The 113,324-nt window shown below is 70.1% G+C and carries 110 protein-coding genes and 1 riboswitch (2 of these 111 running past the window's edge); of the genes, 38 read left to right on the top strand and 72 right to left on the bottom strand.

What is annotated here, in order from left to right:
* The 3 genes from ACWPQI_RS24390 to ACWPQI_RS24380 form a co-directional block, all read right to left on the bottom strand.
* On the bottom strand, window positions 1-1,448 hold the 5' portion of the coding sequence (locus ACWPQI_RS24390; RefSeq protein WP_474738545.1) for a carotenoid oxygenase family protein. The gene continues 70 nt to the left of window position 1, outside the view; only the first 1,448 of its 1,518 coding nucleotides appear in the window; it begins with the start codon at window positions 1,446-1,448; the stop codon falls past the left edge of the window.
* A 10-nt stretch (window positions 1,449-1,458) separates the two neighbouring features.
* Window positions 1,459-2,685, bottom strand: coding sequence for an acetyl-CoA acetyltransferase (locus tag ACWPQI_RS24385; protein WP_082752479.1), 1,227 nt, complete (start codon window positions 2,683-2,685; stop codon window positions 1,459-1,461).
* A gap of 130 nt (window positions 2,686-2,815) precedes the next feature.
* Window positions 2,816-3,610, bottom strand: coding sequence for an LLM class F420-dependent oxidoreductase (locus ACWPQI_RS24380; RefSeq protein ID WP_017681625.1), 795 nt, complete (start codon window positions 3,608-3,610; stop codon window positions 2,816-2,818).
* Between the two features lie 92 nt (window positions 3,611-3,702).
* On the opposite strand from ACWPQI_RS24380, the gene ACWPQI_RS24375 reads away from it, so the two are divergent.
* Window positions 3,703-4,179, top strand: coding sequence for a nitroreductase family deazaflavin-dependent oxidoreductase (locus ACWPQI_RS24375; protein ID WP_010596288.1), 477 nt, complete (start codon window positions 3,703-3,705; stop codon window positions 4,177-4,179).
* 6 nt (window positions 4,180-4,185) lie between these two features.
* Here the strand turns inward: ACWPQI_RS24375 and ACWPQI_RS24370 are convergent, their stop codons facing one another.
* Window positions 4,186-4,824 (bottom strand): TetR/AcrR family transcriptional regulator, encoded by a 639-nt coding sequence (locus tag ACWPQI_RS24370; RefSeq protein WP_119700215.1) that lies wholly within the window; start codon window positions 4,822-4,824, stop codon window positions 4,186-4,188.
* A 181-nt stretch (window positions 4,825-5,005) separates the two neighbouring features.
* On the opposite strand from ACWPQI_RS24370, the gene ACWPQI_RS24365 reads away from it, so the two are divergent.
* Both ACWPQI_RS24365 and ACWPQI_RS24360 read left to right on the top strand, forming a co-directional pair.
* Window positions 5,006-6,178, top strand: coding sequence for an acyl-CoA dehydrogenase family protein (locus ACWPQI_RS24365; RefSeq protein ID WP_017681627.1), 1,173 nt, complete (start codon window positions 5,006-5,008; stop codon window positions 6,176-6,178).
* Between the two features lie 9 nt (window positions 6,179-6,187).
* Window positions 6,188-7,321, top strand: coding sequence for an acyl-CoA dehydrogenase family protein (locus ACWPQI_RS24360; RefSeq protein ID WP_474738544.1), 1,134 nt, complete (start codon window positions 6,188-6,190; stop codon window positions 7,319-7,321).
* 10 nt (window positions 7,322-7,331) lie between these two features.
* Here the strand turns inward: ACWPQI_RS24360 and ACWPQI_RS24355 are convergent, their stop codons facing one another.
* From ACWPQI_RS24355 to ACWPQI_RS24310, 10 genes are read right to left on the bottom strand one after another with little or no spacing between them, the layout of a single operon-like run.
* Window positions 7,332-7,625: a gas vesicle protein K gene (locus ACWPQI_RS24355; protein ID WP_003934962.1), complete on the bottom strand. Its 294-nt coding sequence runs from the start codon at window positions 7,623-7,625 to the stop codon at window positions 7,332-7,334.
* Window positions 7,618-7,854 (bottom strand): gas vesicle protein, encoded by a 237-nt coding sequence (locus ACWPQI_RS24350; RefSeq protein ID WP_010596284.1) that lies wholly within the window; start codon window positions 7,852-7,854, stop codon window positions 7,618-7,620. The genes ACWPQI_RS24355 and ACWPQI_RS24350 overlap by 8 nt, the downstream gene beginning before the upstream one ends.
* Complete coding sequence (locus ACWPQI_RS24345) at window positions 7,851-8,639, bottom strand: GvpL/GvpF family gas vesicle protein (protein ID WP_048771246.1); 789 nt, start codon at window positions 8,637-8,639, stop codon at window positions 7,851-7,853. Before ACWPQI_RS24345 ends, ACWPQI_RS24350 begins: the two co-directional genes overlap by 4 nt.
* On the bottom strand, window positions 8,632-9,021 hold the full coding sequence (locus ACWPQI_RS24340; protein ID WP_040272977.1) for a gas vesicle protein: 390 nt from the start codon (window positions 9,019-9,021) through the stop codon (window positions 8,632-8,634). Before ACWPQI_RS24340 ends, ACWPQI_RS24345 begins: the two co-directional genes overlap by 8 nt.
* Window positions 9,018-9,356: a gas vesicle protein GvpO gene (locus ACWPQI_RS24335; protein ID WP_040272975.1), complete on the bottom strand. Its 339-nt coding sequence runs from the start codon at window positions 9,354-9,356 to the stop codon at window positions 9,018-9,020. The genes ACWPQI_RS24340 and ACWPQI_RS24335 overlap by 4 nt, the downstream gene beginning before the upstream one ends.
* Before the next feature lie 6 nt (window positions 9,357-9,362).
* On the bottom strand, window positions 9,363-9,620 hold the full coding sequence (locus ACWPQI_RS24330) for a gas vesicle protein GvpG (protein WP_010596279.1): 258 nt from the start codon (window positions 9,618-9,620) through the stop codon (window positions 9,363-9,365).
* 3 nt (window positions 9,621-9,623) lie between these two features.
* Window positions 9,624-10,421: a GvpL/GvpF family gas vesicle protein gene (locus tag ACWPQI_RS24325; RefSeq protein WP_040272973.1), complete on the bottom strand. Its 798-nt coding sequence runs from the start codon at window positions 10,419-10,421 to the stop codon at window positions 9,624-9,626.
* Entirely contained in the window at window positions 10,421-10,834 is a 414-nt protein-coding gene (gvpJ, locus tag ACWPQI_RS24320; RefSeq protein WP_017681635.1) for a gas vesicle protein GvpJ, read from the bottom strand. Before gvpJ ends, ACWPQI_RS24325 begins: the two co-directional genes overlap by 1 nt.
* Complete coding sequence (locus ACWPQI_RS24315; RefSeq protein WP_474738543.1) at window positions 10,831-12,063, bottom strand: SRPBCC family protein; 1,233 nt, start codon at window positions 12,061-12,063, stop codon at window positions 10,831-10,833. Before ACWPQI_RS24315 ends, gvpJ begins: the two co-directional genes overlap by 4 nt.
* A gap of 5 nt (window positions 12,064-12,068) precedes the next feature.
* Window positions 12,069-12,773 (bottom strand): hypothetical protein, encoded by a 705-nt coding sequence (locus ACWPQI_RS24310; protein WP_026137977.1) that lies wholly within the window; start codon window positions 12,771-12,773, stop codon window positions 12,069-12,071.
* Between the two features lie 293 nt (window positions 12,774-13,066).
* Between ACWPQI_RS24310 and ACWPQI_RS24305 the strand changes: the two genes are divergently transcribed.
* Entirely contained in the window at window positions 13,067-13,288 is a 222-nt protein-coding gene (locus ACWPQI_RS24305) for a CsbD family protein (protein WP_040272969.1), read from the top strand.
* 4 nt (window positions 13,289-13,292) lie between these two features.
* Here the strand turns inward: ACWPQI_RS24305 and ACWPQI_RS24300 are convergent, their stop codons facing one another.
* Window positions 13,293-13,808, bottom strand: a complete 516-nt coding sequence (locus ACWPQI_RS24300) for a TIGR04338 family metallohydrolase (RefSeq protein WP_017681637.1) — start codon at window positions 13,806-13,808, stop codon at window positions 13,293-13,295.
* Window positions 13,805-14,614 (bottom strand): DUF2786 domain-containing protein, encoded by an 810-nt coding sequence (locus ACWPQI_RS24295; RefSeq protein WP_162919344.1) that lies wholly within the window; start codon window positions 14,612-14,614, stop codon window positions 13,805-13,807. The genes ACWPQI_RS24300 and ACWPQI_RS24295 overlap by 4 nt, the downstream gene beginning before the upstream one ends.
* 89 nt (window positions 14,615-14,703) lie before the next feature.
* On the opposite strand from ACWPQI_RS24295, the gene ACWPQI_RS24290 reads away from it, so the two are divergent.
* The 6 genes from ACWPQI_RS24290 (at window position 14,704) to ACWPQI_RS24265 (ending at window position 21,651) form a co-directional block, all read left to right on the top strand.
* Window positions 14,704-15,777, top strand: a complete 1,074-nt coding sequence (locus tag ACWPQI_RS24290; RefSeq protein ID WP_010596271.1) for an ABC transporter ATP-binding protein — start codon at window positions 14,704-14,706, stop codon at window positions 15,775-15,777.
* Window positions 15,778-15,922: 145 nt separating this feature from the next.
* Entirely contained in the window at window positions 15,923-17,200 is a 1,278-nt protein-coding gene (locus tag ACWPQI_RS24285; RefSeq protein ID WP_010596270.1) for an ABC transporter substrate-binding protein, read from the top strand.
* Between the two features lie 14 nt (window positions 17,201-17,214).
* Window positions 17,215-18,297 carry a carbohydrate ABC transporter permease gene (locus ACWPQI_RS24280; RefSeq protein WP_040272965.1) on the top strand — a complete coding sequence of 361 codons (1,083 nt, stop codon included), beginning with the start codon at window positions 17,215-17,217 and terminating at the stop codon, window positions 18,295-18,297.
* A complete protein-coding gene (locus ACWPQI_RS24275) occupies window positions 18,294-19,145 on the top strand; it encodes a carbohydrate ABC transporter permease (protein ID WP_010596268.1) in 852 nt (283 codons plus the stop codon). The genes ACWPQI_RS24280 and ACWPQI_RS24275 overlap by 4 nt, the downstream gene beginning before the upstream one ends.
* Window positions 19,142-19,339, top strand: a complete 198-nt coding sequence (locus tag ACWPQI_RS24270; protein ID WP_010596267.1) for a hypothetical protein — start codon at window positions 19,142-19,144, stop codon at window positions 19,337-19,339. Before ACWPQI_RS24275 ends, ACWPQI_RS24270 begins: the two co-directional genes overlap by 4 nt.
* 170 nt (window positions 19,340-19,509) lie before the next feature.
* Window positions 19,510-21,651, top strand: coding sequence for a transglycosylase domain-containing protein (locus tag ACWPQI_RS24265; RefSeq protein ID WP_010596266.1), 2,142 nt, complete (start codon window positions 19,510-19,512; stop codon window positions 21,649-21,651).
* Here the strand turns inward: ACWPQI_RS24265 and ACWPQI_RS24260 are convergent.
* Window positions 21,554-22,210, bottom strand: a complete 657-nt coding sequence (locus tag ACWPQI_RS24260) for a TetR/AcrR family transcriptional regulator (protein WP_017681641.1) — start codon at window positions 22,208-22,210, stop codon at window positions 21,554-21,556. The two genes, ACWPQI_RS24265 and ACWPQI_RS24260, sit on opposite strands and share 98 nt — an antisense overlap.
* Before the next feature lie 82 nt (window positions 22,211-22,292).
* Between ACWPQI_RS24260 and ACWPQI_RS24255 the strand changes: the two genes are divergently transcribed.
* The 3 genes from ACWPQI_RS24255 to ACWPQI_RS24245 are packed head-to-tail and all read left to right on the top strand — an operon-like array spanning window position 22,293 to window position 25,359.
* Entirely contained in the window at window positions 22,293-23,543 is a 1,251-nt protein-coding gene (locus ACWPQI_RS24255; protein WP_124258491.1) for an acyl-CoA dehydrogenase family protein, read from the top strand.
* On the top strand, window positions 23,540-24,610 hold the full coding sequence (locus ACWPQI_RS24250) for a phosphotransferase family protein (RefSeq protein WP_474738542.1): 1,071 nt from the start codon (window positions 23,540-23,542) through the stop codon (window positions 24,608-24,610). The genes ACWPQI_RS24255 and ACWPQI_RS24250 overlap by 4 nt, the downstream gene beginning before the upstream one ends.
* Complete coding sequence (locus ACWPQI_RS24245; RefSeq protein ID WP_017681644.1) at window positions 24,607-25,359, top strand: SDR family oxidoreductase; 753 nt, start codon at window positions 24,607-24,609, stop codon at window positions 25,357-25,359. The genes ACWPQI_RS24250 and ACWPQI_RS24245 overlap by 4 nt, the downstream gene beginning before the upstream one ends.
* 112 nt (window positions 25,360-25,471) lie before the next feature.
* On the opposite strand, the gene ACWPQI_RS24240 is transcribed toward ACWPQI_RS24245, so the two are convergent.
* The 5 genes from ACWPQI_RS24240 to ACWPQI_RS24220 all read right to left on the bottom strand — a co-directional run bounded on the left by ACWPQI_RS24240 (window position 25,472) and on the right by ACWPQI_RS24220 (window position 29,439).
* A complete protein-coding gene (locus tag ACWPQI_RS24240) occupies window positions 25,472-26,560 on the bottom strand; it encodes an inositol-3-phosphate synthase (RefSeq protein WP_010596261.1) in 1,089 nt (362 codons plus the stop codon).
* Window positions 26,553-27,110: a PadR family transcriptional regulator gene (locus tag ACWPQI_RS24235; RefSeq protein ID WP_010596260.1), complete on the bottom strand. Its 558-nt coding sequence runs from the start codon at window positions 27,108-27,110 to the stop codon at window positions 26,553-26,555. The genes ACWPQI_RS24240 and ACWPQI_RS24235 overlap by 8 nt, the downstream gene beginning before the upstream one ends.
* A 120-nt stretch (window positions 27,111-27,230) precedes the next feature.
* Window positions 27,231-27,782: a hypothetical protein gene (locus ACWPQI_RS24230; protein WP_235435224.1), complete on the bottom strand. Its 552-nt coding sequence runs from the start codon at window positions 27,780-27,782 to the stop codon at window positions 27,231-27,233.
* A complete protein-coding gene (locus tag ACWPQI_RS24225; RefSeq protein WP_048771263.1) occupies window positions 27,779-28,600 on the bottom strand; it encodes a DUF1707 SHOCT-like domain-containing protein in 822 nt (273 codons plus the stop codon). The genes ACWPQI_RS24230 and ACWPQI_RS24225 overlap by 4 nt, the downstream gene beginning before the upstream one ends.
* A gap of 23 nt (window positions 28,601-28,623) precedes the next feature.
* Entirely contained in the window at window positions 28,624-29,439 is an 816-nt protein-coding gene (locus ACWPQI_RS24220) for a DUF1707 SHOCT-like domain-containing protein (protein ID WP_010596257.1), read from the bottom strand.
* Window positions 29,440-29,554: 115 nt separating this feature from the next.
* On the opposite strand from ACWPQI_RS24220, the gene ACWPQI_RS24215 reads away from it, so the two are divergent.
* From ACWPQI_RS24215 to ACWPQI_RS24205, 3 genes are all read left to right on the top strand, one after another.
* Window positions 29,555-29,956 (top strand): DUF5318 family protein, encoded by a 402-nt coding sequence (locus ACWPQI_RS24215; RefSeq protein WP_003934936.1) that lies wholly within the window; start codon window positions 29,555-29,557, stop codon window positions 29,954-29,956.
* A 493-nt stretch (window positions 29,957-30,449) separates the two neighbouring features.
* Window positions 30,450-32,882, top strand: a complete 2,433-nt coding sequence (locus ACWPQI_RS24210; protein WP_230831593.1) for a transglycosylase domain-containing protein — start codon at window positions 30,450-30,452, stop codon at window positions 32,880-32,882.
* Window positions 32,883-32,891: 9 nt separating this feature from the next.
* Complete coding sequence (locus tag ACWPQI_RS24205) at window positions 32,892-34,469, top strand: glycosyltransferase family 87 protein (protein ID WP_099528095.1); 1,578 nt, start codon at window positions 32,892-32,894, stop codon at window positions 34,467-34,469.
* 98 nt (window positions 34,470-34,567) lie between these two features.
* Here ACWPQI_RS24205 and ACWPQI_RS24200 read toward each other — a convergent pair whose 3' ends face one another.
* The 3 genes from ACWPQI_RS24200 to ACWPQI_RS24190 form a co-directional block, all read right to left on the bottom strand.
* Window positions 34,568-34,981 (bottom strand): DUF2752 domain-containing protein, encoded by a 414-nt coding sequence (locus ACWPQI_RS24200; RefSeq protein ID WP_010596253.1) that lies wholly within the window; start codon window positions 34,979-34,981, stop codon window positions 34,568-34,570.
* 11 nt (window positions 34,982-34,992) lie between these two features.
* Complete coding sequence (locus tag ACWPQI_RS24195) at window positions 34,993-35,343, bottom strand: CD225/dispanin family protein (RefSeq protein ID WP_010596252.1); 351 nt, start codon at window positions 35,341-35,343, stop codon at window positions 34,993-34,995.
* A gap of 124 nt (window positions 35,344-35,467) precedes the next feature.
* Window positions 35,468-36,811: a glycosyltransferase 87 family protein gene (locus tag ACWPQI_RS24190; protein ID WP_040273033.1), complete on the bottom strand. Its 1,344-nt coding sequence runs from the start codon at window positions 36,809-36,811 to the stop codon at window positions 35,468-35,470.
* Window positions 36,812-36,941: 130 nt separating this feature from the next.
* On the opposite strand from ACWPQI_RS24190, the gene rpsF reads away from it, so the two are divergent.
* From rpsF to dnaB, 5 genes are all read left to right on the top strand, one after another.
* A complete protein-coding gene (gene rpsF / locus ACWPQI_RS24185; RefSeq protein WP_003938619.1) occupies window positions 36,942-37,229 on the top strand; it encodes a 30S ribosomal protein S6 in 288 nt (95 codons plus the stop codon).
* 64 nt (window positions 37,230-37,293) lie between these two features.
* A complete protein-coding gene (locus ACWPQI_RS24180) occupies window positions 37,294-37,806 on the top strand; it encodes a single-stranded DNA-binding protein (RefSeq protein ID WP_010596250.1) in 513 nt (170 codons plus the stop codon).
* A 43-nt stretch (window positions 37,807-37,849) separates the two neighbouring features.
* Window positions 37,850-38,092, top strand: a complete 243-nt coding sequence (rpsR, locus tag ACWPQI_RS24175) for a 30S ribosomal protein S18 (protein WP_003938621.1) — start codon at window positions 37,850-37,852, stop codon at window positions 38,090-38,092.
* A gap of 19 nt (window positions 38,093-38,111) precedes the next feature.
* A complete protein-coding gene (gene rplI / locus ACWPQI_RS24170) occupies window positions 38,112-38,567 on the top strand; it encodes a 50S ribosomal protein L9 (protein WP_017680194.1) in 456 nt (151 codons plus the stop codon).
* Window positions 38,568-39,035: 468 nt separating this feature from the next.
* The gene (gene dnaB, locus ACWPQI_RS24165) at window positions 39,036-42,245 is read left to right on the top strand and encodes a replicative DNA helicase (RefSeq protein WP_474738541.1); all 3,210 of its coding nucleotides are present in this window, start codon (window positions 39,036-39,038) and stop codon (window positions 42,243-42,245) included.
* Window positions 42,246-42,354: 109 nt separating this feature from the next.
* On the opposite strand, the gene ACWPQI_RS24160 is transcribed toward dnaB, so the two are convergent.
* Both ACWPQI_RS24160 and ACWPQI_RS24155 read right to left on the bottom strand, forming a co-directional pair.
* Window positions 42,355-43,656: an MFS transporter gene (locus ACWPQI_RS24160; RefSeq protein WP_474738540.1), complete on the bottom strand. Its 1,302-nt coding sequence runs from the start codon at window positions 43,654-43,656 to the stop codon at window positions 42,355-42,357.
* A gap of 343 nt (window positions 43,657-43,999) precedes the next feature.
* Window positions 44,000-44,416, bottom strand: coding sequence for a TIGR03618 family F420-dependent PPOX class oxidoreductase (locus ACWPQI_RS24155; RefSeq protein ID WP_017680192.1), 417 nt, complete (start codon window positions 44,414-44,416; stop codon window positions 44,000-44,002).
* A gap of 245 nt (window positions 44,417-44,661) precedes the next feature.
* Between ACWPQI_RS24155 and ACWPQI_RS24150 the strand changes: the two genes are divergently transcribed.
* The gene (locus tag ACWPQI_RS24150; protein ID WP_474738539.1) at window positions 44,662-46,389 is read left to right on the top strand and encodes a cutinase family protein; all 1,728 of its coding nucleotides are present in this window, start codon (window positions 44,662-44,664) and stop codon (window positions 46,387-46,389) included.
* Here the strand turns inward: ACWPQI_RS24150 and ACWPQI_RS24145 are convergent.
* From ACWPQI_RS24145 to ACWPQI_RS24110, 8 genes are all read right to left on the bottom strand, one after another.
* On the bottom strand, window positions 46,380-47,051 hold the full coding sequence (locus tag ACWPQI_RS24145) for a hypothetical protein (RefSeq protein ID WP_191902526.1): 672 nt from the start codon (window positions 47,049-47,051) through the stop codon (window positions 46,380-46,382). The genes ACWPQI_RS24150 and ACWPQI_RS24145 overlap by 10 nt on opposite strands.
* A gap of 80 nt (window positions 47,052-47,131) precedes the next feature.
* Complete coding sequence (locus ACWPQI_RS24140; protein WP_003938628.1) at window positions 47,132-47,560, bottom strand: CBS domain-containing protein; 429 nt, start codon at window positions 47,558-47,560, stop codon at window positions 47,132-47,134.
* A 133-nt stretch (window positions 47,561-47,693) separates the two neighbouring features.
* Window positions 47,694-49,655: a gamma-glutamyltransferase gene (gene ggt / locus ACWPQI_RS24135; RefSeq protein ID WP_301914274.1), complete on the bottom strand. Its 1,962-nt coding sequence runs from the start codon at window positions 49,653-49,655 to the stop codon at window positions 47,694-47,696.
* Between the two features lie 170 nt (window positions 49,656-49,825).
* Complete coding sequence (locus tag ACWPQI_RS24130) at window positions 49,826-50,869, bottom strand: YeiH family protein (protein WP_040272946.1); 1,044 nt, start codon at window positions 50,867-50,869, stop codon at window positions 49,826-49,828.
* Window positions 50,870-50,988: 119 nt separating this feature from the next.
* The gene (locus ACWPQI_RS24125) at window positions 50,989-51,657 is read right to left on the bottom strand and encodes a methionine ABC transporter permease (protein WP_010596241.1); all 669 of its coding nucleotides are present in this window, start codon (window positions 51,655-51,657) and stop codon (window positions 50,989-50,991) included.
* On the bottom strand, window positions 51,654-52,664 hold the full coding sequence (locus ACWPQI_RS24120; protein WP_010596240.1) for a methionine ABC transporter ATP-binding protein: 1,011 nt from the start codon (window positions 52,662-52,664) through the stop codon (window positions 51,654-51,656). Before ACWPQI_RS24120 ends, ACWPQI_RS24125 begins: the two co-directional genes overlap by 4 nt.
* Complete coding sequence (locus tag ACWPQI_RS24115) at window positions 52,661-53,500, bottom strand: MetQ/NlpA family ABC transporter substrate-binding protein (RefSeq protein ID WP_304433786.1); 840 nt, start codon at window positions 53,498-53,500, stop codon at window positions 52,661-52,663. Before ACWPQI_RS24115 ends, ACWPQI_RS24120 begins: the two co-directional genes overlap by 4 nt.
* A complete protein-coding gene (locus ACWPQI_RS24110; RefSeq protein WP_237211224.1) occupies window positions 53,497-54,561 on the bottom strand; it encodes an isopenicillin N synthase family dioxygenase in 1,065 nt (354 codons plus the stop codon). The genes ACWPQI_RS24115 and ACWPQI_RS24110 overlap by 4 nt, the downstream gene beginning before the upstream one ends.
* A 492-nt stretch (window positions 54,562-55,053) precedes the next feature.
* Between ACWPQI_RS24110 and ACWPQI_RS24105 the strand changes: the two genes are divergently transcribed.
* The 6 genes from ACWPQI_RS24105 (at window position 55,054) to ACWPQI_RS24080 (ending at window position 59,235) form a co-directional block, all read left to right on the top strand.
* Window positions 55,054-56,172, top strand: a complete 1,119-nt coding sequence (locus ACWPQI_RS24105; RefSeq protein WP_010596237.1) for an LLM class flavin-dependent oxidoreductase — start codon at window positions 55,054-55,056, stop codon at window positions 56,170-56,172.
* A gap of 94 nt (window positions 56,173-56,266) precedes the next feature.
* Window positions 56,267-57,112, top strand: a complete 846-nt coding sequence (locus ACWPQI_RS24100; protein ID WP_474738864.1) for an NADPH-dependent oxidoreductase — start codon at window positions 56,267-56,269, stop codon at window positions 57,110-57,112.
* Window positions 57,113-57,207: 95 nt separating this feature from the next.
* Entirely contained in the window at window positions 57,208-57,279 is a 72-nt protein-coding gene (locus tag ACWPQI_RS24095) for a putative leader peptide (protein ID WP_372446906.1), read from the top strand.
* Window positions 57,280-57,343: 64 nt separating this feature from the next.
* Window positions 57,344-57,907: a flavin reductase family protein gene (locus ACWPQI_RS24090; protein ID WP_040272938.1), complete on the top strand. Its 564-nt coding sequence runs from the start codon at window positions 57,344-57,346 to the stop codon at window positions 57,905-57,907.
* A gap of 101 nt (window positions 57,908-58,008) precedes the next feature.
* Window positions 58,009-58,521 carry a winged helix-turn-helix domain-containing protein gene (locus ACWPQI_RS24085; protein ID WP_040272936.1) on the top strand — a complete coding sequence of 171 codons (513 nt, stop codon included), beginning with the start codon at window positions 58,009-58,011 and terminating at the stop codon, window positions 58,519-58,521.
* Between the two features lie 222 nt (window positions 58,522-58,743).
* Window positions 58,744-59,235, top strand: coding sequence for an NADPH-dependent FMN reductase (locus tag ACWPQI_RS24080; protein ID WP_432793543.1), 492 nt, complete (start codon window positions 58,744-58,746; stop codon window positions 59,233-59,235).
* Window positions 59,236-59,245: 10 nt separating this feature from the next.
* Here ACWPQI_RS24080 and sfnG read toward each other — a convergent pair whose 3' ends face one another.
* From sfnG to ACWPQI_RS23930, 30 genes are all read right to left on the bottom strand, one after another.
* A complete protein-coding gene (gene sfnG / locus ACWPQI_RS24075; RefSeq protein ID WP_474738538.1) occupies window positions 59,246-60,367 on the bottom strand; it encodes a dimethylsulfone monooxygenase SfnG in 1,122 nt (373 codons plus the stop codon).
* A 100-nt stretch (window positions 60,368-60,467) separates the two neighbouring features.
* Window positions 60,468-61,841, bottom strand: a complete 1,374-nt coding sequence (locus tag ACWPQI_RS24070) for a styrene monooxygenase/indole monooxygenase family protein (protein WP_304433788.1) — start codon at window positions 61,839-61,841, stop codon at window positions 60,468-60,470.
* Between the two features lie 29 nt (window positions 61,842-61,870).
* Window positions 61,871-63,283, bottom strand: coding sequence for an LLM class flavin-dependent oxidoreductase (locus ACWPQI_RS24065; RefSeq protein ID WP_006943659.1), 1,413 nt, complete (start codon window positions 63,281-63,283; stop codon window positions 61,871-61,873).
* Window positions 63,280-64,497, bottom strand: coding sequence for an acyl-CoA dehydrogenase family protein (locus tag ACWPQI_RS24060; RefSeq protein ID WP_304433789.1), 1,218 nt, complete (start codon window positions 64,495-64,497; stop codon window positions 63,280-63,282). Before ACWPQI_RS24060 ends, ACWPQI_RS24065 begins: the two co-directional genes overlap by 4 nt.
* Before the next feature lie 122 nt (window positions 64,498-64,619).
* A complete protein-coding gene (locus ACWPQI_RS24055) occupies window positions 64,620-65,834 on the bottom strand; it encodes an SfnB family sulfur acquisition oxidoreductase (protein ID WP_010594215.1) in 1,215 nt (404 codons plus the stop codon).
* Between the two features lies 1 nt (window position 65,835).
* Window positions 65,836-67,008 (bottom strand): LLM class flavin-dependent oxidoreductase, encoded by a 1,173-nt coding sequence (locus ACWPQI_RS24050; protein ID WP_010594214.1) that lies wholly within the window; start codon window positions 67,006-67,008, stop codon window positions 65,836-65,838.
* Between the two features lie 171 nt (window positions 67,009-67,179).
* Window positions 67,180-67,758, bottom strand: a complete 579-nt coding sequence (locus ACWPQI_RS24045) for a hypothetical protein (protein WP_040272926.1) — start codon at window positions 67,756-67,758, stop codon at window positions 67,180-67,182.
* A 242-nt stretch (window positions 67,759-68,000) separates the two neighbouring features.
* Window positions 68,001-69,155: an LLM class flavin-dependent oxidoreductase gene (locus ACWPQI_RS24040; RefSeq protein ID WP_010594212.1), complete on the bottom strand. Its 1,155-nt coding sequence runs from the start codon at window positions 69,153-69,155 to the stop codon at window positions 68,001-68,003.
* Window positions 69,152-69,928: a DUF1684 domain-containing protein gene (locus ACWPQI_RS24035; RefSeq protein WP_040272923.1), complete on the bottom strand. Its 777-nt coding sequence runs from the start codon at window positions 69,926-69,928 to the stop codon at window positions 69,152-69,154. Before ACWPQI_RS24035 ends, ACWPQI_RS24040 begins: the two co-directional genes overlap by 4 nt.
* Window positions 69,925-71,295 carry an NtaA/DmoA family FMN-dependent monooxygenase gene (locus tag ACWPQI_RS24030; protein ID WP_040272922.1) on the bottom strand — a complete coding sequence of 457 codons (1,371 nt, stop codon included), beginning with the start codon at window positions 71,293-71,295 and terminating at the stop codon, window positions 69,925-69,927. The genes ACWPQI_RS24035 and ACWPQI_RS24030 overlap by 4 nt, the downstream gene beginning before the upstream one ends.
* A 14-nt stretch (window positions 71,296-71,309) precedes the next feature.
* Window positions 71,310-72,413 carry an LLM class flavin-dependent oxidoreductase gene (locus tag ACWPQI_RS24025; RefSeq protein WP_395704399.1) on the bottom strand — a complete coding sequence of 368 codons (1,104 nt, stop codon included), beginning with the start codon at window positions 72,411-72,413 and terminating at the stop codon, window positions 71,310-71,312.
* Window positions 72,403-74,004 carry a dipeptide ABC transporter ATP-binding protein gene (locus ACWPQI_RS24020; RefSeq protein WP_040272918.1) on the bottom strand — a complete coding sequence of 534 codons (1,602 nt, stop codon included), beginning with the start codon at window positions 74,002-74,004 and terminating at the stop codon, window positions 72,403-72,405. The genes ACWPQI_RS24025 and ACWPQI_RS24020 overlap by 11 nt, the downstream gene beginning before the upstream one ends.
* Entirely contained in the window at window positions 74,001-74,894 is an 894-nt protein-coding gene (locus ACWPQI_RS24015) for an ABC transporter permease (RefSeq protein WP_474738537.1), read from the bottom strand. The genes ACWPQI_RS24020 and ACWPQI_RS24015 overlap by 4 nt, the downstream gene beginning before the upstream one ends.
* Window positions 74,887-75,918 carry an ABC transporter permease gene (locus tag ACWPQI_RS24010; RefSeq protein ID WP_010594206.1) on the bottom strand — a complete coding sequence of 344 codons (1,032 nt, stop codon included), beginning with the start codon at window positions 75,916-75,918 and terminating at the stop codon, window positions 74,887-74,889. Before ACWPQI_RS24010 ends, ACWPQI_RS24015 begins: the two co-directional genes overlap by 8 nt.
* 3 nt (window positions 75,919-75,921) lie before the next feature.
* Entirely contained in the window at window positions 75,922-77,553 is a 1,632-nt protein-coding gene (locus ACWPQI_RS24005) for an ABC transporter substrate-binding protein (RefSeq protein ID WP_010594205.1), read from the bottom strand.
* Window positions 77,554-77,757: 204 nt separating this feature from the next.
* Window positions 77,758-77,849, bottom strand: a riboswitch (SAM riboswitch).
* A gap of 45 nt (window positions 77,850-77,894) precedes the next feature.
* Complete coding sequence (locus ACWPQI_RS24000; protein WP_029540019.1) at window positions 77,895-79,316, bottom strand: MFS transporter; 1,422 nt, start codon at window positions 79,314-79,316, stop codon at window positions 77,895-77,897.
* A gap of 12 nt (window positions 79,317-79,328) precedes the next feature.
* Window positions 79,329-80,687, bottom strand: coding sequence for an NtaA/DmoA family FMN-dependent monooxygenase (locus ACWPQI_RS23995; protein WP_304433793.1), 1,359 nt, complete (start codon window positions 80,685-80,687; stop codon window positions 79,329-79,331).
* Window positions 80,684-81,928, bottom strand: a complete 1,245-nt coding sequence (locus tag ACWPQI_RS23990) for an LLM class flavin-dependent oxidoreductase (RefSeq protein ID WP_474738536.1) — start codon at window positions 81,926-81,928, stop codon at window positions 80,684-80,686. The genes ACWPQI_RS23995 and ACWPQI_RS23990 overlap by 4 nt, the downstream gene beginning before the upstream one ends.
* A 351-nt stretch (window positions 81,929-82,279) precedes the next feature.
* On the bottom strand, window positions 82,280-82,783 hold the full coding sequence (locus tag ACWPQI_RS23985; protein ID WP_119700194.1) for a GNAT family N-acetyltransferase: 504 nt from the start codon (window positions 82,781-82,783) through the stop codon (window positions 82,280-82,282).
* Window positions 82,780-83,910, bottom strand: a complete 1,131-nt coding sequence (locus ACWPQI_RS23980; protein WP_140189046.1) for an FAD-dependent oxidoreductase — start codon at window positions 83,908-83,910, stop codon at window positions 82,780-82,782. Before ACWPQI_RS23980 ends, ACWPQI_RS23985 begins: the two co-directional genes overlap by 4 nt.
* A 28-nt stretch (window positions 83,911-83,938) precedes the next feature.
* The gene (locus tag ACWPQI_RS23975) at window positions 83,939-84,913 is read right to left on the bottom strand and encodes an ABC transporter substrate-binding protein (protein ID WP_450151863.1); all 975 of its coding nucleotides are present in this window, start codon (window positions 84,911-84,913) and stop codon (window positions 83,939-83,941) included.
* A 17-nt stretch (window positions 84,914-84,930) separates the two neighbouring features.
* Complete coding sequence (locus tag ACWPQI_RS23970; protein ID WP_395704403.1) at window positions 84,931-85,713, bottom strand: amino acid ABC transporter ATP-binding protein; 783 nt, start codon at window positions 85,711-85,713, stop codon at window positions 84,931-84,933.
* Complete coding sequence (locus tag ACWPQI_RS23965) at window positions 85,710-86,681, bottom strand: amino acid ABC transporter permease (protein ID WP_119700191.1); 972 nt, start codon at window positions 86,679-86,681, stop codon at window positions 85,710-85,712. The genes ACWPQI_RS23970 and ACWPQI_RS23965 overlap by 4 nt, the downstream gene beginning before the upstream one ends.
* 279 nt (window positions 86,682-86,960) lie before the next feature.
* Window positions 86,961-87,968, bottom strand: a complete 1,008-nt coding sequence (locus ACWPQI_RS23960) for a sulfate/molybdate ABC transporter ATP-binding protein (protein ID WP_140189043.1) — start codon at window positions 87,966-87,968, stop codon at window positions 86,961-86,963.
* The gene (gene cysW / locus ACWPQI_RS23955; RefSeq protein WP_140189042.1) at window positions 87,965-88,771 is read right to left on the bottom strand and encodes a sulfate ABC transporter permease subunit CysW; all 807 of its coding nucleotides are present in this window, start codon (window positions 88,769-88,771) and stop codon (window positions 87,965-87,967) included. The genes ACWPQI_RS23960 and cysW overlap by 4 nt, the downstream gene beginning before the upstream one ends.
* The gene (gene cysT, locus ACWPQI_RS23950; protein ID WP_416063746.1) at window positions 88,768-89,610 is read right to left on the bottom strand and encodes a sulfate ABC transporter permease subunit CysT; all 843 of its coding nucleotides are present in this window, start codon (window positions 89,608-89,610) and stop codon (window positions 88,768-88,770) included. Before cysT ends, cysW begins: the two co-directional genes overlap by 4 nt.
* Window positions 89,611-89,656: 46 nt before the next feature.
* Complete coding sequence (locus tag ACWPQI_RS23945) at window positions 89,657-90,688, bottom strand: sulfate ABC transporter substrate-binding protein (protein WP_474738535.1); 1,032 nt, start codon at window positions 90,686-90,688, stop codon at window positions 89,657-89,659.
* A gap of 210 nt (window positions 90,689-90,898) precedes the next feature.
* Window positions 90,899-90,991, bottom strand: a complete 93-nt coding sequence (locus tag ACWPQI_RS23940) for an Ms4533A family Cys-rich leader peptide (protein ID WP_312026504.1) — start codon at window positions 90,989-90,991, stop codon at window positions 90,899-90,901.
* A 10-nt stretch (window positions 90,992-91,001) separates the two neighbouring features.
* Window positions 91,002-91,163: a hypothetical protein gene (locus ACWPQI_RS23935; RefSeq protein ID WP_155621881.1), complete on the bottom strand. Its 162-nt coding sequence runs from the start codon at window positions 91,161-91,163 to the stop codon at window positions 91,002-91,004.
* A 101-nt stretch (window positions 91,164-91,264) separates the two neighbouring features.
* Entirely contained in the window at window positions 91,265-92,839 is a 1,575-nt protein-coding gene (locus ACWPQI_RS23930) for an FMN-binding glutamate synthase family protein (protein WP_010594192.1), read from the bottom strand.
* Window positions 92,840-93,005: 166 nt separating this feature from the next.
* Here ACWPQI_RS23930 and ACWPQI_RS23925 point away from each other — a divergent pair, with 166 nt between their 5' ends.
* Complete coding sequence (locus tag ACWPQI_RS23925; RefSeq protein WP_474738534.1) at window positions 93,006-95,375, top strand: FdhF/YdeP family oxidoreductase; 2,370 nt, start codon at window positions 93,006-93,008, stop codon at window positions 95,373-95,375.
* Window positions 95,376-95,382: 7 nt separating this feature from the next.
* Here ACWPQI_RS23925 and ACWPQI_RS23920 read toward each other — a convergent pair whose 3' ends face one another.
* Window positions 95,383-96,429: a GlxA family transcriptional regulator gene (locus ACWPQI_RS23920; protein ID WP_017680178.1), complete on the bottom strand. Its 1,047-nt coding sequence runs from the start codon at window positions 96,427-96,429 to the stop codon at window positions 95,383-95,385.
* Between the two features lie 91 nt (window positions 96,430-96,520).
* Between ACWPQI_RS23920 and ACWPQI_RS23915 the strand changes: the two genes are divergently transcribed.
* Window positions 96,521-97,099 (top strand): hypothetical protein, encoded by a 579-nt coding sequence (locus tag ACWPQI_RS23915; protein ID WP_040272901.1) that lies wholly within the window; start codon window positions 96,521-96,523, stop codon window positions 97,097-97,099.
* 16 nt (window positions 97,100-97,115) lie between these two features.
* Here the strand turns inward: ACWPQI_RS23915 and ACWPQI_RS23910 are convergent, their stop codons facing one another.
* A complete protein-coding gene (locus tag ACWPQI_RS23910; protein ID WP_017680176.1) occupies window positions 97,116-99,434 on the bottom strand; it encodes an FHA domain-containing protein in 2,319 nt (772 codons plus the stop codon).
* 288 nt (window positions 99,435-99,722) lie between these two features.
* Between ACWPQI_RS23910 and ACWPQI_RS23905 the strand changes: the two genes are divergently transcribed.
* The 6 genes from ACWPQI_RS23905 to ACWPQI_RS23880 all read left to right on the top strand — a co-directional run bounded on the left by ACWPQI_RS23905 (window position 99,723) and on the right by ACWPQI_RS23880 (window position 109,163).
* The gene (locus ACWPQI_RS23905) at window positions 99,723-101,390 is read left to right on the top strand and encodes a class I adenylate-forming enzyme family protein (RefSeq protein ID WP_442978186.1); all 1,668 of its coding nucleotides are present in this window, start codon (window positions 99,723-99,725) and stop codon (window positions 101,388-101,390) included.
* 122 nt (window positions 101,391-101,512) lie between these two features.
* Window positions 101,513-102,814 carry an MFS transporter gene (locus ACWPQI_RS23900; protein ID WP_017680174.1) on the top strand — a complete coding sequence of 434 codons (1,302 nt, stop codon included), beginning with the start codon at window positions 101,513-101,515 and terminating at the stop codon, window positions 102,812-102,814.
* Between the two features lie 248 nt (window positions 102,815-103,062).
* Complete coding sequence (locus ACWPQI_RS23895) at window positions 103,063-105,645, top strand: cation-translocating P-type ATPase (RefSeq protein WP_474738533.1); 2,583 nt, start codon at window positions 103,063-103,065, stop codon at window positions 105,643-105,645.
* A 72-nt stretch (window positions 105,646-105,717) separates the two neighbouring features.
* On the top strand, window positions 105,718-106,659 hold the full coding sequence (locus ACWPQI_RS23890; RefSeq protein ID WP_119700183.1) for an ABC transporter ATP-binding protein: 942 nt from the start codon (window positions 105,718-105,720) through the stop codon (window positions 106,657-106,659).
* Window positions 106,656-108,374, top strand: a complete 1,719-nt coding sequence (locus ACWPQI_RS23885) for an ABC transporter permease (RefSeq protein ID WP_119700182.1) — start codon at window positions 106,656-106,658, stop codon at window positions 108,372-108,374. The genes ACWPQI_RS23890 and ACWPQI_RS23885 overlap by 4 nt, the downstream gene beginning before the upstream one ends.
* A gap of 297 nt (window positions 108,375-108,671) precedes the next feature.
* Window positions 108,672-109,163, top strand: a complete 492-nt coding sequence (locus ACWPQI_RS23880; protein ID WP_010594181.1) for a TspO/MBR family protein — start codon at window positions 108,672-108,674, stop codon at window positions 109,161-109,163.
* Window positions 109,164-109,176: 13 nt separating this feature from the next.
* Here the strand turns inward: ACWPQI_RS23880 and ACWPQI_RS23875 are convergent, their stop codons facing one another.
* The 4 genes from ACWPQI_RS23875 to ACWPQI_RS23860 form a co-directional block, all read right to left on the bottom strand.
* The gene (locus ACWPQI_RS23875) at window positions 109,177-109,392 is read right to left on the bottom strand and encodes a ferredoxin reductase domain-containing protein (RefSeq protein WP_010594180.1); all 216 of its coding nucleotides are present in this window, start codon (window positions 109,390-109,392) and stop codon (window positions 109,177-109,179) included.
* A 319-nt stretch (window positions 109,393-109,711) separates the two neighbouring features.
* Window positions 109,712-110,164: a DUF6069 family protein gene (locus ACWPQI_RS23870; protein WP_010594179.1), complete on the bottom strand. Its 453-nt coding sequence runs from the start codon at window positions 110,162-110,164 to the stop codon at window positions 109,712-109,714.
* 83 nt (window positions 110,165-110,247) lie between these two features.
* Window positions 110,248-110,691 (bottom strand): hypothetical protein, encoded by a 444-nt coding sequence (locus tag ACWPQI_RS23865; RefSeq protein ID WP_235157578.1) that lies wholly within the window; start codon window positions 110,689-110,691, stop codon window positions 110,248-110,250.
* On the bottom strand, window positions 110,643-111,026 hold the full coding sequence (locus ACWPQI_RS23860; protein ID WP_474738532.1) for a sigma factor-like helix-turn-helix DNA-binding protein: 384 nt from the start codon (window positions 111,024-111,026) through the stop codon (window positions 110,643-110,645). Before ACWPQI_RS23860 ends, ACWPQI_RS23865 begins: the two co-directional genes overlap by 49 nt.
* 107 nt (window positions 111,027-111,133) lie before the next feature.
* On the opposite strand from ACWPQI_RS23860, the gene ACWPQI_RS23855 reads away from it, so the two are divergent.
* Complete coding sequence (locus tag ACWPQI_RS23855) at window positions 111,134-112,117, top strand: DUF389 domain-containing protein (RefSeq protein ID WP_140189036.1); 984 nt, start codon at window positions 111,134-111,136, stop codon at window positions 112,115-112,117.
* Between the two features lie 9 nt (window positions 112,118-112,126).
* On the opposite strand, the gene ACWPQI_RS23850 is transcribed toward ACWPQI_RS23855, so the two are convergent.
* The gene (locus tag ACWPQI_RS23850; RefSeq protein WP_474738531.1) at window positions 112,127-112,954 is read right to left on the bottom strand and encodes an esterase/lipase family protein; all 828 of its coding nucleotides are present in this window, start codon (window positions 112,952-112,954) and stop codon (window positions 112,127-112,129) included.
* Window positions 112,955-113,058: 104 nt separating this feature from the next.
* Here ACWPQI_RS23850 and ACWPQI_RS23845 point away from each other — a divergent pair, with 104 nt between their 5' ends.
* A protein-coding gene (locus ACWPQI_RS23845; protein WP_048771310.1) for an LLM class flavin-dependent oxidoreductase crosses the window boundary here: on the top strand, window positions 113,059-113,324 show its start. It continues 880 nt past the right edge of the window; 266 of the gene's 1,146 nt are visible here — the first part of the coding sequence; the start codon lies at window positions 113,059-113,061; its stop codon lies off the right edge, out of view.

The raw sequence follows: 113,324 nt of genomic DNA, 5'->3' as shown, positions 1-113,324 counted from the left end.
GTCGAGTGGGTGCCGCTCGAGACCCGTTCGGGCAGCCCGATCCGCGCGAGCGGGCCGTCCGCCGGTCGCCGTGCGTCGAAGACCAGGCATTCGGACCGGTCCCGGTTCATGTCGGTGGTGATCGTGATCAGGTAGCCGTCGTCCTCGCCCGCGGACCCGGTGCGGGGCGCCATCACCGTCTCGCTGCCGAAGACGCCCTCGCCGAACGAGTAGTGCTCCTCTGCTCCGGTCTGCACGTCGTGTTTGACGAGCCCGTCGAAGAGGAACCAGCCCGGCACCCCCGTCGCGGCGTAGGTGTAGCGGTGACGGATGCCGCCGTGATGCGGATTGATCATCCCGAACTCGGTGACGGACTCGGACAGCCGCTCCTCGGTGAGCGAACCGGTGCGCAGGTTCAACCGCCAGCGATGCAGGTGGGTGCCCATGCGGTCGAGCGCCAGCGAACGGAACAGCCGCCGGTAGAGCGTTCCGGTGCCGTCGTCCGGCGGTTCCGGCGTCTCCTGATGGAATCCCTCGAGCACGATCTCGTCGCCGTCCTCGTAGGCGTTGGTCCAGTGCAGCACGTAGGTCGGGTCGGCGTCGAACCAGACGATCTGGTCCGGGCGGCCGCGCCGGGGTAGGACGCCGAGCCGCATCGGCAGGTCGGGGTGGTAGCGCGGCACGTACTTGCCGTGCGCGAGGGACTCCGGGATCCAGAACAGGGGACAGTCGTTGAGGATCGCGTAGTTCTCGGTGAATGCCATGTCGTGAGGCAGGCGCGGGCCGGGCAGGGGGATGTCGACGTAGTGCGCCAGCCGGTCCTCGGCGTCGACCACGCCGTAGTGCAGGTACGGGGCGTCGGTGCCGTAGTTGAAGAACAGCAACTCGCCGGTGCGGGCGTCGGCCTTCGGATGGGCGGAAACGCCCCAGTCGGAGGGGAATCGGCCGTCCCACGTCGCCTTGCCCAGGGTCTCGAGGGTGGTCGGGTCGAGGCGGTAGAGGTCCCCGCACTGCCAGAAACTGGTCAGGGCGACGCCGCGATGCACGGTGACGTCCGTGCTGGAGGCGTCCTTCAAGTGGCCGCGGGCGCCCCAGCCGTCCCGGCGGATCGAGTTCTGGGGCCGTTCGGCGATGCCCGCCCACAGCGGGCCGCCGGCCTCCTGCTCGGCCAGGAAACCGTCGGTCCTCACGAATCTGTTTCGGTAGAAGGCCTTTCCGTCCCGGAAGCCGACGACGTGCACCATGCCGTCACCGTCGAACGGATGGTAGAGACCTTCGAGTGCGGGGTGCGCCGGGTTCTCGGTGTTACGCAGGTACACGCCGTCCAGGTCGGCCGGCAGGTCGCCGACCACCTCGAGGTCGTCGGCGCGACGCTCGGTGTGCTGCGGACGCCACGGACCGGTGCGGTACGGGTGGTCGTCGTCCGCGGGCAGGGTGGACAGCACCCGTCCCAGGATCTCGAGTTCCATGGAAGTCCTTTCAGCCGACGACGAAAGCGACCGTGGTGGTGGTACTTCCGCCGATATTCAGGGTCGCGGCTCGGGCGGCGCCGGGCACCTGGTAGTCGCCGGCGCGCCCGGTGATCTGGCGGTGGCAGTCGAGCAGCATCCGGACTCCGGTGGCGCCGACCGGATGCCCGCCGCCGAGAAGCCCGCCGCTGGGGTTCACGGGGATGCGGCCACCGATCTCGAGGTCGCCGTTCTCGATCGCCTGCCAGCTCCGGCCGGGGGCGGTGATCCCGAAGTGGTCGACGGCCAGGTATTCGCCGACCGTGAAGCAGTCGTGGGTTTCGATCAGGTCGAGGTCGCGGACGCCGCCGATGCCGCTCCGCTCGAACGCGTCGACGATCGTGGCGCGCACGTGCGGCATGACGAGGGGATCGTCGTCGTCGCGGGTGAGTTTGCCGGACAAGGACAGTCCGACCGTGCGGTGGCCCCAGCCGAGGATGCGGGTCATGTCGTCGACGGTGCGGGGGTGCCGGCTCAGATAGCGGTTGCTCAGCAGCACCACGCCTGCGGCCCCGTCCGTCAACGGACTGCAGTCGGTCCTGCGGAGGCGTCCTTCGACCACCGGATTGGCGGTGTCGTCCGGGCCGAAGCTCCCGGGTCCGTAGGTCCGGTTGCGGGTCTGCGCATTCGGATTGGCGCGCGCGTTGCGGATGTTCAGTTCCGCGATCGCCCGCAGGTGCTCGTCGTCGAGGCCGTAGCGGCGGTCGTACTCGTCGGCGATCCTGTCGAACATATACGGCCACATGTACTTCGCCTCGGCACCTTCCTGTCCGACCCAGGCCGCGGCGTCCATGACCCGGGTGCCGGCGTCGCCGGGGACGCACCGTTCGAGTTCGACGCCGAGCACGAGGGCACAGTCGTAGCGCCCGGCCTCGAGATCGGCCGTCGCGGCGAGCACGGCGAGTGAGCCGGATGCGCAGGCCCCCTCGTGCCGGGTAGCCGGGATCCCCCACAGTTCGGGCAGCACGGAGGCCGGCATGCCGCCGAGGTGTCCCTGACCGGTGTAGAGCTGTCCGAAGGCGTTGCCGACGTGGATCACCCCGACGTCGGCGGCGTCGATGCGGGCGTCGTGCAGCGTTTCCGTCACCGTCTCGGCGACGAGGTCCGCAAGGTTCCGATTTTCCCTGGTCAGGTTCCGCGCGAAGTCGGATTGGTATCCACCGGCGATCCACACGCCCGCAGGGTTCACGCCGCTCACCGCCTGGGTTCGACCGTCCGTGGTTTCAACTACAGTAAACAGAGTGACTGGTTCGGCGCAACGGTGGGCTCGCGGGTAGCCGGGAACCCTGCACTCCGGTTGCCGCGTCCCCGGCGGCCCGAGCCCGCTGTCAGGCCAGGCCGGAGAGCGGCGGCGCGGAGTTCTCGTCCCGCCACCCGATCGCCTCGACGAGGTCCGTCAGGTCGTAGTCGGGTCCGCTCACTCCCACGGTGAACAGGGTGACGCCGGCCTCGACCAGCGGGGCCGCGTTCCCGGTACCGCGCCACGGCACGGACCGTTCGATCTGGTTCGGCGAACGGCCGACGTCGGCGCAGCGCGCGGCGAGGATCCCGGCCTTCTCCCTGTGGGTGTCGAGGTCGCCGAAGCTGTGCCAGATGTCGGCGTACTGCGCCACCAGGGGGATGGTCTTGCGGGGTCCGCCGCCGCCGATGAGCAGCGGGATGTGCCGGGTCGGCTGGGGGTTGAGCTTCGCGAGCCGCGCGGTGATCCGGGGCAGGTATTCGCCGAGCAGTTTCAGCCGGGAACCCTTGGTGCCGAAGTCGTAGCCGTACTCGTCGTAGTCCTTCTCGAACCAGCCGGCGCCGATGCCGAGGATGAGCCGGCCGCCGCTGATGTGGTCGACGGTGCGGGCCATGTCGGCGAGCAGATCGGGATTGCGGTAGCCGCCGCCGGTGACGAGCGCCCCGATCTCGACGCGCTCGGTCTGTTCCGCCCAGGCCCCGAGCATCGTCCAGCATTCGAAGTGGGCGCCGTCCGGGTCCCCGGAGAGGGGATAGAAGTGGTCCCAGTTGAAGACGATGTCGGCGCCCGCGTCCTCGGCGCGGAGCACGGTGTCGCGGATCTTCCCGTAGTCGGGCTGGTGCTGGGGCTGGAGTTGGAGACCGATGCGTATGGGACGGTGCATGGGTCAACGGTAGGGCCGTCGCGCGGGTCTCGCAGCCGATCCGCGGCCGCGTTCCGGTGGTGCGGCCGACGGCTCGGGCGCACAGTGAAGGAATGCGCCTCACCGAACCTGCCGCACCACCGACCGGGCTGCGCCGCCGATTCCTGCGTGCTCCGATCCACCTCTACCGGATCGGGCTGGGGCGAGTGCTGGGTCGCAGATTCCTGCTGCTGCACCATGTCGGCCGGCGCAGCGGCGTGCCCCGGCAGACGGTGCTCGAGGTGGTGAACCACGAGGACACGTCCGGCGGATTCGTCGTGGCCGTCGGCTTCGGGAAGCAGACCGACTGGTACCGCAACCTGCGGGCGCACCCCGCGGCGCGGATCGAGTCGGGGCGCGAGAAGCTGGCGGTCACCGCCGAGTTCCTGCCGCCCGACGACGCCGCGGAGTTCATGGCGCGGTACGGGCGCCGGCACCCGAAGGTCGCGCCGCGGTTGTGCGCGGCGATGGGGTTCGAGGTCGACGGCAGCGAGGCCGACTATCGGGCGGCGGGCCGGCAGCTGCGGTTCGTGCGGTTGCGCCGTACCTGAGACCGCTCAGCGGTCCGCGCCGGTGAGGCTCGCGAACCGCTGTGCCAGGCCCTGCAGGAACGACTCGAGCGCCAGCTCGAATCCGTCGCGGTCGATCTCGTCCGCATGTTCGCGCAGCCGGTGTGCCTGGGACAGATGCGGATAGCGTTCCCGGTAGATGGTGAGATCGTCCAGGAAGCCCCCGGAGAACGAGGCGATGGCCGAGCCGACGACGAGGTACTTGATCGACGCGCCGATCAGGGTTGCGGTGCGCGGGGGCCAGCCGCAACGGGTGAGACCGCCGTGCACGGCATTGGCGTGGTCGAGGGCGAGCTCTCGCCGGCCGGGGCTGCGTGCGAGGAAGGGGACGAGGTTCGGGTGCTCGGCGAGGGCGGCGCGGTAGGACCTCGCCCAGCGCCGCAGCGCGTCGAGCCAGTCGTCGGTGTCGAACCCGCCGACGTCGACGGACTCCCCGATCCGGTCGGCGATGTCGTCGAGCAGTTCGTCCTTGTTCGCGTAGTGGCTGTAGAGCGACGGGGCGCGGACGCTGAGCTCCGCGGCGATCTTGCGCATGGACAGTTCGTCGAGGCCGTGCTCGTCGACGAGGCGCAGCGCGGTCTCGCGGATGAGCGGGCGGCTGAGAAGCGGGGTGCGGGGCCGGGCCATCGATGCTCCCTCCTCGTCGAATCCGGGACCTGGACAACCTAACACTGTCAGGTTACAGTCGGGGAGTAGGCAGCACCAGAGCGAACCACCCCCTCGTCCCGGCGAATCAGGCAGCGCGGCGCGGGGATCGGTCGTCGCCGGTGTTGCGCTCGCACAGGCACAACCGTGACGGAAGGCCCCCATGAACCTGAAGCTCACCGACGAAGAGCTCGCGTTCCGCGACGAACTGCGCACGTTCTTCACCACCGAGTTCCCCGCCGAGATCCGCGAGAAAGTCGCGGCCGGCCGGCACCTGGAACGCGACGAGGTCGTCCGGAGCCAGCAGATCCTCAACGCCAAGGGATTGGCGGTGCCGAACTGGCCGGTCGAGTGGGGTGGCAAGGACTGGACCCCCGTCCAGCGCCACATCTGGCTCGACGAGATGCAGCTCGCCTCCGTGCCCGATCCGCTGCCGTTCAACGCATCCATGATCGGACCCGTGATCGCGCACTTCGGGTCGCAGGAGCTCAAGGAGCGCTTCCTGCCCGCCACCGCGAACCTCGACATCTGGTGGTGTCAGGGATTCTCGGAGCCCGAGGCCGGCTCCGACCTCGCTTCCCTCAAGACCCGCGCCGTGCGCGACGGCGACGACTACATCGTCAACGGCCAGAAGACGTGGACCACCCTCGCCCAGCACGCCGACTGGATCTTCTGCCTGGTGCGCACCGACCCGGATGCGCCGAAGAAGCAGGCCGGCATCTCGATGCTGCTCATCGACATGAACACCCCCGGCCTGACCGTCCGTCCGATCAAGCTCGTCGACGGCAGCTACGAGGTCAACGAGGTCTTCTTCGAGAACGTGCGCGTCCCCGCCGAGAACCTGGTCGGCGAGGAGAACGCGGGCTGGAGCTACGCGAAGTTCCTGCTCGGCAACGAACGCACCGGTATCGCCCGCGTCGGGGCCACCAAGGTCCGGCTCGCCCGCGCCAAGCAGCTCGCCGCACGGACCCGTGCCGGATCCGGCACCTTGCTCGACGATCCGCTGTTCGCCGCGCGCCTCGCCGAGATCGAGAACGAGCTCCTCACACTCGAACTCACCCAGCTGCGGGTGGTCGCCGGTTCCGCCGACGGCAAGCCCAATCCGGCGTCGTCGCTGCTCAAGCTGCGCGGCTCGGAGCTGCAGCAGGCGGTCACCGAACTGCTCACCGACATCGCCGGACCCGACTCGCTGCCGGTCGGCGCGGAGGGTATCGACTCGCCGGAGTGGGCGCAGCGCACCGCCCCGACCTACCTGAACTACCGCAAGGTGTCCATCTACGGCGGATCGAGCGAGGTGCAGCGCTCGATCATTGCCTCCTCGATCCTCGGATTGTGAGCCACTGTCATGAACTTCGAACTCGATACCGAACAGGACCTGCTCCGCAAGACGGTCCGGGACGTGCTCTCGGGCACCTACGACACCGAGACCCGTAACAAGGTCGCCGATACCGACCGCGGCTGGAGCACCGACGTGTGGCGCCAGCTCGCCGAGCTCGGCGTGCTCGGCCTGCCGTTCGCCGAGGAGCACGGCGGAATGGGTGCCGGACCGGTGGAGATCATGGCCGTGATGGGCGAGATCGGCCGGGCACTGGCCCCCGAACCGCTCCTGAACGCGGTGTTCCTGCCGGGCGGCCTCGTCGCCGAGGTCGGCACCGACGCGCAGCGCACGGACCTCCTGCCGCGCCTCTCGGAGGGCGCGCTGTTGCTCGCGTTCGCCCACGACGAGCCGGGCAGCCGCTGGCCGGCAGTCGAGGTCGCCACGAGCGCCGCCCACAGCGGCGGCTGGACCCTGACCGGCCGCAAGAACCCTGTGCTGCACGGGGACTGCGCCGAGACGTTCGTGGTCTCGGCGCGGCTGCCGGAGGGTGGGGTCGGGCTGTTCCTCGTCGACGCCGACGCGGCCGGCGTCACCCGCACCCCGTACCGCACCCACGACGAGCGCCGCGCCGCGCAGCTCGTCCTCGACTCGGCGGCCGCCGTGCCGCTCGGTGAGGCCGCGGACGTCACCGCGGCGATCACCGCCGCCCAGGTGCGGGCGCAGGCCGCGCTGTGCGCGGAGGCCGTCGGTGCGCTGTCCGAGACGCTCCGCCTGACCACCGATTACCTGAAGCAGCGCAAGCAGTTCGGCGCCCCCCTCGCCCGTTTCCAGGCGCTGACCCATCGAGCGGCCGACATGTACGTCCTGCTCGAACTGGCGTCGAGCATGAGCCTGTACGCCACCATGGCCCTCGCCGACGGCATCGTCGACCCGACGATCGCGTCGCGGGCGAAGCTGCAGGTGGGCCGGTCGGCCCGGAAGCTCGGGCAGGAGGCGATCCAGATGCACGGCGGTATCGGGATCACCGCCGAATACCCGGTGGGCCACTACGTGAGCCGGCTGACCGCGATCGAGCACACGCTCGGCACCATGGAGGACCACGTGCGGGTGCTTGCCGGGTCCGTCGCGGACTACGACCGCATCGAGGTCGCCGGCATGTGACGACACGGGCTCACTCCCGGGGCAGCAGCGTCCCCAGCGGTCCGAGGTCGATGTTGAGATCCTCGGGGGTGAGCCCGAAGTGGTCGCGCAACTCCCCCATGCGCTCCTCGAGCAGCATGAGGGTGGTGCCGATGCGCTCGATCTGCTCGTCGCTCAGGTCGCCCTCGTCCACGCGCCGCAACGCCTGCCGTTCCATCAGTTGCCGCAGCAACTCCACGAGGGTGAGCACGAGCGTGACCAGTCCGCGCTCGACCGACTCGGGATCGGCGTCGATACGCGGTGGGATGCCCTCGAATTCAGTCATCGACCGGAGGCTCCAGGGCGTCCCGCGGGACGGGTGGCTCGATCGCCGTGACCGACAGCGTGCTGACGGAGGAGATGAGCGCCCGCAGCGAGATCTGCACCATGTCGACGTCCGCGATCGAAAGCTTGATGTCGCCCGTGATGACGACGCCGCCGGCGAGCACCCGGTCCAGCAGATCGATCAGGGCGATGCGACGCTCGCCGTCCACGGAGGGGTCGACGTGCTTCATGCCGTGTCCCGTTCGACGCCGGCGAACGAATACGGCGGCCACGGCCCGGTCAGCTCGAGCCGGATCCCGCGATACTCCTTGCGGAGTTCCTCGACGGCCCTCGCGAACTCGTCCGCGCGGTCGTCGTCCACCAGATAGGTGCCGTTGAGCACCATCCAGTCCCGGCGGCCGCTCAGCGCCGGATCCGTCGCGGGCTGCCGCCGACCGGCGGCGGCCTGCCGCAGCAACCGGGAGTGGATCTCGTCGGCGCGGGCCGCGGCGTCGCGTTCGACGGACTCCTGCGCGGCCAGCTGCGCGCGGCGTCGGAGCAGATACGCCGTTCCCGAACCCTTGGCGCTGCCTGCGATCTGCGCTTCCGCGACCGCGTCGGCGAGGGCCTGCCGGTCGCCGTACGCCTTGACACCCCATTCGGTGCGACCCGTCACGAGGGTCAGCGCCGACTCGAAGTCGGCCTGCCGCTCGTCGAGGAGGTCGCGCACACGGGCGTCGTCGAGGTAGACGGTCGCCAGGCGCAACGGGACCGCCGGACCGCGCTGGGCGACGGTCGAGACGACCGCGTCGTGCGCCCGGGCCGTCGCCTCGAGCCACGACAGGTCCTCGAGATTGCGTTTCAGCGGCTCCTCCCCGAACACCGCGAGCGGCACCGAACCCACGACGGCCGTGAGCCCCCCGGATCCCACGGCGCGCACCGACTCGCCGGCGACGCCGGCCAGCCCGCCGAGATCCCCCTCGGCGAGCCGGTCGTCCGTCACGGCGTACAGCCACACTCCGGTTCCGTCAGTCACGATCCTCCTCTTCCACACGAGCGCTCTCGACGGCCTCGCGGCGGCCCTGCCCGGACTCGAGTTCGGCGATCCGCTCGCGCAGCCGCCGGTTCTCGAGTTCCAGCTTGTCGTCCTCCCGATCGAGTTCGCGATTGCGGGCCTTGCTGCTGAGCCACGGATCCGACTCCCACCAGTCGATGCCCACCGCCTTCGCCGTCTCGAGCGACGCGATCACCAGCCGCAGCTTGATCGTGAGCAACTCGATGTCGAGCAGGTTCACCTGGATGTCCCCGGCGATCACCAGCCCCTTGTCGAGCACCCGCTCGAGGATGTCGCCGAGGTTCGTCGACTGATGGCCACCCCCGTACGGTTGCGGCGACGAACTGCCCCCCACCACCGTCATCGCCGGTCCCTTTCGCCGATGTCACTGCTGCCGCGGCCGTACCGCTTGGTCCGGCGGTAGGCCAGCAGGTTGCCGTCCAGGTCGATCTCCACCTCGTAGAGGGCCAGCATGTCCGCCGACGACGGGATGCGCCGGTCCTCGAGCACCTCGACCTCCACCGTCCAGCCGTGATCGGCCGGTTCCACCGACGTGGCGCCCTGCGGCTCCTTCGAGGTCAGCTGCACGAGGTGCTCGATCGCGGTCGCGGCGGCCTCACCTGCCGTCAGGGCCGGCGGCTCGCCCGCTTCCTCGTCGTGGCCGTCGCCGGGATCCTCAGGCGTCGCCTTGGCGCTCACGGGTTCTCACTCCCCCCTCGCGGCGGGTGTCGTGCCGCCGCCCGGCCGGATCATGCGGTCCAGGACCGCCTGCTGTGCCTCCTCCTTCTCGTCCTCCGACAAGTGACCGGCCGCCGCCGCCTCGTCGATCTCCTCGAGTTCCTTCCGGATGGTCGCGGGGTCGTGCATCTTCTGCTCGACCTGGTCCTGGATGACTTCGCCGAGCCAGAGCACGCCTTTGACCGGTGCCAGCGGCAGCGTGAGGATGGCCGAGATCAGTCCCATGCGTCAGCCCTCCGGTTCCCGCTTCATCACGAAGTCGTACGCCGCCATCGGGCCCAGCAGCGTCATCTCGACGCGGCCGTCCCATTCCTGCGCGAGGGAGCCGACCGCCTCCTCGAGTTCGCCCTGCCGGTCGAGCTCGACGAGGACGGCGATGTGCGCCGCGTCCTCCTCGTGGGTGGGCTGCCGCTCGTTGACCATCGGTTCGAGGGCCTCGAGGGTGTCGATCACCCGACGGGTGTCCTCGGCGCGTTTGGCCTCGATCGCCTGGGTGATGATCTCCCCGAGCGCCATGCGGGCGTCGCGGGTGGCGTCCTCCGACTTGTCGCGGATCTCCTCGCGCAGCCGGGCAGCCTCCGAGTTCTCGTCGAGCACCTCGCGCAGCACGGCGTTCTCGACGTAGCGGCCCTTGATCACGAACTGTGCCCGGCCCTCGAGCTCGTCGAGGGCCGCCTTCAGCTCGTCGTGGTTCTCCTCGAGCAGTTCCTTCTCGACCGACTCGGCGTCCGTCATCACCGCCCCGAACCGCAACGGCAGCACGGGCGCGACGGCCGCGGAACCGTCCAGCAGTTCGGCGTGCGCCTTCAGGTCGTCGGGCGTGCCGAGCGGCCGGTCGACGGAGATCTCGCTGACGAGGGCGGCGACGTCGCCGTGACGCACCACCGCGACGTCGCTCGGGGGTTTTCCCACGCCCTTCGCGTGCTCCTCGGGCTCCACGTCGCCCGGCACGATGCCGTAGACGTACATCGCGGTGCTCTGCCCGCCCTCGCTCTCGGGTGCCTCTGCGGCCTGATCGGTGGACATCAATCCCCCCTTCGCTTCGGTCGGCTCGCCGTCTGCCGCTTGTCCTCGACGTCGCCGAGGAAGTCCATGACCTTCTCGCCCGCGGCCTCGAGCGCGCCCTTGGTCTTGTGCTTCGCCCCGCCCTGGGTGATGTCACCGACGAGGTCCGGCAGGCCCTTCGGCTCGTTGTCGGAGATCTCCAGGCGGTTCACCGCCTCGGCGAACCGCAGATAGGTGTCGACGCTGGCCACCACGATGCGTGCGTCGATGGTCAGCAGCTCGATGCCCACCAGCGACACTCGCACGAACGCATCGATGACGAGGCCCTTGTCCAGGATCGTGTCGATGACGTCGGCGAGACCGGAGGAGTTCGGCCGGGCCATCGTGCCGCCGCCGCCTCCGCCGCCCCCGCCGCCGGCGGGTTGGATGGTCATGTGCGTGCTCCTCGCCGGGCGCCCCTACGTGTGCCTGCGCCCCCGCGACGTCGCCGTGCCGGTGCCTCCTCGTCCTCCTCCTCGGGCTCCTCAGGCTCCTCTTCGGTCTCGTCCTGCAGACCTTCGTCCTCCTCGTCCTGCTCCTCGGGGAGTTCGTCCTCGGTCTCGTCCTCGGTCTCGTCCTCGGGGAGTTCGTCCTCCGAACCTTCGTCCCCGACGTCCTCCTCCTGTTCCTGCTCCTCCTCCTCCTCCTCGCGCCGGGCGGTCTCGTCGTCCTTGACGACCTCGCTGTCACGGATCTCCCCGTGCCAGCCGACGACGTCGTCCGGGTGCAGGACGGCCTCCGTCATCACGTGCCGCTCGAAGTGCTTGAGTTCCAAGCGCGCTCGTCGGCCGACGGCGCGCCACAGGTTGGCGGTCTTCTCGAACAACCCCCGCGGGTGGTACTCGAGCACCATGATGATCCGGGTCAGATTGTCGGCGAGCTCGTGGAAGGTCACCGCCCCGTCGATGTAGCCCTTGGCGCCCTTCGAGCGCCACACGATCCGATCGAACGGAACCTGTTCGAGGATCGTCGACTCCCAGTTGCGCCGGGACCAGAAGACCTTCCCGGTCCATTGCAGCTTCTCGTCGGAGGCCTGCTCGACCTGCTCGACCTTCTTCATGAACTTCGGCCAGTCGGCGAACTGCGTCCACAGGTCGTAGGCGAGGTCGATCGGAACACCGACGTCGATCTGCTCGACGATGTTGGTGAGCTTGAGCTTCTTGTTGCCGCCGCCCTTACCCTTGCCTTCGCCGCCGCCGAGGGATTCCTTGACGTCGTCGAACTTGTCCTTGGCGGTCTGCTTGACGTTCTCGAAGCCGCCGCTCAGCGCCGCGGTGATCGGAGACTTCCCCTCGGCGGACTTCTGCACACCGGTGATCGCGCCGAGCAGATTCCCTCCCCCGCCCTCGGCATAGTCGTTGAGGCGCCCGGCCGTTCCGGTCACCTTGTCGGAGACCGTCGACAGGGCACGCTCGGCGAACGTGCCGGCCAGGCCCTGCAGTGACTTCTGCAGGTGCTTGGTGGGCGAGAGGTCCTGTGCCGCTTTGCCGGCGCTGCCGGCAGCCCCGCTCGCCGTCTTTCCGGCCTGTCCCGCCGTGCCGGCGGCGGTCTTTCCGGCCTTGCCGGCCGTCTCCTTGGCGGTCTTGCCCAGCCGGCGGGTGGCGTCTTCGAGTGATCGCGTCATCGAACTCACTTCCTCGTGCGCCGGACCGGAGCGCGCCCGGAGGCGGATGCCTCGGCGCGGGTGCTGCGTCGCCGGGGCTTCGCCGGCTCCTCGTCCTCGTCGCCGGACTCCTCCGGTTCCTTCGCCTTCGACTTGGCTCGGGATGTCTTGGGACGGCTCGTGGATTCGCCGGTGCGTCGCCTGGCGGCCGGTCGCCGCCGGGCGGGCTTCGGGGCCTCTTCTTCCGCTTCCTCGGCCTCTTCCGGAGCGCCTTCTCCCTCCTCGGGGGCTTCCTCCTCGTCGGTTTCCTCCTCGGGATACTCCTCCTCGGCGGACTCCTCGGCCGGTTCGTATTCGCCCTCCGCGTACTCGTCTTCGGGACCCTCGTCGGCGTACTCCTCTTCCTCCGGCTCCTCCTCGGAAGCCTTGGGACGCCCGGTGGCCCGCTGTTGGAGCCGCTCGTTGAGCGAGTCGATCCGATTGCTCGCGGCGGTGACCGCGGCCGCGCGGGCGGCGCTCATCAGCTCGCCACGGACCGAATCGGTGATCTTGACGAGTTCCGGTGAGGACCCGACCATCGAGGCCCCACGCTTGAGGATGTCCTGCGGGTTGTTCGGCAGCCGTCCCGTCAGGCCTGCCCCCGCGAGCATCAACGCCAGCCGCATCTTGTGCGTGCGTCCGAGGAAGTATCCGATACTCACCCCGGCGGCGACTCGTGCCCCACCTTTCATGACCAATCTCCTTCGCCTGCATGTGGCCGCTGTTGCGGGCAGGTTCCCGGCTGCGCACGGTGTCTCGTCCGATGCGGTGGGCCCGCGGTGCGGTTCGAATGTGATGTAGCCCACACTACGCATTCCAAACATCGATTCGCTGACGATCGACCGGAATGCCCATCCGGCGCGACGGCGGTGTGCTACCAGACCGATCGGTACGTCTCGGAGGCGTTTCCCGCCGGCGCGACGGGGGTATCGCAACACTCGACGGGCGCAGTTGCGTCCCCACCGGAATCCACAAGGAGGGCATCATGGCTCACCTCGCCAACAAGGTGATGCACAAGGCCGAGGAGATGGTCGGCAAGACCCGGTACAACTTGGGTAAGCGGACCGGAAACAGGAACCTGCAGAGCGTGGGTCGGCGCGGTCAGGTCTCCGGGCGCGTCAAGGGGTTCGGGGACAATCTCACGCATGCGGTAAGGAACGCCCAAGGAAGGTTCAAGAACAGGTCACATCGTTCCGATCTCCGCTGAGTCGTCATTCGCCGGCGGCGATGCCGCAGGCGCGCAGCGCGAACGCCGCCTCGGGCCCGACGATCTCGTCGACCAGGGTCAGGAACCGGTCGACGAACGCGGGCCCGTGCGGAGCTTCCGCCGGATCGTCCGGATCGGACGGGTCCAGATGGTGCGCCAGCTCGTGCAGCACCACCAGCTCGCGGAACGCCCACGCGGTGTTGGCGTGGTGCTCCGGGAGTGCGATTGTGGCGCAATCGCTTTCGTAGTGAGCGGCGGAATTTCCGGCGCGTGCCCGGACGCGCGCTCGCACCGACGCCCGCGGCCAGTGGGCCCGCACCCAGTTCAGCGCCAGCACCGAGTCCACGTACGCCTGGACGGACTCGAGGGAGGCGAAGCGTCGCTCCACCGGCAGGGTGAGCTGCGATCCGGCCAGCTCCACCACCCGCAGGCCGCGCTCGTCGGCCCGGTCGAACATCGTGCGTACCAAGGATTCCGCCTCGTAGACGGCGGTCCTCCGGGTGTCGCGCAGGCGGGTCACCGCGGCAACCTCCGGGCCGCGGCCGGCAGTTCCGGACCGGTACCCAGGCGCGCCTGTCGCCCCGCCCGGTCCCCGGCACGACGGGCGTCGGACGAGTGCCCCACCCCCACCGCGGACCCGCGCCAGCGGCCGCGCGCCTCGGACGTGCTGCGGTAGAAGTCCCGCAGCTCGATCTGCTTGTCGCGCAGCGCCAGGGCCGCCCCGGGCGTGTCGACGCTCGCCTCCCGCTCGATGTCCTGCTTGGCGTCCGACAGTCGCTGCCCGATCCGCGTCGCGAACGCCGACTGGAAGTTCAGCCGCGCGGTGACGGCCGCGACGGGCCGGCGCACCCGCGTCCGCACGCGCCGCCCCCCGCGGGTCTCGACCACCGTGCGCACCGTCGTCTCGTCCTTGTAGGTGCCCGAACGCAGGTAGGCGTCGGAGGCGCGGACCATCTGCACGAGCAGCGACGAGTACAGGGCCTCGCACACGTCGATGTCGGAGGCGAAGCCGTAGGCGTAGATCACCGTCGACGTGGTGGTGATATCGCACTGCACGTCGTTGGCGGCGGCGATCGCCAGGAACAGCTGCGCGTACGTGCGCAACCCCTTCCTCCCGCTCTCCCCGATCGTGATCAAGCGCTGCACCGGCGTCGCCCGGCGCTCCCGGCTCGCCGTGTGGGCACGCGCGACCGCCAGATCCACCGATGCCGCCGTGGCCAGCCGCTGCGCGGCGGCGAGGAACGCGTCGGCCTCGTGGGGGTTGTCGGTGGATTCCGCCTGCCGGAGCAGGCCACCGATGCGGGTCAGCATCTTCTCCGAACTCACTCCGGCAGGTTACGCCTGCCGTGGTGCCTTTTCGGGCCTGCGGCGATCCGGAAGGACACCGGGGCGCCGGGGTCGCCTATTCTCCTGCCATGGCCCCAGTGACCTTCGACCATGCGACCTGTCTGTTCCCCGGGTCGACCACGCCTGCCGTCGACGCGCTGAACCTCGAGATCGAGGACGGGGAGTTCCTCGTCCTGGTCGGCCCGTCCGGCTGCGGCAAGTCCACCTCCCTGCGCATGCTCGCGGGACTCGAACAGGTGCACAGTGGGCGCATCCTCATCGGGGGCCGCGACGTCACGGCGCAGGAGCCCAAGGACCGGGACATCGCGATGGTGTTCCAGAACTATGCCCTCTACCCGCACATGTCCGTCGCCGAGAACATGGGCTTCGCGCTCAAGCTCGCCAAGACACCGAAGGCGGAGATCCGGGCGCGGGTCGAGGAGGTGGCGAAGATGCTCGACCTCGAGCAGTACCTCGACCGCAAACCCAAGGCACTGTCCGGCGGTCAGCGCCAGCGCGTCGCCATGGGCCGCGCCATCGTCCGCCAGCCGCAGGTGTTCCTGATGGACGAGCCGCTGTCCAACCTCGACGCGAAGCTGCGCGTGCAGACCCGCACCCAGATCGCGCAGCTGCAGCGCCGCCTCGGCACCACCACCGTCTACGTCACGCACGACCAGGTGGAGGCGATGACGATGGGCGATCGCGTCGCCGTGCTCGACAAGGGGATCCTGCAGCAGTGCGCCTCACCGCGCGTGCTCTACAACAAGCCCGCGAACGTGTTCGTCGCCGGATTCATGGGTTCGCCGGCGATGAACCTGTTCACGCTGCCGGTCTTCGACCGCGGGGTGATGCTCGGCGACACCGCCGTGCAGGTGCCGCGCGACGTCGTCGGCCGGGTCACCGAGTCCGAGGTGGTGGTCGGTATCCGTCCCGAGCACTTCGAGATCGCACCCGACGGCCTCGAGATGGACGTCGACGTCGTCGAGGAACTCGGCTCCGACGCCTACGTCTACGGCCGCGCCCAGGTCGCCGGCCGCCCGCAGCAGATCGTCGCGCGCGGGGACTGGCGGAATCCGCCGCAGAAGGGCGAGCGGGTGCACCTGCGGTTCGACCCGGACCAGGTGCACGTCTTCACCACGTCCGACGGTCGTCGCCTGGGCTGACCGGGTGCCGGGCGCCGACACGGAACCGATCAAGGTCGGGTGGAATGTCTGCGGTTCGGTGCCCTCCATGCCAGAGTAAGGGCCGATGTCGGTGGCCCGGTGCCGCCGACGACGGTTTTCTCACGATCTCAACGGGGAGTCATTCATGATTCTGAACTCGAAGGCGATGCGCCGCGCAGCGGTCGCGGCGTCGGCCGCGTCGATGCTGGTGCTCACAGCCTGTTCCTCCGACGGTGGCTCGGATTCGGGCAGCGAAGGAGGCACCGCCGCCGGCGGTGAGGGCCGCGGGCCGATCACGATCGTCGAGGGTCAGGATCCGCTGAACACGGCACTCGAGAGCATCATCGCCGACTGGAACGCGGAGCACCCGGACGAGCAGGTCACCTTCAAGCCGTTGGGCAAGGAAGCGGACCAGCAGCGCGACGACATCACCCAGCGCATGCAGGCCCAGAGCGACGAGTACGACCTCATCGCCGTCGACGTCACCAACACCGCCGAGTTCGCGGCCAACGGCTGGCTGCGGCCGCTCGAGGGCGACTACGCGATCGAGACCGACGGCCTGCTGCCCGCCACGGTCGACTCGGCCACCTACAACGGCACCCTGTACGCGGCGCCGAAGAACACCAACGGCGCGTTCCTGTACTACCGCACGGACCTGGTCGACCGCGCACCCGAGACGTGGGCGGAGCTGAAGGAGCAGTGCCCGAAGGCGCAGGAGGCGGGCATCGACTGCTACGTCGGGCAGTTCAAGAATTACGAGGGCTTGACGGTCAACGTCTCCGAGATCGTCAACGCCTACGGCGGGTCCTTCGTCGCCGAGGACGGCACCACCCCGGCCATCGACGACAAGACCGCCGAGGGCCTGCAGTTCATCGTCGACTCGTTCGAGGACGGCACCATCCCCGAAGCCGCACAGACCTACACCGAGGGCGAGTCGCAGAACGCCTTCGGTGAGGGCCGCGCCCTGTTCATGCGGACCTGGCCGGGCTTCTTCACCGACGGTGAGTCCTCGTCGGTCGCCGGCCGCTACGGCATCGCCGTGCTGCCGGGCGTGGACGGCCCCGGCGCCTCCACGCTGGGCGGCTACAACGTCGGCATCAGCGCGTTCTCCGACGCGCCGGCGACCGCCCGCGACTTCCTCGAGTTCATGCAGACGCGTAAGTCGCAGACCTACTACGCCGAGGCCGGCGGCGCGCCGGTCCTCGAGGAGGTCTACGACGACCCGCAGATCCTCGAGCAGTACCCGTACTTCGCGACCCTGAAGGAATCCCTGGCCAACGCGCAGCCGCGTCCGGTCACCCCGTACTACTCGCAGGTCTCCAAGGCCATCCGTGACAACGCCTACGCGGCGATCCGCGGTGAGAAGACGGTCGACCAGGCGCTCGCGGACACCCGCGCCGGCATCGAGACCGCCGGCAACTGATGCAGGAGTAGTACATGGCGAAGCCGCAGGTCGAGCCCGCGGATCAGTCGCCCCCCACCACGGTCGGGACCGCAGTGCTCGGTCCCGACCGTGGCCGTGGAGGCGGCCGGCACCGAGCCCCCGAACCCCCCGAGCCGCCGGTCGCGGCCGTGAAGCCGCGCCGGCGGATCCCGGTATGGGCGTTCGTCGCGCCGACGCTGGTCGTGCTGGCCGTCGTCATCCTGTATCCGCTCGGCCGGGCGGTATGGATGTCGCTGCACGGCGACGCGAAGAAGCTCGACCCCGAGACGGGCCGGTTCGTCACCGGCGGCTTCGTCGGAGTCGAGAACTACGTCCGGTGGATCACGCAGACCTGCGGCACCGCGACGGGCTCGATCCCGTGCCCACCGGGCACCCTCGGCTCGCAGTTCTGGGGTTCGGTCGGCAACACCTTCTTCTTCACCGTGGTGACGGTGGCGCTCGAGACGGTCATCGGGTTCGCGATGGCGCTGGTGATGGCGAAGTCGTTCCGCGGGCGCGGCCTGCTGCGCGCGTCCGTGCTCGTGCCGTGGGCGATCCCGACGGCGGTCACCGCCAAGCTGTGGTTCTTCATCTTCGCCAACGACGGCATCGCCAACCAGATCCTCGGCACCGAGATCCTGTGGACCGCCGACCCGTGGCCCGCGCGCTTCGCGATCATCGTCGCCGACGTGTGGAAGACCGCGCCGTTCATGGCGCTGCTCATCCTGGCCGGGCTGCAGATGATCCCGTCGGACGTGTACGAGGCCGCGAAGGTCGACGGTGCCACCGCCTGGCAGCGGTTCACCCAGATCACGCTGCCGCTGGTCAAGCCCGCGCTCATGGTCGCGATCCTGTTCCGCACGATGGACGCGCTGCGCATGTACGACCTGCCCGCCATCATGATGGGCTCCAACCCGGCCACCTCGACCATCTCGGTGCTGGTGGTCGACCAGATGCGGCAGGGCGCGAACTCCGCGTCGGCCCTGTCCACGATCACGTTCCTCATCATCTTCGCGGTCGCGTTCGTCCTGGTCCGGTTCCTCGGTGCCAACGCGGTGCGCACGCAGGAAGAACAGCGGAAGGGGACCCCGGCATGAGCCGACCGGGCACCGGCAAGGCACTGCGCGGCAGTATCGGCACCTATGTCGGCGTCGCGCTCATCGTCGTGTGGGGCCTGGCCCCGTGCTACTGGATGATCGTCACGGCGCTGCGCGACCCGGCCGACACGTTCAGCACCACGCTGTGGCCGTCGAATCCGACGCTGCAGAACTTCGCGGATGCCCTGGATCCGTCGGCGAAGGTCAACTTCTCCCGGGCGCTGGTCAACAGTGTGATCATCGCCGGGGCCACCACCGCGATCGCGCTGCTGGTCGGTGTGTTCACCGCCTACGCCCTGTCGCGGTACGACTTCCGCGGCAAGTACTTCGTCACCGGCATCATCCTCGGTGCGTCGATGTTCCCCGTCGTCGCGCTGGTGACGCCGCTGTTCCAGCTGTTCACCGACCTGGACTGGATCGGCACGTACCAGGCCCTGATCATCCCGAACATCTCGTTCGTGCTGCCGCTGACGATTTACACCCTGACCTCGTTCTTCTCCGAGTTGCCGTGGGAGCTCGAGGAGGCCGCCCGCATGGACGGCGCCAGCCGGGGCCAGGCATTCCGGATGATCATGCTGCCGCTCGCGGCGCCCGCGTTGTTCACCACCGCGATCCTCGCGTTCATCGCGACCGTCAACGAGTTCCTGCTCATGTCGCAGCTGTCGACCGAGAAGACCGCCCCGGTGACGGTGGCGATGGCCCGCTTCACCGGAACCGACCCGTACGTCACCCCGTATGCGTCGATCATGGCGGGCGGCACCCTGGTGATGGTGCCGCTGGTGGTGATGGTGCTGATCTTCCAGCGTCGCATCATCGCGGGCCTGACCGCCGGCGGCGTCAAGTCGTGAGCCGACGGCCGTCGCGCCGGCAGCGGCTCGAGCTGCTGCTCGGGTTCCTGACGATGGTCACGCTGCTGACGCTGGTCGGCGCGGTCGCCGGTTTGCTGTCCGCCACGCCCGGGGTGGTCCCGTCGCTGCTGCTGCTCGCGTGCGTGGTGGCGTGGGGGCTGACGTTCCGGGCCTGGCGGCGCGCAGGTTCCTGAGGCCGGCGTATCGCCGCAGGCCGGGGGCGGTTTCTCCGTCCCGGCCCGCGGGCCGGGACGGGTCTGCGCGGCCTGCGGTCCCCGTCACATCGGGACAGAACTCCGTACCATGCGATCGAGAGGGTGCGATTATTTCGTCGGACCCGGATCCATCCGAGAAAGTGGTACGTGTGAGTTCTACGACCCCGCCGAACCCCCAGCACAGAAAACCCACCGCCGCTGCGAAAGCGCGGCGGTGGCGCATCGTCGGCAACCTCGCGCTCGCCGTGGTGGCCGTTCTGGTGCTCGTGCCGGCGTTGATGTTCGCGGTGGCGTACCTGTCCACGGACGTGCCCCGCCCGTCGGACATGAAGACCAACCAGGTCGCGACCGTCTACGCCGCGGACGGTACCACCGAGCTGAGCCGGATCGTGCCACCCGAGGGCAACCGTGTCGAGGTCGACCTGGCGGAGATCCCGGAGCACGTGCGCAACGCCGTGCTCTCGGCCGAGGACCGCAACTTCTACAGCAACCCGGGCTTCTCGGTGAGCGGATTCGCCCGCGCGGCCCGCGACAACGTGCTCGGCAAGGAGACCGCCGGCGGCGGCTCCACCATCACCCAGCAGTACGTGAAGAACGTGCTCGTCGGCGCCGACCGGACCGTCACCCGCAAGATGCGGGAACTGGTGATCTCGACGAAGATGGCCAGGCAGTGGTCCAAGGACGAGATCCTGCAGGCATACCTGAACACCATCTACTTCGGCCGCGGCGCCTACGGCATCGCCGCCGCCGCGCAGGCGTACTTCGGCAAGCCGGTCGGTGAGCTGTCGGTCGCCGAGGGCGCCGTGCTCGCCGGGGTGATCCAGACGCCGTCGGCGCTCGACCCCGAGTTCAACCGGCCGGCGATCGAGGCGCGCTGGAACTACGTCCTCGACGGCATGGTCGAGATGGGCGAGCTCGACACCGCCGAACGCGACGCCCAGGAGTTCCCGCCGACGGTGCCGGCCGCGCAGGCGACGCAGGCGGACGCGGCCACCGGCCCGGAGGGGCTGCTGCGTACCCAGGTGATCCGTGAGCTCGAGGCGGCGGGGATCAGCGGCCAGGTGCTCAGCACCGAGGGCCTGCAGATCACGACGACGATCGACCCGCGGGCGCAGCAGGCGGCGATCGATTCGGCGCGCGAGACCCTCGAGGGGGAACCGGCGAACCTGCGCACGGCCGTCGTGTCGATCGACCCGCGCTCCGGCGCGGTGCGGGCGTACTACGGCGGCGAGGAGGGCGCCGGGTTCGACTTCGCGCAGGCCCCGGTGCAGACCGGCTCCGCGTTCAAGGTGTTCGGCCTCGTCGCGGCGCTGAAGGACGGCATCGGCCTGAACGCCCGGTTCAGCAGCGCCCCGCTGACCGTCGGCAATCTCGAGATCGGCAACGTCGAGGGCGAATCGTGCGGGGTGTGCACCATCGCCGAGGCGCTCAAGCGGTCGCTGAACACCAGCTTCTACCGGCTGATGATGGCCATGGAGAACGGGCCGCAGAAGATCGCGGACGCCGCTCACGAGGCCGGCATCCCGCTCGAGATCCCCGGCGTCGACGGCCGCACGCTCAGCCACAACGGCGGCGCGCCGGAGGGCGGCATCGTGCTGGGCCAGTACCAGTCGCGGGTGATCGACATGGCGTCGGCATATGCCACGCTCGCCGCGTCGGGGACCTACCACCAGCCCTACTTCGTGCAGCGCGTCGTCAACGCCGAGGGCGAGGTGCTGCTGGACCGGCCCGCGTCGCCGGGCGAGCAGCGCCTCGATCCGGCCGTCGCGGACAACGTCACGCAGGCCATGCAGCCGATCGCCGCGTACTCGCGCGGACACGCGCTCGCCGGGGGGCGGCCGTCGGCGGCCAAGACCGGCACCACCCAGCTCGGCGACACCGGCCTGAACAAGGATGCCTGGATGGTCGGGTACACCCCGTCGCTGTCCACGGCGGTGTGGGTCGGCACGCCGGACGGCACCGCCATCACGAACAGCTGGGGCGGGTCGATCTACGGTTCGATGCTGCCGTCGGACATCTGGAAGGGCACGATGGACGGCGCTCTCGAGGGCACCGAGGTCGAGAGCTTCCCGTGGCCCGATCCGATCGGGGGGCAGGCAGGTGTCCCCGTCGACACCGGGGTCACAGCCCCGTCGAACAACGTCCCGGCCCCGGTGCAGCTGCCCCAGCTGCAGCTGCCGGAGCTGCCGCCGATCACGATCCCGGCGCCTCCGGTGGAACTGCCACCGGAGATCCAGGTGCCGCAGCAGATCGAGGTGCTGCCGGGCGTGACGATCCAGATCCCGGGGTAGGACACCACGCCGCGAGCGCGGCTGTCACACAGTCGACGACGTCGTCGACCGACACCGACGGCTCGTCGAGCCGGTCCATCGCCATGGACTCGACCAGCGACCACCACCCCCGCAGCTGCATGGTGACGAGCGGTGTGGGCGCGACGCCGATCGCGGCGACGGTGCGTTCGACCATCGTGTTCCGCATGTTCTCGTGGATGGTCCGGATCTGCGGATCGGCGCCGAACCCGCCGTGGAAGAACGCCTGGTAGTGCCGGCCGTGCCGGTCGATGAACGCCACGAACGGCTGCACCACCGCGCGCAGCGGGTCGGTGTCGTCGGGATCGGGGACCGCCGCCCGCAGCAGGCGCCGAGCGGCCGCGGCCACGACCGCGACGTAGAAGTCCTGTTTGGTGGGGAAGTAGCGGAACAGCAGGCCGCGGGAGATGCCGGCGATCTCGGCGACCCGGTCGACGGACAGGGCGTGGATCGGGCGGGTGGCCAGTTCCTGCAGGCCGATGGCGACGAGCTGGCGTTTGCGCTCTTCCGGAGGAAGGCGCCGCCGCTTCTCGGTGCTCACGGATGGTCCCTCCCTCTTGATGGTGTGCTGCGCGCCCGGCTAGTCTAACTAAGCATTGCTCAGTTAGAGCTACGGAGGCCTCATGGATTTCGGTCAGTCGGAACGCTCGCGCGACTACCTCGAGCGGCTGCGCCACTTCGTCGCCACCGAGGTGGTGCCCGTCGAGGAGACGCTGCGGCGGGAACGGATCGCCCCCTTCGCGGCGTGCGGCGACAGTTCGGGCGCGGCGACGTGGTCGGTACCCGACGAGTTCCGCGAACTGCAGCGCAAGGCCCGCGCCCAGGGCCTGTGGAACCTCTTCCTCCCCGACGCCGAACTCGGAGCCGGGCTGACGAACGTCGAGTACGCGTCCCTCGCGGAGGAGATGGGTCGTTCCCCGTTCCGGTCCGCGATCTTCAACTGCGACGCCCCGGACACCGGCAACATGGAGGTGCTGTACCACTACGGCAGCCCCGAACAGAAGGAACGCTGGCTGCGCCCCCTGCTCGACGGCGAGATCCGCTCGGCGTTCTGCATGACCGAACCCGGGGTCGCGTCCTCGGACGCGACGAACATGGCCGCCACCGCCCTCGTCGAGGGCGACGAGGTGGTGCTCAACGGACGCAAGTGGTGGAGCACGGGCATCGGCAGTCCCGACTGCAAGATCCTGATCTTCATGGGGCTCACCGATCCCCAGGCGCCCAAGCATCAGCAGCACTCGATGGTGCTGGTGCCGATCGACACCCCCGGGGTGAAGGTCGAACGGATGCTGTCCACGATGGGCTTCTACGACGAGCCCGGCGGACACGGCGAGGTGTCGTTCACCGACGTGCGCCTGCCGCTCGACGCGATCATCGCCGGACCCGGCCGCGGATTCGAAATCGCCCAGGGCCGGCTCGGTCCCGGCCGCGTCCACCACTGCATGCGTCTGATCGGGCTCGCCGAACACGCCCTCGAACTCGCCTGCCGGCGCGGCCTCGACCGCGTCGCGTTCGGCAAGCCCCTGGTCAACCTCGGCGGCAACCGCGAACGCATCGCCGACGCCCGCATCGCGATCAACCAGCTGCGGCTGCTCGTGCTGCACACCGCCTGGCTGCTCGACACCCAGGGCCTGGCCGGCGCCCGCTCCGCCGTCTCCGAGATCAAGGTCGCCACCCCGCGCGTCGTCCAGCAGGTGGTCGACTTCGCCATCCAGATCCACGGCGGCGCCGGTCTTTCGGACGACTTCCCGCTCGCCGGTGCCTGGACGGCCGCGCGGGCGCTGCGCCTGGCCGACGGCCCCGACGAGGTGCACCAGGGACTGGTGGCCCGCTTCGAACTCGGCAAGTACACCAACCCGGAGGGTCGCAAGTGACAATTCCCGACAACGCCCGCGCCGTCCGTGACGAGGACGCCTTCGACGTCGCGGCTGTCGCGGCCTGGCTCGGCGAGCACGCCGGCATCGCCGGAATCCCGGAGGTGCACCAGTTCTCCGGTGGCGCATCGAATCTCACCTATCTACTGCGTTACCCCGACCGGGACCTCGTGCTGCGCCGACCGCCGGTGGGGGCCAAGCCGTCCTCCGGTCACGACATGGTCCGCGAGTACCGCATCCAGTCGCTGCTCGCGCCCGCATACCGGTACGTGCCGCGCATGGTGGGCCTGTGCACCGACCACAGCGTGCTCGGCAGCGACTTCTACGTGATGGAACGGGTGCCGGGGACGATCCTGCGGGCGAACCCCCCGGCCGAACTCGCCCTGACCTCCGAGCGCACCCGCACCCTGTGCCTGCGGATCGTCGACCTGCTCGTCGAGCTGCACGGCGTCGACCCCGCGTCCACGGGGCTGAGCGAATTCAGCCGCGGCTCCGGATACGTCGCGCGCCAGGTGTCGGGCTGGACTGCGCGCTACGAGAAGGCGCGCACCGAGAACGTTCCGGACTTCGCCCGGGTCACGAAGTGGCTGAACGACACTCAGCCTGCCGACGTGGCCTCGGCCGTCATCCACGGCGACTTCCGGCTCGACAACGTGGTGCTCGACGAGAACGACCCGCTGCAGCCCGTCGCGGTGCTGGACTGGGAACTGGCCACCGTCGGCGATCCGCTGATGGATCTCGGTTCCTCCCTCGCCTACTGGGTGCAGGCCGACGACGATCCGATGCTGCTCGCCACCAAGCGGCAGCCGTCGGACCTGCCGGGCATGCTCACCCGCCGCGAGATCGTCGACTACTACTCGAGCAAGACCGGTCTGGCCGTGGACAACTGGGGCTTCTACGAGGTCTTCGGCTTGTTCCGGCTCGCGGTGATCGCGCAGCAGATCTACTACCGCTACCACCACGGGCAGACCACCAACCCGGCGTTCAAGGACTTCTGGGTGATCGTGGGCTATCTGGACTCGCGATGCAACACGCTGATCGACGACATCGAGGCGGGACGCGCATGAACACGCGGAGGAACATTCTCATCACCGGCGCGAGCTCCGGCCTCGGCGCCGGCATGGCCCGCGAGTTCGCCGCGCGGGGGCGCAACCTCGCCCTCGCGGCGCGACGGACCGAGCGGCTCGAGGAGCTGCGCGACGAACTGCTCGCGCAGCATCCGGGTATCACCGTCGCGGTGCGGCGGCTCGACGTGGACCGGCACGAGGACGTGTTCACCGTCTTCCGGGAGTTCGACGACGAACTCGGCGGCCTCGACCGCGTCGTCGTCAATGCGGGCCTGGGCAAGGGGCAGCCCTTGGGCACGGGCTACTTCCGTGCCAACGTGCAGACGGCGAACACCAATTTCCTCGGTGCGCTGGCACAGAGCGAGGCCGCCCTCGAGCTCATGCGCCCCCGCAATGCCGGTCACGTGGTGCTCATCTCGTCGGTGAGTGCGGTGCGCGGGATGCCGCGCAATCTCACGACGTACGCGGCGTCGAAGGCCGCCGTCGCGGCGCTCGGCGAGGGAATGCGTGCGGACCTGGCGCGCACGGGCATCCGGGTGAGCACGATCTTCCCCGGGTTCATCCGCTCGGAGATCAACGAGAAGGTGAAGAACGTGCCGTTCATCGTCGACACCGAGACCGGGTGCCGCGCACTGGCGGCCGCGATCGAGAAGGAACCGCACAAGGCGTACGTCCCGGCCTGGCCGTGGACACCGCTCGCCTATGCGATGAAGGTACTGCCGCTGTCCGTCGTCAGCCGGATGGTCTGACGACGCAGCGTGTGTGGACGCGTGTGTGTGGCCGAATGTCACATTCGGTCGATCGAGTCGACGCGATGTGACATTCGGCCACCACCCGCGAGGGGTGTTGTGACGCTACGGATCAGGCGTCGGCGCCGATGATGAAGGCCTCGAGCTCGGTGCGGGCCTTGTCGTCGGCCATCTGGACCGGCGGGGACTTCATCAGGTAGGCGGACGCCGGCAGGACAGGACCGCCGATGCCGCGGTCCTTGGCGATCTTCGCGGCGCGGATCGCGTCGATGATGATGCCGGCCGAGTTGGGCGAGTCCCACACCTCGAGCTTGTACTCGAGGTTCAGCGGCACGTCGCCGAAGGCGCGGCCCTCGAGGCGGACGTACGCCCACTTGCGGTCGTCGAGCCAGCCGACGTGGTCGGACGGGCCGATGTGGACGTCGTTGGTGCCCATCTCCTTCTTGAGGTTGGAGGTGACGGCCTGGGTCTTGGAAATCTTCTTCGACTCGAGACGCTCACGCTCGAGCATGTTCTTGAAGTCCATGTTGCCGCCGACGTTGAGCTGCATGGTGCGGTCGAGCTGCACACCGCGGTCCTCGAACAGCTTCGCCATGACGCGGTGGGTGATGGTGGCGCCGACCTGCGACTTGATGTCGTCGCCGACGATCGGGACACCGGCGTCGGTGAACTTGGCGGCCCATTCCGGGTCGGAGGCGATGAACACGGGCAGCGCGTTGACGAACGCGACGCCGGCGTCGATGCAGCACTGGGCGTAGAACTTGTCGGCCTCTTCGGACCCGACGGGGAGGTAGGACACGAGCACGTCGACCTTCGCGTCCTTCAGCGCCTGGACGACGTCCACGGGCTCGGCCTCGGAGAGCTCGATGGTCTCGGCGTAGTACTTGCCGATGCCGTCGAGGGTGTGGCCACGCTGGACGGTGACGCCGCTCGGCGGAACGTCGGCGATCTTGATGGTGTTGTTCTCGCTGGCGAAGATCGCCTCGGAGAGATCGAAGCCGACCTTCTTCGCATCCACGTCGAATGCCGCGACGAACTGGACGTCGCGCACGTGGTACGGGCCGAACTCGACGTGCATCAGGCCGGGAACGGTCGTGTTCGCTTCCGCGTCCTTGTAGTACTCGACGCCCTGGACCAGGGACGAGGCACAGTTCCCCACGCCTACAATGGCCACGCGCACCGAGGTGCTGTTCTCACCCATGGTCGGGTTCTCCTTCTGTGTTGCGTTGTGCTGTCGACTGCTCGGCGGCGATCAGTTCGTTGAGCCAGCGGACCTCGCGCTCACTGGACTCGAGGCCGAGCTGATGAAGCTGACGGGTGTAGCGATCCAACGTCCCGCTGGCCCGTCCGATTGCGTCGCGGAGCCCTTCCCTGCGCTCCTCGACCTGGCGGCGCCTGCCCTCGAGGATCCGCATCCGCGCCTCGGCGGGGGTGCGGCTGAAGAAGGCGAGGTGCACGCCGAAACCGTCGTCGGTGTAGTTCTGCGGACCGGTGTCGGCCACCAGCTCGGAGAAGCGCTTGCGCCCCTCCGGAGTGAGCTGGTACACGCGACGCGCTCGTCGCTTGACGGTGCCGGGTGGTCCTGCGTCCTCCTCGATGAGTCCGTCGGCCTGCATCCGTCGCAGCGTCGGATAGAGGGAACCGTAGGAGAAGGCGCGGAACGCGCCGAGCAGCCCGGTCAGTCGTTTGCGGAGCTCGTAGCCGTGCATGGGCGACTCGAGGAGCAGCCCGAGAATTGCCAGCTCGAGCAAGAGGCCTCCTCCACCGTGTCGTCGAACTATCCGAGTGATGCGATCACCGATTATATCGCACCGATATATAGGACGATAACCGACAGCAGTGCATGTAACAACGGGTAGCGGTAATTTTCCTCAGGGCTCGTAGGGAAACACCGCGATCGGCGTACCGTCGAACGCCAGCACCAGGTGCCCGCCCTGATCGGTGCCCGGACGCCGCGCGTGGACCGCGACCGTCGCCCGGCCCGCGTCGTCGACGTCGAAACCGACCTGCTCGACCCGGCCGTCGGGCACCCGCAGGGTCGCTGGAGCGCCGAGGATCACCTGCGACACCGCGACCAGGTCGAGGCCTGCCAGATCGAAGGCCACCGCATCCGACGGCCGGGTGTGCGGACTGCTCCACGAGGCGAACTCGCCGTCGAAGGTGTACGAGAGATACCGGTGCGGTTCGTCGGCGACCGCCCGGTCGAACGACGCGTGCTCCGGGAACAGCGTCACGTCGTCGACGAGCGTGTCACCGAACTCGGCCCGGTAGTCCTCCACGAACCGGGCCAGTCCCTGCGGCGACGTCAACTCCGGTGGCGGCGGCGGTCCGTCCGCCGCGTTCGCGGCCAGTCCCGCCAGCGCCCCCGTCACCGCCCCTGCCGCGACCGCGGTCGCCGCGACCACCACTCGACGAGTCCTCACCGGGTTCCCCGGTTCTCGAACCGGTGCAGTTCGATCAGCTCGCCCTGCGGCGTCACCTCGAGAAAGCCGGTCTCGCGAGCCGTATTGCTCACGAATATGCGCACCGACGGCTGGTCGTACGACACGTCGACGGAGATGTGGCCGACCGTGCCGTCCGGTACGCCGACACTCTGCGGCGCCCCCGCGACGTACCCCGCGAGGGCGTCGACGTCCAACGTCGCCAGGTCGACCACCGCGGTGTCCACGGCGCGGGTGCGGGGCACGTCGTCCGCGTCGAAACCGCCGCGGTAGGTGTACGACACCATGCGGTCCGGGCTGCCGGGCACGGAACGGGTGACGCGCGCATGTTGCTCGAAGAAGTCCACCTCGTCGACCAGCGTGTCCCCGAACGCCGCCAGGTGGTCGGCTCGGAACTGCTCGAGGCCGGCCCGCGTCACCGGGCTCGGCGTCGGCACCACGACGGGCCGCAGCGCTGCCGGATCGAGCGCCGGCCCCAGCGGCGCGGACGGTGCATCGACGCGTACCCAGGAGAACGTCGCCACCCCTGCCGCCACGGCCGACGCCACCACGACCGCGGTGAACACCCCGGGACCGCGCGCGCGGACCCGTGCCGTCGCGGCGACGTCCGAACTCGCCTGCAGGTCGGCGACCAGCTCGTCCAGTTCGCCGAGCGTGCCGGCGACGTCGGCACGCGCATCCCGGGCCTCGTGTTCGGGACCGGTGAGCTGCCCGTCCGCGTACGCCGCGTCGAGACGCGCCCGGACCGCCGCCCGATCGACGTCGCGTGCCCTGGTGGAAGGCGAACGGCGGCCGATCATGCGGGAGATCGTAACGATGCAGTTCAGAACACGCGCTGCACGGTGCCGTCGAACAGAACCTTCACGTATCGGGTGCGGTCGCCGGACTCGACGTAGATGTTCGCCGTCGGCGTGCCGTCGTGGGCGAACGAGACGTGCGAGACCGCGCCGTCGGGCAGTCCGACCAGCGCGGGGGCTTCGGCGATCCGGGTGGTCAGGGCCCCGGGGTCGACCCCGCCGAGGTCGACATCGCGGTAGCCGGGGAGGCGCTGCGTCGTCACCGGTTGGGCCCGTAGCGCCCCGCCCGCGTAGCTGTACGTGGCGATCCGGCCGGGGTCGTCCGGCAGCGCCCGTTCGATGTGAGCCCGATCCGGACGGAGGACCAGCCGATACACGACCGTGTCACCGAAGCGGTCCCGCACCGACGCGAGAACCCCCTCGAATCCGCCGGGTTCGAGCGGCCGCACCGGAGTCACCACGATCGGGTCGACGCCGTCGCCGGGAACTGCCACCGGTGCGGCGGGCTGCTCCCGCACGGCCGCGGGCTCCGGCGCCGGACCCGCCGACAGCAGCAGCACCGCGCCGGCCACCGCGGCCGCCACCGCGACGGCCACCGCCACGATCCGGCGCAGCCCGGGCCGCCGGGCCGAAGACGGGACCGCCGGATTCTCGGGTGGCTGCAGGTCCCGGACCAGGTCCGCGAGCTCGCCCAGCGTCTTCGCGGACATGGCCCGGGCCGTCCGGTCCCGGTGTTCCCCGAAGTCGAGCTGACCGTCGGCGTAGGCGGTGTCGAGGCGGCCGCAGGCCTGCGCCCGGTCGATGTCGCGTGCCCGCGTTCGCGGCGTGTGTCGGCTCACCATCCGGGCAGCGTAGAACGTCCGATATGGGCGCGTCGCACAGTCACGCGGCCCACACCCTGCCCACCCGCGTGCCGTCCGCACGTACTCTGGACCCGTGCGGATACAGCGGCAGGTGGTGGACTACGCGCTGCAGCGCAGGTCGCTGCTCGCTCAGGTCTACTCGGGACGGACCGGCGTCTCGGAGGTGTGCGACGCCAGCCCCTACCTGCTCCGTGCCGCCAAGTTCCACGGCCGCGGCAGTGACGTGGTCTGCCCGATCTGCCGCAAGGAGCAGCTGACACTCGTGTCGTGGGTGTTCGGCGACAAGCTCGGTCCGGTGTCCGGGTCGGCCCGCACCGCGGAGGAACTGGTCCGCCTGGCCGCCAGCCAGGAGGAGTTCTCCGTCCACGTGGTCGAGGTGTGCCGCACGTGCAGCTGGAACCACCTCGTCCAGTCCTATGTCCTGGGGGCGGAACCCGCGCCGAAGCGGCCCCGCCGCAGGTCGACCGGCCAGAGCCGCCGCACCGCGAGCGAGTGAGCCGTGCGCGACCCCTGCTGAACCGCCGCGCCCGGTGAGGTCCCCGGGCGACACTGCACTGCCCGAAAACACTGCACTGCCCGAAAACACTGCACTGCCCGAAACACTGCACTGCCCGAAACATTGCACTGCCCGAACGCGCGCTGCCCGACGAGACCGAAGTCTGCAGACGTGAAACGAGGACGCGTGCCGCGCGTCCGCGCTACCGGTTGGAGATGAGTACGTGAGTTCCCCCCACAACGACCCGCAGGGCGACCGGCCGATGCCGCCGCACGGGAACGGACCGGCAGGTCCCCCGCCGCCGCGGCGACCGGGACCTGTGGGGGGTCCCCCACCGCAGCGCGGTCCCGGCGGGCCGCCGCCCGCCGAACGGCGGATGCCCCCGCCGCAGGGACGTCCGTACCCGCCGCCGCCGCGCCCCCAGCCGGGCGGCCCGCGGCCCCAGCCGTATCCGCCGCAGCAACGTCCCCCGCAGCAGTACGGGGCCGCAGGGATGCCGTCGCCGGACGCTCACGGGCCGCGACCGCAGCAACCACCGGCCGACCGGACCCGGCAACTCCCGCCGCAGAACCGGCCGCCGGTGCAGAACCGCAACCCTCAGCAGCCGCCCGACCGGCCCGCAGGCGCGCCCCCCGGCGGGCGCCCACCGACCCCGCCCCCGACCGCGCGCGGCGGGGGTGACGAGCCCCCGCGTGGTCCGGGCGACCCCAAGTCGACGCGCTGGCGCACCGTGCGGCGTGTCGGCTACGTGGCCGTGGCCCTGGCCCTGGTGCTGCCGATCCTCGCGTTCATGCTGGCCTACGTCGTCCAGGAGGTTCCGCGTCCCGGTGACCTGAAGACCAACCAGGTCGCCACCGTCTACGCCGCCGACGGCTCGACCGTCATCACCAAGGTGGTGCCGCCCGAGGGCAACCGCACCGAGGTGGGCCTCGACGAGATCCCCGAGCACGTCCGCAACGCCGTACTCGCCGCCGAGGATCGTGACTTCTACAGCAATCCCGGATTCTCGGTCAGCGGCTTCGCCCGCGCGGCCCGCGACAACATCCTCGGCCGGGAGAGCGCCGGCGGTGGTTCGACCATCACCCAGCAGTACGTGAAGACGGCGCTGGTCGGCTCCGAGCGCACCCTGACCCGCAAGATGAAGGAACTCGTCCTCGCGTCCAAGATGGCCAACCAGTGGTCCAAGGACGACATCCTCGCCGCCTACCTGAACACCATCTACTTCGGACGTGGCGCGTACGGCATCGCCGCTGCCTCCACGGCGTACTTCGGTAAGCCCGTCGGCGAGCTCACCGTCGAGGAGGGTGCCGTGCTCGCCTCCTCGATCCAGCTGCCGTCGCTGCTGGATCCGGAGACCAACCCCGAGGGCGCCCAGGCGCGCTGGAACTACGTCCTCGACGGGATGGTGACCGCCGGCACCCTGAACGAGGCCGACCGGGCCTCGATGCAGTATCCGCGGTACGTGCCGCTGGCCGAGGTCGACAACGGCGGACAGTCCAACGGGCCGGAGGGCCTGCTACGCACCCAGGTGCTGCGGGAGCTGTCCGAGGAGGGCATCGACGAGAACCTGCTGAACACCGAGGGACTCCAGATCACCACCACGATCGACCCGCAGGCACAGGAGGCCGCACTCGACGCGGTCCGCACGAACATGGACGGCGAGCCGGAGGAGCTGCGCACCGCCGTCGTATCCGTCGACCCGCGCAGCGGCGCCGTCCGCGCCTACTACGGCGGCGACAACGGCGGTGGCTTCGACTTCGCCCAGTCCGGTCTGCAGACCGGATCGTCGTTCAAGGTGTTCGGCCTGGCCGCCAACCTCGACCAGGGCAACCCGCTGTCCGCGATGTACGACAGCGGCCCGCTCACCGTCAACGGCATCTCGATCGGCAACGTCGAGGGCGAGAACTGCGGCACCTGCACCATCGCCGAGGCGCTGAAGCGGTCGCTCAACACCAGCTTCTACCGGATGATGCTCGAGATGGACAACGGCCCGCAGGCCATCGCCGACATGGCACACCAGCTCGGCATCCCCGAGGAGATCCCCGGCGTCGGCGAGACCCTCACCGAGCCGGGCGGCGTCGGCCCCAACTACGGCATCGTGCTCGGCCAGTACCAGTCCCGCGTGATCGACATGGCGTCGGCGTACGCGACGCTCGCCGCGTCCGGCACCTACCACGAGCCCTACTTCGTGCAGAAGGTCGTCACCGCCGACGGCACCGTGCTGCTCGACCGCGGCACCCCCGCCGGGGAACAGCGGGTCGACGAGGCCGTGGCAGACAACACCACCGCCGCGATGATGCCCATCGCCGCGTACTCCAACGGGCATGCCCTCGCCGGCGGCCGCCCGTCCGCCGCCAAGACCGGCACCGCGCAGCTCGGCGACACCGGCTCGAACAAGGACGCCTGGATGGTGGGCTACACGCCGTCGCTGTCGACGGCCGTGTGGGTCGGCACCGAACAGGGCCTGCCCCTGGAGAACAGCTGGGGCGGCATGATCTACGGGTCCGGCCTGCCGTCGGACATCTGGAAGGACACGATGGACGGTGCCCTCCAAGGCACCGACGTCGAGAAGTTCCCGACTCCCGAACCGATCGCCGGACAGGCCGGCGTCCCGGCGTACTCGGCGCCGGCGCCGCCGAGGACCACGACGCAGACCCCGACGACGACCGAGCGGACGACGCCGGAGCTGCCCACGCCGCCGGAGATCACGACCCGCAACGTCGAGATCCTCCCGGGCGTGACCATCCCCATGCCGGGCGTGGCGCCGCAGACCACCACCCAGCAGGTGCCCACACCGACCCCCACCACGGAAGAGGACACGCCGGGCTTCGGGACGCAGGACGAGTCGACCGGTGCCGGCGGGGACGAGCAGTCCGGCAACAGCCGCTTCCAGGAGGACCCCGTCGGCGCCACACCCGGCGGGTAGCCTCGCGGGGTGACCGAGAAGAGAGAGCTCGCGTCGCCGGGTCCGCTCGTTGCCGACCGCCGCTCCGCGGACTGGCGCGACGCACCCGGATGGACCGATCCGACGGTGTCGCGTCTGTCCACCGGCATCGGCGGCCCCGTCGGACGGTACGCCCTGCTCGGACGCACCCGGTTCTTCACGCCGCTGCGCGCGCTGCTGCTCCTGGCGGTCGTGTTCCTCGCTCTCGGCTGGTTCACCAAGGCCGCCTGCATCCAGCAGGGGCCGGTGGGCGAGAACGGTGCCCTCGGGCTGGACTGGGGCGACAACCGGCAGTACGTCGCCATGTGCTACTCCGACGTCGTGCCGCTCTACGGCGCCGAACGCCTCAGTGCCGGTGCCTTCCCGTACAAGACGTCGTGGGAGGAGCCCGGACCGGACGGGCAGTCCCAGGTCCGGTACATGGAGTATCCGGTCCTCGCCGGCCTCTACCAGTACGTCTCGATGCGCGCAGCGAAGGCCTGGGACGCCGCGTCGTGGCTTCCGGGCGGCCTGCAGGTGGCGATCTACTTCGACATCGTCGCGGTGGGTCTCGCCGCGGCCTGGCTCGTCACCGTGTGGGCCACCGCGCTCTCCGCCGGCCGCCGCATCTGGGACGCGGCGCTCGTCGCCGCCTCGCCGCTCGTCGCCGTGCACGCCTTCACCAACTTCGACGCCCTCGCCACCGCCTTCGCGGCCGGTGGGCTGCTGGCCTGGGCGCGGCGGCGGCCGGTGCTCGCCGGGGTGCTGTTCGGGCTCGGTGCCGCCACCAAGCTGTACCCGCTGCTGCTGTTCGGTCCGCTGCTGCTGCTGTGCCTGCGCACCGGGAAGCTGCGGGCACTGGGCCAGGCGGCCGGTGCCGCGGCGGCCGCCTGGCTCGCCGTGAACCTGCCGATCATGATCCTCTACCCGCGCGGCTGGGCCGAGTTCTTCCGGCTCAACACCGAACGCGGGGCGGACCCCGATTCGATCTACAACGTCGCGCGGTCGCTGACCGGGTGGTCCGGCTGGGACACCTCCACCCTGAACTCGGTGTCGCTGCTGCTGTTCGCCGCGGCCTGCGGCGGCATCGCGTGGCTCGCATGGACGGCTCCGCGCCGCCCCCGCCTCGCCCAGTTGTGCTTCCTCGTGGTTGCCGCGTTCCTGCTCACCAACAAGGTGTGGAGCCCCCAGTATTCGCTGTGGCTGGTGCCGCTCGCCGTGCTGGCCCTACCGCACCGGCGGATCCTGCTCGCGTGGATGACGATCGACGCCCTCGTCTGGGTGCCGCGCATGTACTTCTATCTCGGCGCCGAGAACAAGGGCCTGCCCGAGCAGTGGTTCACGACGACCGTGCTGCTGCGCGACCTCGCGGTCGTGGCGCTGTGCGCGCTCGTCGTCCGGCAGATTCTCCGTCCGGCCGAGGATCTCGTGCGCTACGGCTTCGTCGACGACCCCGTCGGTGGTGTGCTCGACCACGCCCCCGACGCTCCCCCGCGGTGGATTCCGGAGGGAGTGCGGCCCGGCGCCCGGCGGACATCACCTCCCGAATCGGCCGAGCGGCGGACACCCGCGTCGAGCGCCGCACCGTAGCCCGGCCGGAGCCGCGCGCGACGGGTGCTGCCCGCGCGCGTAAAAACCTGCGCGGGAAGCATTTTCGCGCGCGAGTGCTCGTCCGCGACGAGCGTCGTCTACACGCGCAGCGCGTCGAAGGGCGCGACGGGGAGGTTGCGGACGACGAACCAGCCCAGCACCGCCCACAGCACGATCTGCGGCGCCCACCGCCACTGGTACCACTGGACGATCCGGTGTCCACGGACCCGGGCGGCCGTCCACACGACGAACGACCACCCCAGCAGCAGCACCGCGGCCACGCCGAGGGCGTTGTAGCGCAGCGCGGCCGGAACATCGAGGTGCAGCAGCGAATACAGCATCCGCGACGATCCGCACCCGGGGCACCAGATACCGAACAGGGCGCGGGTCGGGCACGGCGGAATCGGGCCACCCGGCGTCGTCGGATCCGCCCACGCGACGGCCGCGCACACGCACACCGACACGGCCGCCACCCCGACGGGAGCGGCGAGCCGGGCGGTGAGCGTCTGCACGGCCGGGTCCCTCAGTAACCCGACGACGAGACCGCCGCGGCGAGGACGACGATGTAGAAGACGACGACCACCGCCCATACCGCGACGCTCGCCACCACCGACCAGATCGCCCACTTCTTCGCGTCGTCGGCCGATCGGCGCGCGGCATCGAACTGGCCCTGCGCCCAGAGGGAATTGACCTGGCTCGCCTTGATGATCGAAACGACGCCGAGCGGCAGGCAGCAGAGGATCGTCGTGAGAATGCCCCACACCAGGTTGTTGTCGGGTGGCGGCCCGAACTGCGGCCCCGGGTAGTACCCGTAGCCGCCCGGCGGGGGATACCCGCCCGGATTGTTCGGCGGGTACTGCGGATAGTCACTCATCTTCGTCCTCGATCACCCCGTCGGGATCCCGGCCTGTTCCGGTTCCCCCCGCGCGGAAGGGTAGACCAGCCGCGGTGCTGCCGCACTCACCACGACCGCGCCGGCCGCCCGGCCCGGGACGTGTTCACCGATTTTCTCCGCTCATAGCCGGCATCCGGGGTTGCTCCTCGTCGGGTGGGGGCTGGCCGGATCGGCGCAGGGGTGCGCCGGCGAACACGAAGAACAGCACGACGAGCAGCGCGGCCCGCCCCCACACCCCGACCAGGGTGAGCAGCAGCGGGATCGTGGTGTCGCTGTGGGTCATGGTCGCGTCGAACCACAGGAACACCCCGATCCCGATGGCGAGGTCCACGGTGAGGTACGAGGCGATCAGCGGCCAGCGCACCCGCAGCAGCACCAGGAACGGCAACAGCCACAGGGTGTACTGCGGTGAATGGACCTTGTGCAGCAGCAGGAATCCACACAGCATCGCGGCGCCGACCGCGACCCACGGGTAGCTGCCGTCGCGGCGGTACCGCCGCCACCCCAGCCACAGCGCCAGCGCGAAGGCGGCGCAGATCGACAACGGCGAGACGACGGCGACGATGTCGTTGTACTCGGCCGTGACCTCGGTGTCCTGATAGCCGCCGACCAGCGGCCGCAGCCCCCAGTACCAGATCGAGTTGCTCGTGGCGTCGGCCGCGCGGTTGCCCTGGAACTCGAACGATGCGCGCCATCCCGGATAGCCGAGCAGCGCGAACGGCAGGTTCACGGCGATCACCGTTACCGCCGCTGCGGCGCCCACCGTCACCGCGCCCCGCACGTCGCGCCGGGGTCGCGGTTCGTCCCCGCCGGTCAGGACGTACGCGATCAGCGGCAGCACGAAGATGCCGGGATACACCTTGAGGCAGAACCCGACCGCGAGCAGGACGGCCGCGGCCACCGCGCGGGTGCGCAGGGACCACCGTCGCACCCCGAGCACGGCCACGGCCCCGACGGTGGTCGCGACGACGGGCAGGTCCCAGTTGTGGAAGCCGTACAGCACCAGCGGCGGCGTCACCGACCAGAGCAGCGCGGCCCATCCGGCCAGCCGGCCGAGGAGCCACGCGACGAGCAGGCCGAACGGGGCCAGCAGCAGCGCGGAGTGCAGGAGGAACTCGGCGTCGGTGTCGGCGCGCAGGGCCCCCACCCACATCAGGATGCCGCTCAGTACCGGGTACTCGACGGTGCCGCCGGTGAGCACGCCGTCGCGGGTGATCCCGCCGTCGAGGAACGGGAACAGGTGCAGGTTGATGCCGCGTCCGATCCACAACTGCTGGATGTCGGAGTAGCAGACCGTGGCGTCCTTGACCGCGTCGAACCGCACGCTGCGGCCCTGCGGGTCGAACGGCGGCCCGGCGCAGCGGGCCTTGTTCAGGTAGCCGAGCCACATGGCGAGCGCGCACGTCACGACGGCGACGAGCGCGGGCGTCCGGGAACTCGTGCGCATGTTCTTCACCCTAGGCCAATTTCGCTGGTCAAGGGCGCGTCGTGTAGCCTGCATGGGTTGCTGACGCAACGACCCTCCTGTCACGGACCGTCCGTGACCGCCCATAGTCCATAGGAGGTGATGAGGTCTTATGCGTCATTACGAACTGATGGTCATTCTCGACCCCAGCCTGGACGAGCGCACTGTCGCCCCGTCGCTGGATACGTTCCTCAACGTCGTTCGCCAGGACGGCGGCAAGATCGACAAGGTCGACGTGTGGGGTAAGCGTCGTCTCGCGTACGAGATCGCCAAGCACAGCGAAGGCATCTACGCGGTGATCGACATCAGCGCTACGCCCGCCACTGTCGCGGAGCTGGATCGCCAGCTCGGCCTGAACGAGTCGGTGCTCCGCACCAAGGTTCTGCGCCACGGCAAGTGAGTCTGTCGGCGTCCGGCCGTAGGCTCGGGCGCATCAGGACTCCACACACAGCAGGAGGAACCACATGGCAGGCGACACCGTCATCACCGTCATCGGCAATCTGACGGCTGATCCCGAGCTGCGTTTCACCCCGGCGGGGGCCGCGGTCGCGAACTTCACCGTCGCGTCCACGCCCCGCATCTTCGACCGTCAGTCCAACGAGTGGAAAGACGGCGAGGCGCTGTTCCTGCGCTGCAACATCTGGCGTGAGGCAGCGGAGAACGTGGCCGAGAGCTTGACCCGTGGCTCGCGCGTGATCGTGCAGGGCCGGCTCAAGCAGCGCAGCTACGAGACGCGTGAAGGCGAGAAGCGCACTGTCGTGGAGCTCGAGGTCGACGAGATCGGCCCCTCGCTCCGCTACGCGACGGCCAAGGTCAACAAGGCCAGCCGTGGCGGGGGCGGTGGCGGGGGCGGCTTCGGCGGTTCCTCCGGAGGATCGGGCGGGGCCCGTGCCGGCGCGAGCACCGGCGGGGACGACCCGTGGGGCAGCGCCCCGGCGGCGGGCTCCTTCGGCGGGGACGACGAGCCCCCGTTCTGATCCGACCTTCGATCGGAACATTCGGAAAGTACGGAGAAAGACCATGCCTAAGGCGCCCGCGCGCGAAAAGGTTTTGAAGAAGAAGGTCTGCACCTTCTGCAAGGAAAAGAACGTGCAGATCGACTACAAGGACACGACGTTGCTGCGCAAGTACGTCAGCGACCGCGGCAAGATCCGCGCCCGTCGTGTCACGGGCAACTGCGTGCAGCACCAGCGCGACGTTGCCATCGCTGTGAAGAACTCGCGTGAGGTGGCCCTGCTTCCTTACGTCTCGACGGCTCGCTAAGGAAAGGGAGGGACACACGATGAAGCTCATTCTCACTGCCGACGTGGACAACCTCGGTGCGCCTGGCGACACCGTCGAGGTCAAGGACGGCTACGGCCGCAACTACCTGCTGCCCCGCGGCCTGGCGATCGTCGCCACCCGTGGTGCCCAGAAGCAGGTCGAGGGCATCCGCCGGGCCCAGGAGGCTCGTGCGGTGCGCGGCCTCGATCACGCCAAGGAGCTCAAGGCCGCGATCGAGGGCCTCGAGAGCGTCACCTTGGCCGTGAAGACCGCCGGCGACTCGGGCAAGCTGTTCGGCTCGGTCACCGCCGCCGACGTTGCCGGTGCCGTCAAGGCCGCCGGTGGCCCCGTCGTCGACAAGCGCATCATCGAGCTGCCCAAGGCGCACATCAAGTCGACCGGCAAGCACACGGTGATCGTGAAGCTGCACCCGGACGTGACCGCGAAGTTCGATCTGAACGTCGTGGCCGCCTGATTCCGGTCCTCGAAGAGCCCTGCGCCCCTGGTGCAGGGCTCTTCGTCGTCTGTCCACAGGCTTGTGGATAACCCGACGGGGGTACCGGTAGGTTTGTGACCTGCAGCATAGCGGCGGGGTGCCGGAACCGCGTAACACGCCCGGAAACACATCCGGCACGACACGCCGAGCGGGTTGTTCTCCACACTTGTGAAACACGATTTGTGCCGTCTGAACAGCAGCGATGCAAAGTGTGAGATGCGTTGTCCCCAGGTTGTCCCCAAGGGGTGCACAAGGTCGTCCTCCTGTTTCCACAATTCATCCACAGATGTGTGCACAGGCGGATTTGGACGGGGCGTTCCCAGTGCCTAACGTCGAGCGCGCGCGTCCGGAGGACGTGTCGGTGGGGCCGGGTAGAAGTGGTGACGAGCGCGGGTGGACAGGGCCTGTCCCCCGCGAAGGTGCCGAGACGGGGAAGGACGGCGTCGCGTGGCTGTAGTGGACGATCGGGGCCATTCCGAGTACCCGGGACCGCCGGAGGAGCCGGCGGGCGACTTCGGCCGCCAGCCCCCGCAGGACATGGTCGCCGAGCAGTCGGTGCTCGGGGGCATGCTGCTCAGCAAGGACGCCATCGCCGACGTGCTCGAGGTGCTGCGGCCCGGCGACTTCTACCGTCCCGCCCACCAGGCGGTGTACGACTCGATCCTCGATCTCTACAGTCGCGGTGAGCCGGCCGACCCCGTCACGGTGTCCGCGGAACTCGACCGGCGCGGAGAGCTCCGCCGCATCGGCGGCGCCGCCTACCTGGTGACGCTGACCCAGACCGTGCCTACCGCCGCGAACGCCAGCTACTACGCCGAGATCGTCGCCGAGAAGGCCATCCTGCGCCGCCTCGTCGAGGCCGGCACCCGCATCGTCCAGTACGGGTACGCCGGCTCCGATGGGCAGGACGTCGCCGAGGTCGTCGACCGCGCCCAGGCCGAGATCTTCGAGGTCTCGGAGCGCCGCACGTCCGAGGACTTCGTCCCGCTCGAAGAGCTGCTGCAGCCCACCATGGACGAGATCGACTCGATCGCCAGCCGCGGCGGCATCTCCCTGGGTGTGCCCACCGGGTTCGCCGAACTCGACGAGATCACCAACGGTCTCCACGCCGGGCAGATGATCATCGTCGCCGCCCGCCCGGGTGTCGGAAAGGCGCTGTCCCTCGACACTGCACTGCCCACCCCCGGCGGCTGGACGACCATGGGCGAGGTCGCCGTCGGCGACGAACTTCTCGACGCCCACGGTCGCCCCACCCGGGTGCTGGCCGCCACCGAGGTGCTGCACGGCCGCCCCTGCTTCGAGGTGGAGTTCTCCGACGGCACGGTCCTCGTCGCCGACGAGCAGCATCAGTGGCTCACCTCCGACGGCGGCCCGTCGCGGGTACGCACCACCGGGGAGCTCGCGGCCTCACTCTCCACCGGCCACATCGTCGGCAACGTCGCTCCGCTGCGCCTGCCCGTCGCCGATCTGCCCGTCGCCCCGTTCACTCTCGGCGCCTGGCTCGGTGGCCCGTCGGCCGATCCCCACGTGCACATGCGGGTGCAGGGCGAGGGCGGATTCGCCGAGGAACTCATGACGCTCGGCGCGCACATCCCCGGCGCCTACCAGCGGGCGTCGGAACAGCAGCGGCGTGAACTGCTCGCCGGTCTGCTCGACGCCGGCGGCCACGTCGAGGACGACGGCACCGTGCGATTCGAGTCGGACTGCGCCCGCCTGCGGGACGACGTCGCCGAGCTGCTGGCCGGCCTCGGCTACACCTGCGCCGCCGCCGGGTCGGCGGTGCGATTCGCCACCGACGACGACGTGTTCGTCCTCCCCAGCAAGGCCAAGGCGCACAAGCAGACCCGTACGACGGTGGCGCGGCAGCGGCGCATCGTCGCCGTCCGTCCGGTCGAGTCCGTGCCGGTGCGGTGCGTCGAGGTCGACGGCGAGCACCTGTATCTCGCCGGGCGGTCGATGGTGCCCACCCACAACTCCACGCTCGGCATGGACTTCCTGCGGTCCTGCTCGGTCAAGCACGGCATGGCTTCGGTCATGTTCTCCCTCGAGATGGGCAAGACCGAGATCGTCATGCGGCTGCTCTCCGCCGAGGCGAAGATCAAGCTCGGCGACATGCGTTCGGGCCGGATGACCGACGACGACTGGACGCGCCTCGCCCGGCGGATGAGCGAGATCAGCGAAGCGCCCCTGTTCATCGACGACTCCCCCAACCTGACCATGATGGAGATCCGCGCAAAAGCGCGGCGCCTCAAGCAGAAACACGACATCCGGCTGATCGTCGTCGACTACCTGCAGCTGATGACCTCCGGTAAGAAGGTCGAGTCCCGTCAGCAGGAGGTCTCCGAATTCTCCCGTAGCCTCAAGCTTCTCGCGAAGGAACTCGAGGTCCCGGTGGTCGCGATCTGTCAGCTCAACCGCGGTCCCGAGCAACGCACCGACAAGAAGCCCATGGTCTCCGACCTTCGAGAGTCGGGATGCCTCACTGCGAGCACCCGCGTCCTGCGCGCGGACAACGGCTGCGAGGTCACCCTCGGTGAGTTGCTCGCCAGTGGGGAACAGCCCGTCGTCTGGTCGCTGGACGAACGCATGCGCATGGTTGCGCGCCCGATGACCAAGGTGTTCCCGAGCGGACGCAAGGAGGTGTTCCGGCTGACGCTCGACTCCGGTCGTCAGGTGGAGGCCACCGCGAACCATCCCTTCCTCACCGTCGACGGGTGGATTCCTCTCGGCGAGCTCACGGTCGGCGAGCGGGTCGCGGCGCCCCGCGCCGTTCCTGCTCCCCTCGCCACGCACGCCGTCTCCGAGGACGACGTCGTCGCGCTGGCCGAGCGCGCCGTCGTCGAAAGTTCTGTTCCGTCCCAGGCGTTCGCGCTGCCGAAGGAACAGGTCGCCGCGCTCGTGTGCCACGTGTGGGAGGGCAACGGAATCGTCGCGTGGGACGGAGCCCGAGGGCGGGCCGATGTCCGGTATCCGTGCGCAGCCCGGTGCCTCGCCGACGACTTGGCCCGTCTGCTCCTGCGAATCGGCGTCTTCGCTCGGATCGCTGCGGCCGAAACAGGGTGGGATGTCGTCGTCACCGGCCCGGAGAATCAGGCCGTCTTCCTGCACGACGTGGGCGCCCACGGCACTGCCGCGCAGTGGGTGCTCGCGCAGCTCGGCCCGAAGCTCGTACGTCACGACGCCGACACCGTGACTCCCGACGTCGAGGCGACGCTGGGCCGGCTCCTCGCTGTCGAGGAACTCGCTCCCAGCGAGCTCGTCGCGGCCGCGGCTTCGCGGTCCGCTGGGGGTTCACGGTCGAGTCTGGCTCAGGTGGCAGGCGTCCTCGACACCGCCGACATCGAAATGCTCGCCACCAACAATGTGTACTGGGACGAGATCGTCTCCATCGCCAGCCTCGGTGAGCAGGACGTGTACGACGGGACCGTCCCGGGCACACACAACTTCGTTGCCGATGGCATCTCGGTGCATAACAGTCTCGAGCAGGACGCCGACATGGTGATTCTGCTGCACCGGCCCGACGCATTCGAACGTGACGACCCGCGTGGCGGTGAGGCGGATCTGATCCTCGGCAAGCACCGTAATGGTCCGACGGCCACGATCACCGTCGCGCACCAGCTGCACCTGTCGCGCTTCGTGGACATGGCGCGGGGCTGAGGGTCCGCCGCGCGGCCTTGGCGACGTCCGACGGCGTTCGCGCACCGATTCGGAACTTGCCCGTGCAATTCACGCGGCAAATTCCGAATCGGTGGGCAAGTTCGGAGCGCTACCGCACCGGCCGGCTCGTCGACAGTGCGACGGCGCCGAGTACGCCGACGGCGGCGAAGGCGTAGAAGCCCCACGGGTAGGCGATGCCGGCCTGCAGGAGCGCGCCGCCGAGGATCGGACCGCAGATGGCGCCGATGCGGCCCACGCCGGCGGACCAGCCGAGCGCCGTGGCGCGTGCCTCGGCCGGGTAGGCCGCGCTGGTGAAGGCGTAGACGAGCACCTGGGAACTGAAGACGAAGCAGCCGGCAAGGAATACCAGCACGTAGACGCCGTAGGCGAGGTTGATGCTGAGCGTCGCGAGGAACAGCGCGGCGAGGGTGAACCACACGAGGCCCGCGGTGCGGGCGCCGATCCGGTCGGCGACGCGGCCGGCGACCAGCAGGCCCGCGACGGCACCGGCGTTGAGCACGAGCAGCAGCGACAGCGACGCTCCGAGGTCGTATCCGGCTTCTCGCATGATCGTCGGCAGCCAGGTGTTGAGGCCGTACACCAGGAGCAGCCCCATGAAGGAGGTGACCCAGATGGACACGCTGGTGCGCAGCAACTGCGGCGAGAACAGGGCCCGCACCGGCGACGCCGGCTTCGCGTCCGGGGTGTGGCCGGGGCCCGGTGGCACGACGTCGGTGGACGGAAGTCCGTAGTCGGCAGCGATGCGTGCGGCTTCGTCGTGCCGGCCTCGGGCGGAGAGGTACGCGGGCGACTCGGGCAGGTAGCGGAACATCAGGGGGACGAGAACGAACGCCGGCAGTGTGCCCGCGACGAACATCGAACGCCACCCGGAACTCTCCAGCAGGACGAGGGCGAGCAGGGCCGTCGCCACGGCGCCGACGTGGTAGCCGGTCATGACGGTGGTCGACGCGGATCCCTTTTTCCCGGGCGCGAATTCGGCGACGATGGCCAGCGCGGTGGGCAGTGCGCCGCCGAGGCCGAGGCCCGCGAGGAAGCGCAGGACGCCGAGCATCTCCGGTGATGTCGCGAACGCGCATGCGAGGGTCAGCACCGAGAAGGCGGTGACGGAGAAGATGAGGGTGCGTCGCCGGCCGAGGACGTCGGTCAGGGTGCCGATGGCCAGGGCTCCGAGTGTCATGCCGACCAGGCCGGCGGTCGAGATGACGGTGAGGCCGCCGGCGTCGACGTTCCAGTCCGGGTAGTCCAGCAGCGCCGGGTTCACGGCGCCGAGAACGACGAGGTCGAAGCCGTCGAGGAGTACCGCGACCCAGCACAGCGCGATGACGAGTCGCGCGGAGCGGGTCGTGTGTCGGGGCGCCTCGGTGGCGACCCCGTCGGAGCTTGTTCGCATAGTGCACACCTGTTCGTAACCGAGTGATCGTTCGGATTGTGACTGCGTGCACTGCCGTACGTCAACTCCGCTGTGGGACAGGGCCGATCGGGAAAATCGATCAGGCAGAAGCTATTTCACTCAGTGAAAACGACCGTTGTGTCGGCGGTCCCGAGATGGATCAGACGCGCTCGGTGTGGGCCGCGAGAGTGAAAGGCGATTCCCGGAACGACGGGACCGAGCGGAGCCTGCGCCGCACGCGCAACGAATCCTCGCGCCGAATCGGATCGCGCTGCGGTCGTGCAGGGCGCGCATCCCGGATCGCGGTCGACGGTCGCACCCGGACGGCCTCGGAGGTCGCGGCTCAGGTTCCGGTGTCGGAGGGATGGTGGAACGGGAGGTCCTGCAGGTGAACTCGCTCGGGTTCGATGAGCGAGACGATCGCCGAGCGCATCGGGAAGTCGGTGCCGACGTAGCGGTTGCTCATCCGGTCCATGATCTCGACCGCTTCGTCGCCCTGGAGTTCCTCGACGACCCGGCCGCGGACGACGACCGACCGATACGGATTGTGCTCGTCGCAGACCGACACGGCGACGCGCCCGTCACGGCGTAGATTGGCGACCTTCCGGTTCTCGCGAGCGGAGAAGATCGCCAAGCGATCACCCTCGACCGCAATCCACACGGGAGAGACATGCGGTGAGCCGTCGGGCATGAGCGTCGCGACGTGTGCCATGTTCCGCGCCCCGAGCAGAGCCCGCACCTCGGCGGACAGTTCGGCCATGACCGGCAGCCTACTCGCGCCCACATGGATGCACAGGCTGTTGCCGCAGGACAGGGGGACCGCCCCCGGACGACGGTGCTGCCCGAGCGGAACGACGCGGGGGACAGAAGCCTCGACCGCGTATCGCGGCCCCTCCCGCGATACGGACATGTAACACGACCGAGTCCCCGAGCGACGTTCCGTCCGACGCGTCGACACCGCAACCGGGGTCGTCGACACGGACCGAGATCGGATGGGGTGGGACCATGGCACTCGACTGGGCGGTGCGAAACAAGCGAATTGTCGCGGCTGCGGTGGCACCCGTGGCGCTCGGGGCGGCGGCGGTGGTAGCGATCGCCGTCTCGGAACCGTCGGCCCCGTCGACGGCCCCGACGACGCTGACCGCCTCGGTCACCGAGTGCCACGACATGGTCAGCATCGCGGTCGGCGGGCGCAACGACAGCCCGCGTCCCGGCACGCATGCGATGCTCCTCGACGCCGACGGAAACCCCCTGCCCGCGGCCTCGTCCACCGACTTCAGCAGCCCCTGGGTCGACGAGGTCGTCAACGCCCCGCGCGACGACGTGCCGGAGGGCTCGTACTCCGCCGTGTACGTCGAGTACCCGGCGAATATGTCGTCGTACGACGACGCCGTCGAGACCGGCGTGGACAACGCCCAGACTGTGATGCAGGCGATCCGCGAGGCATGCCCCGACACGAAGTTCGCCGTCGTCGGGTACAGCGAGGGCGCCGATGTGGCGCGCCGGGTGGCGATGGAGATCGGCAACCAGGAGGCCGCCGAGGACGGGTCGTACGAGATCGTCGATCCGGATTCGGTCGTCGGTGTGGTCATCCTGGCCGACGCCGGTCGTCAGGCGGGCGAGGGACCGTTCCCCGGCGCGGAGGACGAGTTCCGCAACCCGGACGGGTTCGACCTCGCCTACCAGTCGGGCCGCAACAGCGCGTCGGGCAGCGGTTCGCTGCCGGGCACCTCGGGAAGCTTCGGGGCGCTGGACGGCAAGGTGGCGTCGTTCTGCTCGGAGGGCGACCTCACCTGTTCCGCTCCGGAGAACATCGCCCTGCTGCAGCTCGCAGTGAACGTGGGCCGGCAGCTGAACGTCGACGCACTCGAGCGCGACGGCCTCACGCCGCAGACCGCGCTGGACGTCGCCACAGTCCTCGGGCGGATCGCCATGGCCGCCTTCGCCGACATCCAGTCGCAGGAGAACTGGATGCAGAGCGACGAGACGTTCCTCGACGTGCTCATCAAGGTGTCGGATCCGTCCTACGAGCCCGTCACCCGCGATGTCGCCTCGGACGGCACGGACGAGGAGATCACCTCGGGTGAGCTGATCGACCTGGCCTACCTGCCGGCGAAGCTCCGCAACGAGGTCATCGGGTTCCTCGCCGACAACGAGAACACCCTCGAGGTGGCGCTGAGCGACCCGTACCAGCAGACCCTCGCTCCCGACACCGGGCACCACTTCGACTACTGGCGCGATTCCGACCCCGAGAACGGAAAGCCCTTGACCTCGGCGCAGTACGCGGCAGCCTGGCTGACGCACCTGGCGAAGCAGGCCGAGAGCGGCGAGCTCGACAAGGCCGAGGCCGAGTCGACCGCCCCGAAGCTGGTCGTCTCGTCGAAGCCGATCGATCCGGCGCCGATCCCGCCGACGGTGGACGAGGACGCGGAGAAGGCCGCCGCCGAGGCCACCACGACCGCCCCGACGACCACCTCGCGGACCCCGGCCGCGACCACCACCACGACGGCGGCGTCGCCGGCGCCCGTCCAGGCCCCCGCGCCCGCCCAGGCGGCGGCTCCCGCTCCGACGGCGACCACGACGTCCCCGGTTCCGTCCCCTGCAGTGCAGTCCCCGGTCGTCGAGCCGCTGCCGCCCGTCGAGTCCACGACGACGGAGTCGAGTGCCGCCGAGACCACGACGCCGGCGGCCACCACCACCGCGACGACCACCACGCCGGTGCCTCAGCCGTAGGCCGGTCGAAGGCTCGCCTCGCGGATCGTCCTGGCCCTGGTCGTCGATGCGACGACCAGGGCCACCGCGGAGAAGGCGGGCAGTGGATGGCCCAGCAGCACCGCGACGGCCAGATCGGCGGCCACTGCGCCCGTCGCCATCGTGAAGACCCACGGCGGCGCGGTGGGCAGTTTCGCCTTCCCGGCCGTCCACGGGGTACGGGCCCAGGGTTTCGCGACCGACAACCACGCCTGGAAGGCGAGCGCCCCGACCATCAGAGCGGTACCCGCGATCATCGGCCCCGCCGGTCCGGACGCGCCGTCGCGGGTGGCGTCCACCGAACTGTTCAGGCCCGCCGACAGCAGGAAGATCCCGAGGTTCACCTGGACCACGGTGAGGACGAACTTGATCGCGACCCACCAGTAGCGCAGGAAGCCCCACGGCGTCGCCGCCGCGAGCAGGAAGCCCGTGAACGCCGACGCGTTGGCCAGCGGGGCGAGCAGCGAGCTGTCGAGGTGCTGCGCCATCGTCGTGCCGGCCACCCGCACCGCGGGATCCACCGCGGTGCTGCTCAGCGTCAGCAGGACGAGCAGCGCGAGGGCCTGGCTCATCCATCCCACGGACGTGACCACGTGCAGCCACACCGTCGCCTGCCGCCACCGCTGCCCCGGACGCTTCGCCATGGGGTCCACTGTCGTCCGGAGCACGCTGGAGCGGATCCGGGATCACCCGGAGAATCCCCCTGAAATTGTCGTGCCCGGGTTCAGCCGTGCTCGATGTACGACTCGAGCTGGTCGCGTTCGCACTGCAGTTCGTCGATCCGGCTCTTCACGACGTCGCCGATGCTGACGATGCCCACCATGCGGCCGTCCACCACGACGGGCAGGTGCCGGATCCGGCGTTCGGTCATGGTCTCGGCGAGGCTGTCCACCGTGTCGGTGGGCAGGCAGGTGGACACCGTCGTGCTCATGATGTCCCGGACGCGGGCGGCGAGCAGGGCGGGGCCGTGGTGGTGGAGCCGGCGCACGACGTCGCGCTCGGAGACGATGCCGATCACGGCGTCGCCCTCCACCACCACGAGGGCGCCCACGTTGTGGCGGGCGAGCGTACCGATCATCTCCTCGACCGAGCGGTCCGGCTCAATCGTGGCCACCACCGGGCCCTTGTTCCGCAGCACGTCCGCGATCCGCATCCGGGCACCCCGATCCATCCGTTCCCACCCGCCGTGACGGCGATCGATGGTTGTCGATCTTATTCCCGCAGGTCGGCGAAATTCTGGGTGGTTATCCAGTCGTGACTCGTGCTCCGAGTCGCGCCCCGGATCGTTATCCGGTGGCGTCGCCCATCACAGCGCCCTCGCGACGCGGGTCCGCGCCGCCGATCCACCCGGACTCGTCCCGGCGCAGCGCGCTCAGGCCGCTGGACTGGGGGAGCACCGCAACCTGATGACCTCGTGCGCGCAGCTCGGCGACGAGGGGATCGCGGGCCCCGTCGTCGCTGCCGTCGATCGCCGGATGCTCGCCGCCGACCCCGGTGACGGGCGTGTTGGCCGCGCCGAAGGCGACCGCCGACACCGCCTGCTGAGGATCCAGACCCCAGTCGAGCATGCCCACGAGGGTCTTGACCACGAACTGGATGATGACGGAACCACCCGGCGAGCCGACGACGATGCGCACGTCGCCGCGGGTGCCGTCGGGGTTGCGGTCGAACACGAGGGTCGGTGCCATCGAACTGCGCGGCCGCTTGCCCGGTTCGACGCGGTTGGCCACCGGGACCCCGGCCTCGTCCACGGGTTCGACGGCGAAATCCGTCAGCTGGTTGTTCAGCAGGAAACCGTCGACCATGTGGAACGAGCCGAACGCCGATTCGATCGTCGTGGTCATCGAGGCCACGTTGCCGTATTCGTCCGCGATGGAGATGTGACTGGTGCCGTGTTCGCGATCCTGCGCCGGAACGCCCAGGGGCACCGGTCCGAAGTCGCCGGGCTGTGCCGTGCCCATGCTCCGGCCCGGGTCGATGAGATCCGCCCGGGCGCGCAGGTAGTCGTCGTCGAGCAGGGTCTGCGGCGAATTGCCGGGCAGGGGAACGAAGTCCGAGTCCGCCACGTACTTGTCGCGGTCTGCGTACGCGAGCCGCTCGGCCTCGGAGATCAGGTGCACGGCGTCGGCGGTCGGCTCGCCCCCGTTCTCGTCGACCTCGGTCGGTCCCAGCGCGGACACGTCGAAGTTCTCCAGAATGCCCATCGTCGCCGCGACGGCGATCCCTCCCGAGGACGGGTTCGGCATGCCGCAGATCTCGTGCTCCCGGTAGGGCGTGCACACGGGGGTACGCGTCTTCACCTCGTAGCCGGCGAGGTCGTCGACGGTCATCGTCCCGGGGGTGCGGCCCCCCGTGTCGGTGGCGGTGGCGTCGACGATGTCCTGGGCGAGCGCTCCGGTGTAGAACGCGTCGGCTCCGTCGGACGCGATGGCGCCGAGCGTCTTCGCCATGGCCGGATTGACCAGGACGGTGCCCGCGGTCTTGGGTGTGCCGTCGGGGTTCAGGAAGTACGCCCGTGCCTCGTCGTCGACGGCGAGGTCGGGCGCGGCGTCGGCGATCGCCGCGGCCATCCGGTCGCTGATCACCACCCCGTCTTCGGCGAGGGCGACGGCCGGGTCGAACAACCGGGCCCACTCGGTGCTCCCGTGGTCGCGGTGCACCTCCTCGAGCAGGCGCACCACCCCGGGCACCCCGATCGAGCGGCCGCTGGCACGGGCGTCGGGCCGGGGTTCGGTGCGGTCGGTGTCGCTGATCCAGCGCAGGTAGTTCTCGGTGGCCGACATCGGTGCCGTCTCGCGGCCGTCGTACGCCTGCACCTGCCCGGTCTCCGCGTCGTAGTAGAGCAGGAAGGCGCCGCCGCCGATCCCCGACGACTGGGGCTCGACGAGTCCGAGCACCGTCTGCGCGACGACCAGTGCGTCGGCGACGGTGCCGCCGTCGCGCAGCACCTTGCATGCCGCCTCCGTCGAGACCGGGTTGGCAGTGGACACCGCGTACGTCGCGGTCGTCACGGCCGTCATGTCGTCCCGGTAGCCGGTGGCGACCTCGGGGTTGGTGGCCAGGTCCCGCTCACCTGTGGGCGGTGCCGGCGGCGCGGCGGACAGGGGGGTGCCGTTGGGAACCGAGATGCACTCCGCGGTGACCGCCGGGTCGTCACCGGACGACGTGCAGGCGCCGAGCAACGCGACGGACAGGGTCGCGGCGATCGCGACGCGGATCGGGGAGCCCACCTTCGCCGGCGCTGTCATCCCTCCGACGGTAACAGCGGGCCGCCGGTGCCCGAAGTGCTTCCGACGAAATCCGTTTCGGCCGGGCCGTCGCTCCGGGCCACCGCGTCCAGCGGCGAACCGTCCGGTCATCCGCGTGCGGCACGACCGTTGTCCGTGTCCGATCGGCGCGCGGCTGCGGAGCGTATCCGCTATCCCAGCAGCAGGATTCCCGTGAGGGCGATCGCCGAGACCCACACCGTGGATGCGGCGGCGAGGGCGAAGGGGCGCCAGCCCACTCCCCGCAGTACGTCGAGCCGTACGCCGGTGCCGAGCGCGAACATGGCGGCCGTGAGCAATGCGGTCTGCGTGAGCCGGGCGACGTCCAGGACCGGGTCGGGGAGCAGGCCGGTGGCCCGCAGGGCGACACAGCCGAGGAAGCCGAGGAGGAACAGCGGCACCAGCGGCGGTCGCCGCACTTCGGTCTGCTCGCGGTTGCGTCGGCGCGACACCGCCCCGATCCAGGCGACCACGGGTGCGAGCATCGCGACCCGGGCGAGCTTCACGGTCACGGCCACCGTGAGCGCACTCGCGCCCAGCGCCCCGGCGCTTCCGGTGTCCACGGCTTCGCCCGCGGCGACGACCTGCGCCACCTCGTGGATCGCCGCCCCGGCCCACATGCCGGCCTGGGTGGTGTCGAGTCCCAGTGCGGAGGCCGCGAGCGGAAGGCCGGGAATCATGGCGGTGCCGAAGACGACCACGAGCGCGACCGAGGTGACCACGTGTTGCTTGCGGGCGTCGACGACCCCGTCCACCGCGGCGACGGCGGCGGCGCCGCAGATCGAGAAGCCGCAGGCGACGAGCAGGCGCTGGGTCCAGTCGAGCCCGAGGAGTCTGCCCAGTGCCATCGTCCCGGCGATGCCGCCGGCCACCACGGCCACGACGAGGCCGAGCACGCCCCAGCCGAGGGCGAGCACGTCGGTGACGAGGAGTTGCAGCCCGAGGAGCGCGACCCCGATCCGGAGCAATCGGCGGGAGGCCACGGCCAGGCCGGGGCCGGTGGCCGCCGGGAGGGAGGTCGTGTTGGCCAGGAGTGCGCCGAGGACGATGGCGATCAGCAGGGGGCTGATGCCCCCGACGAAGCGGGCGGCGACGAGGGCCACCGCTGCCGCCGCGGCACAGACGGCGAGTCCCGGGAGCGGAGCGCGCAGGCGTGCCGCGGCCGGAGCCGAGAGCGCCTGGAGAGAGGTGGCCATGGTCTCCACCCTGGCGGGTGGCGCGCGTCGCGGATAGACGGTGTTTCGGCATCACCTCATATCGATTCGATATGAGCTGATGCTGCAGTAGGCACGGCCGCGCCGCCGCGAAGCGAAATTCATCGCCGGTGTGCGAGCGCCCGCACCGCGACGTCTCCCGCGGTCTGCAGCGCCTGCACGAGCACGATCAACACCACCACCGCGACCATCAGGACCGGGGTGTTGAAGCGCTGGTACCCGTAGACGATGGCGAAGTCGCCGAGCCCGCCGCCGCCGACGACCCCGGCCATCGCGGAGTACCCGACCAGCAGAACCGCGGTGAGGGTGGAACCCGAGATCAGAGACGAAAGCGATTCGGAAAGAAGTACTTTGGTGACGATCTGCCGGTTCGAGGCCCCCATGGCCCGGGCCGCGTCCACCCGCCCACGCGGAACCTCTCGCAGCGCGCTCTCGACGATGCGGGCAAAGAACGGGATCGCGCCGATCGTCAAGGGGACGAGCGCGGCGGTCGGCCCGATCGCAGTCCCGACCACCAGACGGGTCACACCGATCAGCGCGATCAGCAGGACCAGGAACGGCAGTGAACGGAACACGTTGACCACGGCCCCCAAAACGAGATACAGCGGTCGGATCGGGCGCAGCCCGTCCGGCGCGGTCACGTGCAGCAGAACACCCACGAGCACCCCGCCCACGACGGTGAGGAGGAAGGCGACGCCCACCATGTAGAGGGTGTCGAGCGTGGCGGCCCACACCTCGGGCAGGGCGTCGTACCAGCTGAGTTTGTTCATGCCCCTACTCTCGCCACGGCGCCGGTCGTCCACGCGACGGTGACGTCGGGCAGGGTGGCGAAGAATCGGTCCACCGCGTCGCGATCCACGTCACCGTCGAAACGCACGTGCAGCTTGCCGATGTCGGTACCGGCGACACGGTCGACCCGGCCGCCGACGACCGCGACGTCGACCCCGACGTCGCGGGAGAGCCGGGACAGCCACGGCGTGGCGACGGCGGATCCGCGGGCGGTGACGAGCGCGGTCACGTCACCGTTCTGCTCGCCGACACCCGCCGGCAGCAGCGCATCACCGAGGCGGGACCCGGGGTCGGCTACGAGATCGGCCACGGGACCGGATTCGACGATGCGGCCCCCGTCCAGCAGAGCCGCGGACGTGCAGATCCGGCGCACCACGGACAGCTCGTGGGTGACGACGACGATGGTGACGCCGAGGGTCCGGTTGACGGCCGCGATCAGATCGAGCACCTGCTCCGTGGTGATCGGGTCGAGGGCACTGGTCGCCTCGTCGCACAGCAGTACGTCGGGCTCCGCGGCGAGTGCGCGGGCGACGCCGACGCGCTGCTGCTGCCCGCCGGACAACTGCGAAGGGAAGGCGTCCCGCTTGTCGGTGAGCCCGACGAGCTCGAGCAACATCTCGGCCCGGTCCCGGCGCTCCGTCCTCCGTACGCCGGCGACCTCGAGCGGAAACTCGACGTTCGCGCGGACGGTGCGGGAGTGCAGGAGGTTGAACTGCTGGAAGACGGTGCCGATGCGGCGGCGGGACGCGCGCAGCCGGCCTTCGGACAGGTGCGAGAGGTCCTCGCCGCGCAGGAGGATGCGTCCGCTCGTGGGGCGTTCCAGCAGGTTCAGGCATCGCAGCAGCGTGGACTTGCCGGAACCACTGGGGCCGACGATGCCGAAGACTTCTCCCTCCTCGATCTTCAGGTCGATTCCGCGGAGTGCGTCGATCGTGCCGGTGCTACCCGTTGCAGGGTACGACTTGGTGAGTCCGTCGACGACGATCACGCCCCGACCTCGTGGACGGGTACGACTGCGCCGTCGTAGTTCTCGGCGATCCAGGCAGCGACCTCGGGCGACTCGAGGGCGTCTGCGAGGGCGGTGACGGCGGGATCGGACGCATCCTCCGACCGCACCACGAGGATGTTCTCGAACGGGTTGTTGTCGACGGATTCTCGGACGATGCTGTCGTCCGCAGGGTTGAGCCCCGCTTCGAGCGCGTAGTTCGAGTTGACGACCGAGGCCGTGATCGCCGGATCGTCGACGGTGCGCGCGAGCTGCGCGCGTTCGAGTTCGACGAACCTCAGGTTCTTCGGATTCGAGACGATGTTCGCGGCAGTGACCGTCGCGATGTCCGCTTCGGACAGCGGCTTGTCGAGTTCGAGCAGGCCCGCCGACTCCAGGAGGTAGAGCGCGCGCGCGAAATTGGTCGTGTCCTTCGGCAGCGCGATCGTGTCGCCGTTCTTCAGGTCCGCGACCGCGGCGATCTTGTTCGAGTACAGGCCGAGCGGTTCGAGGTGTACGGCGGCGGCCGACTCGAGGTTGTCCACGCCCTTCTGCTGCTGCCAGTCGGCGAGGTACGGGTGGTGCTGGAAGAAGTTGGCGTCGACGTCACCGGCTTCGAGCAACTCGTTCGGGTCCACCTCGCCGGTTACGGGCTTGATGTCGAGGACGACGTCACCGAGCGCACCGGATTGCCGCACGTGTTCCAGGATTTCGACGTGCGGTGTCGCGGAGGCGGAGATCACGAGCGTGTCCTCGCCGGTCCCGGAGGCGGAGCAGGCGGCCAGTCCGGTGGCGAGGGCGACGGCGGAGACCAAGGGCAGGTTGCGGCGCAGAGTCATTCGGAGTGTTCGCTTTCGTCGACATCGCCGGGCCGGCCGGCGATGAGGGGGGAATTCGAGAGGTCGGCGTGATGGCGCTCGGTGACGTTGGGGTGTGCCCGCAGTCGTGACTTGAGTGCGTTGAGCCCGTACACGGCGTGCAAGGCGTCACCGTGCTCGTCCGCACCGACGCCGCGGGCCTCGGCGGCGAGTGCGCCAGGCAGTCGCACATGCGGCAACGCCCGATCCAGTGCGGGATTGAGGAAGAACGGTAGGGATACCCGGTCGGTGCCGGGAGCCGGCGGAAGGACCCGGTGCGTCGTCGCCTTCAGGTAGCCGCCGGTGGCCAGTTCGAGGAGCTCGCCGATGTTGACGATGAAGTGTCCGGGCAGGGGTTCGACGTCGACCCAGGTACCGTCGATCTCCACCTGGAAGCCGGTGCTTCCGGGTTCCGGATAGAGCAACGTGAGAACTCCCACGTCCTTGTGACTGCCCACACCCTGTCCGGTGATCGATCGGTCGTGGCCCGGGTAACGCACGATCTTCAGCAGCGGATCGGGGTCCGTGAACGCACCCTCGAAGAAATCGGCTGGTGCGGAAAGGGATTCGGACCATGCGCGGAGGAGTCTACGGCCGACCGTGCCGGACTGTTCGATCCACTGCAGCGCGAGCGGCCGCAGCTGCGGCACCCGGCTGGGCCACAGGTTCGGACCGTGCAGCACCTCCCACGGCCGATGGGGGTCGAACTGTGCCACCGGAGCCCGTTCGGGGCCGATGTCGAGTTGCTCGCGCCAGTCCACATATCCCTGGGTTCGTTCACCCCCGACGCGGGTGTAGCCGCGGAAATGAGGTGAGTGGGAGTTCTCGATCTCCAGCTTCACGGGGTCGGGCAGGGCGAAGAACGCGCGTGCCGCCGCGATCAGCCGGTCGGCGAGGGCCGGGTCGATGCCGTGGCCGGCCAGGTGGAAGAAGCCGACCTCGTGCGTGACCCGGCGCAGCCGGTCGAGCAGGGCGGCCCGGGTGGCGGCATCGCCGTCGAGGCCTGTGAGGTCGACGACGGGCAGGGTGGTCGAGGGAGGCATCGCGGGGAGTCCTTTCGGGCCACGTCGAGCGCCGGGTGCCCGGGAAACGGGCAACGCGGCACCGGCGGCCGGAGGAGATGTCGGTATCGGGAGACGCGGGTGCGTCCGGTGGGACGGCTGTCAGCGACAACAACACGCCGGGGCGTGCGTGCCCACGACGCATGCGATCACGACCTGCGCGTGACTGGTGCCGACCATCTTTCCTCCGATGGGCCGCGGGCGCGGCCCGTTCGTGGCGGGAATCCGCCCTCGGTGCTGCCGGACGGTCACGCTATCCATTGGACGGGTCTCGGACAACCCACGCCCTTTCGGGCGGGTCCGACCTGCACCGATTTCGGATCACGACGATCGCAATCCTGGTCCGCACCCCGGTGCACGGCTACCGTGACGCCGATGCCGAGACGGCGACGTGTCCGGCCGGGCGCAACGGTTCCGATCACCTCGAGGACAACCCTTCGCGGACGCCCACCGGGACGGCAGACTCTGTAGTTCGTGCGCTTCCAGATCCTCGACATCATCTTCAACCCGCCGCATCCGGTCACCGGCGACGTCGTCGCTCCCGCGGAGCGCCTGAACCGCGTCGTCGAGATGGCCGTGCTCGCCGAGCAGCTCGGCATCGACAGTTACTCGGTCGGCGAACGTCATGCCGGCGACGTGCTCTCGTCCAGCCCGATCGTCGTCCTCGGTGCCATCGCACAGGCCACCGAGCGGATCCTGTTGTCCACGGGTGTGACCGTGCTGTCGGTGCTCGATCCCGTGCGCGTCGCCGAGGATCTGTGCACCGTCGATCAGCTGAGCCGGGGCCGCCTCGAGATCGTCATCGGCAAGGGCAACGAGGTGCTCCAGTACCCCCTGTTCGGCCTCGACATCGGCAAACAGTACGACTACCTCACCGAGAACTACGAACTGCTGCGCCGGCTGCTGCGGGAGGAACACGTCGACTGGTCGGGTGAGTACCGAGCGGCACTCGCCGATGTCACGACGCTGCCCCGCCCGTTCGACGGGCCGTTCCGCATCTGGCACGGATCCGCCACGTCGGCGCGGGCAGTGGACCTGGCGGCGAAGTGGGGAGACCCGATCGTGACGGCCAACGCCCTGCAGCCCCGGGAGAACTACAAGGTCCTGATCGATCGATACCGCGAGCACTACGCCGCACACGGTCACGACCCGGCGAAGGCCTACGTCGGATCGGGTTCGGGCGGGTTGTTCCTCGCGGACACCACGGAGAAGGCGATCGAGGAGTACCGGCCCATCTACGAAGGTGCGGTACGCCAGGCCGACAAGAGGAAACATGATCCGGGCGCCGTCGGCAAGACCACCAGCTTCCGCACGATCGAGGAGGCGGTCGAGCGGGGTCCGGCCCTGGTCGGTTCGCCGGATCGCGTGGCCGAGAAGATCCTCGACTACCACGAGTGCTTCGGCCACGTCCTCCAATCCGTATCCGTCAACCACGTGCTCGACTTCGAACGCCAGAAGGACACCCTGCGTCGATTCGCCGAGGAGGTCGTGCCGCTGGTGCGCGCGGAGGTACCGCCGACGACGCTGTGGAGCGAATCCGACACCGAGCGCGCCAGAGGGTTCACCGCCGATTCGCCGGTGGGCAGCCGATAGCGATCCGTCGACCGGCCGGGAACCGGCCAGAAGGGCTCCACTCGTGACCACGTCTCACCCACTCACAGCGAACCCCGGCGCCGGCGCGGATCGGGTGGTCGCTCGCTCCGATGCTCTCGAACGACGCGGTGCTCTCGAACGACGCGGTGCTCTCGAGCGACGCTTCGGTGCTGCCGACACGGCCGGCCCCTGGAACGAGGTGCTGGCGACTCGGCTGGCGCACCGGTCGGTGCGCCGGTTCCTCGACCGTCCCGTCCCCGAGGATCATCTGCGCGCCGTCGTCGCCGCCGCGTCGTCCGCGGCCAGCTCGAGCAATCTGCAGCTGTGGTCCGTCGTCGCCGTCACCGACCGCGAGCGGATCGATGCGCTCGCCACCCTTGCCGGCGATCAGGATGCGGTCCGCCGCGCGCCGCTCTTCCTGGTCTGGCTCGCAGACTTCGCACGCTCGGAGCGCATCGCTACGGTCCACGGCCGAGAACTCGTCAATGCGGACTTCGCCGAGGGCACCCTGCTCGGCGTGGTCGACGCGGCCCTGGCCGCGCAGAATGCCGTGGTCGCGGCGGAATCGATCGGCCTGGGCACCGCGTATATCGGCGGCATCCGCAACGAGCCCGAGCGCGTCGCCGACGTCCTGGAACTGCCGCAGCGGGTTTTCCCGGTCGTCGGCCTCTCGGTCGGCTTCCCCGATCCGGCGGGGAAGGCCGAGGTCGAGCCGCGACTCGGTTTCGACGTGGTGTGCCACCGAGACCGTTACCGACTCGAGGCGCAGGACGCGGGTATCGCTCGGTACGACACCCGCGCCGAGGACTTCTACCGTGGACAGGGCCTGCCGGGCAGCTGGACCGGACGAATCGTGGCACGACTGACGGATCCGGGTACGCTGGGATCGCGCCGTCGAATTCGAGACGCGTTGCGCGAAAGGGGTTTCCCGACGAACTAGGGGCGCCGGCAACTCCGGCACCGCCTCGGCTGTGCCCTGACGAAGACCGTCGGGCACGGCCACGATCGACTGCAGACAGGTGAGGATCGAGCACTATGAACGAAACAGCGTGGAGCCGCAGGCACGTGGACCTGTGCCGCACCCGCTCGTGTCTCTGTGCCTGCTGACCTGAGTACGTATCTTCCCGATTCCTCCCTCCGTCTCGGTATGTACCTCCTTCAAGGAACGGCTATGTCCCTGTCTATGTCGAATGCCCTCGAATACTCCGCCACCGCCGCATCGGAGCACGTTCCGGGCGTCCGTAGCGACGAATACCGCTCGGCCCTTCGGCGGCACCCCGCCGGGGTCACGATCGTCACTCTCGAATCCGGCTCCGGCCCGGTCGGGTTCACTGCGACGTCCTTCGCTTCGCTCTCCCTCGATCCGCCGCTGGTCTCGTTCAACATCACCGACACGTCGTCGAGCATCGGCGCCGTCCGCTCGGCCGAGTCGTTGGTGATCCACCTGTTGGGCGACCATCAGCAGCATCTCGCGCAGCGCTTCGCGCGCAGCGCGTCGGAGCGGTTCTCCGACGAGTCGCTCTGGACCCGACTCGAATCCGGTGAACCCGTCCTACACGGCACGCCGGTCTGGCTCCGGGTTGTCGTCGACCGGTTGATTCAGCTCGGTGACAGCACTCTGGTCGTCGGTGTCGTGGTTCGTGCGCACGAGGACCCGAATCCGGCGGAGGGCAAGCGTATTCCGTTGCTCTACCACGAGGGCGCCTACCACCGCCCCGTCGCATTGGAGGAGTGAATCATGAGTCGCCTGCCGAGTATCCGGAACGAGTGTCCGAGCTGTCGCCACACCGCATCGCCCGTCAGCTCGTCGGATCCCCTCCTCGACCGGAGCCTCACATGGAAATCCTCGCCACTCGCAATGACGTAGTCACCGACGCCGGTGCCGAACTCGTTCTCGTCCTGCGACTGCCCGACATCGGAACACACTCCTCGCGTGACCTGGCGGCGCTCGCCGACGCCCTTCGCGAGGCCGCCCAGGATCTGGTTCCGGGCGTGAGCACCCATACGGTGCTCAGCCCGACCCCCATCCCGTTGATCATCGACCTTCCCGCCCGCGACGTCCTGCTCGACGGCCGGCGAGTGCTGCTCAGCCACAGCGAGTTCGAGATCCTCGCCTATCTCGTCCGCAACCCGAGGACCGTGGTGTCCCGGGCCGTCCTGCGCGACCTCGGCACCGGGGTGCGGGAGGTGGACAGTCGCGGCCGGAACGTCGATGTCCACGTCTCCCGGATCAGGACCAAATTGCAGCAGTTCGGCAGCATCATCTCCACGGTCCGCGGCAGCGGATACCGCTTCGACCCGCACCCGGCCGTTCACATCACGGAACTGCTGACGAGGCGGTGCGCATGACGCCCGGGCACGACGACCTCCCCGCAGGTCGCCCTTCGGCGGCCGCCCCCGAATCGGAGACGCTAGGTCTACTGCGGCGGCTGTTCACCGAGGTCCGGTGGCCGGACGTCGCCACCACCCGCGCGGTGATAGAGCTGTGCACATGGTGAGCGCGGTCCGACCAGAACCTCCCGGCAGCGCACCGCACCGGGATACCCCGAATGTACCTGGAAAGGCACCTGCGTGAAGACCACCGTCGTCGCCGGCAACCCCAAGCCCGGCTCCCGCACCCTCGACGCCGCCACCCTCCTGGCCACGGAGCTCACCGGCTCCGCACCTGACCACGCCGTCGACGTGATCACCCTCGGGCCCGGTCTGCTCGGTTGGGGTGACGATGCCGTCACGGCGGCGGTGGAGACCGTCGCCGACTCGGACCTCGTGGTCTTCGCCAGCCCTACCTTCAAGGCCGCCTACACGGGCATCCTCAAGCTGTTCCTCGACCAGTTCGCCACCAGCGACGGCCTGCGCGACGTCACCGCCGTGCCGCTCATGCTCGGCGCCGGCCCTGCCCACGCCCTGGCCCCGGACCTGCTGCTCAAGCCGGTGCTCGTCGAACTCGGCGCCACGACCCCGGCGCCGGGTCTGTACCTGCTCGAATCCACGTACACGACCGACACGCGGATCGCGGACTACGCCGAGCGCTGGACGCCTGTCCTGCGATCCGCGTGGCGGTGAGCGGGCCGGGTCAGACGACCACGGGCTCGCGGTCGTCCTGATCCGCGGCCTCGAGTTCGCGCACGAGCGGCAGCACCTTCTCGCCGAAGTACTCGATCTCCTCCTGGAAGTGGAGGAAGCCGGACAGGATGAGATCGACTCCGCGCCGGCGGTATTCGACGATGCGGTGGGCGATCTGCTCGGGCGTGCCGATGAGCTGGGTGCGGAAGCCGTCGTTGTACTGGACCAGGTCCTCGAATGTCGAGTCGGCCCACATGCCCTTCTTGTCCCCGGTGGACGCGCCGGCCTGCTGCACGGCGCTGTGGAAGCCCTCGACCGCCGGGCGGTTCGCCTTCTCGATGATCTCGCGGAGCGTGTCGCGCGCTTCCTTCTCGGTGTCGCGGGCGATGATGAACCCGTTGAGGCCGACCTTTACCTCGCGCTGGTGCTCGCGGGCGACGGCGCGCAGGTCGGCGATCTGGTCGCTGATGCCGTCGTAGTCTTTGCCGTTGCTGAAGTACCAGTCCGCGTAGCGCCCACCGTTGGCGATCGCGGCGGTGGAGTTACCGCCCTGGAACAGTTCGGGATTGGGCCGCTCGGGCGTGTTGGCGGGCTTGGGCTTGAGGGTGAAGTCGTGGATGCGGTAGAAGTCGCCGCGGAAGTCGACATCGTCCTCGGTCCAGATCTTGCGCAGCACCTGCAGGAACTCGGCACTGCGGCGGTAGCGTTCGTCGTGCTCGAGCCACGGCTCGCCGAGGTGGGTGAACTCGTCCTTGAACCAGCCGCTGACGACGTTGACAGCGAACCGGCCGCCGGAGAGCTGGTCGGCGGTGGCACCCAGTTTGGCGAGCACCGCCGGCTGCCACAGTCCGGGATGGACGGCGGCGATCACCTTCAGGCGCTCGGTGGCCAGCAGGAGAGCGAGGGAGAAGCTGGTGGACTCGTGCTGGAACTCCGCACCGTAGCTGGCCTCGTACCGCACCTGGCTGAGGGCGTACTCGAAGCCGTTGTTCTCGGCGGTGCGGGCGAGCCGGACGTTGTAGTCGTAGTCCCAGCTGGTCCGCTGTTCGATGTTCGAGGTGACCAGGCCTCCGCTGACGTTGGGCACCCAGTAGGCGAATTTGATCTCGGGGGTGATGTGTTCGGTCGACATGGGCACCAATTCAAGCGTCCGCACCTGCCGCACCCAATCGTTGGAATCAACCCGATCCCAACCGTCGCGAGCGGTCGCGACGGTCGGGACCGGGTCGTCGTCAGGCGGGCTGGACCGCGGCGCCGGCGAGCGGCGACGCGCTGAAGCCGCCGCTCGGCTGGAACCGCGCCAGCACGTCCTCGGCCGGCTCGCCGGCATGCGCGGTGATGAATGCCAGCACGTCGTCGCGGGTGTCGATGCCGAGCAGCGTGCCGGGTTCGGACAGGAACCCGAACAGCGCGGCGGCCACCGGCTCACTCACGGTCGCCGCGGGAAAGAGCAACTCCGCGTGCACGGCGTACTTCGGATCGCCGAGGAACAACCGGGTCACCTCCGCGGCGGCGTGACCGCGGGTGTCCCAGTGCTTTTCGAACTGATCCGTGAGCCAGTCGGCGGTGAACTCGCCCTCGTGGCCGCGTGCCGCCTCGATCAGCGCCGCCACCTGCACCACGGTGTTCTGTGCGCCCTGGCCGGCGATGGGGTCGAACGCGATGGCGGTGTCGCCGATCGCGGCGACGACGTGGCCCCCGGCCGTGCGGCCCACCGCCCGCCGCACCGTCGGGGTGACGGCCCCGCGCAGCCACGAGTGCGGATCGGCCTCGATGACCTCGAGCTTCTCCACCTCGGGGGCGTCCTGCGGGAAGTAGTCGCGGTACAGCTCGACGACGGTGCGACGCGCGCTGTGGACGTCGGTGACCGCCTCGAACCGCTCGACCCACGGGCTGCCCGGCTTGGCGAAGCCGAGGAAGCTCCACGTCGGACCCGCGTCCTTGTGCAGGTACGGGCCGAGCCAGGCCTCGCCGTACTCGGTGTGCAGGTTGAACAGGTTGTGGGCGCCCCCCGCCTCGGAGCGGTAACCCCACGTGTCCGGGCCGTGCCCGAGTCCCCGGAGCGTCACCAGCAGCAGGGTGCGCTGGGGCTCGCGGTAGACGGTGCGCTCGGCGTCGACGGGAAACAGCGACGACAGGCCGCCCTTGCCGGTCGCGACGAGCGTCAGGTCGTGCTCGGCGGCGATCGCATCGAGACTCTCCGGCGTCACCGCGCGCACCTCGAACCGGCCACCCCGGTCGAGGAAACGGCCCAGCCGGTCGTCCGCCCGAAGCCGGACGTCGACGCCCTGCGCGACGTACCGGAAATCCGGGTCGAACTCGAGGACCTCGGCGCGGGTGTCGCCGTCGCCCGAGTACAGGCGCGTGCTCATGCCGGTCGAATGGGGTCCGTCGGCGTACAGATCCTCGATGATCCGGGCGTCGGACTCGCGGGACTTGCCGAAGTAGACGGCCGTTCCGGTCGCCGGCACGTCGTTGCGCAGCGACTCGCGATCCCGATCGCTGAGGACGGTGACGTCGAATCCGGCATCGAGGAAGCCGAGCGCGGCCGTGGTCCCGGCCAGTCCGGCGCCGACGACGGCGACGGAACGTCGAGTGGTGGTCATGGAATCTCCTCGTGGTGGGCGGTGATGGATCAGCCGACGTAGGCGCGGTGGCGGTCGGTCACGGTCGAGAGGGGCGCGCCGAGCCGGTAGCGGGCGCCCCGATGCTCGTCGGGGAGGCGGTCGCCCTTGCCGAAGAGCTTGTGGCGCAGCGTTCCCTCGGTGTAGGTCGTCGGGTAGGCACCGCGCTCCTGGAGGACGGGGACGACGTGGGTGATCACGTCCTCGAACGAGCCGGGCGTGACGGCATAGGCGAGGTTGAACCCGTCGACGTCGGTTTCGGCCACCCACTCCTGCAACCGGGTGGCGACGGACTCGCCGGAGCCGACGAAGCGGGGGCCCAGTCCGCCGATGCTCGCCCACTCGGCGATGTCGCGGACGCGCCATTCGCGGCCGTCGTCGTCGGCCTCCTGGAACGCCGCGACCGCGGAGCGGATGGCGTTGCTCTCGACGTTGCCGATCGGCTCGTCGAGGTCGTAGCGGGACAGGTCGATACCCATCCAGCCGGAGGTGAACACCAGCGCGCCCTCGAGGCTGGCGTACCGCTTGTACTCCTCGTGTTTGGCCGCGGCCGCCTCGTCGGTGGCGTCCGTGACGATCGTGGCGAGGGCGTAGATCCGCGCGGAGTACGGATCGCGGCCGGCGTCGACGAGCGCGGCCCGGATGCGGGCCACGGTGTCGCGCAGGACCCGCTTGGACGGCGGCCCGACGAAGATCGCCTCCGCGTTCTCCGCCGCGAAGCGCACGCCGCGCGGCGACGCCCCGGCCTGATAGATCACCGGGGACCGCTGCGGTGACGGTTCGGACAGGTGAATGCCGGGCACCGTGAAATGCGCACCGCGATGCCCGATGTGGTGCACCTTCTCCGGGTCGATGTAGAGGCCGCGCTCGGCGTCCCGGACGACGGCGTCGTCCTCCCAGGAGCCCTCCCACAGCTTGTAGAGCACCTCGAGGTACTCGTCGGCGTGGTCGTAGCGGGTGTCGTGATCGAGCTGGTCGGCCTCGCCGAAGTTGCGGGCCGCGGACGGCAGGTATCCGGTGACGACGTTCCATCCGATGCGGCCGCGGGTGAGGTGGTCGAGGGTCGAGAGCCGCCGCGCGAACGGGTAAGGATGCTCGAATCCTGTTCCGGTGGTGATGCCGAAGCCGAGATGCTCGGTCGCCGCGGCCATCGCGGAGACGAGCAGGAGCGGATCGGCCACCGGGACCTGCGCCCCCTGCCGCAGCGCCGCCTCGTCGGTGCCGCCGTAGACGTCGTACGTGCCGAGCACGTCGGCGATGAACAGGCCGTCGAACAGGCCGCGTTCGAGGAGCCGGGCAAGTTCGGTCCAGTACCCGAGGTCGGTGTAGCGATGCGACCGGTCCGCGGGGTGGCGCCACAGTCCGGGGGACTGGTGGGCCACGCAGTTCATGTCGAACGCGTTGAAGCGGATGTGCCGGGTCACGCGATGACTCCGGGGCGACGGCCCGCGCTCCACGCGTAGGGGAGCGGATCTCCGTTGAGCACATGGGCGCCGACGGCCTGCTGCTTGTAGATCAGCGGGTTGTGCGCCGCGACGGTCCGTGCGTTGCGCCAGTGCCGGTCCAGCGCCGCCTCCGACGAGGTGATGGATGCGCCGCCGACCTCGAACAGCTGCGCCGTCGCGTCGAGGACGAGCCCGATCACCACCGACTGGGCGCGGGCGGCGGAAGCCTCGGCGCGGTCGAGCAGTTCGGGGTCGTCGGCGCCCGCGTCGAGAAGGACGTCGAGGTCGTCGGCGACGGCGAGCACGGCGGCGCGGGCACCGAAGGCCGCGGCCGACAGCTTCCCGATCACCTGCTGGACCAGCGGGTCGTGCCGTGGCAGGTCGGCCATGGCGTGGGTGAACGTGCGGGTGCGCGCCCGAACCCAGTCGACGGCGTCGGCCTCGGCGCGCCGGGCGATGCCGGCGAGCACCGCGAGCTGCACCAGCTGCAGGTAGGCGGTCGCGTAGGTGCGGCCCGGGGCGCCGTAGCCGGGCCCGAGGATGCGGTCCTCCGGCACCACGACTCCCGTGAAGGTGGTGGTACCGCTCGCGGTGAGCCGCTGGCCGAAACCGTCCCAGTCGTCGGTCTGCTCGACGCCCTCCTGCCGCGCGTCCACCAGTACCGAGACCCGCTCGCCGTCGCGGTCCGCGGCGACGAGGATGTGGTCGGCGTACAGGCTTCCGGTGCTGTAGTACTTGATTCCGTCGAGGGCCCAGTCGCCGCCCTTGCGGGTGAGGGTCGTGCGGTAGCGGTCGGCGGCACCGACCCCCGGTTCGGTGATGGCGTTGCCGACGAGCGTGCCGTCCGCGGTGGCCGCGAGCCAGTGCCGGGCGCGTTCGTCACCCGCGAGCCGCTGGTCCTCGACGAAGCTCCAGTGCACGCGCAGCGCCTGTGGCAGGTTCGACTCGGCGGCAGCGAGGTCGATCAGCAGGTCGAACAGCTGACGGACCGTGGCACCGAAGCCGCCGAACTCGACCGGTACCCGCAGGGCGCCGAAACGGGCCTCCCGCAGCCACTGCACCTCGTGGAACGGCAGCCGGCGCTCGTGCTCGCGCTGGACGGCTCCCTCGGCGATCCGGTCGAAGGTCGGCCGGAAGCGCTCCCGGAGTTCGTCGTCGGTCACGGCCGGCGTCTGGATCGTTGAACTGCTCACCTGTCATGCTCCTCGGTGTGGCGTCGATGTCGACACAACGATGGACAATCGGGCCCGCGATGGCACCGGTTGCGATCGGCCAGAGTTCAATACTGGCGCCGGGGAACGGGCGTGCGGTCGTCTCAGATCACCCCGTGCCGCGGTGGAGATGTCCCGTCCAGCGTCCAACGGCCGATGTGCTGCAGCTTCCAGCGCGTCGCGTCGTGCAGGGTGTGGGTGCGTGCGTCGCGCCAGTAGCGGGACAGGTTGGCCGCGCCGGATGCGCTTCGGGTGCCGCCCAGTTCGAACACCGCGTTCGCGGCGTCGAGCGCGGCGCGGGTCGCCGCGACCTTCGCGGTGGCGACGTCGATCGATGCCGCCGCGGCGGTGTCGGCGTCGAGGTCGGCGCGCGCGGAGTCCACCGCGCGGGCCGCGACGGTCAGCAGGGCCTGGGCCGCCCGCACCGTGACCGTCACCTCGCCGGCGAGGTGAGCCAGTAGCGGATCGTCCACCGCGCGGTCGACTCCCGCCTCGAAGTGGGGACGGGCGCGGCCGGCCTGCACGACCGCCTCGCGCAGGGCGCCGGTCGCAATCCCCACGTCGATCGCGGCGTGCAGGATCTGTGCCTGTGCCCCGTAGGTGGTGGGCCCGTCGAACAACCCCGAGTACGGGACGATCGACGAGGCGGGCACCGTCACGCCGTCGAGGGTGACGGTGCCACTGGCGGTGGTGCGCTGCCCCATGCCGTCCCAGTCGTCGACGACGGTGAGCCCGGCGGCGTCGCGGGGCACGAACGCCACGGCCTTCGGAGTGCCGCGGCCCGGGGTGCCGCCGTCGCCGACCACACTGGCGCGCACGGCGATCCAGTCCGCGAACAGGGCGCCCGTGCTGTAGAACTTGCGGCCCGAGAGCGTGAAACCCGCACCGGACGGGACGAGCACCGTGGTGTCCACGTCGACGGGATGGGGGCCCCGTTCGCTCTGCGCGTTCGCGAACAGGGCTCCGGACCGCACCTCACCGTAGAAGAACTCCTGCTGATCCGGGGTTCCCTGCGACCGGAGCAGTTCGAGGAAGGTGAAATGGGACTGGGGGATCTGCGCGATACTCGGATCTGCCTCGGCGAGGAGCCGGAAGATCTCCACGAGCGTCTCGGTGGGCACGTCGAGCCCGCCGTACGCGCGGGGCACCGTCACCGCGCCGAGGCCCGATCCGGCGAACTCGCGGATCTGGGTGTGCGGCAGTTCGCGGTTCGCGTCGCGGAGCGTGGCGTTCTCGGCGAATCGCCGGCCCAGCACCGTGGCCGTCTCGAGCGCGTGGTCGCCGTCGACGATCCCGGATGTGACCTCGGCAGTGCCCATCTCAGCGGACCCCGGCGGGAAGGAAGGGAACGCTTCCGGATACGGCGCCGCCGGCACCGCCGGTGAACAGTCCGCGTTCCCGCAGGACCGGTAGCACCCCCTCGCCGAACCAGTACAGCTCCTCGAGGTGCGGGTATCCCGAGAGGACGAACTCGTCGATGCCCAGCGCGGCGTATTCGGCGATCCGGTCGGCGACTTCGGTATGGCTGCCGACCAGCGCCGTCCCGGCCCCGCCGCGCACGAGACCCACCCCGGTCCACAGGTTCGGCGCCACCTCCAGGTTACGGGCGTCGCGCCAGTCTCCGCTGCGCCGGTTGTTCTCGTGCAGGGCGAGCATGCGGCGCTGTCCTTCGGACTCACTGCGTGCGAGACCCGCCTGTGCCGCGGTCACCGTGTCGGGGCCGAGTGCCGCGATCAGCCGGTCGGCCTGCGCCCACGCATCGGCGGCGGTGTCCCGGGTGATGACGTGCAGGCGGATGCCGAACCGGATGGTGCGTCCGCGCCGGGAGGCGAGTTCGCGGATCCATGCGATCTTTTCGGCGACGGCCGCCGGCGGCTCACCCCAGGTGAGGTAGACGTCGGCGTGCTCGGCGGCCACCGGGCCCGCCGCGGCGGACGATCCACCGAAGTACAACGGGGGGACAGGGCTCGGGAGCGTGGCCAGCGCGGCTTCCGAGATGTTCAGGTGCGTGCCGGAGTGGGTGACGGTCTCGCCGGCCCACAACCGTCGGACGATCGAGAGGAACTCGTCCGCTCGGGCGTACCGCTCGTCCTTGCCGAGGTGGTCGCCGTACGCGCGCTGCTCGTGGGCCTCGCCGCCCACCACCACGTTGAGCAGGATCCGCCCCGGGGCGTGCAGTGAGAACGTCGCCGCCATCTGCGCGGCGAGGGTGGGGCTGATCAGTCCCGGGCGGAACGCCACGAGGAAGGCGAGTCGCTCGGATTCGCGCGCCACCATTGCCGTGGTGAGGAAGGCGTCCTCGCACCATGCGCCGGTAGGGGTGAGTGCGCCGGCGAATCCGAACTCCTCGGCGGCGCGGGCGATCGACGCCAGGTACCCGACGGTGGCGCGCCGATCACCGCGGGCCGCCCCGGCGGGCGTTCCGTGGCCGCCGCCGACGATCAGGCGGCTGTCGCCGTAGGTGGGAAGAAACCAATGGAATGCGAGGGACATTGTTGCGAGGTTAAGGGCGGGGCGGAGCGCGGGCCACGGTTGAAATCGGTCCGATTCCAATTCTGGTCCGCGCCGGACGGCGCCCGGCGCCCCTGCCGAGCGGGACGCGTGGACCGGACGACGAAAGGCGGGGCGAGAGAAGAAACTCTCGCCCCGCGTCTCGAACGACGGTCAGGAGGCCAGGATGAGCCCGCGGTCCCCGGTGCCGAAGCGGCGCAGGACCTCCACCACAGCGGGCGACGGCGTTGCCAGCCCCCGTGATTCGAGCCACGGCAGGGTGCCGTCGACGATGTGCTCGATCGTGAACTCGGCACCGAGTGGGAGGAGCGTCACGCCGTCGGCCACGCGGGTGGTGTGGATGTCGGCGATCAGTCCGGCGAGGCCGTGCGGGGTGCCGATGTAGGACAGGGTGTCTGCGCGACGACGGCCGTCGAGCAGCGCATACTGCTTGCGGGCGCCGCGGGCCTCCTCGGCGACGAGCACCTCGAGATCGACCAGGACGCTGATGCTGTCGGGATCGCGACCGTCGGCGCGGGCTTCGGAGCGTGCCCGTTCGCGGAGCTTCGCGCTCTCCCTCAGGTCGGCGGCGCGGATCCGGACCACGTTCGACGGCGAGGCGCTCAGGTCGAGCGCCGGTTCGTCGGCGCGTCCGGTGGTCAGATCGGCCCAGTAGTGCGGTCCCTCGGGTCCGGCAAGCTCGACGGCGATACGCAGGGGGCGATGAATGGTCCGGATAGCGTTGTGCGACAAGGGTTTTCTCCTGGAGAATGCGCCGCTCCGGTGGTACTCCGGCGCGACGTGGCGGAAGGGGCTGTGAGCGGTCAGCCCGTACAGATGCCCGAGGAGGTCCGGCCCAGATCGACGTGACGACGGCACCAGCGGGCGACGACGGTCGCTGCGGTCTCGGGTGCCATGGGCGATATCCTACACAATTGGTCGGGAATGCTCGATTCGGTGGTGAACCCGCCGTCCGGGCGGGTTCACCACCGGGGTCATGCGGCGCGGAGCGCGGCGAGCCCCCACTCGCGCGCCAGCAATTCGTACGAACGCAGCCGGTCCTCGTGCCGGTGCGTCACCGACGTGACCACGAGCTCGTCCGCCCCGGTAACGCGCTGCAGCGACTCGAGCCGCTCCGCCACGGTGGCGGGAGCGCCGACGAACTGGGTGATCAGCCGGTCGTCGACGAGGCTGCGCTCCTCGTCGCTCAGCGGTGCCGACGTGGCCGGGTCCGGGTACGGGACGGCCCCGTGGCCGGACCGGATGCTGTGCGTCCAGTGCCCGTACGTGGCCGCCAGGTCACGCGCGGTGGCGTCGTCGTCGGCGACGACCGCGTCGGCGGACACCACCACGTACGGTCGGTCGAGGAAGCGGGACGGGCGGAACGCCGCGCGGTACGCCTCGACCGCCTCGACGGTGGTGCCGGGACTGACGTGGTAGTTCGCACCGAACGGCAGACCCAGCCGTCCGGCCAGCGACGCCGACGGCCCCGCACTGGTCCCGAAGACCCACAGCTCGACGTCCGCGCCCTCGCCGGGGCTGGCGTGCAGCTCGATCCCGTCCTCGGTGCGATAGGTCCCGTCCAGCAGAGCGAGGATGTCGTCCACCTGCCCGTCGAAGTCCGGGGCCTGCGCCCCCGGCTGCTGCAACGCGGCGAACCCGGCGACCAGGCGCGGCGAGGACAGCAACGGCCCGGGCTGGTACGGCGGCGGAATGACCAGGCCGTCGCGCACCTCGGTGGCGCGGTGCGATTCCTCTTCGGCGGCCCCGGACCGGGCGGCCGCGAGCGCCTCCGCCCGGCGTTGTCCCGACCGGCCGAGTCCCAGGTCGATCCTGCCCGGATGCAGCGCGTCCAGCGTGCCGAACGCCTCGACCACACCGGCCGCGGTGTTGTGACCGAGCTGAACCGCGGCGGCGCCGACGCGGATGGTGCTGGTGGCGGCGGCGATTGCGCCGATCAGCACGGCCGGCGACGACGACGCGACGGCGACGAAGTGGTGCTCGGCCACCCAATACCGGCGGTACCCCCACCCTTCCGTCCTCCGGGCCAGGTCGACGGTGTTGTGCAACGCCTGCGCCGTGGTGGATCCCTCGCTGACGGGGGAGAGGTCGAGGACCGAGAGCGGCACCGGATTCGATGCGGTCGTCACCGGGCCTCCTCGTCGCGCGGAGTGCGTTCGCCGGCCTCGACGGCGAACGGCAGCCGGTTCTCCGCCGGGGCGATGGGGCACGTCGCCGCGTCGGTGAACGCGCACGGCAGGTTGGCTGCCCGGGTGAAGTTGAGCGTGACCGAGCCGTCGGCGGTCGGCGCGGCGACCTCGAGGATCCGCGCGGCCGGGTAGGTCGTCACGCCGCTGGTTCCGTCGGTGAACAGCACGCGCAGCGGACCCGAGCCGTCGCCGAAGGCGACGAGGCGGTGCTCGGCGCCGTCGTGGGTGAAGCGGATCAGCCCGGCCGCGCTGTGGTGGTGCTCGAGGCCGTCGACCACGGCGCCGGTGGTGACGGTCCGCACCTGATCGAAGGCCTCGAAGCGGCCCTGCAGCACCCACTCCGGCGCAGGCTCGTACGCGGGGATTCCGGTGAAGGCCGTCAGAGCCGGCGACTTCGGGTCGTGGATGCGGACGGCGAACCGGCCGGTGCGGCGGATGATCTCGGCGTAGCCGTCGCCGGCCGCGACCCGGACACCGGGTGCGCCCTCGATCGGCTTGTGCACCTCGGTTCCGCCGTCGGATTCGAGGAGCACGCGCTCGCCGTCCACCCGCCACAATCCGGGCACCTCGTCGAGGATCGTGGGCTCGGTGTCCAGCCAGTACAGCCCGGTCAGGCTGAGCCAGCCGTCCGGGCGGCGCAGCGCCTCCTCGCGGGCTGCGTGCCAGCTCCGCCAGTCCTCGGTGAACGTCTCTCGGTCGAGTGTGGTGGTCACGATGCCTGAACTCCTTCGTCGATCTCGTGCGGGTGGCGCAGGTCGAGGTGACTGCGCAGGGTGGTGCCCTCGTATTCGGTGCGGAAACTGCCGCGTTCCTGCAGCAGCGGCACGACCTTGTCGACGAATTCGTCGAGGCCGCCGGGGGTGAGGTGCGGAACCAGGATGAAGCCGTCGCTCGCGTCGGTCTGCACATAGCGGTCGATCTCGGCGGCGACGTGATCGGGGGTGCCGACGAACTGCTGCCGCGCGGTGACCTCGATGATCAGTTCGCGGATGCTGAGCTTCTCGGCCTCGGCCTTCTCCCGCCAGGCCAGCGCGACGGCGCGCGGATCCTTGGCGTGGCGGACGCGGCCGCGCGTGATGTTCAGGTTGTCCTCCGGTTCGACGTCCGGCAGCGGCCCTTCGGGGTCGTACCCGGACAGGTCGCGGCCCCACACCTGCTCGAGGAACGCGATCGCGGTCTGCGGGCTCACCTGCTGCAGCCGGATGTGGCGGGCTCGCTCGGCCGCGTCCTCCGCGGAGTCGCCGAGGACGAACGTCGCGGCCGGAAGGATCTTCAGGTCGGCGTGGCTGCGCCCGTACTTCGCGAGGCGGCCCTTGACGTCGGCGTAGAAGGCGTGGCCCTCCTCGAGGGTGCCGTGGCCGGTGAAGATGGCGTCGGCCTTGGCGGCGCCGAATTCGCGGCCCTCGTCCGAGTCGCCGGCCTGCAGGAGCACCGGGTGTCCCTGCGGGCTGCGTGGCACCTCGAACCGCCCGGAGATGTCGAACTGCGTGGTGTGGATGTCGAACGGAGCGATGTCGGAATCCGCCGCGAAGATGCCGTTTTCGCGGTCGACGACCGGTGCTCCGGGGCGCCAGCCGTCCCACAGCCGCCGGGTGACGTCGACGATCTCGTGGGCGCGGACGTAGCGCTGCGAGTGGTCGAGATAGCCGCCACGCCGGAAGTTCTCGCCGGTGAAGGCGTCGGAGGAGGTGACGAGGTTCCACGCGGCGCGGCCGTCGGACAGATGGTCGAGGGTGGCGAACTGCTTGGCCAGTTCGTACGGCTCGTTGAAGGTGGTGTTGATCGTGCCCGCGAGCCCGAGGTGGGTCGTCGCACCGGCGAGGGCCTCGAGAACCGTAAGGGTGTCGGGCCGGCCGACGACGTCGAGATCGTGGATGCGGCCGCGGTGTTCGCGCAGCCGCAGTCCCTCGGCCAGGAAGAAGAAGTCGAACAGTCCGCGTTCTGCGGTCCGGGCCAGGTGCAGGAAGGACTCGAAGTCGATCTGGCTCTTCGATTCGGGATCCGCCCACACGGTCGTGTTGTTGACGCCCGGGAAGTGCGCGGCCAGATGGATCTGCTTTCGAACGGTGTTCTGCGGCATGGTTGTCGGCCTCCTCAGGCGGTGGCGTAGCGGTTGACGGGGCGCGGCAGGCCGAGACGGTCCCGCAGGGTTCCAGTGGACGTCGGGTCCTGCCGCCGCAACACCGGCAGGACCCGTTCGGTGAGCGCCGCGACCGTGCCGGCGAGGGCCAGCGGACGTAGCACCACGCCGTCCAGGCCGTCCACGTCCCCGAGGAGTGCGAGCAGCCCTGCCGGGCCGCCGCGGTAGAACATCGACTCCGGCGTGTAGGCAGCGCCGGCCCAGTTCTCGAGCTGGGCCAGGTCCGCGGCGGCGGTGGCGTCGTCCGCGGCGAGCAGCACGTCGATGTCGAGCAGCACCGCCGGTCGCCGATCACCGGCCTGCGCGCGCAGGCGCTCGGCCAGGTTCGCGGCGGACCCGAGGTCGGCGGCCTCGATACGCACGAGATCGGCGCGTTCTGCGGCGAAGTCGAACGACTGCTCGTCCGCTGCCGCAACGGCGACGAGGGGCAGGCCCTGGGGTGACCGGGGCGTGATCGACGGACCTTTGACGGAGAAGTGCTCGCCGACGAAGTCGATGTAGTGCAGCTTGTCCCGGTCGACGAACCGGCCGGTGGCGACGTCGCGGATCTCGGCGTCGTCCTCCCAGCTGTCCCACAGGCGGGCCGCGACCTCGGCGGCCTCGGCGGCCTCGGTCCACAGTGAGCCGGTGCCCTGGGTGCCCTTGCGGCCGAACAGGGCGGCCCGGTCCTCACCCTCGGAGACGGCGACCTGCCACCCCGCACGGCCGGCCGTGGTGTGGTCGAGGGTTTGCACGGCCTTGGCCACGTGGAACGGTTCCGTGTGGGTCACCGTCGCGGTGGGGATCAGCCCGATCCGCGAGGTGACGGCGGACAGCCGGGCGGCGACGCCGACCGCTTCGAGCCGGCCGCGCACGGTGTCCGCACCGGAGTCGATACCGAACGAGTCGGGGAGGAAGGCCAGGTCGACGCCGGCACGATCCGCGCTGCCCACGATATCCGCCCAGTAGCGGGCGGTGAACACGTCCTCCGCGCGTGAATCCTTGCGACGCCACGAATGCGGATGCGAGCCGGTTCCGCGGAATTCGAGGGCGAGCAACAACTGTGAACTATCGGGCATGCCGAACCTTCCCTGGAATGGCATCGAGCAGCAGTTTCGTGTACTCGTGCTGTGGTCTGTCGAAAATCTCTGCGGTGGTCCCGGATTCGATGATTTCGCCGGACCGCATCACCGCGACGGTGTCGCTGATCTGCCGGACCACGGCAAGATCGTGGGAGATGAACAGGTAGCTCAGCCCCAGCTCGTCCTGCAGGCGGGCGAGCAGGTCGAGGATCTGCGCCTGGACCGACACGTCGAGCGCGGAGACGGGCTCGTCGAGCACGAGGAGTTCCGGGTGCAGCGCGAGCGCGCGGGCGATCGCCACGCGCTGTCGTTGTCCGCCGGACAGTTCCGCGGGTCTGCGCTCGAGGTGTGCCGTGCTCAGCGCCACCTGCCCGATCAGCTCCGCAACACGTTCGGCGCGCTCGCTTTTCGTGCCGATGCCGAAGGCTTCGAGCGGTTCGGCGACGACGTCGCGGATGCGGAGCTTGGGATTCAGGGCCGCATAGGGGTTCTGGTGGACGATCTGCACCCGGCGGCGGAGCTCGCGCAGGTCCCGGCCGCGCAGCGCGGTGATGTCCCGCCCGTCGAACCGGACCTGCCCGGACGTGGCGGATTCCAGTCGGATCGCGATGCGGGACACCGTGGACTTGCCGGAACCGGACTCGCCGACCAGGGACAGAGTGCGACCGCGCGGAACCGAGAAGGAGACGTCGCGCACCGCCTCGAGCGACGTGCGCCGGTCGATGCGGAAGGTCCTCGATACCCCGGACACGGTGAGCAGGGGTTCCGCGGGTCCGCGGCCGGGCCGGGCCGCGGTGCCGGCGAGGCTCGGTGCGGCGGCGACGAGCGCCCGGGTGTACTCGTGCCGGGGGTTCTCGAGGATCTGCCGGGCCGGCCCGGTCTCGACGATCCGGCCCTGGCTCATCACGACGATGCGGTCGGCGCGGTCGGCGGCGACGCCGAGGTCGTGGGTGATGAGCAGGACCGCGGTACCGGTCTCGGCGATGCGGCTGTCGAGGTGGTCGAGGATGCGCCGCTGCACGGTGACGTCGAGCGCGCTGGTCGGCTCGTCGGCGATGACGAGGTCCGGCCGGCATGCGAGCGCGATGCCTATGAGCACGCGCTGCCGCTGCCCGCCGGACAGGTCCTGCGGGTACTGCCTGGCACGGAGTTCGGGATCGTCGAGGCCGGCTTCCGCGAGGATGCGCCGCGCGTCGATCTTCGCGGTGCGCCGGTCGGCGCGACCGTGGATACGCAGGACCTCGGCGACCTGGTCACCGATGCGGACGACCGGGTTCAGGGACGTGGTGGGGTCCTGGGGCACGAGTCCGATGCGGGCACCGCGCACCTTCTCGAAGGCGCGTTCGGGCAGGGTGTCCAGTCGCTGCCCGTCGAACGTGACGGTGCCGCCGGTGATCCGGCCGCTGCCCGACAGCAGGCCCAGGATCGCGTGTGCGGTCGTCGACTTGCCGGAACCGGACTCGCCGACCACCGCGACGACCTCACCCCGGGAAAGCGTGAAGCCGACCCCGTCCACCGCGGTGACCGGGTCGCGACGGCTGCCGTACTCGACCCGCAGGTCGCGTACGTCCAGCAGGGGCGCGGTCATCGAGTGCTCCGTTCTTCGATGGCGTGACCGAGGCGATGCGCCGACAGGACGACCGCCACGATGACCAGGCCGGGCAGCGTCGTCATCCACCAGGCGGTGGCCAGGTAGTTCCTGCCCTCGGAGATCAACGATCCCCACTCCGGGGTGGGCGGCACCGCGCCGAAGCCGAGGAAGCTCAGCGACGACACAGCGAGCACGGCCATGCCGAACTCCACCGCCGCGAGCGCGACGACGGGGGCGTACGAGTTGCGCAGCACGTGCCGGCGCAGGACTCTGTGCCAGCGGGCACCGCATGCGAACGCCGCCTCGACGTACAGGGCGCGGCGCACGCGCAGGACCTCCGACCGCATCACGCGGGCGAAGTTCGCGACGAGCCCGACGCCGACCGCGATCGCCACGTTCATGGTGCCGAATCCGAGCGCGGTGACGAACGCCAGGGACAGCAACAGGGCGGGGATGGACAGCAGAACATCGACGGCCCGCATGAGTAGCCCGTCGACCGCTCCGCCGACCGCGCCGGAGAGCAACCCGACGAGCGAGCCGACGACGAGAGCGATTCCGACGGCGACGAGCGTCGCGGTCAGGGACAGGCCCGCACCGTGCACGACCCGGGTGTACACGTCGCGCCCGATGTTGTCGGTGCCGAACCAGTGCGCCGCGGACGGCCCCTGCAACTTGTCGGCCGGGACGCCCTGCAGCGGATCACCGGACGCGAAGACCGAGGGGAACAGGGCGAAGCCGACGGCGAGGAGCAGCACGGTCGTCGAGACCACGAGAACCCCGTAGCGGCGCAGGGCGCTCGTCGCTCCCCGGAGCCGGGACGGTCCGTGTGGCCCGGCCGCGGCCTGCGCGGATGCGGCGACCGGTTCCCGGATCAGGACGTCAGACATGAGCCTTCCTCTCCTCCTCCACCGCGAAGCCGGTGAGTTCGGTGGTCACCTCGGCGGGCGTCGGATGCGAGGGCGAACCGCCGCCGCGACGGCCGTCGGCGATGCGTGGATCGATGAGCGGATAGACCAGGTCCACCGCGAGGTTGACGAGCACGAAGATCACCGCACTGAAGACCACGATGCCCTGGACGACGGGAATATCCTGCGCCAGAACCGAAGTCTGGGTCAGACGACCGACACCGGCGCGGGAGAACACCGTCTCGACGACCACGGACCCCGCCAACAGGTTGCCGACTGTCACCCCGGCGATAGTGAATGCGGGGATGCTGGACAGCCGCAGTGTGTGCCGGGTCTGGATGCGCCACCGGGACGCGCCCTTGGCGCGAGCTGCTTCGACGAACGGTTGCCGCCATGTGGTCTGCAGGCTGGCGGCGAGGACCTGCGCGATCACCGCACCGGTGGGGAGCGCGAGGGTGATCGCGGGCAGCACCAGATGCTCGATGCCCTGGTCGCCGAATGCCGGAAGCAGCTTCATCCGGAACGAGAAGAGCTGGAGCAGAAGCAGTCCCACCCAGAAGGTCGGAACCGCGACACCGAGCGGCGGCAGCGAGAACAGCGTGCTGCGCAGCCACCGGGCGCGCGTGTACGTGGCGACGAACGCGATCGAGGTGCCGAGGAGCACGGCGAGCGCCAAGGCGACCGCGGCCAGGGCCAGGGTGCTGGGTACGGCGGCGGCGATCGCGTCGGTCACGGGTTGTCCCGTGACGATCGAGATGCCGAAGTCACCCCGGACGGCGTTGCTCAGCGCAGTAAGGTACTGCCCCGACAACGGACGGTCGAGCCCGTACCGCTCCTGCAGTTGCGCGACAGCGGCCGCATCCACCGGTGTGCCGCTGCCGGCGCCGTCGACCGCGATGCTCACCGGGTCGGACGGCAGCAGGTACAGCACGCCGAACGAGACGGTGAACGCCGCCCACAGCACCAACAGCGCCTGCACGAGCCGGGAACCGAGATACCGGGCCATGGTCTACTCGCTCAGCCAGGTGTCGAAGAACTGCAACCGGGCGGAGGCCTCGAACTTCAGGTCCTGCACCGCCCCCGCCGCACCGATGGCCTGGGACAGCTCCACGGTCGGCAGCCACAGGCCGTTGTCGAGGACGAGCTGCTGTGCCTGCTCGATCAGCTCGCCGCGTTCGGCCGGGTCGGTGGTGCGCAGCTGCGCGGACAGGACCTCGTCCAGCGCCGGGATCGGGCCGCGGTTGTTGAGGTTGCGCCCGTCGAGTCCGAACGTGGTGCGCAGGATGTCGCCGTCGGCGCGCGTGCTGTTGTAGTAGGTGGCGTCGAAGTCCTTCGTGCCCTGCCGGGCAGTGGCTTCCGGGGTGGAGACCAGGTCGAGCTGCAGGTCGATACCGACCTCGCGCAGCTGCTGCTGCACGAGCTCGAGGATCGCCTGGTTGCCGGCGAACACCGAACTGAACAGCACCGAGAAGGACAGGCGGTTGCCGTCCTTGACGCGGATGCCGTCCGGGCCGGGAACCCAGCCGGCGGCGTCGAGGATCGACTTCGACTTCGCCGGGTCGTAGGTGACGTCGTCGAGTGCGGCGTAGCCGGGGGTGCGGGAGGCGAGGGTACTGGTCGCGGGCCGGAAATCGGGGCCGAGGACGGTGTCGACGAGTTCCTGGCGGTCGAGGGCCGGCACGATCGCAGCGCGCACCGCCGGATCGGTCAGGACGCCACGGGTGACGTTCGGCTGGAAACCGAACGGGACACCCGGGTTCGGCGTGGTGAGGATCCGTCCGCCGCTGCCTTCGATCTGGGAAGCGTCCTGCGGCAGCGCATCGCTGATCGCGTCGAGCTGGCCGGATGCGAGGCTGCCGGTGCGTACACCGGACTCCGGGACGATCGTGAACTCGATGCGATCGAGGTAGGCCTCGCCGTCGTGCGCGAAAACGTCGGATCCCCACGAGTATCCAGTGCGCTTGACCAGCGTGGCGGACTTGTCCTGCTGGTAGTCCTCGTAGACGAAGGGACCGGTGCCGGACAGGTCGCCGGCGCAGCGTTCCTCCGCGGACTTCGCGACGTCCCTGTCGGACAGGAAGCCGAGTTGCAGCGTCGACGACGCCTGCAGGAACTGCGCGTTCGGTCCGGCGAAGGACACCTGGGCGGTGAGCGGATCGAGCACCGTGGTGCCGGTGTACCCCGACAGGTAGCTCGCCGCCAGCGCTGCCTTGGCGCCGGTGAGGGTCTGGACGATCGCGTCGAAGTTCTTCTTCACCGACTCCGCGGTGAACGGGGTGCCGTCACTGAATGTCACGCCGTCCTTCAGCCGGAACGTGAACGCCGAGGCGTCCCCGTTCACCTCCCAGCTTTCGGCGAGCCACGGCTTCAGTTCACCGGTCCCGGGGTCCTGATCGGTGAGCGAGTCGACGATCTGACGGGCGACGTAGATGGTCTGGTTGCTGCCGGCCTGCGCGGGATCGGCACACGTGGGGGCCTGGGACAGGCCGTAGCGCAGGGTGCCGCCGGGCTGCGGGGTGCCGCCACCGGAGGAGGTGCCCGCCGTGTCGGCGCCGCACGCGGCGAGCCCACCGGTGAGGATTGCGGCGGTGGCGCCCGCGACGGCGCGACGTCGGGCGGCAGAGGTGAACGGAACAGGCACCGGGGAACTCCATGATCTCGTGAGGCGCCGATGGCACCGCGCTTCGCGATGCCACCGGCCGGGCAGACGGTCGTAGTTCTTCGACTGGGTTGCGCCGCTCAGGCGCGACAGGATCGGGGGCGACAGATGCCCGAGCACTGACGGCACAGGTCGACGTGCAGGCGCGCCCACGCGCCCACGAACCCCTCGCCTGCCATGCCTTCTCCTCCATCGTTCCCGGCGGTAGCACCCTCACCTGCGGCAGGGGGTTGCTGCGACGTCGTCGAGCCGGGTCTCTCGGTCGCTCTGGATGGTTCCCGGTGACCGTACGCGTTGCGAACGAGTTCGGAGAACCCTTTCGCTCACCGTGATCGAAACCCGGCGCCGGCACGACGGCGCCGGTCGGCGAGCGCACAGAGCAGCGACACCGCGAGCATGGCGGCGCACACCGCGAGGCCGGCCGACGCGGCACCGGCGAAGTCGTCCCCGTCCGTCGCCAGCGCCGACAGATACAGGCCGGACACCGCGGCGAGGGCGACCGTCGCGGACAACCGCTGTGACAGTTGCAGGAACCCGGCCGCGACACCGTGACCGCCCGCCGGGGACGACTCGAGCGTCAGCGCCCGGTTGGGTGCATCCACGAATCCACCCGAGAGGCCCGACAGAGCGGCCAGCGCCACGAACACCGGCATCGTGGCGTCGTGCCGCACAGCGGCGGCGTAGCCACCGACGACGGCGATCTCGGCCGCCACCGCCACGACGACCGTCACCCGGCCGTATCGCGCGACGACCCGCCACCCCACGGCCGAGGCGACGGCCATCGCCGCGGCGGCGGCGGACAGCACGGCGGCGGCCTGGACCGCGGCATAGCCGCGCCCCTCGATGAGGTACAGGCTCACGACGGTGTTCAGGGACAGCACCGCACCGAACCAGAACAGTGCGACCAAGGTGCCGAGGATGTATCCGCCGGATCCGGTCAGTTCGGGAAGCAGCACGGGCTTGCCGCCGCGCACGGCGACACGGCGTTCCCACCATAGGAAGGTGGCGAGTGAGACCGCCGCTCCCCCGACGGCGAACACCGCACCCACCGGACCCGGTTCGGAGACCACGGGCACCATCACCAGCGTCGTGGCCGCCGCGAGCAGCGCGAGGCCCCCGGCATCGACCCCGCTGCGGGCCGACGGTCGTCCCCGATCCGGGGGCAGGCGGCGGGCCGCGAGCACGAGTGTGACGAGTGCGCACGGCACGTTGAGAATCAGCAGAACACGCCACCCGTAGTCCCCGGGTGCAGCGCCGAGCACCAGCCCACCGACGAGTGGACCGCACAGCCCGGCGAGGCCTCCGGCCGTGCTGTAGGCGGCCAGGGCCCGGGCGCGCGCCGGGCCGGTGTAGTTCTCGGCCAGGATCCCGAGCACCTGCGCGCTGATCAGGCCCGCCCCGACCCCCTGACCGGCCCGTGCGGCGACGACCGTCCAGGGGTCGGACGCGACAGCTCCGCACACCCCCATGACCGCGAAGAGGGTCATGCCCGCGAGGAACAGCCGCCGCCGGCCGGCCACATCGCCGAGCCGGCCTGCCGGGACCAGCGCAAGACCGAAGCTCAGCGAGTATGCGGCCAGGATCCACTGCACCTGCGAAACGCCCGCGTCGAGACCGGTCCGCAAGGCGGGAAGGCCGATGTTCAGCACCGACGAATCGAGCAGGGTGGTGAAGCCGGCGGCCGCACAGACCGGCACCACTGACGTCGTCTGCCGGGGCGTCTGCGCCCGATCGGTGAGTGTCACGCGGGAGGTGGGTTAACCGCCGACCGCCACCGGATCGGCCGGCACCCGCAGCCCGAGGTTGTGCCGCAGCGTGGTTCCGGTGTACTCGACGCGGAGGACACCACGGTCCTGCAGCAGGGGCACCACCTCGTCGACGAAATCGTCGAGCCCCCAAGGCACGAGGTGCGAACCGAGGATGAACCCGTCCGAGCCGTCGTTCTGCACGAAGGCGTCGATCTGCTCGGCGATCCGTGCCGCGGTACCGACGAGGGGTCCGCGCTCGAACTGGTCGATCACGACCTCTCGCAGCGTCAGCTTCTTCTCCTCCGCGATCGCGCGGAGCCGTGCGACGGTCTCGAACCGGTCCTGGTGGACGAACGCCCGTCCCTGGATGATCGACTCGGCGTCGGGGTCGGGATCGATGTCCGGCAGCGGGCCCTCCGGATCGTATTCGGACAGATCCCGATTCCAGATCTGCTCGAGCAGGATCAGGGCGGTCTGCCCGGTGACCTGCTGGTTACGGATCTCGTGGTACTTCTCGACGGCCTCGGCCTCGGTGTCCCCGATCACGAAGCTCGCCGACGGCAGGATCTTGATGTCGTCGGCGGAGCGGCCGGCAGCGATCGCCCGGGCCTTGACATCTCGGTAGAAATCCGTGGCCTCGGGCAGTTTCCCGTACGGGGAGAAGATGGCATCGGCGTTCGCGGCAGCGAAGTCCCGGCCCTGCGGGGACACCCCGGCCTGGAGGATCACCGGGCGTCCTTGGGGGCTGCGCGGAACCGTGAACCTGCCGTGCACGTCGAAGTGGTTGCCGTGGTATGCGAAGGTGCCGGCGTCGGGTCGACGCAGGAACCGGCCGCCGGCCTTGTCGGCGACGATGTCGTCGCTACGCCACGAATCCCAGAGATGACGGATGTGCGTCAGGTTCTCCTCCGCGCGCTCGTACCGTTGGGAGCGATCCAGGAAGCCGCCGCGGCGGAAGTTGCGCCCGGTGAAGGCATCGAAGGAGGTGACCACGTTCCACGCGGCCCGGCCGCCGGAGAGGTGATCGAGAGAGGCGATCTGCCGAGCCAGCTCGTACGGCTCGTTGAAGGTCGCGTTGATGGTGGCGGCCAGGCCGAGGTGGTCCGTGACGGCGGCCAGCGACGCGAGGACCGTGAAGGTGTCGGGCCGGCCGATGATGTCCTGATCGAAGATCCGGCCCGCACGCTCGCGCAGCACGAGGCCCTCGGCGAGGAAGAAGAAGTCGAACTTGCCGCGCTCGGCGGTACGGGCGGTGTGCTCGAAGGTCGAGAACTCGATCTGGCTGCCTGCCCGGGGATCCCACCATGCGGTGTGGTGATTGACACCGCCGAGGTAGGCCCCGAGGATGACCTGCTTGCGTGTGCTCATCGGTCGTGTCCTTCGGTTCCGGCCGTGGTGACGGCGTAGCGGTTGGGAACGTCGGTCGGCAGATCCAGAAGTCCGCGCAGGGACGTGCCGGGGTATTCGGAGCGGAACAACTCGCGCTGTTGCAGGATCGGGACGAGCACGTCGACGATGACGTCGAGGTCGTCGACTGCCACCCCGGGTCGGAGCCGGAAGCCGTCGATACCCTGTCGACGCCACTCACCGATCCGGTCGGCGAGTTCGGCCGCCGACCCGGTGAACACGAGTGCATCCGAGTCGAAGGCGCTGCCCGCGAGTGCGTCGAGACGCCGGAGCCGCTCGGCTCCGCTCTCGCGCGGTGTGTCGAGGAAGACCACGAGGTCCGCATACACCCGCAGCGGTTCACCGACCCGCCCGACCCGCACGCCCGCCGCCGTGACCTCGTCGACGAGGTCACGCACACGGCGGGTGTCCGACGGGGTGACGAACACCAGATCTGCCTGCCGCGAAGCCAGTTCGTACGGAAGGTCGCGGTGGGCCAGCAGTGCGACCACCGGCTGTCCCTGCGGCGGTCGGGGTGTGATCGACGGCCCCCGAACGTGGAAGAACCGGCCTTCGAAGTCGATGTAGTGCAGCTTGTCGCGGTCGATGAACCGTCGCGTCCTCACGTCGCGGAGCTCCGCATCGTCCTCCCAGCTGTCCCACAGCCGCCGAACGACCTCGACGGCGTCGGCGGCCTCGTCGAACAGGTCGTGGACGAACTCGGGCAGGCGATTCTCGGCGAGCGCCTGCCGGTCGCGCTTGTCGAGTCCGGGGATGTCGCGCCGGCCGAAGTGTGCGGCCTCCTGCGCGGAGGAGGACACCTTGACCTGCCAGCCGGCGCGGCCGTGCGATGTGTAGTCGAGGGCGGCCAGCGCCTTGGACACGTGGAACGGTTCGGTGTGCGTGGTGGTGATCGTCGGGATCAGCCCGATGTGCCGGGTCGACGGTGCAACCCGCGCGGCGATCAGGTGCGCATCGAGCCGGACTCGTACCCGGTCCACCGCGTCGGGGTCCTCGCTCGTGTACGGGTTCGACGGTACGGCAAGGGAATCCTCGATCGTGACGAAGTCCAGCAGTCCACGCTCTGCCGTGGTGACGAGATCGGTCCAGTATGCGGACGAGCTCAATTCGTCGGGACGGGAATTCTCTTCACGCCAGGCGGCGGGATGCCAGCCGGCGCCGTCGAGAGCGACGGCGAGGTGGACGGGTGTTGTCGAGGTCATCGGCGAGACTCCTGGTCGGTGTGCGGCGGGGATCGGTGGCGTCACACGGGTGTCCGGCCGCGGGGCGCACCGGCAGCACCGCGGGCTCGCGATGCTGCCGGGTCTGGTGGGAGGATTTCGGGCCGGGGACCGAGCCGCGGCCGATCAGGGTTTCTCGGTCGCTCTTGATGGTTCCCGCCGAGGATAGGACGCACGGCCCCGGTTCCTGAACCGTTGCACTCACCGTGAACGAAAAGACTTGCGGCGGAGGAGACCGCGCCGCAGCCAATCGCACGAGAATCGGACGTCCACACCCGTCGCGACGGCTGTGGACGTCCGATTCGTGCACTGCCTCGAGCCGCTCGGCGCGGTTCAGCCCGTCCGCAACCGGATCAGCATCTTCTCGAAGGGGTGCGGCCCGATCTCCTCGGCCGGTCGGCCGGGATCGAACAGGGCGGTGTATCCCGCGGCCAGGTACAGCGCGACTGCCTCGGGTTGACGCCACCCGGTGGTCAGGTAGATGCGGGCGTACCCCCTCCGGGCCGCCTCGGCCTCGAGTTCCTCCAGCACGAGTCTGCCGAGTCCGCGCCGCCGGTGCTTTTTCGACGTCCAAATGCGCTTGAGCTCAGCGGTGGTCGCGTCGTAGCGCCGGAACGCGCCTCCGGCGACAGGTTCGCCGTCCTCGACGAGCACCAGCAACGTGCCGTCGGGTCCGGCGAACTCGTCGGCCGGGTGGGTGGTGAGGGTATGGATCTGCTCGTCGAGCGGACGTTCGTAGCGGGTGCTGTATTCGACGGCGAGTTCGGCGAGCAGCGGGGCGGCCAGCGGGTCGTCCTGCCGCACGGTGCAGACCTGGATGTGGCGGGCGGTGGTCATCGCGCGGTCACCGCCTCGCGGGTGCCGAACCGGAACGGCTCCGGTGCGACGGTCGTGCCCTCGACGAGACCTGCGATCAGCTCGCCGATCGCGGGGGCGAACTTGAAGCCGTGCCCGGAGAAGCCTGCGGCTACGACGACGGCGCCGATGCGGTCCACGACGAAATTGCTGTCGGGTGTGCTGGTGTACAGGCAGGTGTCGGCCACGGCGCTGCCCGGGTCGACGCCGGGCAGCCACCGGGCAGCGTAGGCGGCGAGCCGCGCGACGCCGGCGGGGTCGGCCCGGAAGGTTCTTGTCTCGGGCGTCACTTCGGGTCCGGTGCCGTGCTCGCCGATCTTGATGCCGTCCTCGGCGCCCAGCCCGTAGATGCCGGCTGTCGTGAGCAACGCGCCGGGGTGATGCACGAAGCTCGGCCAGTCGGGCCCTGTGACGGGAACGAAGTGTGCGGGCTGCTCCTGCGTGGTGCGCATCGCCGGGAGGAGGGGCGCCGGATCCGAAGCCCGGGTGAGCAACCGGTGCGACCACGCGCCGGCTGCGACGACGACGTGCCGGGCGCGCACCACCGCGTCCGGGGTGACCACGTCGACGCCGTTTCCGTGACTGTGCAGGCTTTCGACCACGGTCCCGTGCCGCACGTCGGCCCCGGCCTGCGCCGCGGCATCCTGGAACGCGGCGACCGCGCGGTCGGCGTGCAGCCGTCCCGCCTCGGGATGATGCACGACGGTTGTGTCGAACCGTATTCCGGGCCAACGACGTTCCGCGGCACGCGGCTCGAGGACCTCGTGCCGGACGCCGAGGGCGGCCAGCGACCGGGCACGTGCCTCGACGACGGCGGGCAGTCCGTGGTCGACCGCGCCGGTGAGGGTCAGTACCTCCGTGCCCGTGGTGTCCTGCAGGTGCCGCCAGAGCGGCAGGGCACGGCCGGCGAGGGCCGTGTAGAACTCGCCGTCGTAGGCTTGCCGGTAGATGCGGGAACTGCCGTGCGAGGCGCCGCGACGGTGACCCGGCTCGAACTGTTCGAGCAGGATCACCACCTTCCCGCGGGCGGCCAGGCGCCACGCCGCCGCCGACCCGATGACGCCGCCCCCGACGATCACGATGTCGGCCCGGAGCTCCACCTGACTCATTGCTGTCCCTCCCCTGGCTGTCGTCCGGCTACTGCTTCTTCGGCAGGCCCGGAGGATTGATCACCGAGGTCGCGACAGCCTCGTTCGCGATACCCCATCGGTCGAGCACCTGCTGGTAGGTGCCGTTCTCGATGACGTGGTTGAGTGCCGCGTTGATCGCCTCGATCAGGCCGTTGTCCTTCTTGGTCAGGACCGCGATCTCGCCCTGCAGGTCCGCACCCGCGCCGGAGAACGTGCCGGCGATCTCGGTCTCCCCGGCCTGGATGACGTGGAACGACGCGGACGGATTGGGCCCGAAGTAGGCGTCGATGCGGCCGGAGCCGAGCGCGAGGTAGTAGTCGGTGGCGTTCTGGAAGTAGAGGATTTCGGTGGGCTCGAGGCCCGCGGCGATGTTCTGCTCGTTCCACTCGACGAGGAGCGCCTCCTGGTTGGTGCCGGAGCTCACGCCGACTTTCAGACCCGCGACATCCTTCGGATCCTTCACCTCGATCCCGCTGTCCTTCTTCACCTCGAAGGCGAGGTTGTCGAGACGGTAGGTGGAGAAGTCGTACTTCTCCTTGCGTTCCTCCGTGACGGTGACATTGGAGATGAACACGTCCGCTTCACCGGAGTCGACGCGCACGAAGTTCTGTGCCCAGTCCGCGGCGGTGAGCTCGACGTCGAGGTCGAGAACGTCGCCGAGGAGATGTGCGAAGTCGGTCTCGGACCCGATGATGGTCTTGTCGTCGTCGGCATAGAACCGCAGCGGGGGTGCGGTGCCGGCGGACCCCGTGACGATGAGGGTGCCGCGGTCGCGGATGGGCTGCGGGACCTTGGCGGCGATTTCGGGTACGGAGTCGGTGGTGATGCGGTTCTGGTCGGCGGTGAGGTTGTAGCCGGAAGAGGTGGCCGCGTCGGGCTCGTCGGTGCCGCTGCCGGAGCTGCAGGCGGCGACCGACAGCAGGGCGACGGCGGTCAGGGCCGAGGCGACCAGCCTCGTGCGTCGGGTGAACGCGGACATCATTGCCTTTCGGGAGGACTTCAGAGGACTTTGGACAGGAAGGCGCGGGTGCGTTCCTGGGTGGGTCGGTCGAGAACCTGCGCGGGCGGCCCCTGTTCGACGACGACGCCGCCGTCCATGAACACGACGGTGTCGGCAACCTCACGCGCGAAGCCGATCTCGTGGGTGACGATCACGAGGGTCGCGCCGTCGCGGGCCAGGTCGCGGATCACCTCGAGCACCTCGCCGACCAGTTCGGGGTCGAGCGCGGAGGTCGGCTCGTCGAACAGGATCACGGCCGGGCGCAGCGCGAGTGCGCGGGCGATGGCGACGCGCTGCTGCTGCCCACCGGACAGCTGTTTGGGGTAGTCGTGGGTCTTGTCGCCGACGCCGACCCGGTCGAGCAGTTCCCGGGCGAGCGTCTCGACCTCGGTGCGGTCGCGGCGCTGCGCGGAGATCGGCGCCTCGACCACGTTCTCAAGCACGGTCAGGTGCGGGAAGAGGTTGAAGTTCTGGAACACGAATCCGATACGCGACCGTTGACGGAGGATGTCCTTCTCTCGCAACTCGTGCAGCTTGTTGCTCCGGCGGCGGTAGCCGACGAGTTCGCCGTCGATACGGACCGTGCCGCGGTCGACCTTCTCGAGGTGGTTGAGGGTGCGCAGCAGGGTGGACTTGCCGGAGCCGGAGGGGCCGAGGATCACCGTGACCTCGCCCTTGCGGACTTTCAGGTCCACACCCCTCAGGACCTCGAGGGATCCGAACGACTTGTGCACGCCCCGGACGTCGACGGCATACGTGGTGGGGTCGACCGGCGTGGTCATCGGGTGGCTCCGCGGGGTGCGGCGATACCCGAGTCACGGATCTCGCGGAACTTGCCGACGGTCTTCTGCCAGGGGGTGAGCGGGAGGGCGCGGGACGAGCCGCGCGCGTAGTGCCGCTCCACGTAGTACTGGACGATCGACAATGCGGTGGTGAGCACGATGTACCAGACGGTGGCCACCATGAGCAGGGGCACGACCCGGCCGTTGCGGCCGAAGACGACCTGCACCTGGTAGAACAGCTCGGCGATCGCCATCGTGGAGACGATCGAGGTGCCCTTGAACAGGCTGATGACCTCGTTGGCGGCGTTGGGCAGAATCGATCGCATGGCCTGCGGCAGAATAATCTTGAAGAACTGCCGGCGACGAGGGATGCCCAGGGCCTGCGACGCTTCGATCTGGCCGTGGTCCACGGAGATGACGCCGGCGCGGATGATCTCCGCCGAGTAGGCGGCCTGATGCAGGGCCAGGCCGATCACCGCGGCGGTGAAGCCGGAGATCACGCCGGTGACCTCGAACTCGAAGAACGACGGTCCGAACGGGACACCCAGCGACAGCGTTCGGTACAGGTACGCGATATTGAACCAGAACAGCAGTTGCACGATGAGCGGGATGGATCGGAATGCCCAGATGTACACCCAGGAGATCACCTGCAGGACGGGATTCCTGGACAGCCTGCCGACGGCGAGCAGCACGCCGAGCCCGAATCCGAGAACCGTTCCCCACACGGTGAGTTCGATGGTCACCACCAGGGCCGAGAGCACGGACTGTGCGGTGAAGTACCGAGCGAACGTCGCCCAGTCCCAGCCCGGGTTGGTAGCCAGGCCGTGCACGAACTGCGCCACCAGGACGAGGGCGAGGGCGGCGACCAGCCAGCGCAGCGGGTGGCGGGCGGGGGCGACGATCAACCCTGCGTCGTCGGGCTCCGCGGTGCTCGCCGGCGCAGGACGGATCCCGGTCGGCGCGCTCACGCCGACCCACCGGGGAAAGCGTTCATCGGGTAGTACCTTTCACGGATCTCGGGTGAGTGATCGGCGTGCACACCGGGAGGGCGGGGCGCGTGGACACCACTCTCGCCCGGCGGGGTCCTGCTCGTCACGGATTCCGATCCGGTTGATTCGAACCCGGCTCCGGACCCGAGAAGTCCGCGGGGATACTGCACCTCTGAATGGCCGAATGTCACACGGGTTCGATCTACTCGAACCCGTGTGACATTCGGTCGTGTGCAGCAGCGGTGCGCGGGCGTGGGGCTAGCCGATCGGCACCCGCGTCGTCTCAGGCAGCGCCGGTTCCTCGGTCGCGCGTGCATAGACGGTCTCGCCGGGTGCGAGACCGAGAGCGCGTGCGTCACCGCGGGTGACCTGCGCGGTGAAGTCCTCACCGGTTGCGGCGTTGCGCAGCTCGACGCGGACCTCGAACCCGAGGTGCACGACCCGCTCCACCGTCGCGCGGGTGACACCCACGGACCCGGTGGCGCCCGCGTCCCGGGCCGAATCGAATTCGCGGCCGAGACGGATGTCGTGCGGCCGCACCAGCTTTCCGTTCAGCTTGGAGACATTGCCCAGGAACGACATCACGAAATCGTTCGCGGGCCGGTCGTACAGGTCCTGCGGGGTTCCGACCTGCTCGATGCGGCCCCGGTTCATCACGGCGATCCGGTCGGCGACGTCGAGCGCTTCCTCCTGATCATGGGTGACCAGCACGGTGGTCACGTGCACCTCGTCGTGCAAGCGCCGCAGCCACGTGCGCAGGTCGGCGCGCACCTTGGCGTCGAGTGCGCCGAACGGTTCGTCGAGCAGCAGCACCTTGGGATCGACGGCGAGGGCGCGGGCCAGGGCCATGCGCTGGCGCTGGCCGCCGGACAGCTGTGCCGGATAGCGTTGCTGGAACCCGTCGAGCCCGACGATGCCGAGCAGTTCGTCGACGCGACGGCTGATTTCGGTCTTGGGCCGCTTACGGATCTTCAATCCGAACGCGACGTTCTCGCGGACGGTCATGTGCTTGAACGCCGCGTAGTGCTGGAAGACGAAACCGATGTCCCGCTTCTGCGGGGTCACGCCGGTCACGTCGTCGCCGCCGATGCGCACGATGCCGTCATCGAGGGTTTCCAGTCCGGCGATGGACCGCAGCAGCGTCGACTTACCCGAGCCGGAGGGTCCGAGCAGCGCGGTGAGCGATCCGGACGGGATCTCGATGTCGACGTCGTCGAGGGCCGCGAAGTCGCCGTAGTTCTTTCGTGCGCCCGTGACGGTGATCATCTGGTACTCCTCTTGCGGTCGAGCAGGGTCATCAGCAGCAGCACGATCACGGCGATGGCCATGAGCAGGGTCGCGGCGCAGTAGGCGCCGAAGGTGTTGTGGTCGTCGATGTAGCGGGAGTGCACCAGCAACGTCAGGGTCTGGGACACGCCGGGGAAGCCGGACGAGACCATGATGACGGCCCCGAACTCGCCGAGCGCGCGGGCGACAGTGAGGACCACGCCGTACGTCAGGCCCCACCGGATCGAGGGCAGGGTGATGCGCCGGAACGTCTGCCAGCCGTTCGCGCCGAGTGTCGCAGCGGCCTGCTCCTGTTCCTGGCCGATCTCGTGGAGCACCGGTTCGACCTCGCGCACGACGAACGGCAAGGTGACGAAGATCGTCGCGATCACCATGCCGGGTAGCCCGAATATCACCTTGAATCCGAGGGATTCGACACCTCCGAACCACCCGCCGGCACCCCACAGCATGATCAGGGCGACACCGACGACAATCGGTGAGACGGCGAACGGCAGGTCCACCACGGCTTGCAGCAGCCCGCGACCGCGGAATCGGCCGCGTACGAGCGCAAGTGCGACGACGACACCGAACACGACGTTGACGGGCACCACGATGGCGACGATCAGCAGCGACAGGTTCAACGCCGAGATCGCCGCGGGCGTGCTGATCGACTGGAGGAACGCACCCACGCCGTTCTCGAATGTGCGGTAGAGGATCACCCCGATCGGAACGATCAACAGGACCAACAGGTAGCCGAGTGCGATCGTCCGCAGCGAGATTCGCGTCCACGGGGAGACCTTCATCGGTCCTCCTCCTCCCGGCGCAGGCGGCGTCCGGCTGCCAGGCGCAGCACGAACAGCACGACGAAGGCGATGAGCAGCAGTGCCACGGACACCGCGGCAGCGTTCACCGGGCGGTCGATCTCGATCTGCTGCTGGATGTACTGCGACGCCACCTGGGTCTCGTACGGGATGTTGCCGCCGATGAGCACGATCGATCCGTATTCGCCGAGGGCGCGGGCGAACGCGAGCCCGGCACCGCTGACGACAGCCGGGGTCAGCACGGGCAGTACCACGGACCGGAAGACGGTCAGGTTGTTCGCGCCGAGGGACGCCGCGGCCTCTTCCACCTCTCGGTCCGCTTCGAGGAGCACCGGCTGCACCGAACGCACCACGAACGGCAGCGTCACGAATGCCAGCGCGACGACGAGCCCCGGCTGGGAGGCGTTGAGATGGATACCGATCGGGCTCTCCGGCCCGTACAGCGCCAGCAGCACGATGCTCGCCACGATGGTGGGCAGCGCGAAGGGCAGGTCGATCAGGGCATTGACGAACTTCTTGCCCGGGAACTCGTCGCGCACCAGTACCCACGCGATGAGGGTGCCCATGACCACGTTGACGACCGCGACGATCGCGGAGACGACCACGGTGATCCGCAGCGTCGCCAGCGCGGCCGGGGCGGTGACGGCGTTCCAGAAGCCACTCGGGCCGTCGGCGAACGCGTCGGCGGTCAGCGCCGCGAGCGGCAACAGAACGATGACGGACAGCCACAGCACGGACACTCCGATGCCGAGCGGTCCGACCGTGCCGGTGGCTGCGCGCAGCGGAGTGCGGCGGCGCGGCGCCGGGGCGGGAGCCGGCATCGGTCCCACCCCGGTGGCGCTGTCGGTGATACTCACTGTCCGGGCTCTACTTCGTGGCGTTGTCGTAGATCACGGCGATCGAGCCGGTCTCGGCCTTGAACAGCTGCTCGTCGACAGCCTTCCAGCCGCCCAGGTCCGCGATCGTCCACAGCTTCGCCGGCTGCGGGAAGTCGGCCGCGAACTCCTCCGCCACCGCAGGGTCGACGGGCCGGAAGCCCGCCTCCGCCCACAGGCGCTGCGCCTGCGGGGTGTAGAGGAAGTCCGCGAACGCCCGTGCCTTCTCGGCGTTCTTCGAATTCGTGAGCACTGCAGCCGGATTCTCGATCTTGAAGGTGATGGGCGGGGTGACGTGCTCGACCGGGTCGCCGTTGCGCTCGATGAACAGCGCCTCGTTCTCGTAGCTGAGCAGCACGTCGCCGGAGCCCTGCAGGAACGCCTCGGTGGCCTCGCGACCGGACTTGGGCTGGATCTTGACGTGCTCGTTCACGAGTGTGGTGACGTAGTCCAGACCCGCCTGCGGGTTCGCGCCGCCGTCGCTCTTCGCCGCGTAGGGGGCGAGCAGGTTCCACTTGGCCGAGCCGGAACTGAACGGGTTGGGCGTGACGACCTCGAGGCCGGGCTGCAGCAGGTCGTCCCAGTCGGTGATGTTCTTGGGGTTGCCCTCGCGCACCACGATCGTCACCACCGATCCGAAGGGAATTCCGTTGTACGGACCGGAGTTCCAATCGGCCTCGACGAGCCCGGCGTCGACGAGACGCGTGATGTCCGGCTCGACGGAGAAGTTGACGAAGTCCGCCTCGGCGCCGTCCTTGACCTTCCGGGACTGATCGCCGGAGGCGCCGTAGGACTGCTGGAACTCGACGTCCGCACCCTCCTCGGTGGCCTGGAAGGCGGGGATCAGCTTGTCGAATCCAGGCTTCGGCACGGCGTACGCGTACAGGTTGATCGTGCCGCCGGAGCCGTCGCCGCTGCTCTCACCTCCGCCCACGGTGTCGCTGGATCCGCCGGAGCACGCGGTCAGCACGGTCGCGCCGAGGGCGGCGAGGGCGGTGACGAACAGACCCGAACGTCTCTTCATGAGGTGATGCCTTTCCTGCAGGAGTGTCTCTGTGCGAGACCGGGGGAGGACCCGGGCACACCGGTTCGAGGAGACGCTCCGCAGGACGGACGAAGGTGGTGGAGACGTGGACCCGAACGAGTCGGGCCGACGAATGTCACGCCGGACGGGGCGACGCGACTCCTCGGCAACCGGGGGCGGCAACGATGCCGCAAGGGTTGGTGACGGGAGTCAGCGACGACAGTCGACGTCGGCGACCGCGCGCACGCCGACAGCGATCAGCGCCAGTTCATGGCGGACGCGAGGCACGGCGGTAGCGGACACGCGGCAGACTCTAGCAGAAGCGCTCGGCCTGTTCGACGGTGTCGTCCGGAAGCGCGCGCAGTCCGATGACGCCCGCGCCGCCCATCGCGTCCACGGCCTCGCCGAGGAGGAGGCAGCCGGCGAACACGACACCGCCGACGGTAAGCACCGCGGCGTACATCTTGTCGATCACGATCTGCCTCCCGGCGGGTTCGGTGGTGTCGCGAGTGGTCGTGCTCCAGCGTGACGTGGGGTCGGCGTCCCGAACTGTCCGGATTCTGGACAGTGCCGGTGTCAGGGCGTCGTTCGCGCGCCCGGCGAGCCCTCGCCGCCCTCGGCCGCGGCGACCCCGAGCATCAGCCGCGTGATCTCCTCGCGGTCCGCCGCACCGGGCAGACCCCAGCCGGGCTGGTAGCCGTACATCTCCGCGAGGGTGATCGCGCGCCGGTTGCCGTCGGCCACCTCGACGTCGGTCGGGGTGATCAGACCGGGATGCGCGACGCCACAGGCCTCGGCCAGCTTGAACATGTCCCGGCGCAGCGCCCGGAGGTAGTTGGCGGCGCGCACCGCCTTCAGCTCGACGTCGAGGCCCCGCTCGAGCCACGGGTTCTGGGTGGCGACGCCGGTCGGGCACCGATCGGTGTGGCACTTCTGGGCCTGGATGCAGCCGATCGCGAGCATCGGCTCCCGCGCGACGTTGATCATGTCGCAGCCCAGGGCCATCGCCACCACCGCGTTGTCGGGCAGTCCGAGCTTGCCGGCGCCGATGAACGTCACGTCGTCGCTGAGACCGGCCTCCGCGAACAGCTTGTAGACCCGGGCGAAGCCACTGCGGAAGGGCAGCGAGACCGCGTCGGTGAACACGAGCGGCGCCGCACCCGTGCCGCCCTCGCCGCCGTCGATCGTCACGAAGTCGACGCCACGGTCGGAGTTGCACATCGCGTCGACGAGGTGCTGCCAGAAGGCCATGTCGCCGACCGCCGACTTGATGCCGACCGGCAGCCCGGTCTCGTGGGCGAGCAGTTCGATCCAGTCGAGCATGCTGTCGACGTCGTGGAACGTGGTGTGCCGCGACGGGCTGACACAGTCGCGGCCCTCCGGGATGCCGCGGATCTCGGCGATCTCGGGCGTCACCTTGGCCCCGGGCAGCAGGCCGCCGAGGCCGGGCTTGGCGCCCTGGCTCAGTTTGATCTCGATCGCCCGCACCGGCGCCGACTCGACGACGGCCTTCAGCCGGGCCAGGTCGAACCGGCCCTCCTCGTCGCGGCAACCGAAGTACGCGGTGCCGATCTGGAAGATCAGGTCTGCCCCGTTGCGGTGGTAGCGCGACAGCCCGCCCTCGCCGGTGTTGTGCAGGCAACCGCTGTCGGCGGCGCCGCAGTTGAGCGCCGAGACGGCGGCCCCGCTCAACGACCCGAAGCTCATCGCCGAGACGTTGACGATCGACTGCGGCCGGAACGCCTTCGCCCGCCCACGCGGTCCGCCGAGGACCTTCGCCGACGGGATCGGCAGCTTCTCCCCGGCGTGCGGCGCCGCCGACGGCGGGGTCTCGGAGAACGTGCGGTGCTTGATGATCGTGTAGCCGTCGGTGTATTCGACGTCGTTGTCGGTGCCGAAACCGAAGGTGTTGTTCACGAGCTTCGAGGAGGTGTACACCCAGCGGCGCTGATCGCGCGTGAAGGGACGCTCCTCGTCGTTTCCGGTGGTGATGTACTGCCGCAACTCGGGGCCGACGGCTTCGAGCAGGTAGCGGCCGTGCCCGACGACGGGAAAGTTGCGCAGGATGGCGTGCCGCCGCTGCAGCAGGTCGTACGACGCGACCGCGGCCATCGCCGCGGCGGGGAGTCCGAGGGCTTTCGACCACTTCATGAGGCCACCGTACGACGCGGCCGCGAGGCCCGCCGACCTTCGTGAATCCGGTTTCGCGGGCGCGGCGCGCGGGTACGCAGAGCATCGACACGCGTGCGCGGGGAGCCGGGCGCGCGGACACGGGGCGGACGACCGCGGACACGGTGTGGACGACGAGGGGCCGGCGATGCGCAGACACGATCGGGACTACGACGAGCGCGACCTCGAGGTCGACGACGCCGAGGATCACGCCGCGGGCCCGACCGCGGTGGCGGTGTCGATGAAGCGCTCCCTCGAACGGATGGGGCCGAGCCGGACGGCGCGGACACTCCTGCGGTTGAACCAGGCCGAGGGCTTCGACTGCATGAGCTGTGCGTGGCCCGATCCGGACCCGGGACATCGGTCGGTCGCCGAGTTCTGCGAGAACGGTGCGAAGGCGGTGGCGGAGGAGGCGACCCGGCGCCGCGCCACCCCCGGGTTCTTCGCCGCCCACAGCCTCGCCGAGCTGGATGCGCACAGCGAGCATTGGCTCGGCCGGCAGGGCCGCATCACGCATCCGATGATCAAGCGGCCCGGCGGCACCCACTACGAACCGATCGACTGGGACGAGGCGTTCGCCCTGATCGGCGCGGAGCTGAACGCGCTCGACAGCCCCGACGAGGCGATCTTCTACACCTCGGGGCGGGCTTCGAACGAGGTGGCGTTCGCCTACCAGCTCTTCGCCCGGGCGTTCGGCACGAACAACCTGCCCGACTGTTCCAACATGTGCCACGAGTCCACCAGCATCGCGTTGCAGGAGTCGATCGGCATCGGCAAGGCGAGCGTCACGCTCGACGACGTCTACCACGCGGAGCTCATCGTCCTGCAGGGCCAGAATCCGGGGACGAACCATCCGCGCATGCTCACCGCGCTCGAGAAGGCCAAACGCAACGGCGCCACTATCCTGTCGATCAATCCGCTGCGGGAGGCGGGCCTGGTCAACTTCCGCAATCCGCAGACCCCGCGCGGGGTCGTCGGCCGGGGCACCGACCTGTCGGACCTGCACCTGCCGATCGCGCTGAACGGGGATCTGGCGCTGCTGCAGGCGTTCGGGTCGCTGCTCGTGGAGTGGGACGCGCTCGACCACGAGTTCATCGAGCGGCACACCCGCGGTTTCGAGCAGTGGCGCCGCCACGTCGCCGACGTCGACTGGGACGTCGTCACCACCGCCACGGGGCTGTCGCGGGAGCAGATCACCGAGGCCGCGAGGCTGCTGCGTGACTCGCGGGCGACGGTGTTCTGCTGGGCGATGGGCCTGACCCAGCACCGCAACGCGGTCGCCACCATCAAGGAGGTCACCAATCTGGCTCTGGCACAGGGCAATATCGGTAAGCGCGGCGCGGGTCTGTTCCCCGTGCGCGGGCATTCCAACGTGCAGGGCGACCGCACCATGGGAATCTGGGAGCGGCCCCCGGCCCACTTTCTCGATGCGTTGCAACGGGAGTTCGGCTTCGATCCGCCGCGCGAGAACGGCTTCGACACCGTCGACTCGATCCGGGCGCTGCGCGACGGCCGGGCCCGCTTCTTCATGGGTCTCGGGGGCAACTTCGTGCAGGCCGCGCCCGACACCCACGTCACCGCGGCCGCGATGCGGCGGGCCCGGATGACCGTGCAGGTCTCCACCAAGATCAACCGCTCGCATCTCGTGTGCGGCGAGACGGCGCTGATCCTGCCGACCAAGGGGCGCACCGAGCAGGACGTGCAGGCGTCGGGCCCGCAGTTCGTGACGGTCGAGGACTCGACGTGCTCGGTGCACGCGTCGCGCGGGCCGCTCGAGCCCGCGAGCCCGCACCTGAAGTCCGAGGTCGAGATCGTCTCGCGGATCGCCGAGGCCACGCTCGGGGACCGGTACGGCCTCGACTGGAAGGCGATGCGCGACGACTACGGCGTCGTCCGCGGCCTGATCTCCCGCGTCGTCCCGGGTTGTGAGAGCTACGACGTCAACGTCCGTCGCCCGGGCGGGTTCGTCCTGCCGCACCCGCCCCGCGATTCGCGTACCTTCCACACCGATTCCGGGCGGGCCGAATTCGCGGTCTCCCCGATCGACGTGCTGCACGTGCCCGAGGGGCACGTGATCCTGCAGACCCTGCGGAGCCACGACCAGTTCAACACCACCATCTACGGGCTGAGCGACCGGTACCGCGGCGTCGAGGGCGGGCGGCGGGTGATCTTCCTGCACCGCGACGACATCGCCGCCCTCGGCTTCGACGACGGTGATCTGGTCGACCTGTTCACGCGGTGGGACGGCGACGAGCGGGTCCGGTGCGCGCGGTCGTTCCGGATCGTCGAGTACGACACTCCGCGCGGATCGGCTGCCGCCTACTATCCCGAGACCAACGGATTGGTGCCGCTGGATTCGACTGCCCGCCAGAGCAATTGCCCTACCTCCAAGTCCGTCGTGGTGTCCCTGGCCCGCGTGGGCGAACGCAGCGACGAGTGCCCGGAGGACTCGCACCAGGGCACCCTCGGTTCGGACTGGTCGCACAAGACCTGCCCGGACCCCGAGTACCTGTCCTGAGACCCGTTCAGCCCCCGGTGTGCCGGGCGGCGGCGTGGGAGTGACCGGCGCGGAACGCCGCCGGTGACGCCCCGTAGCGCCGGGTGAACGCCTGCCGCAGCGTCTCGGTGGTGCCGAACCCGCAGCGCGCCGCGATCGCCGTGACCGGCAGCGACGTGGTGGTGAGCAGGACGGCGGCGGCCTCGAGCCGGACCCGGCGGACGTAGCGGGCGGGGGTGTCGTGCAGGTGGTGCAGGAACATCCGGGTGAGGTGCCGTTCGCTCATCCCGGCCCGCGCGGCGAGCGCGGTAGCCGACAGATCGCCGCCGAGGTGGGTGGTGATGTGGTCGACGAGGCGCCGCATCCCGCGGTCCTCCGGCTCGGGCACCGTGGTGAACAGGCTCATCTGCGCCTGGTTGCCCGGTCGCTGCAGGTAGGTGACCAGGGCGCGGGAGACGTGGCGGGCGAGGTCGGGGCCGTGGTCCTCCTCGACGAACGCGAGGGTGAGGTCCAGGGCGCTGGTCACCCCGGCGGCGGTCGCGACGTGGCCGTCGCGCACGAAGATCGGCAGCGGATCCACCTGCACCTGCGGGTACCGCGCGGCGAGCCGAGCGGCGAACGCCCAGTGGGTGGTGGCGCGCCGGCCGTCGAGCAGACCGGCGGCCGCGAGGACGGAGGCGCCCGTGCACACGGACGCCACCCGGCGGCTGTCCCGCGCGAGGCGGCGCACGTGGCCGACGAACCGGGCGTCGTCGGCCACGTCGACGTGCCCGAAGCCGCCGGAGACGACGAGGGTGTCGAGTGCTCCGACGAGCCGTTCGAGCCGTCGCTGTCCGGCCAGCACCAGCCCGGTGTCGCAGGTGATCGCGGCCCCGCCGGGGGTGGCCAGCTCCACCCGGTACGCCGGGGCGGCGCCGAATCGGTTCGCAGTCGCGAACGTCGTCGTCACGCAGGCGATGTCGAGCAGCTCCGCCCGGTCGTAGCCGACGACCACCACGCGTCGTTCGTCCACACCGTCGACGGTAGCCGCGGCCGGGGCCGGACGCGGCGTGTCCGACGGACAGGGATCCCACATTTCCGGACACGTCCGACCTCGGGGTCTCGTCCGGCCGGATCCGGGGGCCGATCGTGGAGGCATCCGCCCACCACTGCCCCCGGGAGACCTCATGGACACCACGACGGCCGTGAGCACGGCCCGCCCCGCATCGCGCCGCCCGGCCGGTCCGGCCTTCCTGGCGCAGCGCTGGCCGACGGTCGCGGCTCTGGCGTTCGCCCTGTTCGGCACGCCCGCCGAGGCGAGCGTCGAGATCCTCACCGAGATGATGATGCTGCTGCCGTTCCTGTATCTCGTCACGGCCGTGCTGGGCCGGCCGCGTGCGGTATGGGTGGTGTTCCCGGCCTCCTACACGGTGTGGTTCGTGCTGCGGGCGCTGGACGTCGTGCCGTCGACGGTGCTGATCGGCGCCGCGGCGGCGGTCGTGATCGTCGTGGGCGCGGTGCGCGGCCGGCTGCGCGACCGCCGTTTCCTCGTCCAGGTGGCCGGCATGGTCGCCTTCGGGGTGCTCGGCCTGGTCGCGCTCGCCGCCGATCCGGACCTCGCCCGGTACCTCGTCGCGGCCGGATGGTTCCTGCACGGCGTGTGGGATCTCGTCCACCATCGGCTCCGGGTCACCGTGGACCGTTCCTTCGCCGAGTTCTGCGCCGTGCTCGATGTCGCGGTCGCCGTCGCGCTCGTCGTCGTGTGAGATATCGGCATCGCGCTCACCGGGCGCGCAGCCGCAACCGGGTGTAGGTGAACGTGGCGTAGACGATGCCGAGGAGGAGCAGCATCCCGGCGGAGAGCAGCCACCACGACGGGGCGTGCTGCCACAGCACGTCGGCCTCGGCGGTCGGGTCCTTGGCACGCAGGTCGACGGTCGAGGCGGTCGCGGCGTAGCCCCACCGCGACGGCGACAGCCACGACAGCTGGGCGAGCACGGCGCGCCCGGTGATGGGGATCAGGCCACCGCTGAGCACGAGCTGCACCATGACCGTCACGACGAGCAGCGGCATCACCTGTTCACCGGACCGGGCGACGGCCGACAGGGCCAGGCCGACCACCACGCAGGCACACGTGGTCAGGGCGATATCGACGACGAGTTCGACGCTGCCGGAAGGAATCACGCTGCCGGCACCGGGGGCGCCCTTGCCGACCAGGACGACGAGGACCAGCACGAACGACTGCACGATCGCGGCGGCGCAGAACACCACGATCTTCGCGATCAGGTACGCCGACGGTGCGAGCCCGGCGGCGCGTTCGCGGTGGTAGATCATCCGTTCGCCGACGAGGTCCCGGACGGTGAGCGACGAGCCCATGAAGCAGGCCCCGAGGATCAGCAGGATGAGGATGAACGCCAGCTCGCCCGGATCCGCACCCGGGCTCGGCGGGCCGAATCCGTCGCTGCCGGGCACCAGGATCGACAGCCCGCCGAGGATGAACGGCAGCAGCGACAGGAAGATCAGGTAGCCGCGGTCCGCGCGGATCAACCGGATCTGCCGCCGCGCGACGGTGCTCAGCTGTCTGCGACGGGAGGTGTGGGCGGGTCGGCCCAGCGGGCCGGGGGCCGCGGCGGGTGGATGGTCGACGGTCGCACTGCGGGCGAGGTGCTCGGCGTGCACCGCGTCGGGTTCGGCGGCGACGCGGGCGAAGATCTCGGCCCAGTCGGAGCTGCCGAGCGCGGTGCCCACCTCGCCGGGCGGCCCCACATAGGCGGTCTTGCCGCCGGGAGCGAGCAGCAGCACCTGATCACACAGTTCGAGGTAGGACAGGGAGTGGGTGATGACGAGGACGACCCGGCCGGAGTCGGCGAGGCGGCGCAGCGTGGTCATGATCTGCCGGTCGAGTGCCGGATCGAGGCCGGAGGTGGGTTCGTCGAGGATCAGCAGCGACGGCCCGGTGAGCAGTTCGAGGGCGACCGACGCGCGCTTGCGCTGCCCCCCGGAGAGGCGGTCGACCCGGGTGCCGGCGTGTTCGGTGAGCTGCAGTTCGCCGAGCACCCGGGCGATCACCTCCTCGCGGTCGGCGCGGGTGGTGTCCGGCGGCAGCCGCAGTTCGGCGGCGTAACCGAGGGCCTCGCGGACGGTGAGCTGCCGGTGGAGCACGTCGTCCTGGGGGACGAGGCCGATCCGGGAGCGCAGCGCCTGATATTCGGCGTGCACGCTGTGGCCGTCGAACTCCACGACCCCGTCGGTGGGACTGCCGGTGCCCGAGACGATCTTGGCCACGGTGGACTTGCCGGCACCGGAGGGGCCGATGACGGCGGTGAGCGTGCCGGGCGGCGCGGCCAGGGTGACGTCGTGCAGCAGTCGCCGGCTCCCGTCGATGGTCAGTCCGACGGCGCGCACGCGCAGCCCGTCGGTCGTGGCCGCCGCCGTCTTCTCCCGCGGGACGAGGGTGCCGTCGCGGACGACGAGGTCGGTGTTGCCGATCGTCACGACGTCGCCCTCGGCGAGGACGGCGTGATCGATGCGGGTGCCCGCGACGAACGTGCCGTTGACGCTGCCGAGGTCCTCGATCTCGAGGCCGGTCGGCCCGGTGCGCAGGGCCGCGTGCTGGCGGGAGGCCAGGACGTCGTCGACGACGACGGTGTTGTCGGCGGCGCGGCCGATCGACACGTCGCCGGTGCGGGGCGCGCGGCGGGTCCGGCGCCGCGCCCCGCGGGTCTCGCCGGCCCGGACCGCGGTCAGCTGGTCGAGCAGACCCCCGCGGCGTTCGCGGGTCGCCTCGGGTTCGGCGACGGAGATCCGGAGGTCCGGTCCCTCGGCGCGGTCGCCGAGGCGGGCGACGACCGTGCCGGTCACCCGGATCCGCTCCACCCGGCGGCCGTCGACGAAGAGCCCGTTCTTGCTGCCGGAGTCGACGAGATACCAGCCGTCCTCCCACTGCAGGAGCGCGTGTTCGCGGGAGACCACCGGGTGTTCGAGGGTGACATCCATCGATCGGTCGCGGCCGATGTGCACCGTCGTTCCGGGGTCGTAGCCGGCGCGGCCGCTGTCCCATTCGAGCAGAACCTGCGCGTGCCGGGTGTCCACGTCGTCCATCGTCTCGGCCTTCCGTCAGCCGTGTCCGCTCGTACCGACGTGCGGTTCTCGACCGCCCACCGACGATTTCCGACCGCTCGTCGCGTCGCGCGCCGGGGGTCGTTCGATCTCCGATTCTCCCACTCCGGGAATGCCCAGGCCAGGGCCCGCATGCGGACGCCACGGGTGTGTCCTGTCCGATTTGACACGCGGTTGTGTGGCCCACGACACTACTGACAGACCGCTTACCGACCGAGCGATCGGTCGTGGCGGTGGAAGGCCCCGCAGTCGAGTGGAAGGAACTGCGTCGTGACGTCCCAGATGCGCCCCTGGACCGCGCTCTACCCGAACGGACTCGACCGCGAGCCGGTGGTGCCGTTCGTCTCCCTGGTGGACGCGTGGCGCGCCCGCGTGGATGCCGACCCCGACGGCAAGGCCATCGCCTACTTCGACGGTGTGCTGACCGCCCGCGAGACCGACGAGCTCTCCGACGCTCTCGCCGTCGCCTTCGCCGCTCGCGGGGTGCGGCGCGGCGACCGTGTGGGCATCTACCTGCAGAACATCCCCCAGTATGCGCTGACCCTGCTCGCGCTGTGGAAACTCGGCGCCGCGGCGCTCGTGCTCAACCCCATGTACCGGAGAGCCGAACTGCGCCGTCTCGTCGACGACGCCGAGATCGTCGGCATGGTGTGCGCCGACACCGCCGTCGCGGAGACCGCGGACACCGTGCGCGACAGCTCGGTGCGCTGGATCGTCAGCACCAGCGACCTGGACTTCCAGAGCCGCGACGACGCACGGGTCTTCCCGACGACGGACCGTGCCGTGGCCGCGCCCGACGGCGACCTCGTCGAGCTGATCGAACAACACCGGGGCCGGCGGCCGTCGCCCGTCGAGATCACCGGCGACGACGTCGCCCTGCTCGCCTACACCTCGGGCACCACCGGACCACCGAAGGGCGCGATGAACACCCACGCCAACGTGCTGGCCGTGGCCACCACCTTCGGCTCCTTCGTCGGCCTGACCGCCGGCGACGCGGTGTTCGCCGTCGCGCCGTTGTTCCACATCACCGGCGCCGTCATCAACGCCACCCTGGCGCTGGTGCACCCGACCACCCTGGTCTTCGCCAACCGCTTCAATGCCGAGGTCGCGCTCGAGGCCCTCGTCGAGCACGGGGTCACGTTCACGATCGGCTCGATCACGGTGTTCAACGCCCTGTACGAAACCCCCGGCGCCGAGGCCCGCCACTTCGCGTCGGTCAAGACCCTCTACTCCGGCGGCGCACCGATCCCGCCCGCGACCGTGGAGAAGTTCGAAGCGAAGTTCGGCAAGTACATCCACAACGCGTACGGGATGACCGAGACGTCCTCGGGCGTCATCGCGGTGCCCCCCGGGCGGCGGGCACCCGTGGACCCCGCCAGCGGCACCCTCGCGATCGGCGTCCCGCTGCCCCTGATCGATGCGCGGGTCGTCGACGCGGACGGTGCCGCCGTCGAACCCGGCACGCAGGGGGAACTGGAACTGGCCGGCCCGCAGGTGATCTCGGGGTACTGGCGCAAGCCCGAGGCATCGGCCTCCACCCTGCCCGGCGGACGGCTGCGCACCGGCGACGGCGCGATCATCGACCGGCACGGCTGGGTCTACCTGGTGGACCGCCTCAAGGATCAGATCAACGTCTCCGGATACAAGGTGTGGCCCCGCGAGGTCGAGGACGCCCTCTACGAGCACCCCGCCGTCCACGAGGCCGCCGTCGTCGGTCAGCCCGACGACTACCAGGGCGAATCCGTGGTGGCATTCGTGTCGCTCGAACGCGACGCCCACGCCACCGAGGACGAACTCGTGGACTTCGCCCGTGAGCGCCTCGCCGCCTACAAGCGGCCCCGCCGGGTCCACATCGTCGAGAACCTCCCCAAGACCCAGACCGGCAAGATCCGGCGCAGCGACCTGCGCGACCGCACCGCCCCCACCGCGACCACCTGACGATCCGCCCCCCTCCCACCCGACCGAATGACCGACCGACCGACCGAATGTCACACCGGTTCGGTCACATCGAACCGATGTGACATTCGGCCACTGCTCCCGCGAACGAAAAGAGACACCACGTGAACACCGACGTCCGGAACCCCCGGGATGCGGTCGACACCGCGCCCACCCTGGCCTCGAAGAAGAAATCGCTGTTCGCCAGCGCGGTCGGCAACGTACTCGAGTGGTACGAGTGGAGCGCCTACGCGGTCTTCGCACCGTTCATCGCCGCGGTGATGTTCAACAACTCCGATCCGATCTCCGCGCTGCTGTCGACGCTCGCGGTCTTCGCCGTCGGCTTCCTCATGCGCCCCCTCGGCGGCATCGTGTTCGGCCGCATCGCCGACCGGCGGGGCCGCAAGTTCGTCCTCGTCACCACGATGCTCATGATGGCGACGGGCAGCCTCGTCATCGGCATCATGCCCACCTACGAGTCCATCGGGGCGTGGGCGTCGCTGATCCTGCTCGCCGCGCGGATCATGCAGGGCTTCGCCCACGGCGGCGAATCGGCCACCGCCTACTCGTACGTCGGTGAGATCGCCCCGCCGCACCGTCGCGGGATGTGGGGCAGCGTCGCCTTCATCGCGATCTTCGGTGGCTCGGTCCTCGCCTACAGCATCGGTGGCGCCGTCACCTCGTCGCTCTCCGAAAACGCCGTCGCCGAATGGGGCTGGCGCATCCCGTTCCTCATCGGCGCGTGCCTGGCCCTGGTCGCCCTGTACCTGCGTCGCAGCATGGACGAGAGCGACGTGTTCGACGCCCACCAGGAGCAGGACGAGCAGCCGCGCATCCCGCGCAAGACCGTCGTCCGCGCGATCCTGCTGATGATCGGCATGACCTCCGGCATCACCGCCGCCCACTACACCTGGACGTCGTACGTCTCCACCTACGCCATCACCCAGCAGGGGATGGACCCCGACGTCGCCTACTGGATGTCGGTGATCGCCCAGTCGATCGCGCTCGTCTCCCTGCCCTTCTGGGGCATGCTGTCCGACCGGATCGGCCGCCGCCCGATGCTGTTCGCGTTCGCCGGCCTCATGCTCGTGTTGCAGTTGCCGCTGACGATGATGATCTCCTCCGCCGGATGGACCCTGCTCGTCGCGACGACCGTCGCGCTGCTCGTCGTGTCCGTCCCCGCGTCGGTGCTGTCGGCGACGCTGTCGGAGAGCTTCCCCACCCGGCTGCGGACCCAGGCGATCGGCTTCGCGTACTCGTTCTCCGTCGCGGTGTTCGGTGGAACCGCCCCGTACCTGAATCAGCTCCTGATCGGCCGCGGCCTCGGATGGGCGTTCAGCGTGTACATCATGGTGCTGTGCGTGCTGACCGGCATCGCCTGCGTCTTCATGAGGGAGACCAAGGGTATCCGCCTCGAGCACGCCTGACGGCTCGTCCCCTGCGCCCCACCGGCATCGTGGCGGTGGGGCGCAGTCGCGTCCGCGACGGGTGGGACGCAGTCGCGTCCGCGACGGGTGGGACGCAGTCGCGTCCGCGACGGGTGGGGCGCAGTCGCGTCCGCGACGGGTGGGGCGCAGTCGCGTCCGCGACGGCCCCCGTGCCGATACGCTGGGCCTGCCGCGACGGGGGCCGACCCCGGTCGCGGTGACGCATCCCGGGTGGGCGAGGAGGCGGTGTGCAGGCACATTCCGGTCCGCAGGTGCTCCCCGGCGGCGGTCTCACCGGAAGTGAGGCCGCCGCGCGGCTGACCCGCGACGGCCCGAACCAGCTCCCCGCCGCGCGGCGAGTGCCGTGGTGGCGCAGGCTGATCGCGCAGCTCACGCACTTCTTCGCGCTGCTGTTGTGGTTCGCTTCGGCCCTCGCGTTCGTCGCGGGCATGCCGGAGCTGGGCATCGCCGTGATCGTGGTGATCGTCGTCAACGGCATTTTCGCCTTCGTGCAGCAGGAACGCGCGGAGAAGGCTGCCGAGCGCCTCGGCGAGCTGTTGCCCACCACCATCGTGGTGCGCCGGGACGGGGCGCTGCGCACGGTCGACGCCCGTGACCTGGTGGTCGGCGACGTCGTCGTGCTCACCGGCGGCGACCGGGTCCCGGCCGATCTGACCCTTGTGGTCGCGGGCCGCTGCACCTTCGACGAATCCACCCTCACCGGGGAGAGCGAACCGGTGCTCCGCACGGCCGGCGCGGCCGTGTTCGCCGGAACGTTCGTCGCCGAGGGCGAATCCGAAGGGATCGTGACAGCCACGGGTGCGAACACCCGCCTCGCCGGTATCGCAGCCCTGACCACGTCGGTGCGACGTCCACCCGGCCCGCTCGATCGGGAGATCCAGCGCATCGTCCGGACGCTCGCCTTCGGTTCCGTCGGCGTCGGCGCGGTGTTCTTCGCCGTGTCTCTCCTGGTGGGGATCTCCTGGCAGGACGCCTTCCTCTTCGCGGTGGGCATCACCGTCGCCCTCGTGCCCGAGGGGCTGCTGCCCACCGTGACGCTGTCGCTGGCGATGGGGGCGCAGCGCATGGCCCGCGACAACGCGCTGGTGCGCAACCTCGAGGCCGTCGAGACCCTCGGTGCGACGACGTTCGTCTGCACCGACAAGACGGGCACGCTCACCCAGAACCAGATGAACGTCGTCGAGGCGTGGACCCCGGCCGGGACCGTCGCCGTGCGCGGGGAGGGGTATGCGCCCACCGGTGCGGTGACCGGCCCGGAGCCGGCGGTGGCGGCGGCCGCGACCGCCGGTCTCGCCGGCGCGGCCGCCTCGAAGGGCGGAATCACCCTCGACGACGACGAGTGGCGGGCGGTCGGCGACCCGATGGAGGCGGCGATCGCCGCGTTCGCGGCCCGTCTCGCCGGTCCCGGCGCACAGCCGGGGCCGGTCACCCGCCGGTTCGTGTTCGATCCCCGGCGCCGCCGCGAATCGGTGATCGTGGGCGGGCGGCTGCTTCTCAAGGGCGCCCCGGACGCGGTGCTTCCGCGCTGCGCCGAGCCGGGCGAGCTCGTCGACCGGGCGGAGGAGGCGCTCGCGGACATGGCGTCGCGGGGCCTGCGGGTGCTCGCCGTCGCCCGCCGGACCCTGAGCGATTCCGGCGCGCTCACCGACCCCGAACTCGCCGAACGCGACCTCGAGCTCCTCGGCCTGCTGGGCATGGAGGATCCGCCGCGGATCGCCGTCCCGGCCGCGCTGCGGGCCGCGCGCGGCGCCGGCATCAAGGTCGCGATGCTCACCGGTGACCACCCGGAGACGGCCCGCGCCATCGCCCGCGAGATCGGCCTGCTCGGCGCAGAGGGCAAGGTGGTGCAGGGCAAGGATCTGCCGGACGACGATCAGCTGCTCGGTGCCCTCCTCGATCGCGACGGCGTCGTGATCAGCCGGGTCTCTCCGGAGCAGAAGCTGCGCGTCGCGAAGGCCCTGCAGGACCGCGGTCACGTCGTCGCGATGACCGGCGACGGTGTCAACGACGGACCGGCCCTGCGGCAGGCCGACATCGGGGTGGCGATGGGCGAGGGCGGCACCGACGTCGCGCGCGAGGCCGCGGACCTGGTGCTGCTCGACGACGACTTCGCAACCATCCTCACCGCGGTCGAGCAGGGCCGGGCCACCTACGCCAACATCCGCCGCTTCCTCAGTTATCACCTGACCTCCAACGTCGCGGAACTGACGCCGTTCGCGCTGTGGGGACTGTCGGGCGGGCAGTTTCCGCTCGCCCTGGGGGTGCTGCAGATCCTGTGCATCGACATCGGCACCGATCTGCTGCCGGCGCTGGCCCTCGGCGGTGAACCGCCGAGCCGGGACACGCTGAAGCGGCCACCGGAGCGTCGGCACCTCGTCGACCGGACCCTGCTGGTCCGGGTGTTCGGGGTTCTCGGACCGGTCGAGGCGATCGTCGAGATGAGTGCGTTCCTCGTCGCGCTGCTCGTCGCGGGTTGGCGTCCCGGAGGTGAATTTCCCACCGGTCCGGCGCTTCTCGCGGCCTCGGGCGCCGCGTTCGCCGCGGTCGTCCTGGGGCAGGTGGGCACCGCGTTCGCCTGCCGCAGCGCGTCCCGGCCGCCGTGGCAGCTCGGGTGGGGCTCGAACCGGTTGCTGCTGTGGGCTGTTCTCGTCGAGCTCGTCGCCCTCGTCGTCTTCCTGGGAGTCGTCCCGGTCGCCGACGTGCTGGGCCATGCGGTTCCGCCGCTCGAGGCGCTGGGTGTCGCGCTGCTGGGCATCCCCGCGGTCCTTGCCGCGGACTTCGTGTACAAGACGGTCCGTAGCCGCCGGTGAGTGCGGCGCGCCGGCCTCGGGGTGCGGTCCGGGACCCGCACGCGCACGATGGGACCGAAGGGAGGAGGGCACATGGATGTCGTCACAGTCACGGATCTGCACAAGCACTACGGAGACGTGCGGGCGGTCGACGGGGTGTCGTTCGCGGTGCAGGCCGGTGAGGTCTTCGCGCTGCTGGGACCGAACGGCGCGGGCAAGACCACCCTCGTCGAGATTCTCGAGGGACACCGGCGGCGCACGTCCGGAGAGGTCGACGTGCTCGGGTTCGACCCGGAGACCGGGGGACGGGACTTTCGCGAACGTATCGGAATCGTGTTGCAGGAAGCCGGTTTCGAGGAGCACTTCACCGTCCGGGAACTCGTCCGTCACTACCGGTCCCTGTATCCGCGCCGGCTGGACGTGGACGATGTCGTGGATCTCGTGGGCCTGTCGGACAAGCGCGACGCGAAAGTCGAGACCCTGTCCGGCGGTCAGCGGCGTCGCCTCGACCTGGCGCTCGGCCTCGTCGGCGATCCCGAACTGCTGTTCCTCGACGAACCCACCACCGGGTTCGATCCCGCCGCCCGGCGCCGCGCCTGGGATCTCGTCGAGGCCCTGCGCGGTCTGGGCAAGACCGTCCTGCTCACCACCCACTACATGGACGAGGCCGAGCATCTCGCGGACCGGGTGGGCATCGTCGTCGCCGGACGCATGATCGCGCTGGGCACGCCCGGCGAGATCGGCGGCGAACAGGGCAGTGCCGCCGTCGTGAGCTTCCGCCTGCCACCCGGCGCGGCACCGTCGGGGCTACCCGACCTGGGCGCACCGTTGACCACCGACGGGGCGGACTGGCAGCTGCGCACCTCCACCCCGACCGCGGCGCTGCGCCGGCTCACGGAGTGGGCCCGGGACCGCGGCCAGGAGCTGCCCGCGCTGACCGTCACCCGACCGTCCCTCGAGGACGTCTACCTCGAGCTGGTCGCCCGGCACGACGACCGGCGCGCGACCGCCCGGTCCGCGGAGGTGCCGTCGTGAGCGTCCCCCAGGCCTCCGCGCACACCGGCCGTCCGGCCGCGGCCGGTCTGTTCGCCGAGCAGCTGCGCCACACCGTCGTCGACCTGTGGCGCGCCCGGGTCGTCTTCGTCTTCACCTTCCTGTTCCCCCTCACCTGGTTGGTCGTCATCGGGTTCCTCGCCGGCAACGCCACCGTGGACGAGACCGGCGGGGTGCGCGTGATGCAGTTCGTCACGCCCACCGCGGCGGTGATGGGTGTCCTCTACGCTGCCTTTCCGACCGTGGCGACGGCCCTGGCCACCGCACGCGAACAGGGAGTCCTGAAGCGGGTACGCGGAACCCCGCTGCCGGCGTGGATCTACCTCGCCGGGCGTGTCGGGGGCGCCGTGGTGTTCGCGCTGTGCTCGGTGCTGACGATGCTGCTCGTCGGGACGGTCGTCTACGACGTGCAGATCCTGTGGCGCACCGCACCCGCCACCGTCGTGACGATCGCGGTGGGAATCGCCTGCTTCGCGGCACTCGGCCTGGCCGTGGCCGCGCTGTCCCCCACCGCTGCCGTCGCGGAGGCGGTGTCGATCGCCGCTGCGGTGGCGCTCGGGTTCGTGTCGGGACTGTTCATCGTCGGTGACATGCCGGGGTGGGCGGATTCGATCGCGGCCGTCTTCCCGCTGAAGCCGTTCGCCGAGGCGGTACAGGAGCAGTTCGATCCGTTCGCCGCCGGTGGCGGCTGGGATCTCGGCGCGCTGGCCGTGATGACGGCGTGGACCTTCGCCGCGTCCCTCGTCGCGGTGCGTGCCTTCGGCTGGGACCCCGCGCGGGGCAGCACCGGCCGCGCGTCTGCCCCGCCCGTCGCGTCCCGGCGCGCAGATCGCATGCTGGACGCCGACGTGCCCGGCCGGCCCTCCACGGCCCGACTGGTCCTCGGCCGGATCGCCTGGACCACCCGGGCGGCCGCGCGCGACCCGGGCTGGGTGTTCTTCGCGGTCGCCCTGCCGGTGGGCCTGTACGCCTTCATCATGGCCGTGCTGCCCGACGGTGCCGTCACGGTCGCCGACGTGCCCCCGGAGTTGTCCGGGGCGGCGGGCATGGCGGCGTGGGGTGCAGCGGTCACCGCGTTCGTCAACATGCCCGAGGCGGTGGTGCGGGCCCGCGACCGGGGGGTGTTGAAGCGGCTGCGCGGCACCCCGCTCGGGCCGGTCGGTTTCATGGCCGGGCACACCGTGTCGACGCTGTGGATTGCCCTGGTCACCGCAGTTCTGGTCGTGGCCGTCGGTGTCGTCTTCTTCGGCCTCGTCCTCACGTGGCCCGGCGTGTTCCTCGCCGCCGCTGTGGTGGTGCTCGGCACCGCGACGTTGGCTGCGTGCGGTTTCGCTCTCGCTGCGGTGCTGCCGAGCAGCAAGGCGGTCTCCGCGGTCGGCCTCGCGATCCTCCTCCCGCTCGCGTTCTTCTCCGACATCTTCTTCCTCGGCGACACCCCCGGTTGGATGCAGACGGTGGGATCGGCCTTTCCGTTGAAGCATTTCTCGAATTCACTTGCCGCAGCCCTGGATCCGTCCGGTCCCCGGATCCTGTGGGGCGCCATCGCGGTGATGGCTGCCTGGCTCGTCGCCGCCGCGCTCGTCGCGACGCGCACCTTCCGCTGGGGTCCGCGGGCGGAGCACGGGGCGCCGTCCGCCGCCCCACTGGGATTGCGCCGCCGCGGCTCCGGGTATGCCCGGAACAGCGCTCGCCGATGATCGGAAGGGACCGGCCATGACCACCCCCTGCCTGACCACACCCTGCCTGACCACACCGGACCCGGACACGGGGCCGGGCTCGCCCGAGCCGGCCCCGCCCGTCCCACCGACGCCCACGCCGCCGTCACCGTTCCCGCCGGAGCCGAATCCGGTGCCGACCCCACCGGAGCCGCAGCCGCCGTTCCCGCCGGAACCGGATCCCGAGCCCTCGCCCCCGCATCCGCAGCGGCCCTTCCCCCAGATCCCCGACAACGCGATGTGACGACCTCGCCGACGGCGAGAGTGAGGAGAGCAGGTATGTCCAGCATGTTCGGCCGCACGTTGCTCGGAACGACCGCGGCGACCGCCGCGACGGCGGTGGCGGGATCGATCGCCTCGCGGGACGTGGACACGCGGTGGTACCGGCGGTTGCGCAAACCGTCGTTCCAGCCGCCGGGTGCGGTCTTTCCCGTCGTGTGGACGGCGCTGTACGCCGACATCGCGGTGAGTTCCGCGGTGGCGATCGACGAACTCGAATCGGAGGCGCGGGTCGACGAGGCCACCTACTATCGGGCCGCCCTCGCGGTGAATCTGGTGCTCAACGCGTCCTGGTCGTGGGTGTTCTTCAAGGCGCACCGGCTCGTGCCGGCGACGGTGGTCGCCGGAGCGCTCGCGGTGAGCAGTGCCGACCTGGCGCGCCGCGCCGCCGTCGCGAAGCCGGCGGCAGGGGCCGCGCTCGGTCCGTACGCGGTGTGGTGCGCGTTCGCCACGGTTCTCAGCGGCCGGATCGCGCGGCTCAACCGGTCCTGAGCGGGCGCGGAGGTCAGTAGAGCGGGTCGTGGCGGAGGCGGTCCGCGGGCACGCCGGCGGCCTGCAGCCGGAACTCGGTCGCCTGGATCATGGCGGGCGGGCCGGCGATCTGCACGTCGTGCCCCGACCAGTCCCCGGAGCCGAGCACCCACGTCTCGCCGACGCGGGCATGGCCGACGATGTACGGGCTCACCCACCCGCCGGAGACGCGACGGACGTGGAATTCCACGGAACCGGCCGCGTTGCGAATCGCCGTGTGGGCCGGACGGATTACCGGGAAACGGATCTCGGGACGTACGTCCCTGCCGGTCGGGTGCTTCGGTCCTGTGGACGGCGGCTGCGGACGAAACGCCGGCGCCGCCCGTGGAACCGGCACCACCTGCAGCCGGCACGCGGTTCGATGCGAAAGTCCCTGGGGAGAAACGGAAGAGGCATCGGCCGCCGTGCCGTAGGTCACCGCCGACGGAGGGGCCGGCGGCGGCTCGAAGGTCCCTCGACAATCGGGACCTTCGAGCCGGTGACCCCGGACGGGTGGCGTCGCTGCGCGACTACCGCTGGGCTGCAATGCGGTTGCGCATCGCCTCGAGCCCCCCGACGACGACGATCGCGATCACCACGTGCATCAGCGAGAGTGTGATCGTGCTCGGGGTGTCGAAGTCGGCGACGATCGTCGACGCGATCGTGCCGAGCGCGGCCACCGCGCCCACGACCTCGGCGACGCGGACGATGCCGAACCAGCGCAGGCTGAGCAGCGCCGCGAGACCCATGCCCACGGTGAGCGGGACGACGGTCATGACGAGAACGCCACCCGGGGCGGCGCTTTCGACGGTGTCACCGTTGGTGACCTCGAACGTGCCGCCGGCGGCGAGGCCGACGAGCCACAGGGCGATGTTGGCGACGAGAGCCACGACGACCGGGACGAGCACCGCCATCGGACGATTGAGCGAGAACGCGGGCAGGGTCGGCGTGGCGGTGCGGTCGAGAGGCTTGACAACACTCATGATGTCCTCCGGAAGAGCCGATGAACTGACGTCGCCCATCGTTCAACCTCGAGTCGACTCGAGGTCAAGCCTTTCCGCACGAGCTACGCGGCCGCCACCGCGCACCAGTCCACGGTGACCGAGCGCGCACCGGAATGCGCGAGCATGGAACGCACCGGGCCGCCCAGGCACAGCTGCCGGTCGAGCTCGCGCCGCTCGGCGTCCGGGTCGCGGTCGTCGGAGGTGCCCACGAGAATCTCCGCCGGCTCGGTGCTGCGCGCACCTTCCATCAGAAGCCGCTCCTCGTCGACGATCCGAACGGGCACGTCGTCCGATCCGGCCACGTCGCCGATGAGCAGGGCCACGTAGTCGGCGTCGTCGTCGGCATCGTGATAGGCCAGCAGGCGGCCGCGGACGGTGTCCGAGGCGAGCCGCCGATCGAGAGTCAGCCCGGACTGCTGCGTTCCCGCCGCGACGGCACGCAGGCAGCGCGGCAACGTCACCCGTCGTGAGGTCCAGCTGAAGAAGGCCCCACACCCCGTGTCCATGACACTCGCTCCTCCTCGGTACGTCCGGGCGAGGTGGTCCCCGGTTCTGTGATCAGTGTGCGCCGGGGGTCTGACATGTTCCGGAAGTGCCCGAGCTGGTGCCGGAGCAGGTTCAGGGCGTGGTGCTGAGCGAGCCGGACGGAGGCGGCATCGGTGTTCAGGGCACGAGCCGTGTCGGTGATCGACAGGCCACACGCGATGCGCAGGTGCAGCACGGCGCGGTAGCGGTGCGGGAGGGCAGCGATCAGCGTCGAGGGTCGTGTCGCCGCCTTGTCCGTCGTCACCGCCTCGTCCGTCGTCACCGCGTGCGTCCTCCTCCGTCCGGTGCGGGACATCGTGTCGCGACCGGTGTCCCGGACGGAAGGGACCGGTGTCCCGATCGCGCGGGCGCCCGGCGTCTGCTGTGATGCACTCGCGACACGACGCACCCAGGGAGGCTTCCGTGAGACCGACCGCCGAGGACATCGAGCGGATGACCGCCACGCTGTTCCTGTCCGAGGACGCCCAGCCGCGGTCGCGGCGCGCGACGTTCTGGACCCTGCTCGTGCTGGCCTCGGTCATCGCCTCGGCGGGCGTCGTCGCGGACTCCACCGCCACCGTCATCGGCGCCATGATCGTCGCCCCGTTGATGACGCCGATCGTCGGGACGGCCCTGGCGGTGGTGCTCAACGATCATCGCAACCTGGTCGCCTCCGCGTTGCTCGTCGCGGCGGGTGCGGCCGCGGTGGTGGCGACGGGATACGCGGTGGGCCTGCTCGACCCTCTGGATGTGCTCGCCGAGAACAACAGCCAGGTGGCAGGCCGGGTGGCACCGCGGCTGATCGATCTCGTCGCGGCCCTGGCCACGGGCGCGGTCGGGGCGTTCGCGCTGGTGCGGCGCGATGTGTCCGACGCCCTGCCCGGGGTGGCGATCGCCATCTCGCTGGTGCCGCCGCTCGCGGTGGTGGGCCTGACCCTCGAGTCCGACGCGCCGCGGCAGGCCGGTGGGGCGCTGTTGCTGTTCGCCACGAATGTCGCGGCGATCGTCGCCACCGGCACGCTGGTCTTCCTGTTCTCGGGTGTGCGCGGGGCGGCGCGGCGCGCCGGTCGCGAGGTCGGGGACCTGCGCGGCCTCAGCCTGCTCACGGTGGTGGCCGCGGTGGTGGTCGTCGCGGTGCCGCTGGGTCTGTCCAGCGCCCGGGTGATCCGGCAGGAGACGCTGAAGGCCGACGTCGCTCCGGTCGCCGAGCGGTGGGCCCAGGAGCAGGGCTGGGCGATCACCGACATCGGATTCCGGCAGTCCGTGCTCTGGATCGAGGCGCTCGGCCCGCCTCCGGAGGCGGATCCGGCGACGCTGCGTGACGCCCTGGACGAGGCGGGTCTGCGCGACGTCGACGTCGAGATCACGCTTGTGATCGGCGGAACGCGGCGCCTGCCCGGCGGGTAGCGGCCGTGGTCAGCACACGATCGGCCGGTCTGCGGACGGGTCCAGCGCGGCCAGCACGAGCTGCTCGGCGACGGGATCGTAGGGGATCGAGACGTGGTCGGCGGTGTTCGCCGGGCACACATCCTGCAGCAGGATGTTCCGCGCGCCGGGGCCGGTGAGGAACGACGCCGTGTAGGGGATGATCACCTGGTCGTATCTGGTGGCGACGACCGTGTAGGAGACCCCTTCGACGGTGTCGCTGCCCGCGTTGAGCTCGGCGAGCACGGCGTCCTGCGCGACGGACGGCGGCCCGAGCGACGGGTAGTTCGCCGGCGCCAGCCCGACGATGCGGCTGGTCTTGTCCGCCCCGCCGAGGAACCGCACGTACCACCGGGGGACGGCCCCGCCCTTGGAGTGGCCGACGACGGACACCCGCTCCGCACCGGTTGCCGCCAGGACGGCGTCGACGAACGCCGCCAGTTCGCCGGCGGCATCCGGGATCGGCTCCCGCGCCTTGAACGGCTCGGCCGGCGGGGCGCCGTAGTCGAGTGCGAACACGCAGTACCCCTCGGTCTTCAGCACCGGCGCCAATCCGGCCCAGTTGGCGTAGGAGTTCTCCAGGAAGCCGTGGACGAGCACCACCGGCTCGGGGTGCTCCGGCACAGGCACGCAGCCGAAGTCGTTCGTCCCGGCCGGGACGACCCCGGGATGCACCAGCGAGTAGGCGAGCGCGGCGCCGAAGGTGCTCTGCGGTGGGCCGGTCGGCTCGTCGGCGGAGGCCGACGGACTCGCGGCGACACTGCCGCCCAGCACCAGGAGACCGGCGACCGCGAGTGTGCGGATCATGACGCCGATCATGCACCGCCGAGGTCCAGGCGGGGGCCGGAACGGCCGGAGGGGGAATACCGGCGAGCCCCCGCCGTTCGTATAGTTGAGCAATCAACGATTAGACGGAGGCACCCGTGCAGTTCGGCATCTTCACCATCGGCGACGTCACCCGCGACCCCACCACGGGCCGCATCCCCACCGAGCACGAGCGGATCGTCGCCATGACGGAGATCGCGCTGAAGGCCGAGGAGGTCGGGCTCGACGTCTTCGCGAGCGGCGAGCACCACAACCCGCCCTTCGTCCCGTCGTCGCCGACCACCATGCTCGGCTGGATCGCGGCGAAGACCGAGAAACTGATCCTCTCGACCGCGACCACCCTGATCACGACGAACGACCCGGT

Source organism: Rhodococcus sp. LMD (assembly GCF_056108245.1).
The sequence above is the reverse complement of the archived record's forward strand: the minus strand, read 5'-3'. Positions and strand labels throughout refer to the sequence as shown.

Bases quoted from the DNA above. Each gene is read 5' to 3' on its own strand.
- ACWPQI_RS24025 (WP_395704399.1), bottom strand. From the start codon at position 72,413: ATGCCCGATAGTTCACAGTTGTTGCTCGCCCTCGAATTCCGCGGAACC.
- ACWPQI_RS24115 (WP_304433786.1), bottom strand. From the start codon at position 53,500: ATGACTCTGCGCCGCAACCTGCCCTTGGTCTCCGCCGTCGCCCTCGCC.
- ACWPQI_RS23930 (WP_010594192.1), bottom strand. From the start codon at position 92,839: ATGAAGTGGTCGAAAGCCCTCGGACTCCCCGCCGCGGCGATGGCCGCG.
- ACWPQI_RS24070 (WP_304433788.1), bottom strand. From the start codon at position 61,841: ATGACCACCACTCGACGTTCCGTCGCCGTCGTCGGCGCCGGACTGGCC.
- ACWPQI_RS24180 (WP_010596250.1), top strand. From the start codon at position 37,294: ATGGCAGGCGACACCGTCATCACCGTCATCGGCAATCTGACGGCTGAT.
- ACWPQI_RS23880 (WP_010594181.1), top strand. From the start codon at position 108,672: ATGTCCAGCATGTTCGGCCGCACGTTGCTCGGAACGACCGCGGCGACC.
- ACWPQI_RS24225 (WP_048771263.1), bottom strand. From the start codon at position 28,600: ATGATCGGCCGCCGTTCGCCTTCCACCAGGGCACGCGACGTCGATCGG.
- ACWPQI_RS24010 (WP_010594206.1), bottom strand. From the start codon at position 75,918: ATGGCCCGGTATCTCGGTTCCCGGCTCGTGCAGGCGCTGTTGGTGCTG.
- ACWPQI_RS24055 (WP_010594215.1), bottom strand. From the start codon at position 65,834: ATGGGCACTGCCGAGGTCACATCCGGGATCGTCGACGGCGACCACGCG.
- ACWPQI_RS24285 (WP_010596270.1), top strand. From the start codon at position 15,923: ATGATTCTGAACTCGAAGGCGATGCGCCGCGCAGCGGTCGCGGCGTCG.
- ACWPQI_RS24050 (WP_010594214.1), bottom strand. From the start codon at position 67,008: ATGTCCCTCGCATTCCATTGGTTTCTTCCCACCTACGGCGACAGCCGC.
- ACWPQI_RS24340 (WP_040272977.1), bottom strand. From the start codon at position 9,021: ATGACGGTGGTGGGGGGCAGTTCGTCGCCGCAACCGTACGGGGGTGGC.
- ACWPQI_RS24220 (WP_010596257.1), bottom strand. From the start codon at position 29,439: ATGGTGAGCCGACACACGCCGCGAACGCGGGCACGCGACATCGACCGG.
- ACWPQI_RS23975 (WP_450151863.1), bottom strand. From the start codon at position 84,913: ATGATGTCCGCGTTCACCCGACGCACGAGGCTGGTCGCCTCGGCCCTG.
- ACWPQI_RS24375 (WP_010596288.1), top strand. From the start codon at position 3,703: ATGCGCCTCACCGAACCTGCCGCACCACCGACCGGGCTGCGCCGCCGA.
- ACWPQI_RS24330 (WP_010596279.1), bottom strand. From the start codon at position 9,620: ATGGGACTGATCTCGGCCATCCTCACGCTGCCGCTGGCACCGGTCAAA.
- ACWPQI_RS23850 (WP_474738531.1), bottom strand. From the start codon at position 112,954: ATGATCGGCGTCATGATCCGCACACTCGCGGTCGCCGGTCTCCTGGTG.
- ACWPQI_RS24355 (WP_003934962.1), bottom strand. From the start codon at position 7,625: ATGACTGAATTCGAGGGCATCCCACCGCGTATCGACGCCGATCCCGAG.
- ACWPQI_RS23925 (WP_474738534.1), top strand. From the start codon at position 93,006: ATGCGCAGACACGATCGGGACTACGACGAGCGCGACCTCGAGGTCGAC.
- ACWPQI_RS23920 (WP_017680178.1), bottom strand. From the start codon at position 96,429: ATGTGGGATCCCTGTCCGTCGGACACGCCGCGTCCGGCCCCGGCCGCG.
- ACWPQI_RS23870 (WP_010594179.1), bottom strand. From the start codon at position 110,164: ATGAGTGTTGTCAAGCCTCTCGACCGCACCGCCACGCCGACCCTGCCC.
- ACWPQI_RS24305 (WP_040272969.1), top strand. From the start codon at position 13,067: ATGGCTCACCTCGCCAACAAGGTGATGCACAAGGCCGAGGAGATGGTC.
- ggt (WP_301914274.1), bottom strand. From the start codon at position 49,655: ATGACAGCGCCGGCGAAGGTGGGCTCCCCGATCCGCGTCGCGATCGCC.
- ACWPQI_RS24245 (WP_017681644.1), top strand. From the start codon at position 24,607: ATGAACACGCGGAGGAACATTCTCATCACCGGCGCGAGCTCCGGCCTC.
- ACWPQI_RS24240 (WP_010596261.1), bottom strand. From the start codon at position 26,560: ATGGGTGAGAACAGCACCTCGGTGCGCGTGGCCATTGTAGGCGTGGGG.
- ACWPQI_RS24140 (WP_003938628.1), bottom strand. From the start codon at position 47,560: ATGCGGATCGCGGACGTGCTGCGGAACAAGGGCCCGGTGGTGGCCACG.
- ACWPQI_RS24190 (WP_040273033.1), bottom strand. From the start codon at position 36,811: ATGCGCACGAGTTCCCGGACGCCCGCGCTCGTCGCCGTCGTGACGTGC.
- ACWPQI_RS23865 (WP_235157578.1), bottom strand. From the start codon at position 110,691: ATGGACACGGGGTGTGGGGCCTTCTTCAGCTGGACCTCACGACGGGTG.
- ACWPQI_RS23910 (WP_017680176.1), bottom strand. From the start codon at position 99,434: ATGGACGACGTGGACACCCGGCACGCGCAGGTTCTGCTCGAATGGGAC.
- ACWPQI_RS24155 (WP_017680192.1), bottom strand. From the start codon at position 44,416: ATGGCCGAACTGTCCGCCGAGGTGCGGGCTCTGCTCGGGGCGCGGAAC.
- ACWPQI_RS24290 (WP_010596271.1), top strand. From the start codon at position 14,704: ATGGCCCCAGTGACCTTCGACCATGCGACCTGTCTGTTCCCCGGGTCG.
- ACWPQI_RS24090 (WP_040272938.1), top strand. From the start codon at position 57,344: ATGTCCCTGTCTATGTCGAATGCCCTCGAATACTCCGCCACCGCCGCA.
- ACWPQI_RS24030 (WP_040272922.1), bottom strand. From the start codon at position 71,295: ATGCCGCAGAACACCGTTCGAAAGCAGATCCATCTGGCCGCGCACTTC.
- ACWPQI_RS24275 (WP_010596268.1), top strand. From the start codon at position 18,294: ATGAGCCGACCGGGCACCGGCAAGGCACTGCGCGGCAGTATCGGCACC.
- ACWPQI_RS24130 (WP_040272946.1), bottom strand. From the start codon at position 50,869: ATGGCCACCTCTCTCCAGGCGCTCTCGGCTCCGGCCGCGGCACGCCTG.
- ACWPQI_RS23980 (WP_140189046.1), bottom strand. From the start codon at position 83,910: ATGAGTCAGGTGGAGCTCCGGGCCGACATCGTGATCGTCGGGGGCGGC.
- ACWPQI_RS24255 (WP_124258491.1), top strand. From the start codon at position 22,293: ATGGATTTCGGTCAGTCGGAACGCTCGCGCGACTACCTCGAGCGGCTG.
- ACWPQI_RS23970 (WP_395704403.1), bottom strand. From the start codon at position 85,713: ATGACCACGCCGGTCGACCCCACCACGTATGCCGTCGACGTCCGGGGC.
- ACWPQI_RS24380 (WP_017681625.1), bottom strand. From the start codon at position 3,610: ATGCACCGTCCCATACGCATCGGTCTCCAACTCCAGCCCCAGCACCAG.
- ACWPQI_RS23915 (WP_040272901.1), top strand. From the start codon at position 96,521: ATGGACACCACGACGGCCGTGAGCACGGCCCGCCCCGCATCGCGCCGC.
- ACWPQI_RS24360 (WP_474738544.1), top strand. From the start codon at position 6,188: ATGAACTTCGAACTCGATACCGAACAGGACCTGCTCCGCAAGACGGTC.
- cysT (WP_416063746.1), bottom strand. From the start codon at position 89,610: ATGCCGGCTCCCGCCCCGGCGCCGCGCCGCCGCACTCCGCTGCGCGCA.
- gvpJ (WP_017681635.1), bottom strand. From the start codon at position 10,834: ATGACCATCCAACCCGCCGGCGGCGGGGGCGGCGGAGGCGGCGGCGGC.
- ACWPQI_RS24350 (WP_010596284.1), bottom strand. From the start codon at position 7,854: ATGAAGCACGTCGACCCCTCCGTGGACGGCGAGCGTCGCATCGCCCTG.
- ACWPQI_RS24315 (WP_474738543.1), bottom strand. From the start codon at position 12,063: ATGACGCGATCACTCGAAGACGCCACCCGCCGGCTGGGCAAGACCGCC.
- ACWPQI_RS24310 (WP_026137977.1), bottom strand. From the start codon at position 12,773: ATGAAAGGTGGGGCACGAGTCGCCGCCGGGGTGAGTATCGGATACTTC.
- ACWPQI_RS24110 (WP_237211224.1), bottom strand. From the start codon at position 54,561: ATGCCTCCCTCGACCACCCTGCCCGTCGTCGACCTCACAGGCCTCGAC.
- ACWPQI_RS23890 (WP_119700183.1), top strand. From the start codon at position 105,718: ATGGATGTCGTCACAGTCACGGATCTGCACAAGCACTACGGAGACGTG.
- ACWPQI_RS24020 (WP_040272918.1), bottom strand. From the start codon at position 74,004: ATGACCGCGCCCCTGCTGGACGTACGCGACCTGCGGGTCGAGTACGGC.
- ACWPQI_RS24370 (WP_119700215.1), bottom strand. From the start codon at position 4,824: ATGGCCCGGCCCCGCACCCCGCTTCTCAGCCGCCCGCTCATCCGCGAG.
- ACWPQI_RS24325 (WP_040272973.1), bottom strand. From the start codon at position 10,421: ATGTCCACCGATCAGGCCGCAGAGGCACCCGAGAGCGAGGGCGGGCAG.
- rplI (WP_017680194.1), top strand. From the start codon at position 38,112: ATGAAGCTCATTCTCACTGCCGACGTGGACAACCTCGGTGCGCCTGGC.
- ACWPQI_RS24125 (WP_010596241.1), bottom strand. From the start codon at position 51,657: ATGAACAAACTCAGCTGGTACGACGCCCTGCCCGAGGTGTGGGCCGCC.
- sfnG (WP_474738538.1), bottom strand. From the start codon at position 60,367: ATGTCGACCGAACACATCACCCCCGAGATCAAATTCGCCTACTGGGTG.
- ACWPQI_RS24365 (WP_017681627.1), top strand. From the start codon at position 5,006: ATGAACCTGAAGCTCACCGACGAAGAGCTCGCGTTCCGCGACGAACTG.
- ACWPQI_RS24085 (WP_040272936.1), top strand. From the start codon at position 58,009: ATGGAAATCCTCGCCACTCGCAATGACGTAGTCACCGACGCCGGTGCC.
- cysW (WP_140189042.1), bottom strand. From the start codon at position 88,771: ATGAAGGTCTCCCCGTGGACGCGAATCTCGCTGCGGACGATCGCACTC.
- ACWPQI_RS23945 (WP_474738535.1), bottom strand. From the start codon at position 90,688: ATGAAGAGACGTTCGGGTCTGTTCGTCACCGCCCTCGCCGCCCTCGGC.
- ACWPQI_RS23990 (WP_474738536.1), bottom strand. From the start codon at position 81,928: ATGACCTCGACAACACCCGTCCACCTCGCCGTCGCTCTCGACGGCGCC.
- ACWPQI_RS24160 (WP_474738540.1), bottom strand. From the start codon at position 43,656: ATGCGAACAAGCTCCGACGGGGTCGCCACCGAGGCGCCCCGACACACG.
- rpsF (WP_003938619.1), top strand. From the start codon at position 36,942: ATGCGTCATTACGAACTGATGGTCATTCTCGACCCCAGCCTGGACGAG.
- ACWPQI_RS24210 (WP_230831593.1), top strand. From the start codon at position 30,450: ATGCCGTCGCCGGACGCTCACGGGCCGCGACCGCAGCAACCACCGGCC.
- ACWPQI_RS24145 (WP_191902526.1), bottom strand. From the start codon at position 47,051: ATGGCGAAGCGTCCGGGGCAGCGGTGGCGGCAGGCGACGGTGTGGCTG.
- ACWPQI_RS24150 (WP_474738539.1), top strand. From the start codon at position 44,662: ATGGCACTCGACTGGGCGGTGCGAAACAAGCGAATTGTCGCGGCTGCG.
- ACWPQI_RS24015 (WP_474738537.1), bottom strand. From the start codon at position 74,894: ATGTCTGACGTCCTGATCCGGGAACCGGTCGCCGCATCCGCGCAGGCC.
- ACWPQI_RS23960 (WP_140189043.1), bottom strand. From the start codon at position 87,968: ATGATCACCGTCACGGGCGCACGAAAGAACTACGGCGACTTCGCGGCC.
- rpsR (WP_003938621.1), top strand. From the start codon at position 37,850: ATGCCTAAGGCGCCCGCGCGCGAAAAGGTTTTGAAGAAGAAGGTCTGC.
- ACWPQI_RS24195 (WP_010596252.1), bottom strand. From the start codon at position 35,343: ATGAGTGACTATCCGCAGTACCCGCCGAACAATCCGGGCGGGTATCCC.
- ACWPQI_RS24280 (WP_040272965.1), top strand. From the start codon at position 17,215: ATGGCGAAGCCGCAGGTCGAGCCCGCGGATCAGTCGCCCCCCACCACG.
- ACWPQI_RS23995 (WP_304433793.1), bottom strand. From the start codon at position 80,687: ATGAGCACACGCAAGCAGGTCATCCTCGGGGCCTACCTCGGCGGTGTC.
- ACWPQI_RS23860 (WP_474738532.1), bottom strand. From the start codon at position 111,026: ATGTCCCGCACCGGACGGAGGAGGACGCACGCGGTGACGACGGACGAG.
- ACWPQI_RS23985 (WP_119700194.1), bottom strand. From the start codon at position 82,783: ATGACCACCGCCCGCCACATCCAGGTCTGCACCGTGCGGCAGGACGAC.